General features: G+C 31.8%; 105 protein-coding genes, 3 tRNA genes and 3 pseudogenes (2 of these 111 running past the window's edge). 72 read left to right on the top strand and 39 right to left on the bottom strand.

The genetic code is table 11. The annotated features are described in order from the left end of the window. From AB6T46_RS04890 to AB6T46_RS04875, 4 genes are all read right to left on the bottom strand, one after another. Positions 1 to 419: the 5' portion of an outer membrane protein gene (locus AB6T46_RS04890; RefSeq protein WP_370931036.1), read on the bottom strand. Its footprint begins 229 nt before the window's first position; the window shows 419 of its 648 coding nt (coding positions 1–419); the start codon lies at positions 417 to 419; its stop codon lies beyond the left edge, outside the window. Positions 420 to 939: 520 nt separating this feature from the next. Continuing rightward, positions 940 to 1,830, bottom strand: a complete 891-nt coding sequence (locus tag AB6T46_RS04885; RefSeq protein ID WP_370931035.1) for an outer membrane protein — start codon at positions 1,828 to 1,830, stop codon at positions 940 to 942. Positions 1,831 to 2,186: 356 nt separating this feature from the next. Then, positions 2,187 to 3,389, bottom strand: coding sequence for an MFS transporter (locus tag AB6T46_RS04880; RefSeq protein WP_370931034.1), 1,203 nt, complete (start codon positions 3,387 to 3,389; stop codon positions 2,187 to 2,189). Positions 3,390 to 3,901: 512 nt separating this feature from the next. Further along, complete coding sequence (locus AB6T46_RS04875; RefSeq protein WP_370931033.1) at positions 3,902 to 4,855, bottom strand: COG2958 family protein; 954 nt, start codon at positions 4,853 to 4,855, stop codon at positions 3,902 to 3,904. Positions 4,856 to 5,700: 845 nt separating this feature from the next. Between AB6T46_RS04875 and AB6T46_RS04870 the strand changes: the two genes are divergently transcribed. The 5 genes from AB6T46_RS04870 (at position 5,701) to AB6T46_RS04850 (ending at position 17,929) form a co-directional block, all read left to right on the top strand. After that, complete coding sequence (locus AB6T46_RS04870; protein WP_370931032.1) at positions 5,701 to 9,603, top strand: YadA-like family protein; 3,903 nt, start codon at positions 5,701 to 5,703, stop codon at positions 9,601 to 9,603. Positions 9,604 to 10,728: 1,125 nt separating this feature from the next. Next, positions 10,729 to 12,219, top strand: a complete 1,491-nt coding sequence (locus AB6T46_RS04865; protein WP_370931031.1) for an N-6 DNA methylase — start codon at positions 10,729 to 10,731, stop codon at positions 12,217 to 12,219. A gap of 2 nt (positions 12,220 to 12,221) precedes the next feature. Then, positions 12,222 to 13,709, top strand: a complete 1,488-nt coding sequence (locus tag AB6T46_RS04860; protein WP_370931030.1) for an N-6 DNA methylase — start codon at positions 12,222 to 12,224, stop codon at positions 13,707 to 13,709. A gap of 108 nt (positions 13,710 to 13,817) precedes the next feature. Then, positions 13,818 to 14,867, top strand: coding sequence for a restriction endonuclease subunit S (locus AB6T46_RS04855; protein ID WP_370931029.1), 1,050 nt, complete (start codon positions 13,818 to 13,820; stop codon positions 14,865 to 14,867). Further along, on the top strand, positions 14,864 to 17,929 hold the full coding sequence (locus AB6T46_RS04850; RefSeq protein WP_370931028.1) for a type I restriction endonuclease subunit R: 3,066 nt from the start codon (positions 14,864 to 14,866) through the stop codon (positions 17,927 to 17,929). The genes AB6T46_RS04855 and AB6T46_RS04850 overlap by 4 nt, the downstream gene beginning before the upstream one ends. A gap of 660 nt (positions 17,930 to 18,589) precedes the next feature. On the opposite strand, the gene AB6T46_RS04845 is transcribed toward AB6T46_RS04850, so the two are convergent. From AB6T46_RS04845 to AB6T46_RS04835, 3 genes are all read right to left on the bottom strand, one after another. After that, positions 18,590 to 19,789, bottom strand: a complete 1,200-nt coding sequence (locus AB6T46_RS04845; RefSeq protein WP_370931027.1) for a DEAD/DEAH box helicase — start codon at positions 19,787 to 19,789, stop codon at positions 18,590 to 18,592. Positions 19,790 to 20,326: 537 nt separating this feature from the next. Next, the gene (locus AB6T46_RS04840) at positions 20,327 to 21,097 is read right to left on the bottom strand and encodes a TSUP family transporter (protein ID WP_370931026.1); all 771 of its coding nucleotides are present in this window, start codon (positions 21,095 to 21,097) and stop codon (positions 20,327 to 20,329) included. 644 nt (positions 21,098 to 21,741) lie between these two features. After that, positions 21,742 to 22,545 carry a PhzF family phenazine biosynthesis isomerase gene (locus tag AB6T46_RS04835; protein WP_370931025.1) on the bottom strand — a complete coding sequence of 268 codons (804 nt, stop codon included), beginning with the start codon at positions 22,543 to 22,545 and terminating at the stop codon, positions 21,742 to 21,744. Positions 22,546 to 23,561: 1,016 nt separating this feature from the next. On the opposite strand from AB6T46_RS04835, the gene AB6T46_RS04830 reads away from it, so the two are divergent. From AB6T46_RS04830 to AB6T46_RS04815, 4 genes are all read left to right on the top strand, one after another. Next, complete coding sequence (locus tag AB6T46_RS04830) at positions 23,562 to 23,810, top strand: hypothetical protein (protein ID WP_370931024.1); 249 nt, start codon at positions 23,562 to 23,564, stop codon at positions 23,808 to 23,810. A gap of 228 nt (positions 23,811 to 24,038) precedes the next feature. Beyond that, positions 24,039 to 25,178, top strand: a complete 1,140-nt coding sequence (locus AB6T46_RS04825; protein ID WP_370931023.1) for a tyrosine-type recombinase/integrase — start codon at positions 24,039 to 24,041, stop codon at positions 25,176 to 25,178. An 89-nt stretch (positions 25,179 to 25,267) separates the two neighbouring features. Then, positions 25,268 to 25,924, top strand: a complete 657-nt coding sequence (locus AB6T46_RS04820) for a hypothetical protein (protein ID WP_370931022.1) — start codon at positions 25,268 to 25,270, stop codon at positions 25,922 to 25,924. Beyond that, complete coding sequence (locus AB6T46_RS04815) at positions 25,914 to 27,101, top strand: ImmA/IrrE family metallo-endopeptidase (protein WP_370931021.1); 1,188 nt, start codon at positions 25,914 to 25,916, stop codon at positions 27,099 to 27,101. The genes AB6T46_RS04820 and AB6T46_RS04815 overlap by 11 nt, the downstream gene beginning before the upstream one ends. Before the next feature lie 103 nt (positions 27,102 to 27,204). On the opposite strand, the gene AB6T46_RS04810 is transcribed toward AB6T46_RS04815, so the two are convergent. The 16 genes and pseudogenes from AB6T46_RS04810 to AB6T46_RS04735 all read right to left on the bottom strand — a co-directional run bounded on the left by AB6T46_RS04810 (position 27,205) and on the right by AB6T46_RS04735 (position 33,777). Further along, positions 27,205 to 27,468, bottom strand: a complete 264-nt coding sequence (locus tag AB6T46_RS04810) for a hypothetical protein (protein ID WP_370931020.1) — start codon at positions 27,466 to 27,468, stop codon at positions 27,205 to 27,207. A 47-nt stretch (positions 27,469 to 27,515) separates the two neighbouring features. Further along, positions 27,516 to 27,809: a hypothetical protein gene (locus AB6T46_RS04805; protein WP_370931019.1), complete on the bottom strand. Its 294-nt coding sequence runs from the start codon at positions 27,807 to 27,809 to the stop codon at positions 27,516 to 27,518. 11 nt (positions 27,810 to 27,820) lie between these two features. Then, on the bottom strand, positions 27,821 to 27,955 hold the full coding sequence (locus AB6T46_RS04800) for a hypothetical protein (RefSeq protein WP_370931018.1): 135 nt from the start codon (positions 27,953 to 27,955) through the stop codon (positions 27,821 to 27,823). 3 nt (positions 27,956 to 27,958) lie between these two features. Beyond that, positions 27,959 to 28,177 carry a hypothetical protein gene (locus tag AB6T46_RS04795; protein WP_370931017.1) on the bottom strand — a complete coding sequence of 73 codons (219 nt, stop codon included), beginning with the start codon at positions 28,175 to 28,177 and terminating at the stop codon, positions 27,959 to 27,961. 12 nt (positions 28,178 to 28,189) lie between these two features. Then, complete coding sequence (locus AB6T46_RS04790) at positions 28,190 to 28,459, bottom strand: hypothetical protein (RefSeq protein ID WP_370931016.1); 270 nt, start codon at positions 28,457 to 28,459, stop codon at positions 28,190 to 28,192. Positions 28,460 to 28,520: 61 nt separating this feature from the next. Further along, on the bottom strand, positions 28,521 to 28,898 hold the full coding sequence (locus AB6T46_RS04785; RefSeq protein WP_370931015.1) for a hypothetical protein: 378 nt from the start codon (positions 28,896 to 28,898) through the stop codon (positions 28,521 to 28,523). 29 nt (positions 28,899 to 28,927) lie between these two features. Beyond that, positions 28,928 to 29,680: an antA/AntB antirepressor family protein gene (locus tag AB6T46_RS04780; protein WP_370931014.1), complete on the bottom strand. Its 753-nt coding sequence runs from the start codon at positions 29,678 to 29,680 to the stop codon at positions 28,928 to 28,930. 31 nt (positions 29,681 to 29,711) lie between these two features. Next, the gene (locus tag AB6T46_RS04775; protein WP_370931013.1) at positions 29,712 to 29,927 is read right to left on the bottom strand and encodes a helix-turn-helix transcriptional regulator; all 216 of its coding nucleotides are present in this window, start codon (positions 29,925 to 29,927) and stop codon (positions 29,712 to 29,714) included. Beyond that, positions 29,920 to 30,282: a single-stranded DNA-binding protein gene (locus AB6T46_RS04770; RefSeq protein ID WP_370931012.1), complete on the bottom strand. Its 363-nt coding sequence runs from the start codon at positions 30,280 to 30,282 to the stop codon at positions 29,920 to 29,922. The genes AB6T46_RS04775 and AB6T46_RS04770 overlap by 8 nt, the downstream gene beginning before the upstream one ends. A gap of 9 nt (positions 30,283 to 30,291) precedes the next feature. Continuing rightward, positions 30,292 to 30,486, bottom strand: a complete 195-nt coding sequence (locus tag AB6T46_RS04765; protein WP_370931011.1) for a hypothetical protein — start codon at positions 30,484 to 30,486, stop codon at positions 30,292 to 30,294. Next, positions 30,486 to 31,108, bottom strand: a pseudogene (locus AB6T46_RS04760) (lambda exonuclease family protein). Before AB6T46_RS04760 ends, AB6T46_RS04765 begins: the two are co-directional and overlap by 1 nt. Beyond that, positions 31,095 to 31,835: a recombinase RecT gene (locus AB6T46_RS04755; protein WP_370931010.1), complete on the bottom strand. Its 741-nt coding sequence runs from the start codon at positions 31,833 to 31,835 to the stop codon at positions 31,095 to 31,097. Before AB6T46_RS04755 ends, AB6T46_RS04760 begins: the two are co-directional and overlap by 14 nt. 9 nt (positions 31,836 to 31,844) lie before the next feature. Next, on the bottom strand, positions 31,845 to 32,240 hold the full coding sequence (locus AB6T46_RS04750) for a hypothetical protein (RefSeq protein WP_370931009.1): 396 nt from the start codon (positions 32,238 to 32,240) through the stop codon (positions 31,845 to 31,847). Between the two features lie 186 nt (positions 32,241 to 32,426). Then, positions 32,427 to 32,939, bottom strand: a complete 513-nt coding sequence (locus AB6T46_RS04745) for a hypothetical protein (protein ID WP_370931008.1) — start codon at positions 32,937 to 32,939, stop codon at positions 32,427 to 32,429. Between the two features lie 196 nt (positions 32,940 to 33,135). Next, entirely contained in the window at positions 33,136 to 33,261 is a 126-nt protein-coding gene (locus tag AB6T46_RS04740) for a hypothetical protein (RefSeq protein WP_370931007.1), read from the bottom strand. Positions 33,262 to 33,477: 216 nt separating this feature from the next. After that, complete coding sequence (locus AB6T46_RS04735; protein ID WP_370931006.1) at positions 33,478 to 33,777, bottom strand: helix-turn-helix domain-containing protein; 300 nt, start codon at positions 33,775 to 33,777, stop codon at positions 33,478 to 33,480. A 365-nt stretch (positions 33,778 to 34,142) separates the two neighbouring features. Between AB6T46_RS04735 and AB6T46_RS04730 the strand changes: the two genes are divergently transcribed. The 8 genes and pseudogenes from AB6T46_RS04730 to AB6T46_RS04695 all read left to right on the top strand — a co-directional run bounded on the left by AB6T46_RS04730 (position 34,143) and on the right by AB6T46_RS04695 (position 38,608). Continuing rightward, positions 34,143 to 34,478, top strand: coding sequence for a hypothetical protein (locus AB6T46_RS04730; RefSeq protein ID WP_370931005.1), 336 nt, complete (start codon positions 34,143 to 34,145; stop codon positions 34,476 to 34,478). A 14-nt stretch (positions 34,479 to 34,492) separates the two neighbouring features. Beyond that, positions 34,493 to 34,987: a hypothetical protein gene (locus AB6T46_RS04725; RefSeq protein WP_370931004.1), complete on the top strand. Its 495-nt coding sequence runs from the start codon at positions 34,493 to 34,495 to the stop codon at positions 34,985 to 34,987. Between the two features lie 28 nt (positions 34,988 to 35,015). Beyond that, positions 35,016 to 35,261, top strand: a complete 246-nt coding sequence (locus AB6T46_RS04720; protein ID WP_370931003.1) for a hypothetical protein — start codon at positions 35,016 to 35,018, stop codon at positions 35,259 to 35,261. Between the two features lie 236 nt (positions 35,262 to 35,497). Then, a pseudogene (locus AB6T46_RS04715) lies at positions 35,498 to 35,656 on the top strand (helix-turn-helix domain-containing protein); the annotation flags it as partial. Between the two features lie 47 nt (positions 35,657 to 35,703). Further along, on the top strand, positions 35,704 to 36,540 hold the full coding sequence (locus AB6T46_RS04710) for a DUF1376 domain-containing protein (protein WP_370931002.1): 837 nt from the start codon (positions 35,704 to 35,706) through the stop codon (positions 36,538 to 36,540). Then, positions 36,527 to 37,051, top strand: coding sequence for a hypothetical protein (locus tag AB6T46_RS04705; RefSeq protein WP_370931001.1), 525 nt, complete (start codon positions 36,527 to 36,529; stop codon positions 37,049 to 37,051). Before AB6T46_RS04710 ends, AB6T46_RS04705 begins: the two co-directional genes overlap by 14 nt. Positions 37,052 to 37,123: 72 nt before the next feature. Beyond that, on the top strand, positions 37,124 to 38,005 hold the full coding sequence (locus AB6T46_RS04700; protein WP_370931000.1) for a bifunctional DNA primase/polymerase: 882 nt from the start codon (positions 37,124 to 37,126) through the stop codon (positions 38,003 to 38,005). 96 nt (positions 38,006 to 38,101) lie between these two features. Continuing rightward, complete coding sequence (locus AB6T46_RS04695) at positions 38,102 to 38,608, top strand: hypothetical protein (protein WP_370930999.1); 507 nt, start codon at positions 38,102 to 38,104, stop codon at positions 38,606 to 38,608. A gap of 362 nt (positions 38,609 to 38,970) precedes the next feature. Here AB6T46_RS04695 and AB6T46_RS04690 read toward each other — a convergent pair whose 3' ends face one another. Beyond that, the gene (locus AB6T46_RS04690; protein WP_370930998.1) at positions 38,971 to 39,738 is read right to left on the bottom strand and encodes an outer membrane protein; all 768 of its coding nucleotides are present in this window, start codon (positions 39,736 to 39,738) and stop codon (positions 38,971 to 38,973) included. A 201-nt stretch (positions 39,739 to 39,939) separates the two neighbouring features. Here AB6T46_RS04690 and AB6T46_RS04685 point away from each other — a divergent pair, with 201 nt between their 5' ends. Beyond that, a complete protein-coding gene (locus AB6T46_RS04685) occupies positions 39,940 to 40,239 on the top strand; it encodes an HNH endonuclease (protein ID WP_370930997.1) in 300 nt (99 codons plus the stop codon). 62 nt (positions 40,240 to 40,301) lie between these two features. Here AB6T46_RS04685 and AB6T46_RS04680 read toward each other — a convergent pair whose 3' ends face one another. From AB6T46_RS04680 to AB6T46_RS04670, 3 genes are all read right to left on the bottom strand, one after another. Further along, positions 40,302 to 40,595: an addiction module antidote protein gene (locus AB6T46_RS04680; RefSeq protein WP_370930996.1), complete on the bottom strand. Its 294-nt coding sequence runs from the start codon at positions 40,593 to 40,595 to the stop codon at positions 40,302 to 40,304. Beyond that, positions 40,576 to 40,884 (bottom strand): type II toxin-antitoxin system RelE/ParE family toxin, encoded by a 309-nt coding sequence (locus AB6T46_RS04675; RefSeq protein WP_370930995.1) that lies wholly within the window; start codon positions 40,882 to 40,884, stop codon positions 40,576 to 40,578. The genes AB6T46_RS04680 and AB6T46_RS04675 overlap by 20 nt, the downstream gene beginning before the upstream one ends. A gap of 121 nt (positions 40,885 to 41,005) precedes the next feature. Beyond that, complete coding sequence (locus AB6T46_RS04670) at positions 41,006 to 41,929, bottom strand: outer membrane protein (protein ID WP_370930994.1); 924 nt, start codon at positions 41,927 to 41,929, stop codon at positions 41,006 to 41,008. Positions 41,930 to 42,125: 196 nt separating this feature from the next. Between AB6T46_RS04670 and AB6T46_RS04665 the strand changes: the two genes are divergently transcribed. From AB6T46_RS04665 to AB6T46_RS04585, 17 genes are all read left to right on the top strand, one after another. Further along, entirely contained in the window at positions 42,126 to 42,425 is a 300-nt protein-coding gene (locus AB6T46_RS04665) for an HNH endonuclease (protein ID WP_370930993.1), read from the top strand. 97 nt (positions 42,426 to 42,522) lie between these two features. Continuing rightward, on the top strand, positions 42,523 to 42,978 hold the full coding sequence (locus tag AB6T46_RS04660) for a hypothetical protein (protein WP_370930992.1): 456 nt from the start codon (positions 42,523 to 42,525) through the stop codon (positions 42,976 to 42,978). 153 nt (positions 42,979 to 43,131) lie between these two features. Beyond that, the gene (locus AB6T46_RS04655) at positions 43,132 to 44,694 is read left to right on the top strand and encodes a terminase large subunit domain-containing protein (RefSeq protein WP_370930991.1); all 1,563 of its coding nucleotides are present in this window, start codon (positions 43,132 to 43,134) and stop codon (positions 44,692 to 44,694) included. A gap of 1 nt (position 44,695) precedes the next feature. After that, entirely contained in the window at positions 44,696 to 45,883 is a 1,188-nt protein-coding gene (locus AB6T46_RS04650; protein ID WP_370930990.1) for a phage portal protein, read from the top strand. After that, a complete protein-coding gene (locus AB6T46_RS04645; RefSeq protein WP_370930989.1) occupies positions 45,864 to 47,597 on the top strand; it encodes a phage major capsid protein in 1,734 nt (577 codons plus the stop codon). The genes AB6T46_RS04650 and AB6T46_RS04645 overlap by 20 nt, the downstream gene beginning before the upstream one ends. A 73-nt stretch (positions 47,598 to 47,670) precedes the next feature. Next, positions 47,671 to 48,267: a hypothetical protein gene (locus tag AB6T46_RS04640; RefSeq protein ID WP_370930988.1), complete on the top strand. Its 597-nt coding sequence runs from the start codon at positions 47,671 to 47,673 to the stop codon at positions 48,265 to 48,267. A gap of 4 nt (positions 48,268 to 48,271) precedes the next feature. Then, positions 48,272 to 48,637 carry a hypothetical protein gene (locus AB6T46_RS04635; protein ID WP_370930987.1) on the top strand — a complete coding sequence of 122 codons (366 nt, stop codon included), beginning with the start codon at positions 48,272 to 48,274 and terminating at the stop codon, positions 48,635 to 48,637. Then, complete coding sequence (locus AB6T46_RS04630; RefSeq protein WP_370930986.1) at positions 48,624 to 49,088, top strand: HK97-gp10 family putative phage morphogenesis protein; 465 nt, start codon at positions 48,624 to 48,626, stop codon at positions 49,086 to 49,088. Before AB6T46_RS04635 ends, AB6T46_RS04630 begins: the two co-directional genes overlap by 14 nt. Next, a complete protein-coding gene (locus tag AB6T46_RS04625) occupies positions 49,088 to 49,471 on the top strand; it encodes a hypothetical protein (protein ID WP_370930985.1) in 384 nt (127 codons plus the stop codon). Before AB6T46_RS04630 ends, AB6T46_RS04625 begins: the two co-directional genes overlap by 1 nt. 4 nt (positions 49,472 to 49,475) lie before the next feature. Beyond that, positions 49,476 to 50,156: a phage tail tube protein gene (locus AB6T46_RS04620; RefSeq protein ID WP_370930984.1), complete on the top strand. Its 681-nt coding sequence runs from the start codon at positions 49,476 to 49,478 to the stop codon at positions 50,154 to 50,156. Then, positions 50,156 to 50,494 (top strand): gene transfer agent family protein, encoded by a 339-nt coding sequence (locus AB6T46_RS04615; RefSeq protein ID WP_370930983.1) that lies wholly within the window; start codon positions 50,156 to 50,158, stop codon positions 50,492 to 50,494. The genes AB6T46_RS04620 and AB6T46_RS04615 overlap by 1 nt, the downstream gene beginning before the upstream one ends. A gap of 193 nt (positions 50,495 to 50,687) precedes the next feature. Continuing rightward, a complete protein-coding gene (locus AB6T46_RS04610; protein WP_370930982.1) occupies positions 50,688 to 53,501 on the top strand; it encodes a tape measure protein in 2,814 nt (937 codons plus the stop codon). Positions 53,502 to 53,587: 86 nt separating this feature from the next. Further along, on the top strand, positions 53,588 to 53,989 hold the full coding sequence (locus AB6T46_RS04605; protein ID WP_370930981.1) for a hypothetical protein: 402 nt from the start codon (positions 53,588 to 53,590) through the stop codon (positions 53,987 to 53,989). After that, positions 53,973 to 54,194, top strand: coding sequence for a hypothetical protein (locus AB6T46_RS04600; RefSeq protein WP_370930980.1), 222 nt, complete (start codon positions 53,973 to 53,975; stop codon positions 54,192 to 54,194). Before AB6T46_RS04605 ends, AB6T46_RS04600 begins: the two co-directional genes overlap by 17 nt. Positions 54,195 to 54,282: 88 nt before the next feature. Beyond that, on the top strand, positions 54,283 to 54,822 hold the full coding sequence (locus AB6T46_RS04595; protein ID WP_370930979.1) for a hypothetical protein: 540 nt from the start codon (positions 54,283 to 54,285) through the stop codon (positions 54,820 to 54,822). A gap of 12 nt (positions 54,823 to 54,834) precedes the next feature. Further along, on the top strand, positions 54,835 to 55,485 hold the full coding sequence (locus AB6T46_RS04590) for a hypothetical protein (protein ID WP_370930978.1): 651 nt from the start codon (positions 54,835 to 54,837) through the stop codon (positions 55,483 to 55,485). Beyond that, positions 55,430 to 58,204, top strand: a complete 2,775-nt coding sequence (locus tag AB6T46_RS04585; protein WP_370930977.1) for a tail fiber protein — start codon at positions 55,430 to 55,432, stop codon at positions 58,202 to 58,204. The genes AB6T46_RS04590 and AB6T46_RS04585 overlap by 56 nt, the downstream gene beginning before the upstream one ends. A 71-nt stretch (positions 58,205 to 58,275) precedes the next feature. Here AB6T46_RS04585 and AB6T46_RS04580 read toward each other — a convergent pair whose 3' ends face one another. After that, positions 58,276 to 58,566: an addiction module antidote protein gene (locus tag AB6T46_RS04580; protein WP_370930976.1), complete on the bottom strand. Its 291-nt coding sequence runs from the start codon at positions 58,564 to 58,566 to the stop codon at positions 58,276 to 58,278. Continuing rightward, positions 58,553 to 58,855 (bottom strand): type II toxin-antitoxin system RelE/ParE family toxin, encoded by a 303-nt coding sequence (locus AB6T46_RS04575; RefSeq protein WP_370930975.1) that lies wholly within the window; start codon positions 58,853 to 58,855, stop codon positions 58,553 to 58,555. The genes AB6T46_RS04580 and AB6T46_RS04575 overlap by 14 nt, the downstream gene beginning before the upstream one ends. 172 nt (positions 58,856 to 59,027) lie before the next feature. Between AB6T46_RS04575 and AB6T46_RS04570 the strand changes: the two genes are divergently transcribed. The 3 genes from AB6T46_RS04570 (at position 59,028) to AB6T46_RS04560 (ending at position 62,627) form a co-directional block, all read left to right on the top strand. Then, positions 59,028 to 59,705, top strand: coding sequence for a lysozyme (locus tag AB6T46_RS04570; protein WP_370930974.1), 678 nt, complete (start codon positions 59,028 to 59,030; stop codon positions 59,703 to 59,705). Between the two features lie 164 nt (positions 59,706 to 59,869). Then, positions 59,870 to 61,696, top strand: a complete 1,827-nt coding sequence (locus AB6T46_RS04565) for a class I SAM-dependent DNA methyltransferase (protein ID WP_370930973.1) — start codon at positions 59,870 to 59,872, stop codon at positions 61,694 to 61,696. Continuing rightward, positions 61,683 to 62,627, top strand: a complete 945-nt coding sequence (locus AB6T46_RS04560) for a restriction endonuclease subunit S (RefSeq protein WP_370930972.1) — start codon at positions 61,683 to 61,685, stop codon at positions 62,625 to 62,627. Before AB6T46_RS04565 ends, AB6T46_RS04560 begins: the two co-directional genes overlap by 14 nt. Before the next feature lie 76 nt (positions 62,628 to 62,703). Here the strand turns inward: AB6T46_RS04560 and AB6T46_RS04555 are convergent, their stop codons facing one another. From AB6T46_RS04555 to AB6T46_RS04545, 3 genes are all read right to left on the bottom strand, one after another. Beyond that, a complete protein-coding gene (locus tag AB6T46_RS04555) occupies positions 62,704 to 63,135 on the bottom strand; it encodes a hypothetical protein (protein ID WP_370930971.1) in 432 nt (143 codons plus the stop codon). Beyond that, positions 63,095 to 63,619, bottom strand: coding sequence for a Panacea domain-containing protein (locus AB6T46_RS04550; protein WP_370930970.1), 525 nt, complete (start codon positions 63,617 to 63,619; stop codon positions 63,095 to 63,097). Before AB6T46_RS04550 ends, AB6T46_RS04555 begins: the two co-directional genes overlap by 41 nt. 216 nt (positions 63,620 to 63,835) lie before the next feature. Continuing rightward, a complete protein-coding gene (locus AB6T46_RS04545) occupies positions 63,836 to 64,975 on the bottom strand; it encodes a tyrosine-type recombinase/integrase (RefSeq protein WP_370930969.1) in 1,140 nt (379 codons plus the stop codon). 780 nt (positions 64,976 to 65,755) lie between these two features. Between AB6T46_RS04545 and AB6T46_RS04540 the strand changes: the two genes are divergently transcribed. The 9 genes from AB6T46_RS04540 (at position 65,756) to AB6T46_RS04500 (ending at position 77,053) form a co-directional block, all read left to right on the top strand. After that, positions 65,756 to 67,540: an MFS transporter gene (locus AB6T46_RS04540; protein ID WP_370930968.1), complete on the top strand. Its 1,785-nt coding sequence runs from the start codon at positions 65,756 to 65,758 to the stop codon at positions 67,538 to 67,540. Between the two features lie 252 nt (positions 67,541 to 67,792). Further along, positions 67,793 to 68,764 carry an acetyl-CoA carboxylase biotin carboxylase subunit family protein gene (locus AB6T46_RS04535; RefSeq protein ID WP_370930967.1) on the top strand — a complete coding sequence of 324 codons (972 nt, stop codon included), beginning with the start codon at positions 67,793 to 67,795 and terminating at the stop codon, positions 68,762 to 68,764. Next, positions 68,757 to 69,935 carry an MFS transporter gene (locus AB6T46_RS04530; RefSeq protein ID WP_370930966.1) on the top strand — a complete coding sequence of 393 codons (1,179 nt, stop codon included), beginning with the start codon at positions 68,757 to 68,759 and terminating at the stop codon, positions 69,933 to 69,935. Before AB6T46_RS04535 ends, AB6T46_RS04530 begins: the two co-directional genes overlap by 8 nt. Before the next feature lie 571 nt (positions 69,936 to 70,506). Continuing rightward, positions 70,507 to 71,718, top strand: a complete 1,212-nt coding sequence (gene gltS, locus AB6T46_RS04525) for a sodium/glutamate symporter (RefSeq protein ID WP_370930965.1) — start codon at positions 70,507 to 70,509, stop codon at positions 71,716 to 71,718. Positions 71,719 to 72,279: 561 nt separating this feature from the next. Beyond that, positions 72,280 to 73,683, top strand: coding sequence for a trigger factor (gene tig / locus AB6T46_RS04520; RefSeq protein WP_370930964.1), 1,404 nt, complete (start codon positions 72,280 to 72,282; stop codon positions 73,681 to 73,683). 60 nt (positions 73,684 to 73,743) lie between these two features. Next, positions 73,744 to 75,240: an Asp-tRNA(Asn)/Glu-tRNA(Gln) amidotransferase subunit GatB gene (gene gatB / locus AB6T46_RS04515; protein WP_370930963.1), complete on the top strand. Its 1,497-nt coding sequence runs from the start codon at positions 73,744 to 73,746 to the stop codon at positions 75,238 to 75,240. 27 nt (positions 75,241 to 75,267) lie between these two features. Then, positions 75,268 to 75,666 carry an NADH:ubiquinone oxidoreductase subunit NDUFA12 gene (locus AB6T46_RS04510; RefSeq protein WP_370930962.1) on the top strand — a complete coding sequence of 133 codons (399 nt, stop codon included), beginning with the start codon at positions 75,268 to 75,270 and terminating at the stop codon, positions 75,664 to 75,666. 73 nt (positions 75,667 to 75,739) lie between these two features. Further along, positions 75,740 to 76,339 carry a DUF2155 domain-containing protein gene (locus AB6T46_RS04505; protein WP_370930961.1) on the top strand — a complete coding sequence of 200 codons (600 nt, stop codon included), beginning with the start codon at positions 75,740 to 75,742 and terminating at the stop codon, positions 76,337 to 76,339. Between the two features lie 30 nt (positions 76,340 to 76,369). Next, on the top strand, positions 76,370 to 77,053 hold the full coding sequence (locus AB6T46_RS04500; RefSeq protein WP_370930960.1) for a rhomboid family intramembrane serine protease: 684 nt from the start codon (positions 76,370 to 76,372) through the stop codon (positions 77,051 to 77,053). On the opposite strand, the gene rlmB is transcribed toward AB6T46_RS04500, so the two are convergent. After that, positions 77,010 to 77,846 carry a 23S rRNA (guanosine(2251)-2'-O)-methyltransferase RlmB gene (gene rlmB, locus AB6T46_RS04495; RefSeq protein WP_370930959.1) on the bottom strand — a complete coding sequence of 279 codons (837 nt, stop codon included), beginning with the start codon at positions 77,844 to 77,846 and terminating at the stop codon, positions 77,010 to 77,012. The two genes, AB6T46_RS04500 and rlmB, sit on opposite strands and share 44 nt — an antisense overlap. A 181-nt stretch (positions 77,847 to 78,027) precedes the next feature. Between rlmB and AB6T46_RS04490 the strand changes: the two genes are divergently transcribed. From AB6T46_RS04490 to rpoC, 12 genes and pseudogenes are all read left to right on the top strand, one after another. Then, a tRNA-Tyr gene (locus AB6T46_RS04490) sits at positions 78,028 to 78,111 on the top strand. A gap of 23 nt (positions 78,112 to 78,134) precedes the next feature. Continuing rightward, positions 78,135 to 78,208, top strand: a tRNA-Gly gene (locus tag AB6T46_RS04485). A gap of 64 nt (positions 78,209 to 78,272) precedes the next feature. Further along, positions 78,273 to 79,447, top strand: a pseudogene (gene tuf, locus AB6T46_RS04480) (elongation factor Tu). A gap of 21 nt (positions 79,448 to 79,468) precedes the next feature. Continuing rightward, a tRNA-Trp gene (locus tag AB6T46_RS04475) sits at positions 79,469 to 79,544 on the top strand. A 91-nt stretch (positions 79,545 to 79,635) separates the two neighbouring features. Further along, positions 79,636 to 79,848 (top strand): preprotein translocase subunit SecE, encoded by a 213-nt coding sequence (gene secE, locus AB6T46_RS04470; protein ID WP_370932048.1) that lies wholly within the window; start codon positions 79,636 to 79,638, stop codon positions 79,846 to 79,848. 12 nt (positions 79,849 to 79,860) lie between these two features. After that, positions 79,861 to 80,391 (top strand): transcription termination/antitermination protein NusG, encoded by a 531-nt coding sequence (gene nusG / locus AB6T46_RS04465; protein ID WP_370930958.1) that lies wholly within the window; start codon positions 79,861 to 79,863, stop codon positions 80,389 to 80,391. 242 nt (positions 80,392 to 80,633) lie between these two features. After that, positions 80,634 to 81,062, top strand: a complete 429-nt coding sequence (gene rplK / locus AB6T46_RS04460; protein WP_370930957.1) for a 50S ribosomal protein L11 — start codon at positions 80,634 to 80,636, stop codon at positions 81,060 to 81,062. A gap of 4 nt (positions 81,063 to 81,066) precedes the next feature. Continuing rightward, positions 81,067 to 81,765 (top strand): 50S ribosomal protein L1, encoded by a 699-nt coding sequence (gene rplA, locus AB6T46_RS04455; RefSeq protein WP_370930956.1) that lies wholly within the window; start codon positions 81,067 to 81,069, stop codon positions 81,763 to 81,765. Between the two features lie 251 nt (positions 81,766 to 82,016). Next, positions 82,017 to 82,535, top strand: a complete 519-nt coding sequence (gene rplJ, locus AB6T46_RS04450; protein ID WP_370930955.1) for a 50S ribosomal protein L10 — start codon at positions 82,017 to 82,019, stop codon at positions 82,533 to 82,535. 56 nt (positions 82,536 to 82,591) lie between these two features. After that, positions 82,592 to 82,966, top strand: coding sequence for a 50S ribosomal protein L7/L12 (gene rplL, locus AB6T46_RS04445; protein WP_370930954.1), 375 nt, complete (start codon positions 82,592 to 82,594; stop codon positions 82,964 to 82,966). Between the two features lie 105 nt (positions 82,967 to 83,071). After that, positions 83,072 to 87,220, top strand: a complete 4,149-nt coding sequence (rpoB, locus tag AB6T46_RS04440; protein WP_370930953.1) for a DNA-directed RNA polymerase subunit beta — start codon at positions 83,072 to 83,074, stop codon at positions 87,218 to 87,220. 103 nt (positions 87,221 to 87,323) lie between these two features. Next, a complete protein-coding gene (rpoC, locus tag AB6T46_RS04435; protein ID WP_370930952.1) occupies positions 87,324 to 91,538 on the top strand; it encodes a DNA-directed RNA polymerase subunit beta' in 4,215 nt (1,404 codons plus the stop codon). 418 nt (positions 91,539 to 91,956) lie between these two features. On the opposite strand, the gene AB6T46_RS04430 is transcribed toward rpoC, so the two are convergent. Next, positions 91,957 to 92,211, bottom strand: coding sequence for a hypothetical protein (locus AB6T46_RS04430; protein WP_370930951.1), 255 nt, complete (start codon positions 92,209 to 92,211; stop codon positions 91,957 to 91,959). A gap of 10 nt (positions 92,212 to 92,221) precedes the next feature. After that, positions 92,222 to 93,523, bottom strand: a complete 1,302-nt coding sequence (locus tag AB6T46_RS04425) for a D-alanyl-D-alanine carboxypeptidase (protein ID WP_370930950.1) — start codon at positions 93,521 to 93,523, stop codon at positions 92,222 to 92,224. Positions 93,524 to 93,691: 168 nt separating this feature from the next. Between AB6T46_RS04425 and clpA the strand changes: the two genes are divergently transcribed. Then, positions 93,692 to 96,139, top strand: coding sequence for an ATP-dependent Clp protease ATP-binding subunit ClpA (gene clpA, locus AB6T46_RS04420; RefSeq protein ID WP_370930949.1), 2,448 nt, complete (start codon positions 93,692 to 93,694; stop codon positions 96,137 to 96,139). A 30-nt stretch (positions 96,140 to 96,169) separates the two neighbouring features. On the opposite strand, the gene AB6T46_RS04415 is transcribed toward clpA, so the two are convergent. Both AB6T46_RS04415 and AB6T46_RS04410 read right to left on the bottom strand, forming a co-directional pair. Then, complete coding sequence (locus tag AB6T46_RS04415; RefSeq protein ID WP_370930948.1) at positions 96,170 to 96,589, bottom strand: HIT family protein; 420 nt, start codon at positions 96,587 to 96,589, stop codon at positions 96,170 to 96,172. After that, entirely contained in the window at positions 96,576 to 97,058 is a 483-nt protein-coding gene (locus AB6T46_RS04410) for a RidA family protein (RefSeq protein WP_370930947.1), read from the bottom strand. Before AB6T46_RS04410 ends, AB6T46_RS04415 begins: the two co-directional genes overlap by 14 nt. 210 nt (positions 97,059 to 97,268) lie before the next feature. Here AB6T46_RS04410 and rpsB point away from each other — a divergent pair, with 210 nt between their 5' ends. The 9 genes from rpsB to fabZ all read left to right on the top strand — a co-directional run bounded on the left by rpsB (position 97,269) and on the right by fabZ (position 108,100). Then, the gene (gene rpsB / locus AB6T46_RS04405; protein WP_370930946.1) at positions 97,269 to 98,066 is read left to right on the top strand and encodes a 30S ribosomal protein S2; all 798 of its coding nucleotides are present in this window, start codon (positions 97,269 to 97,271) and stop codon (positions 98,064 to 98,066) included. A 44-nt stretch (positions 98,067 to 98,110) separates the two neighbouring features. After that, positions 98,111 to 99,034 carry a translation elongation factor Ts gene (gene tsf / locus AB6T46_RS04400; RefSeq protein ID WP_370930945.1) on the top strand — a complete coding sequence of 308 codons (924 nt, stop codon included), beginning with the start codon at positions 98,111 to 98,113 and terminating at the stop codon, positions 99,032 to 99,034. Positions 99,035 to 99,946: 912 nt separating this feature from the next. Continuing rightward, complete coding sequence (locus AB6T46_RS04395) at positions 99,947 to 101,554, top strand: ATP-binding cassette domain-containing protein (RefSeq protein WP_370930944.1); 1,608 nt, start codon at positions 99,947 to 99,949, stop codon at positions 101,552 to 101,554. A 732-nt stretch (positions 101,555 to 102,286) separates the two neighbouring features. Beyond that, positions 102,287 to 103,018 carry a UMP kinase gene (pyrH, locus tag AB6T46_RS04390; protein ID WP_370930943.1) on the top strand — a complete coding sequence of 244 codons (732 nt, stop codon included), beginning with the start codon at positions 102,287 to 102,289 and terminating at the stop codon, positions 103,016 to 103,018. Further along, positions 103,011 to 103,571: a ribosome recycling factor gene (gene frr, locus AB6T46_RS04385; RefSeq protein WP_370930942.1), complete on the top strand. Its 561-nt coding sequence runs from the start codon at positions 103,011 to 103,013 to the stop codon at positions 103,569 to 103,571. Before pyrH ends, frr begins: the two co-directional genes overlap by 8 nt. A gap of 19 nt (positions 103,572 to 103,590) precedes the next feature. Continuing rightward, positions 103,591 to 104,286, top strand: coding sequence for an isoprenyl transferase (locus AB6T46_RS04380; RefSeq protein ID WP_370930941.1), 696 nt, complete (start codon positions 103,591 to 103,593; stop codon positions 104,284 to 104,286). A 10-nt stretch (positions 104,287 to 104,296) separates the two neighbouring features. Next, positions 104,297 to 105,079, top strand: coding sequence for a phosphatidate cytidylyltransferase (locus AB6T46_RS04375; protein ID WP_370930940.1), 783 nt, complete (start codon positions 104,297 to 104,299; stop codon positions 105,077 to 105,079). A 175-nt stretch (positions 105,080 to 105,254) separates the two neighbouring features. Next, a complete protein-coding gene (gene bamA / locus AB6T46_RS04370) occupies positions 105,255 to 107,567 on the top strand; it encodes an outer membrane protein assembly factor BamA (protein ID WP_370930939.1) in 2,313 nt (770 codons plus the stop codon). Between the two features lie 65 nt (positions 107,568 to 107,632). Further along, positions 107,633 to 108,100 carry a 3-hydroxyacyl-ACP dehydratase FabZ gene (fabZ, locus tag AB6T46_RS04365; protein ID WP_370930938.1) on the top strand — a complete coding sequence of 156 codons (468 nt, stop codon included), beginning with the start codon at positions 107,633 to 107,635 and terminating at the stop codon, positions 108,098 to 108,100. 557 nt (positions 108,101 to 108,657) lie between these two features. Here the strand turns inward: fabZ and gltA are convergent. Together gltA and gltX are read right to left on the bottom strand one after the other, a co-directional pair. Beyond that, positions 108,658 to 109,947 (bottom strand): citrate synthase, encoded by a 1,290-nt coding sequence (gltA, locus tag AB6T46_RS04360; RefSeq protein ID WP_370930937.1) that lies wholly within the window; start codon positions 109,945 to 109,947, stop codon positions 108,658 to 108,660. Between the two features lie 73 nt (positions 109,948 to 110,020). Further along, the gene (gene gltX / locus AB6T46_RS04355) at positions 110,021 to 111,448 is read right to left on the bottom strand and encodes a glutamate--tRNA ligase (protein WP_370930936.1); all 1,428 of its coding nucleotides are present in this window, start codon (positions 111,446 to 111,448) and stop codon (positions 110,021 to 110,023) included. A 100-nt stretch (positions 111,449 to 111,548) separates the two neighbouring features. On the opposite strand from gltX, the gene AB6T46_RS04350 reads away from it, so the two are divergent. The 3 genes in view from AB6T46_RS04350 to gor are tightly spaced (at most 57 nt apart) and all read left to right on the top strand, a layout consistent with a single transcriptional unit that may run on beyond the window. Beyond that, positions 111,549 to 113,738 (top strand): ComEC/Rec2 family competence protein, encoded by a 2,190-nt coding sequence (locus AB6T46_RS04350; protein WP_370930935.1) that lies wholly within the window; start codon positions 111,549 to 111,551, stop codon positions 113,736 to 113,738. A 57-nt stretch (positions 113,739 to 113,795) separates the two neighbouring features. Then, positions 113,796 to 114,506, top strand: coding sequence for a ribose-5-phosphate isomerase RpiA (rpiA, locus tag AB6T46_RS04345; protein ID WP_370930934.1), 711 nt, complete (start codon positions 113,796 to 113,798; stop codon positions 114,504 to 114,506). A 4-nt stretch (positions 114,507 to 114,510) separates the two neighbouring features. Continuing rightward, on the top strand, positions 114,511 to 115,343 hold the 5' portion of the coding sequence (gene gor / locus AB6T46_RS04340) for a glutathione-disulfide reductase (RefSeq protein ID WP_370932047.1). It continues 562 nt past the right edge of the window; only the first 833 of its 1,395 coding nucleotides appear in the window; it begins with the start codon at positions 114,511 to 114,513; its stop codon lies off the right edge, out of view.

The raw sequence follows: 115,343 nt of genomic DNA, 5'->3' as shown, positions 1-115,343 counted from the left end.
TCTAAATAGCTATTCAAGGGTAATTCTATAGGTATAATATAACTGAACTGATTACCACCACTAGTATATTTTGCATAATGAAGATTAGCAGAATTTAATTTAAAAGACGCATCTAATTCTACACCTAAAATTAAATTTTCATTAATTGATTTATTGTAACCCACGAATAAACCCGCTAAAAGAGAATATGGATTAATTGAAGCAAATTGCTGCTTTGGAAATTCGTGACTATCATTATCTATAATTACTGAAATATTTGTCGAAGGCTTAATATATTGATTTTGACTAAATGAATATCGCAAACCAGCATAAGCACCAGACCAATTATTATCTAAAATTTTACTTAAGGTGGTGGCAGAAGTTTGGCTTATTGAGAAAATTGAACAAAGTAAAAGGTAAGAAAAAGCTTTAAATTTCATAGGAGAACTCTATTAATATGTGACTCACTAAAAATAAGAAGGCTGATAACAATGTATGTAGAGTTAGATTTAATAAAGACAATAATAGTTATAGAATAATTATATAGAGCAGTATGTTAGATTATGCTGTTTATGTAGATAAAAGCTTTTATAGTGACAAAAAACATATAATTAAATTTTTACAACGTAATATTTATTACTAATGAATGATTTTATATCTGTTTTTTGACTTTTATTAATTTGCACTGTTTTATAGAATATTTATATGATTAAGTAAGTGGTAAATATCGTTAGTGCTGCTGTTTACATATGCTAAAAATATTAAGTATATTTTTATGTATAAAATAGATAATACTACTTTGTCTAAACTAATATTAATTAGTTCCTATGAGGAATTATAGGAACTAATTTTATTAATATATTTTTTACTCTGTTTTAAGAATTATTAAAAATGTAATATAATAATAAATGTAATGAAAAACCCTAAATAATAGGGTTGTTCATTATAAATAGATTATATTTAGAAATAATAACCTAAGCCGATACGTATATCATGGCTACTAAGATTTTCTAGTCCATATTTTATATGAAAATCTTTATACGCATTGTAATTATCTATAGGTACCGTAGCAGTTATTTCTTTATTTAGGTTAGAATTAATATGATTATAACGATATTCTGCTCTAATAATTAGATTTTGACTGAGTTTATATTCACAGCCTACACCTAAAGTCCAGCCAAGATATAAGTTAGTAATACCTTTAGTTTTTATATCTACAGCTGCTTCATTACTCTCAGGATAAAAATCACTATATTCTATGTTTTTATTGGGTATATTATATAATAGGTTACCCCCGCCAGTAATATATGGTAAAAAATTGCCAAAATTTATTCCTAGACGAACACTAAAAGCAACATCAAAATAACGATTTAAAGGGAGATCTCCAGGGGTGTATTGAGGTTGTTTTGTATTTTTTGGATTTTCATTTTCTATTTTTGGGTATTGTTCATAAGTAAGCTGACTAGCCTTTAATTTAAAGGATGTATTTAATTCAGCACCTAAAATTAAATAATTGTTAATAGCTTTATTATAGCCAAAAAATAGACCCCCTAAATGTGAAGAGTTAGTAATTGAAGGAAAAGTTATCTTAGGAAACTCTTTTGTGGGGGTTTTGTTTGTGGCAGGAGTAATAGATAGTACATTTTTTTTAAAGTACGTTAATATTTCTACCTCTGTCGAAGGATCTTTATATTTATTTTTAGAAAAAGAATATTGCAAACCAAAATAAGCTCCAGACCAACTATTATTTAAAATTCTACTATTAGGTGTTGTGTTTAAGTTAGTTGCATAGGTTTGACTGATGGAGAAAATTGAGTAAAGTAAAAAATAAGAAAAATATCTAAATTTCATAGTAATACCGTAATATAATAAATGAATAATAATGAATAATTAAGTATAATATTATTTAATATTTATTTATTTAAGCATAATTGAAAATATTTCAATGTTAAATATGATTTTTTTAGATTCTTATTAAAAATATAATTTGCATAATTTGTTAATATTTTTACATCAATAGTAAGTTTTGCTTATTAAAATATCCTTTAATAATTAATATATAAGTAATTATTGTTTTATTGATTTTTGTCATATATTAAGAATTTTTTTCTTTAGACCTATTAAAAATATTAATATATTTAATAAGAATATAATATTAATATCAGTTATTTAACATTAACTAGAAGATTTATAACGGTTTTCCGATATTACTTTTGTCTTTTTGAAAGTAATAGCATAGTCGTTAGTCCTGTTAACGCGATCATCGATGTCATTATACTGAAAGAAATCATAAGACCTATAGCGGCAATTAGTCCTGCCATTAGTCCTGAAACAGCTTCAGCTGTATTGGCTAGAGTTGAAAAGGCGCCGAAATTTTTACCTATATTTTTTTGTTCTGAGTATGATTGTATTGTTGTAACAAGTGTTATATCGACAAAAGCACCGCATATACCTAAAGCAAAAGATAGTGGTAAAAGAAAATAAAGCGAGTACAGAGTTATAAAGGACATACTTAACATTATCAAACCGTAAACAAACCAAAACCGCATTAGTTTTGATGGAGACGGCTGACGTATAATATAAGTGTAAATTAGTCCTCCTATAATAGTACCTGACGCTATCAAAGCGAAAAGGTAGCTAGTGAAAATTTCGCTTTTTCCAAAACTAATTGCCACAGCTGGTATAATAAAGCGAAGTACAGAACCGGTAAATAAAATACATATTGCAGAACCACTAATGGAAATAAATAATTCATATTTAGAATAATACATATGTTGTATAGATGAATAGGTATCCTGATACACTTTTTTTATTTTGAAAGGAAATTGTTTTTCTTGACGAAGATCATTAAGCTTTAATATAAGGAGTGCTGAAATAAAATAGGTTAGAGAATTAAACATCAGTACCCAAGATTTATCAACAAACAATAGAAGCAGGGAACATACTAGAGGTCCAGTAACTGAAGCAGTTTCTTCAGCTACCTGTACAATGCTATTAGCACTTGTAAGGTCTTTTTTATCCATCATTTTAAGAATTAAAGTCTGAAAGCTTGGTTGAAAAATACTCCGCCCAATAGTAGTTAGAACAGAGGCTATGATAAGTATAATAATATTTATCATTCCACTCAGATATGTACAAAATAGTAGAACGGTAACTAAAAGGCGCACCCATTCGCTTAGTAATAAATTATTTTTTAGGCGACCATTATCTGCTAGCCAACCACCAACAGGTCCAAAAAAAAGAAACGGGATAAAACGAAAGAAATATACCAAACCAGTTAAAAGATAATTATTACGTGTGGTTTCTAATACAATAAAAATGAAAACCACTTCATAAGCGTAATCTCCAAGTTTTGAAATAAATAAGGATGATAACAATGTATTAAAATGTTTAGCTTTTGGAAAATGCATGTCTTTCAACCTTTATAAGAAATATTTATACTTAGATTTTGCATTTATTGTCTAAAGCGGTTCTATAATCACTGTGCTGGACAAGATAAAATATATATATAATTCTTTTTTAGGTAATAATTTTTCTATATAACTAAGTTATTTATTAGTAAAACGTTTAATCTATTGTTTGCTCAGCTTAAGGCATAAGAATAACATAATATTTGTATACCAGTACTATATAAATTTATTAGATAAATTTTGTTTTTATCTTTAGTAATAAATCATATTCTTTATGTTCTGATAGTTTTTGTTGTAAAGATAATTCTATTTTCATTGTTTTTCGTTGATCTCACTATGATAAGGGCTTTTATATAATTGGTTTCATTTTATCTAAGATGTTATAATGAGAGTTAATAGTAGTGGTAATAATATATTATTTATGGTTTTATTCTTTTATGTATTAATAGCCGTAATATAAAGGGCAGTAATATATGCATTAGTTCTTTCTAGGTAAACTTATATGATTAGTATTATTCTTCGTTTATACACATACCCCAAGCAGATGGTCTAGTTTCTCCTGTTTGGTAGAATTGACGTATTAATTTTATATAATTTAAAAAATCTTTGTTTTCTTCAGCTATTCTATTTGCAGTATTCCAGTCAATCATTTCGCGTTCTTTCGCTGGAATCATAATCTGGCTTTCCGCGGGGTTCTCTATGTCTAGTTTTATAAAGCCAATACCGTGTAGACTGGAAAGAATTCTAAGTTCTTTTAATGTATTATTTCCTTCAATTTCGCTTGCTACTAGATATCCAAAATTTGCCCATGATGAATTACTGACTGTTTGGAAAAATGCTTCTCTTATATTAGAACGATTTATAAGAATCTTTACTTCAAAAGACCAAAGTTTGGTTTGAGTGTCTGAATGTTGTAATACGCAATTTTTTATTTCTTGATGCCAGCTATCACTTAGATCTTGCATACCAACTATATCTGGATAAAGCCATTTATTGCCATTGATACCACGATTGTTACTCGAGCGCTTTTCATCAATACGCTTGCTGTATATTTCAAGTTCTGACCATAAGAAGTCTGATAGAATATTATAAAGATCTTTCTCTTTAGGGGTATTATTTTTCAGTTTTGAATCTGGTGCTATTTCATTTTTTTCAATTTGTCTAATTTCTTCATTGTCACTTGATTTCGTAAAATAATATTGTCGTGGTCTCCCTTCAGTGGTTTTGATATATGGGCTTTTCTTTTGTATTTGTGAACGACGGGCACCTATTTCAGCCACAATTTGACTAATAAGTTTATCTTTACTATCCAGAGGAATGATAATTGCATTTGAGTTTTTTTGTTTTCTTAAGCAAGCGTCGGTATATTCACTAAATATCCAATTAGCAATTTCTCTAGCTGTAAATTTTTTATCAGGATTGTTTTCTAAAAAATTAATCACTTTAGTTGTTAAATTTAATGACATCTTAAAACCTTTTCTTACACAATATTTAATATCAATAATTGTACAACTAGACAAGTGACCGTGTGTATAATAAGTAAAAAATTTAATATTTTATTATTATCTATGGTTATTTTTAGAGTTACAGTAAAAATTTTTGGTAAAAAGTAAGATAATATTTTCTTAAAGATACCTTATATATTAATAGCTTGTAAAAAATTATTTTTAATAACACGGGGCTAATTTTAGGCTGTTAACTGAAATATAGATTTTTTAGCTAGTAGTAATGAATTTTGTAAAAAGCACCATTATAACTATATTGTAGAAATAGCGGGGACTTAATAGAAAAGCTGTAATATGGTAAAATATTTCAAATAGGGATTTTATTAGGATGTTACTATAAGTAGCTTAATAGGTATGTATTTAAGTGGATTTTATGTTTTTGCTTTTGCAGATATTTGTACATTCATTTTTTTATTATGTTGTATTATATGATTTACCTAATAAAGTTTAATAAGTATCTTGCTGGTTTTGGTTATTGATGAAGTATGAGACAAGATATTTATATTATTCAAAGGTCACATTTTTAATAAGTATTAATTAGAAGGTGATTACTCTTATTGTGGCTTAAACAGGAAAATATTAAAGCGAGAAAAGCGCTAGGGCTAAAAGTGTTAAGTTTTTAATATATCGTAGAAATTGATTCATGCTTATTGTTTAAAAACTGCTTTTTTGACATAAAAACATTAGAATTAGCTAAAATAGCTAGTAAAATTCCAAAAAAATACACAATATCTTCTTATTAGAGGAACTTATGTCTTAATTGCGTATTTGTTTAGTAAAGAGATTATATCTTTATAGGAGTGAATATGTTATTTAAGTCAAATAAAAATAATTTAGTATCTTTTAATAAAAGAATAATAGCTAAATTAAGATTAGCCTGTCGAATTTTAGGTTTAAAAAGAAAAAAGTCTAGAAGATCCTTTGGTTTTCCAGGTAAGAATAGTTTGTATGTTATTACCTGTTTAACAATCTCAATTGGCTTATTAGGAGAAGCAACAGCCGCTAATTTATCTTTTGGTGGTGGTAGTAATTTTTCTTCTAATGAGGCTACTCAAGGTACTCCTAGAGCTAGTCATGGAACTATAATATTATCAGGGACTGCTGATCATTGTGGGGTGGATAATATAAAAGGGAGAAGTTCCTTTACTGGTAATTCTATTAGTGCCGAGGAATCCTACCAGCGTTTTATCGACAATCCAGCTTTTAATGGCTATAAGCCATATGGTACATCCGAATCTAGTGTGAATTTTACTGGTGATGGAACTACTACAAATAACGTTGGCTATCAAAGTTCTAAGACTGGAGGTTCAGATAATAGAATGCCAGTAGCTAATGGAGTATATTCTACAAGTATTGGTTGTGGTGCTTATACTACCGGTAATTATTCTACAGCTTTTGGTGCGAATGCCACAGCTCGTGGTGGAGCATCACAAGCTTTTGGAGTTGGGGCTTTAGCTATAGGGCCTGCTAGTATGGCGTTTGGAGTATCTTCAAGGGCAGAGGGGCACTCAAGTATTGCATTAGGACCTTTAGCAGATGCTGGATTAAATTTTTCTGTGGCCATTGGTAAAGGGGCGACCGCAGCTATAAATTCAGGAGATGTAGCTTTAGGTTCAGAATCTACAACAGGTTCGGTAATACGTAATCCAGGAATTAACATTAATGGTGATGTTTATCGTTTTGCTGGAACAGATCCATTTGCTAGTGTGAGTGTTGGAACAAAGAAGAGGCAGCGTGTTATAAGTAATGTTGCAGCTGGGCAGACAGATGCTGATTCAACGGATGCAGTTAATGGCTCACAATTAAACGCAGCTTATAGGGCTCTAGTTGCTTTAAAAAAAACTGCTGATAATACATCTAGTCAATTAGTTAATGCTTTCAGTTCCAAGTCAAGTTATGATGCAGATACAGGTGATATTAAAGTATCTTTAGCCTTTGGTGGTAAAACTTATAATTCATTGCAATCTGTCTTAAATACTATACATTTAGGTAATTATAGTGGTTGGAGTTTTCGTGTTGGTTCTGGTACGGTTGAAAAAGTTGATAATGAGGATGTAATTACTTTTACAGAAGGTAATAATATAAAAATTACTAATGTTGATAAAAATATTACTGTTGCTTTAGCGGATAATTTTACTTTAGATAGTATTCAGATAAAAGATGGTCCAGTAATTAATAATACTGGTATTGATATGGGGGATAAAAAGATTACTAATGTATCTAAGGGTGATATTAGTAATACTTCCACTGATGCGGTAAATGGTGCACAATTATATGAGGTTACTCAGCAAATAACAAACACTAATACCAAATTAGATAATTTTGGTTCTAATTTATCAGCTGCTTTCAGTCCTACTTCCAGTTATGATACAACTACAGGTAATCTTACAGTATCTTTATCCTTTGGTGGTAATAGTTATAATTCAGTTCAATCAGCTTTAGATGCCATACATTTGGGTAATTATAGTGGTTGGAGTTTTCAGGTTGGTACTGGTAATGTTGAAAAAGTTGCTAGTGAGGATGTAGTTACTTTTACAGAAGGTAATAATATAAAAATTACTAATGTTGATAAAAATATTACTGTTGCTTTAGCGGATGATTTTACTTTAGATAGTATTCAGATAAAAGATGGTCCAGTCATTAATAATACTGGTATTAATATGGGTGATAAAAAGATTACTAATGTATCTAAGGGTGATATTAGTAATACTTCCACTGATGCAGTAAATGGTGCACAATTATATGACGTTACTCAGCAAATAACAAATACTAATATTAAATTAACAAATACTAATATTAAATTAGATAATTTTGGTTCTAATTTATCAGCTGCTTTCAGTCCTAATTCCAGTTATGATACAACTACAGGTAATCTTAAAGTATCTTTAGCTTTTGGTGGTAATAGTTATAATTCAGTTCAATCAGCTTTAGATGCCATACATTTAGGTAATTATAGTGGTTGGAGTTTCCGTGTTGGTTCTGGTACTGTTGAAAAAGTTGCTAATGAGGATGTAGTTACCTTTACAGAAGGTAATAATATAAAAATTACCAATGTTGATAAAAATATAACTATCGCTTTATCTGATGATTTTACTTTAGATAGTGTTCATATAAAGGATGGTCCAGTCATTAATAATACTGGTATCGATATGGGTGATAAAAAGATTACTAATGTATCTAAGGGTGATATTAGTAATACTTCCACTGATGCAGTAAATGGTGCACAATTATATGATGTTACTCAGCAAATAATAAATACTAATGGTAAATTAGATAATTTTGGTTCTAATTTATCAGCTGCTTTCAGTCCTAATTCCAGTTATGATACAACGACCGGTGATCTTAAAGTATCTTTAGCTTTTGGTGGTAAGACTTATAATTCAGTTCAATCTGCTTTAGATGCCATACATTTAGGTAATTATAGCGGTTGGAGTTTCCGTGTTGGTTCTGGTACTGTTGAAAAAGTTGCTAATGAGGATGTAGTTACTTTTACAGAAGGTAATAATATAAAAATTACCAATGTTGATAAAAATATAACTATCGCTTTATCTGATAACTTTACTTTAGATAGTGTTCATATAAAGGATGGTCCAGTCATTAATAATACTGGTATTGATATGGGTGATAAAAAGATTACTAATGTATCTAAGGGTGATATTAGTAATACTTCCACTGATGCAGTGACAGGAGGTCAAATTTATGACCTTGCAAATTCAATAGCAAAAATTTTTGGTGGAGGAGCAAAAGTTAACGGTAGCGGGGTAATAGAAGCTCCTACATATAAAATTGGTGGGAAAAATTATGATGATATTGGCAATTTTATTAAAGCATTAAATGAGAATATAGATAGTATTAGGAATAATGTTAAACAAATTGATAAGATGATAACTAATAAAGAGATAAAACAAAAATATGTGAATATAAATTCTGAAAAAGCTGATTCTGTTGCTACGGGTGTAGATAGCGTAGCTATAGGCCCTGATGCTAATTCAACAGGTGCTGGTAGTGTAGCAATTGGTGATGGTGCTAGTGCTTTAACTGATAGTAGTGTAGCAATAGGACAAAATTCAAAGACTCAAGAAACAGCAGGTACAAAACATATTGTGGTACGAGGTAAAGAAGTTTCAGTAGCAGGCGGGGCACCGGTAGGTACGGTATCTGTTGGTGATGCTGGTAAAGAGCGTACAGTTACTAATGTGGCTGCTGGGCGTGTTGCAGCTGATTCTACGGATGCAGTTAATGGAAGTCAATTAAATGCAATAAAAGAAGAGGTTAACAATATTATCGCAGATGGGATTCACTATGATAAAGGTAAAAATAGTGTAACATTTGAGGCGCCGGGTTCAAAGGAACCAGTTCTGTTACGTAATGTTGCAAATGGTATTGAGCTAACAGATGCAGTAAATGTCGGACAATTGAAATCAGGGTTAGATGATATTAAAAGTTATGTCGATGCTCGTTTAGAACATTCACATAATTCCGCATCTGAAGCTGGTGCTGTGGGTCTTGCTGCTGCTTCATTGAGATATGATAATAAACCAGGAAAATTAAGTTTGGGTTTAGGTACTGGTTATTGGAAGGGTGCAACAGCGGTTGCTTTTGGTGCAGGTTACACAAATATGGATAGTTCTATTCGTGGAAATGTAACAGGTTCATTTTCGAATACTGCATGGGGGGTATCAGCCGGGGTAACTTTTACGATAAATTAAATTTAAAATTATTATAGGTAAATAAAGGCCTACAGAAGCTTAATATAAGCTTCTGTAGGCCTTTATGGTTATCTTATATATTTTTTAAAATGACCATAAAATCTTATCTTATAATGATTTAGAGTATATAAAAATTTCAAATTTATAGGATTTTAAATATTTAATTTATCTATACTAACATCTCAATAGTATAAAATGATAGATGTTTGAAAAAGAAATTAGTTAAATAATTTATTTGTAAAAAATGCTTTTAAAGTTAGCTATCGTTATAGCATTACATTGTGGTTAAAAAAACAAGTAAAGTTGGGTTTTGAGTCTTGTATTATTTAATAAATTATAAATCTAATTATAGGTTTAGGCTGTTTGTAATTCGTTGATCCTAGAGAGATTTAAAGAAATGTTATATATCACATTAAAATGTTGGATTAAGTTATGTAATCTAAAATAAGTTTATTTGCTGCATCTGAAGTTATCAATTTTTCATCAGAGATTAGTTATATTTATACAAATCATAAAGTTCAACCATTAGTTTATATTATCCTTTTTACCTTTAATAAAAGATATTTTGAACATTGGCAAGGGGTTGAGATTATAGTACGTGATGATATAAAAATTAAGATGTTGCGATTCAGTGTATCTACCGAGCATACAGCGACTAAACTAAAGAATTAGGGTTATTCATGTCTAACATGAATAACCCTTTTGTTAAGGCTTATATATTTTAGCTTATTATTAGTAAGTAACTCATTCTAATAAGTCTATAAGAAAAGAAAAAATATTATTCATATATTAAATCCATTATAGATATATGTCATCAAAAATAATTAAATTGAAGCTGAGCTTGAAATGAGTGGTAAATATTTTTTATTAAATCCTAAAACAGCTTCACTTTAATTTAGCAGTTGTCCGTATTTTTTCTAAGATAATTTTGTAACTATATTGCATCGGTTAGATTTTTAGCGTTTTTTATCTAGTATTCAATCTTGATATAAATCTAGATAAATGTTACTAACTGTGGTATTGAGAGGGCGTATGTGAGTTAATTGATCTGATAATCGCGCTAATTTTTTAAAATTATGAAAAAGGATAATTTTATGAAAAAATTATTTAACAGGCTCTTTAGTTATGAGTAAAATTTTAACCCTTAAAGAATTAGAGCAGCAGTTATGGATGGCTGCCTATATTATTACTGGTCCTATCGATGCTTCTGATTATAAAACATATATTTTTCCTATTTTATTCTTTAAGCGGATTAATGATGTTTATGATGAAGAATTTGCAGAAGCTATGGAGTTGTATGAAGATGAAGATATTGCTAAGGCTAGTGAACAGCACCGTATTCAAATCCCAAAAGCTTGTAATTGGAATACTATAGTTTCAACTACAAAAGATGTGGGACAAGTCTTGCAAACAGCTTTCCACTGTATAGAAAGCGCGAATCCGCATTTATATGGCATATTTGGTGATGCATCTTGGGGTAATAAAGATCGTTTGCCGGATAGTTTGATTACTCAATTGCTTAATCATTTCCACAAAATTCCGCTAGGTGTGAAAAATGTGCGCGATGACGATATGGGGCGTGCATATGAATTTCTTATTAAGAAGTTTGCTGATAAAGCCAATAAAAAAGCAGGTGAGTTTTATACTCCTCGTACAGTTATACGCTTGATGGTAAATATTCTTGACCCTAAATCAGGCGAAGTTGTTTATGATCCGGCTTGCGGTACAGGTGGTATGTTGCTTGAAACTATACACCATGTTAAGGAATGCGGTGGAGATGCTCGTCGTTTGACATTGAAAGGTCAAGAGAAAAATTTGACTACAGAATCTATAGCTCGCATGAATTTATTTTTACATGGTATGGAAGATTTTCATATTATTCGTGGTGATACCTTACGTGAACCAAAATTTACTGACGGTGATAAGTTGGAAACATTCGATTGTGTCCTTGCTAATCCTCCCTTTAGCCTTGCAGATTGGGGTTATGATAGTTGGATCGCTGATAAATATAATCGTCATATTTATGGTTTAGCTCCTAAGAAGAATGGTGATTTTGCATGGATTATGCATATGTATGCTTCTATGCGTGAAGATAGCGGTAGGATGGCGATAGTTGTGCCGCATGGGGTTTTATTTAGGGGTAATTCTGAGGCTAAAATCCGTGAAGCTCTGATTAAAACTGGCGCTGTGGAATGTGTTATAGGTCTAGCACCGAATCTTTTTTATGGAACTGGTATTTCGGCTTGTATCTTGGTGCTGCGCAAGGATCAAAAAACCTTGCAGCGCAATGAAATTTTATTTATCAACGCAGATGAGATTTATACTAAAGGCCGCGCTCAAAATACTATGAGCGAAGATCAATCTGATGAAATATATGATATTTATAAAAGACAGCATGAAACACCAAAAGTAATTGATGGTGTAAGTCGTTGGGTTTCAATTAGGGAGATTGAAGAGAATGATTTTAATCTCAACATTACACGTTATGTACCAAAGCCATTGGTAGAAGAAACGATATCTATTGAAGATGCTCTTGAAGCTTTTAAACAAAAATTATGCGATCTTGAGCAAGCAGAAGATGAATTAGAGTTATTGTTGAAAAAGGCTGGGTTCTAACTATGACTATCACACAAAAAAAACTTGAAGATTTGCTTTGGGGAGCTGCAGTAATATTGCGAGGACAAATTGAAGCTTCTGATTATAAGCAATTTATCTTTCCTCTATTATTTTATAAACGTATGGATGATGTATATCAGGATGAATATACTGAAGCCTTTGAGCTTTATGAAGATGATGAGATAGCCAAAAAGCCAGAACAACATCGCTTTCTTATTCCGGATAATGCTCGTTGGAGTATGGTGCAAGCAACAACAAAAGATGTTGGACAAATATTATCAGAGGCTTTACGAGCTATTGAAAATGCTAACCCGCGTCTTTATGGCGTATTTGGTGATGCAGTTTGGACTAATAAAGAACGTCTGCCTGATCATTTGTTGGTATCATTGATTAACCATTTTAGTCAAATTCCCTTAGGGATAAAAGATATTGATCAAGATGATCTTGGCAATGCTTATGAATATTTAATCAAAAAATTTGCCGATGATTGCGGGCATACAGCAGCTGAATTTTATACTAATCGTACTGTTGTGCATTTGATGACACGTATTCTTGATTTACAGCCGGGTGAAACTGCTTATGATCCTACTTGCGGTACTGGGGGAATGTTGCTTAATGCGGTTATGGATTTACGTAAAACTAACCGCGAATGGCGTACGGTAAAACTCTACGGACAAGAAATTAATTTGCTGACCTCAGCTATTGCTAAGATGAATATGCTTCTCCACGATATTGAGGAGTTTGATATCGCTCGTGGTGATACTTTAAAGGAGCCTAAATTTACAAATACAGATAAATTACAACAATTTGATGTTATTTTCGCAAATCCACCTTATTCTATAAAAAAATGGGATAGAGAAACATTCGTATCAGATTTATATGGACGTAATATTTACGGTGTTCCTCCGCAGGGTTGTGCTGATTACGCTTTTTTTCAGCATATAATTAAAAGTTTGAATCCTAAAACAGGGCGTGCTGCCATGTTATGGCCACATGGGGTGTTGTTTCGTGATCAGGAAGAAATTATTCGTAAAGGAGTGATTGCTAGCGATTTGATTGATGCGGTGATCGGCTTGGGACCAAATTTATTTTATAATAGTTCTATGGAATCTTGTATAGTTATTTTACGTAATAATAAACCGGATGACCGTAAAAATAAGATTGTTTTTGTCAATGGAGTATATGAAGTTACTCGACAACGTGCTACTAGTTTTTTATCTGATGATAATTTAGAAAAGTTAGTTGCAGCTTATTATAATCCAGAAAATCATCCGGATATAGCGCGGTTAGTTGATTTTGCTGAGGTGAAAAATAATTTATATAATTTATCTATCGCGCGTTATATAACAGTAAAAAATAATAAAGTTAATTCTGAGCAAGAACAAACTTTATCCGGCGTAATTGATGATTGGAGAATTTCTCGAACTTTGCTAAAAAAACAAACAAATCAACTGTTTAACAGCTTAAAAGAATTGGGATATGAGGTGTAATTGTCCATGCAATTAACAGAGAAACAAAAATCAGAAGGTTGGCGCATTGTTAAATTTGGTGAGATTGCACAGAATATTAATAAGAGTGTGGATCCTTCTGAGACGTAATTGGAAGTTTATGTTGGGCTTGAACATATTGACCCAGAGAATTTACGTATAATTCGTAGAGGTAGTTCTAGCGATGTGAAATGCAAGAAGCTTTTAGTGCAACCAGGTCAGATAATTTTTGGTAAACGTAATGCTTACTTACGTAAAGTTGCTGTTGCTGATTTTTCCGGAATATGTTCGGCACATGCTATGGTTCTGGAAGCGATACCGGCAGCAATTTTGCCTGAATATTTGCCTTTTTTTATGCAATCAGATATATTTATGGAACGCGCTATTTCTATTTCTGAAGGGTCTATGTCACCCACAATTAAATGGAAAACCCTTGCTAATCAGGAATTCCCACTGCCACCCCGCTCATTGCAGGAACATTTAGTGGAAATTATGACAAAGATTGGAAAAGTAATAGATGTAACTGAAGCATTTATTTATAGCTTACAAAGGTTAAATAAAGCATTAGAGAATAAGTTATTCCAAATTAGTGATTTTATAAAAATTGGAGATTTTTGTAATGTCAATACTGGCCGTACGCCAAGCAAAGCAAATCCCACTCATTGGGGTGGTAATATAAATTGGATGTTGTCAGGCGAAATTCACAACCGCTTTATAACCGATACAGCTAAAAAAATAACAGAGAATGCTGTTAAAGAGTTAAAATTACGTTTGCTGCCTAAAAATACAGTATTGCTAGCAATTAATGGTCAGGGAAAGACCCGGGGTAATGTAGCTATAACTAAGGTGCCACTAACATGTAATGAATCGCTTGCAGCATTAATATGTGATGAGAAAAAAATCTTACCAGACTTTTTGTATTTTTATCTCAGAACACAGTATCAGAATATGAGAAATTTGACAGGAGAAGGGAGAGTTGGTTTAAATACTAATCTCGTCAAATCAATTAAAGTTCCGTTTACTGATCTTAAACAGCAACAAATAATTTGTAATTTATTATATAATGTAGTTAACTGCGGTGAAAGTTTAGAAAATAAAAAGAAGCAATTACTTCAGATAAAAAGGAAAATACTTAAATTTTATTTAGAGGGAGTAACATGAGCATATTTAACGAAGCCAATACTATAGAACAAGCTCTGATTGATCGTTTATCTGCTTTAAAGGGTAATAAATGGACATTTGTTCATGGTAATGAGTTACCACGCACATCAGATAATGATGTACTGATTGAACATTGGTTAAAGGATGCTCTGTGTCGTCTTAATCCGGATATTGCTAAAGATCCTGCAAAAGCGGATAAAGTTATTTATAAATTACGTTGTTTGTTATATGAGGCTAAAAATAAAGGACTTGTTAGTGCTAATGAATTATTCGTTGAATGGTTGCGGGCGGAAAAATCTATGCCGCTTGGTGAAAATGACCAACATATAACTATTAATCTTATTGATTATAATGATTATTCTAAAAATCATTATGTAGTGTCACGGCAAGTTGCTTTTACTGGTTCACAAAAGGCTTTCTTTGATTTAGTGTTATATGTTAATGGTATACCTCTGGTCGTGGGGGAGTTAAAAACACCGTCTCGCCCAGCAATTAGTTGGCAAGATGGCGCTGCCGATTTTAATGGTGGGAAAAAACATTATTGGAATAATCAGAGTAGTTTTTTTATTCCTAATCTTTTATGCTTTGCTACTGAAGGAAAAACCTTTGCTTACGGTGCTATAAATGCAGATTTTAAAAATTGGATGCCATGGCATAAAACCACCGACGGCGATGAAATTGAGCAAAATTTGAGCATGGTTTTAACTAGCGCTGAAGACTTGTTAAAGCCGCAAACTTTGCTAGAATTGTTGCAATCATTTGCATTATATTCAACAGCTAAGTTATTAAATTCTGAGATTAAACGAATTAAATTACTACCACGTTACCCGCAATATGAAGCAGTAAAGCAAATAGTTGAACGTGTGAAAGAAGGTAAAATACGTAAAGGGCTGATATGGCATTTTCAAGGATCTGGTAAATCATTGTTAATGCTATATGCTGCAAAAATGTTAAAAACTGACCCTGAGCTTAAAAACCCGACAGTGGTGGTTGTGGTGGATCGTGTCGATCTCGATAGTCAAATTAATACCACCTTTGATAATGCAGATGTGAAAAATGTTACTGCAATAAAATCTTGTAAACAGCTTTCGGAAGCATTAGAGCGTGATGATCGTAATATATTGATAACTACTATCTTTAAATTTGATGATGTCATCATTGATGAAAAAAATAAAAATGGTTTAAACTCGCGTGAAAATATTATAGTTTTAGTTGATGAAGCACATCGTACGCAAGAAGGTATGTTAGGTGAAAAAATGCGTTGGGCATTACCAAACGCTTATTTCTTTGGCTTAACTGGTACTCCAATCTCAGGAATTGAGCGAAATACATTCCGCCTGTTTGGAGCTGATCAGGATAATGGTAGATATATGAACCGTTATTCATACAAACAATCTATACGTGATCAGGCTACACTTCCGGTAAAGTTTGAACCTAGGTTAGTAAAATTGCGGGTAGATCAAGCTGCTATTGATGAGGCATTTGAGGAATTAGCTAAAAATAATAACCTTAATGAAGAAGAAAAAACACAATTATCACAAAAAGCTGGAAATTTTGCTACTTTGATTAAGGCACCTAAGAGAATGGAAGCCATTGCTAAAGATATTCATGAACATTTTACCGACCATGTGGAGCCTAAAGGATTGAAAGCAATGGTTGTGGTTTATGACCGTGAATCTTGCGTGATAATGTATGATTTGCTTACTAAAATAATGGGGGAAGGCTCATGTGAGGTAATTATGAATATCTCACAGGGCGAGATAGATGAGGAAAAATTTCAAAAAAATAATTCAAAGAAAAAGGCTGATGATTGGGTTAAATGGGAAAACTTAGGGCTTCCGTTAAATAAAGAGGCATTTAAGCGGTGGCAAGCAATCGATGCAGATCCTGTGCAGCAAGAAAAAATACTTAACCAATATCGGGATTCTACAAACCCGCTTAAAATATTAATTGTAACAGCAAAATTGCTTACTGGGTTTGATGCGCCTATTTGCTATTGTATGTATTTGGATAAACCCTTACGCGATCATACTCTGTTACAAGCTATGTGTCGAACTAACCGCTTGTATAATGAAAGCAAGCAACATGGCTTAATTATTGATTATTTAGGTGTGTTTGAAAATTTAGCAAAAGCTTTAAGTTATGACCAAAAAGAAATTGAAGGAGTTATTGAGCAGTTAAGTAAATACAAGGAACAAGTACCCGTTGCACTTGAAGCATGTCTTGCTTTTTTTGAAGGGATAGATAGAACCACTGAAGGATATGAAGCTTTAATGCTGGCTCAAAATTGTTTACCCTCAAATGAGATGCGAGATCAATTTGCGGCCCAATTTAATGTTTTGAAAAAATTATGGGAGGCTTTGGCTCCAGATCCATTTTTAACTCAATTCCAGAATGATTATCGTTGGTTAGCAAAAGTTTATAATTCATTGCGCCCTATTGGCGGGAGTGGCTCATTATTATGGAAATCTCTTGGAACAGCAACTATCCAGTTAATTCATCAACATACAGATATTGATCAAATAAAAAGCGATCTTGAGGAGTTGATTATAGATGAAAATTCTATCTTTGCATTAACTGAGGCAGAACAAAAACAAAAAGCACAGCTGATCGAAATTAGGTTAATAGCTAAAATTAGAAAAAAAGCTGCAAACCCAAAATACATTGAACTTGGTAAAAGAATTGAGAAACTACGTGAAAAATATGAAGTTGGTGTATTAACCTCAATAGAATGGCTGAAAAGCCTTATTGATGCGGCTCGTGAAACTGTATTGTTAGATAACACCACCGAAGATGATGATAAGATTATTGAGGATAATAAAAAAGCCCTTTCAGAATTATTCAAGGAAGTTAGAAATGATCAAACACCAAATATTATATCACATATAGTTGATGATATTGATGAACTCGTACATAAAAATGGTTTTGAGAACTGGCAAGATTCTGAGGCGGGTAAGCGTGATATTAAGAAAATGTTGAGAAAAACGCTTTTAAAATATCAATTACATAAAGATGAGGTTTTATTTGAGAAAGCATATGCATATATTATGGAGCATTATTGATATATATATAATTGATAATTCCTTATTAAGTAGGCACCTAATTCAACATTCTATCGCTAAATAGAATGTTGAAAATGGATTATTTTCTTCTTTAAAAGCAGTAAATAAAGATGCTAGTGTTAAATTGACGGATTTTGATGAGGTTAATACAAAATGATATTATTGTGTTGAGTAAAGGCTACATTAATTGTGGCTAGGCGTTTTTATTAATTCCCTATATTCCATAAAATCAAATAAATATACTGATAATGAAACGATTAAATTACGCAAAAAAAGATGAATTATTTTTGGCTTATGGGAACTATATAAAGTTGTACTTAAATTAATCTATCGCAATAGATAAACACATAACAACAAGCAGAGAGACTATTCTTAGCACTAAATATTTTACATCTATAAAAATGCTATTAAGCTAACAGTAAAATCACAAGAAAGTTAGCGGATGAATGACGACAATAATAACTAAAACTCGTTTGGCTTGTGAGAATAAATCTTGTTTTGTGAGAATAAATAGAGAGATAGAAAATTACTTGTATTTGTAATGGTAACTAAGGCTAAATGAAGGTTTCAGAAAGCAAGAAATTAAAGTTGTTTAACAAGTGTTTAAGGAGTTTATAGTTAAATAAAACCCCTAGGAATTATTCCTAGGGGTTTTAATATTTAAGCAGCTCTTTTATTAAAAGTTTTTTTGTTTGAGGAGTTGCGAGTTTTTTTACGACGGAAATTTTTATCTTTGGATTTAAATTCCGTATCGCGTGGTTTTTTGCTACGTGGCGCATCTGGATTTAACAATCTTTCAATTGCATTCCATTTATTTTTATCAGCAGCACTGATTAAATTAAGCGCAGCACCAGTTGCACCTGCTCGGGCTGTGCGTCCAATTCTATGGATATAATCTTCAGCGCATTGTGGTAAGTCATAATTAATTACGTGTTCAATATGAGGAATATCTAATCCTCTAGCAGCAACATCAGTAGCAACCAAAATTCTATATTTTTTATTGCGGAAATTGTTAATTACGCGGTCGCGTTTATTTTGACGTAAATCACCATGAATAGCATCTGAGCTATAGCCATCTTTTGATAGACGAACTGACATCTTATCTGCGGAGAATTTGGTTTTAACAAAAATTATTACAGAGCCTTCACGTTGGTCTAATTGTTCAATAAGGGTGTTATATTTGTCACCTTCATTTAAGCGAATATTATCTTGTTTAAGATTAGCAGCTGGAGCAGAGGTTGCGCTTACAGCAATGCGAGCTGGATTATCTAAATATTTTTCTGCTATTCTAACAATATTTTTTGGCATTGTTGCAGAAAATAATAATGTTTGACGATTTGGTGCTAAATATTTAAGTACTTCTTCAATCTGGACTGTAAAACCCATATCAAGCATTCTATCTGTTTCATCCAAAACTAGGAAGTCTGTATTTGATAAAATAAGACTTTTACGTTTTAGATGATCATTAATTCTACCTGGAGTTCCAACAATAAAACGAGGACGATTGCGTAATTGCTGAAATTGTTTTGGCATTGGCTCACCACCAATTAGTAAAGCTGATTTAATTTTAGTGGTTTTTCCTAATAAAGCATGTAATTGGGCGATAACTTGAGTAGCTAATTCGCGGGTTGGGGTCATAACTAACGCACAGCTTGTTGGGTTATTAATTAAATGTGCAATTAACGGAATACCAAAGGCGCCGGTTTTACCTGTTCCGGTTTGGGCTGACCCTAGAATATCTTGTCCTTTGAGGGCGACAGGGATCGCTTCAGCTTGAATAGGAGTAGGAATATCAAATTTCATATTTATAAGTGTATGGTTCAGGGATTCAGGTAATCCCATTACTTCAAAGCTTTTCATATTATTTCCTTATGTTTGAAAAGTAAAAGAGTGTTCTCCAATAGCTAATTTTAGCAATTGGTAACTCCTATTCAAACGTTAGGGATCGGAAAAGATCTTCAGATACGCCGTAAAGGCAAAGTGTAAGCCATTCATTTTATAAGAGTCTAGAACTCATATTAGCTTATAATGTAATTGATATTATTTTGCAAGCTTTTTATAAAATAATATTAATTAGGTTATCTTTAAATGGTTCTAAGCATTGTAGTTATATGTGATTATATTTTAATAGGTTTGTAGTTGCTTTTTTATTCATATATCAGTGCTATTTTTCTATAATGAATGGTAATTTTAGCTGAAATAGGTAAATTATGACAAATGATTTAGCTAATAGTATGAGAAGTATATAATCGTACAAAATTTATCTTTTATATTTGTAGACTATTAATCTTATTTTACTTAAATGATAAATATTAAAATTTAATAGGCAATTACTACATATTTTAATATGTAGTAATCAGAGAAATAATTATGTTTATTTATTATAGGTATCTTTATCTATATTAATCTGAAAATATTCTTTGCATACAGCGCAACTATAGATAATAGCATTATTGAGATAAAAGCTATCTTAATATATTGAGAATCTTTATATAAGATAAATTTAGCCCCTAATTTACCTCCTATAAAAGAGCCTATACACATTAGTATAGCGGCTATATAATCAATGTTACCACCAACTATAAAAATAGATAATGCACTTAAATTCCCTGCTAAATTTAAGGGTTTTGCGTACATAGTAGCTGTTCTTAAATTTAAACTAAAGTTCTTCATTAAAGCAATAGCCCAGATAGAACCGGTAGCAGGGCCAAAAAAACCATTATAAAATCCGATAGTGTTACCTAATAAAAAAAACTTCTTATTGTCTGGTTCTAGCTTGTTATTTACATTATTTGTTTGTAGTTTTTTTGTAAATAAATAATATATAAAAACAGCGGTTAATAAGAATGGAATAATAATTTCTAATATCCTTATATAGACTAATTGTAGCAAAATTGTACCAATAGTTGCTCCTACAATAGTCCATATTATTGCTTTTATAAGTAATTTATAATTAATATCTTTATTTTTTCTAAAAGATAATATTGCAGATAATTCTGCTACTGCTGATTGTAATTTGTTAGTTCCGAGGGCTGCAACCGGATTTAGTCCTGTGAGCATTAAAGCAGGGAGCGTTATTAAACCTCCACCACCCGCTAAAGTATCAGTAAATCCTGCAATGAGAGCTACGATACACAGTAAAAAATATAAAAATATTTCATATTCCATTTGTTTTTCTCTATTTTTTATTAATATCAAAATATATTAGCATTATAGGTTATTTTTTGTAAAGCTGATAAAGTCTTACGGATATATATTCTTCAAAGATTTTTTATTTTTATAAGACCTATTTATAGGTGGTAATTTACCATATTTTCTTAGGTATGAGATATAAATCCAAATTATCGTGCAAGCTTTTATTTTTAACCATTCACTGGTATATTGAAATTTCAAATTTATCTAATTTTATCATATTTACGGTTTAATGATGTAAAGAGGCATGTATTATTGAAAATGAATTAGTTGTAAGAGTGATATTAAATGAGGAGCCGTGCGAGGGGCGTAATACGAAATTTATATTCGATAGAGATTTGTTAATATTATTAAATTTTCTTTTAATGGGGATAATTATTATATAAATATTGTCTTTGTACGATTAACAAAGATAATATTTTATAAATAGTTGCTTTAACTTTTTATTTTAGTAAACCAGGATGGAATATTGGTTTAAAAATTTTTACCCTTTATATTTGGATATTTGGATATTTGGATATTTGGATATTTGGATATTTGGATATTTGGATATTTGGGTTTGTTTAGGGGTTCTCTGTTATTTGAGCTTATCTCCTCTTAAAAGATTATATTATTAGATCTCATCTAGCTAACTTGACGATACCACCAACTGCGAATGTTTGATTAGGTGTATAGCGCGTAGAAATTTCACAAGGTGTTTGTAAAGCGTGACCCTGTTCAATAATCAAGCTTTTTTTTAGAAAATAAGATAAAGCTGCAGCAGCTGTACCCGTTGCAGCATCTTCATTATGTCCTGTTATTGGATTAAAAGCACGTGCATGATAATTAGCGTGCGGTGCAAATGTTTGTGGTGTATAGACATAGAGTCCATTAATTTTATATTCTAAACTCCACTCGCTTATAAAATTATAATTTGGTTGTAAGCTGATAAGGGCGTTGAGAGAATTGATCGGAATGAGCAGTTTAGGACTTCCTACAGAGATAACGGAACAAGAATCTGAATCTTTAATATCGAAATTTAGCATTTTGGTTAAGGTGGAAGCGTTGAGCGTAGGTGCTGATATCTCTTCTGCTTCTACATCTAAATAGATAGATGAATCATCAATTTTAAAAGATAGTTTTCTGTTATTTGAAGTCAGGCATTGAACTTCATTGTTGTCTTGCATATTAGATAGAAATTTACCTGCAGCTAGAGCGCCATGAATGCATAAAGGCATTTGTCGATCTGGATAGAAAAAAGAAATTTGTGTTTTATTATCAGTATCAAAATCAACAAAAACCGTGACAGGTGTATTGAGTTCTTGCGCCAGAGATTTGCGTTTTTGTAAGGAATTTGAAAAATTTTCAACGACTGCAGCTATATTTCCAGAATCTGGATTATTAGGAATTTGAAAACATCGGAAGAATTGAATAGGGTGCGACATTATGTTGACCTATATTATTGTATATTTAGAATTAATTTAGCTCTATTTATTGTAAAATGCAAGATAAATTACACTTTATCGCAAAGCCTACTTTTGTAACGTTTCAGTCGTATGATGTTTAAGTGGAGGCGGTATGTGATTTTGGGGTGCTGTATTTTTATTAACAAGCAAAAAATAACAAGAAGCTATAGATCTACTTTAAAAATAGATTTTAGCAAAAATTTGTCTACATAAGAAACTCCATGTAATTTACTAACAGAAGATGAATTATTAAGATTACCATAGCTTAAAAATCAGGAGATAAAGTAACGAAGGCAGGTAAGGTTTTATTCTTTGTAGCAGATTATCCAGCTATTTTAGGCGTTCAAGCTTTATATTTTCAAGATCCTGTTTTTAGTCAACGAGTCAGATTAACAGCACTTTATAATTATGATGAATTATTATAAAATTTCTTCACATAAAAATAATTATTTTTATGATATTAGTTTGTTTTTAAATATTTTTAATATTTAAGTTAATAGTAAAAAGTGCGATACAACAGAAAGCTGATCTTTAAATTTTTATATTGAAACAAACGAACAAATATAAAAAAGGAGATATAATTTTATGTTGTCTATCAAATAAGGAAATTAATAATATAATTAAGAACTGGGTTTTATATCTGCTGATATTTTTTAACGTTGCTAAAATTTCTTAAATGGATCTTAATGTATTAACGCATAGCAATTCAACTTTTTAGATGCTAGAATTACAATGAAAATTTAAAATGTAAGGGCGTTTTAAATATAGTTATTATTAATCTTTTTAATAAAGAAATACTAGAAGATATAATATCATTAGAATATTTAAAGATATAAAACTATTACAAGCAGCTATTTATAACAGGATAACTTATAGAGAAGGGTGATCAAATGCAAAAACCATATTTAAAACAAACAATAAATTAATTATTATAATATTAAACCAATTTATTTCTTGTTACAAAATTTAGATTGATATTTTAAAGGATTCATATTATGAAAACTAAGCTTGATAAATTATTAGATGAATGTAAAACCGAAGAAGAAGTCTTTGAGCTTATAGATAATAATCCTGAAATAATATCTGAAGATTTATTAGAAAGAGGACATCGTATTGTTTATTCTGTGGATGATCTACCCTCAGATCAATTAGTCATGGAATATCCAGACGGTAAAAAGAAAATTGTTATTCTTGATCAAAATGATGAGATTTTAGAGTTAGGAGATTATCATGAAAGAAAATAAGAATATCTATATATAAAAACCTAAATTATGGGTTTTTGCTAAAATTAACGGTGCCCCCGGAGGGTGATTCACACCCTTTTTTAAGGTGATTCGCACCCTTACAAACACATGGTAAAAGCCTTACTTTTCTAGGGATTCAATGATAGTTTTAAATTTCAAATTCATAAGATGTTTTATGTATAATTTCATCTAAATTAACGGTTCAATGGTGAGTAGAAGGGTGAGAATTTGAAATACTGTCAGTTAAATAATTTTGTTGTAAAAAATGCACCTAGAGGTAGATATTGTGATGGGGGTGGATTATGGTTAGAAAAAAGCAATCCAAAGACTGGTTTTTGGTTTTTGCGCTACTCAGCTAATGGTAAACGTAAAACTATAAGTTTAGGCTCTATACGATTTGTTAGCCTAAAAGAAGCAAGAGAAAAAGCAGTAATATTACGTAAAAATATTCATGATGGAATTTTACCTAAATCTAAATCAGCAGAAAAAGAAAATAGTTTAGAAAAAATTATTTATGCTTTGTTTGAAAGTAAAAAAGATACTCTAAAAAATAACAACCATGAAAAATGGCTTAGCCCTCTCAAAGTACACATCTTTCCTAAAATTGGTAATATGCCCATAGAAAAAATTAATCAAGATATTTTATACGATTGTTTAAAGCCTCTTTGGCGCGATAAGAATGAGACTGCTTCTAAGATATTAGGTAGAATTAACCTAGCTATGAAATATGCTGTAGCAAAAGGTCTTAAGGTAGATTTATTAGCTATTCCTAACGTTAAGATATTATTAGGTAAAAGCTTAGAATCAAATAATCATATACCTTCTATGCCTTGGCAAGAAATACCGTTATTTTTTGAATGTTTAAATAATGAGTTAATCAGTAATTTAGCTTTAAAGTTACTTATTTTAACTGGTGTAAGGAGTGGCTCTATACGTAATATGCGTTGGTCACAAATTGAAGGAGATGTCTGGACGATACCAGCAGAATATTTAAAAGGTCAATTAGGTAAGATTAGTGATTTTCGTGTACCTTTATCAAAACAAGCTTTAGAAGTGTTAGATATAGCAAAAACACGTAAGGTTAACGATTTAGTGTTTTCTAGTTCAGCAAGTAAACCAATATCTGATGCTACCATGTCTAAATTTATGAAAGATATGGGTTTAGATGCTCGCCCTCATGGTTTTAGGTCTAGTCTTAGAAATTGGTTAGCAGAAGAGCTAAAAGCCCCTTATGAAATAGCAGAAACTATTTTATCTCATGTTATAGGTCAAAAGGTACAACGGGCTTATTTAAGAACTGATTTTTTAGAACAACGACGAGAAATAATGCAAAAATGGGCAGATTTTGTTGTTGACAAAAAAGGGTAATTTTCGTATAGTGTTGCTATAGTATCAATGACACAGTTATCTCCATATTGATACTGTTATTCTTTTAAGTAAATAAGATGATAAGAACTATGATACATCCAGAAGATTTTATAAAGACCCGAATACCCATAAAAGATAAGATAATATTAATGCAGTGCGTTAATGAAGGTCATAAAGTTATAAGAAATATGAGAAAGGATGATCTTGCGCTAGGACTACCAATGGTAAATAACATGAAAGGTTACTTCTTATCTATTGGGGTTCATTTTGTTATACAACGTAACATAGAAAGAAAAATTTTGCCATTTACGTGTGGATGGAAAAATTTTGATAAACCAACAGGAAAATATTTAGAAATAATAGGGCGTGATTTTACATTTTCGATAAATTCAGTTGCTAATTGTAATAAACCGCCCAAGAAAGCCATGTTCCGTGAACAGAAACTTGTAGGTAATAAAACTTTATTTAACTATCAAGAAAACTGTTTTGCTGATATCATTTACGAACCTTATCCTCATTTTATACTAACCTTTTCATCATCTGGATATTCTCTAAATGACTTAAGAATTGGTCTTCCCGCAAACTATAATCGACCTCAATGGAAGTGGGTCTCTAATAACTGGCTTCATGAACCGCACCTAGTAACAGGAACATCAGCTGAAATTGAAAATACAAGTTATAACCCTGAGGATATGAACTTACTAAAAGAAACATTAAAGAGTTCTGTAATAAACCATGAGAAATAATACTAAAGTTATTGAAATTAACTCTAGAAAAAAACCGATAGCCTTGGTTCCTAATCGCTTAACTGAAGCTAGGATAATTGCACGTTTGACACAAACACAGTTAGCTGCTCGCATAAACGTCAGCCGACAGGCAATATCCAATTATGAAAAAGGAAATAGAGTTCCTGATCCAGAAACATTTCATAAAATATTACAAGAACTAAAACAACCAACAAAATTTTTCACTAATACTAGCTATCCTGTCTTTGGGCAACAAGGGGCTAACTTTTTTCGAAAAAAAGGTGTAGATAACAAATGGAAAAATAGAGCATGTGCAATTTATGCTTCTTGGTTTACTGCAAGTGTAAAATTATTAGAACCTTTTCTAAATTTGCCTGAAGTTAAATTACCGAGTTTTGAACCAATAAATAAAGTTGCCAATAATTACACAAAGGAAGAAATTGAGCAATATGCTGAAAAATTGAGAGAAGAACTTGGTCTAGGACTTGGACCAATTTCAAATGTTATGGGTTTATTGGAGCAAATGGGTATTTTTATCTGTCATTTAGCTCTTGAAAAAGAAAACATTGATGCTTTTTCTTATTGGAGTGGAGATCGTCCTTTTATTTTTTTGGCTTCGGATAAAAAAAGTGCCGTTCGCAGAAGATTTGACGCAACCCACGAATTAGCGCATCTTTGCTTACATACCTGGGTTACTGAAGAAGAACTAGATGACCCTAAACGACTTAAGCAAATTGAAAAAGAGGCTGATCATTTTGCTGGAGCTTTTTTATTACCTAGACGATCATTTCTAAATGAAATTTACTCAACTAAAGTAGAGTCTTTTATACACTTAAAATCTAGATGGAAAGTATCAATTCAATCTATGGTTCAGAGGTGTAAACAACTAGGTATTTTTGACGAGTATCAAATCTTAAATTTACAAAAACAAATCTCTTATAAAAAGTGGAGAACAAATGAACCTCTAGACTCAGGATCGGGAGCGTTAGCTTTTGAAGAGCCACTCTTGCTAAATTATGTTGTCAAAAAACTTATAAAAAGTGGAAAATTTACTTTTGATGAATTAATAAATGAGCTCCCATTATCAATAGAAATATTAAAACAATTTTTTAATTTATCTGAATCTTATTTTGCTGAATCAGTCCACAAGAAACTTTGCATATCTAAGTTTAACTAAAACTTATTAACTAGCTTGGCAACAGAAAAGCCCCACCATAAAAGCGGGGCTCTATAGTACTTATATCTTTTGGTCAGTTATCAAGGATTTCTTGATAACTGGTTTATTTTGGTTTATCAATATCAATATCACAAAGATTCATGAGTTCCACTTCTTTTTTTCCACCTATTAATGCTATTTGGTAGTCGTTAGGTGTGCTCTTTGCAGTAATAATAGAGTTTTTATTTTCTTCTTTATCTTCTAAAAATTTAATTTTAATTAATAAGTCTAGTAGCAATTTTAAATCTTTAGCTATTTGTTTATCTTCTGTTCTGTTTGCTAGCTCTGCTAATTGTTCCAATGCTATCCTAATACAATTTAAACTCATTGAAACAGCCCTTTCTTGATTGTTAATTTTGTTATTTATTCCTATCTTTAGCTTAACTCAAGTTTTAGCCCTTTATAAATTGGTATGTTTTCGAAACTATTACCTTTATAACTTGTGTTTATTAAAAACTCGCAATCCTCCCCAATAATTTCGATAAATAGCTTTTCGTATACTGAGTCAGCCCTAGTTGGCAAAATACGTTTAATTGTAAAAGGGTTTAAAATCAGGTAATTTTCACTCCAACTGCAACCATCAGTTATGTACAATACAAGTTGATTATTTTCTTCTTTTACGGTAATAGTTATTTGTTCATTTGCTCGTTTAGTCGCTGTGTTTGTCATTTCTTATCTCCTCAAACTCCTTTTATTATTTCCGCTGTCCTCACTGCTATAAAAGTGTTTTTCATATCCAAGAAAGACCTATATAAATCTTCGTTGTGGCGTTCTAGTTCATTAAGGGCTTTTTCTAATCGGTTTTCTTTTTTCATTCCTTAATCCCTAAGCTTTGCATATATACCCGTGTCAGTAAATGATATATCTGTCCTAGGATTGTGCTCTATAAAAAAACATTCATCAATTACAGCATCTATAAGATACTCAAATTCTTTATTTACTAAATCCTTTAACTCTCTTTGAGTGAATCCTAAAGGATTAGCAGATTTATTATTTTTCATTATTTCGCAAGTAATTTCTAAAATATCATTTGACATTATAAAACCTCCTTAACATTTATTAAGAGCGTAATAATACACTTCTTTATGCTTACCGCCGTTAGGGTTTCTATTCACTCCTTTAAAGCGGATAACATCGCCCCTATCTAAAAGAAAGTTCATATAACTATTAACATCTCTTCTGCCCATTCCTACAAGGTTGGTAATTTCTGTAACAGCTAAACCATCCTTATACTTTTCTTGCTTTAATAATTCTAATATTTTTTGTCTTTTAACCTTGTTTAAACTAGCAGAAACAATACGCTTATCGTCCTTATCCAATAGCTTATCTATCTTGCTTATAATAGAATCATTAATATAGGTATTTGGATATGCTTATCAATCATTTTTTGCTCTCCTGAAAATCTTGATAAAACATATTATTTAGAGTTATATTTGGGTTAGATTTATCTTTACTGTCTATAATTATATATCCAGCCTCTGCTAAAGCCTCTATATCCGTATCAGAGAAATAGGTTAACTTAACCATTTTATACTCAGAGCTTTTTATAAATTTTAAAGTATTAAGCAAAGAGTCAGAACCACCTAAACTAGCTAAATGCTCTAAAACAAGACCACTTCCAGCCTCTTTCATAAAATTACGCTCAATTTTTAAGTACATCTCGTGAAAGCCGTCCGCTTTAGTATCGAATTCTTCCACACATTGTTTTATCAAATCTTTGTTAATTTTTTTCATTTCTGTTTCTCCTTTATCAATCATTGTTAAATCCTTTTTACTTGGCTTACTTACTATGCCACTTGCGTTGCTTGTAATTTTTCAGATAATATTGCTAAACCTTTAGTGGTGATTTTTGCTTGAGCTATGATTTTTTCACTACCATCAGGACGATGTATTGTTGTGGTAGGACAATCCATTAAGCCAGATTTTAACTTATCTTGATAAGGGATAAAATTACTTGTGCCTACGCGTTTATAAATCCAATTGTGTTTTTGTAAATATTGGAATAAATCCTTAGGGCGCATGTTTAAAACTTTAGCAGCATCAGTAATACAAAGTAATCCATCAGCACGTGTTAAATGTTCTAAAGCCTTAACTTTTGGTTCTTGTTCTTTAACCAGTTCTTGTAATTTTATAACCTTATTAACGTTATCTAATAATAATGCTTTTAAATGGTCTGGATTGCTTAATACCTCCGTGATATTAGCGGTATTAGGTTGTTTTAACTTCTTTTCACATTTAATAAAATATTGACGGGCTTCTTTACCTTTTTCATTGCGTTCTACCATTGATAGCTCTTTAGCCATGTCTAAGGTAAGGTGGTATTCTTTGCTTGGTCTACCTCCATGGAGGTTTTCGCCAGAATTGGCGAAAACTATATAATCTTGATTTTCCTTAAAATCATATTTATTTATTCTGTCTTTTATCCAGTTACTAAAATCTTTACCTACTTGTAAAAATTCATGTAATTCACGAGCGTTAACAGTTTGTATTGTATCGTTAGCTATTTGTGTTTGTTTGATTTCCATTAATTGATTGTCCATAATAAGACTCCTCTTTTTGGTATAATTACAATTACTGATTTCTTACTCCGCGAGGTTGGCTATCTATATATTCCTCTATATCTGATAGCTTCCACCGCGTTGAATTTAATATTTGTACTGGTTGAGGAAAATTGCCTTTTTTCATATGAGCATAAAGTGTAGTCACACATACATTAAGCATTGAGGCGACTTCTCTTGCATTGAGTAATTTATCAGTTTCTTTTACGTTGGTTAATTTCTCAGTCATTCTGAATATCCTTTTTACGCAATAACACTAATCTACCTGAGTATTTATCTAAGATGATTTCTGCAGTAGTGTGCTTGTGACCTTCTTTATCTTTCCAGTTTCTGGTATGAAGTCGACCTTCAATCATCACACCATCGCCTTTTTCTAAAAGGTTATTTGCTAAATTTATAAGAGCATCATTAAAAACAGCGATAGTGTGCCATTCTAACTGTTCGTTAACTTCTCCGTCTTTATCTTTCCATCTCTCAGAAGTAACTAAACGAAATTTTAGCAGTTTTATTCCAGACTTAAGTTCAAAAAAGGTTAAATCTGTTGCAACATGTCCTATCAAGGTAACTCTATTTAATCCATACATGTCATTGACCTAATTAATAGTTTTAGATGGGTTATTGATATAATTAGCTTTGTTAGTGTCAGTTGTAGATTTGTCTAAAGAAAGAATAATATTATCAATAAGCTTTATTGAGTCTTGACCTGCTACAATATCTTTTCTTAATTCAAGCAATGTTTCTTTAACTGCTTGAGCGATTATCTTTACTGATTTTTCTTCTATATCCATTATTGCGTCTCCTTTAATTGTGTTTCCATATCTTTTATTTCTTGTAAAAATTTACTAACTTTTACTGTTATTTCGGCGATGAAATTATCATCACGTAATATGCGCTTTTCTTTAATTCTTAAACCTGCTGATTTACCTTCAAAGCGTGGGTCAAAACTAACAAAGTCACACCAAGCTCTATCTGTGCAAGCCATTTGCCACTGCATTTGTGCTATATATTCGGGTTTGATTTTATCATTAAGTAAAAAATCTAAATGTGTGGTAGATTGAGGGCATTTAACTTCAATAAGTCCATCTGCATTAATTAATCCATCAGGACTTGCGCCACTCATAGCTATAGTAGGGTGGTTTATAAAACCGCATTCAGTTATTACAACATCATTTAAAAAAATTTATATTCTTCTTTAGCTTGTGCTTCATATTCTACACCCCAGTCCATATATTTATTAGTTGGTTGTGAGAATATTTGCCCTGTTAGCCTTTCACTTAACAATTGCATTTTATAATCAGAATATTTCTTCAGAGGCTCTCCATTTTTCTGGCTAGCAATAATATCGTAAATACGTGATGCTGTTACTTTACCAAGCCTTGCTTGAAACCATTCTGCGCTATTCTGTTGCATCTTTATACTCTAAGTAACTATTGTTATCCTTGGTTAACTTCTTTTGGCTTTTTTGTAATTTCTTTAAAGCTATTTCCGCTTGGGTTTCTGTTAATTCTTCTAAGCTAGCTATGTTAAAATGTTCTAAGATAGTATTTTCATCTATAGCTGTAGCTTTTAGTAAGTTTTTAATTTGTTGTATTTTTTCTATATCAATTGTTGTAACTTCTAACACTGGCTGATTTATACGGTGGGCTTCATCTTCATCAAAAATACCACTATAACCAAAAGCATATCTTGCACATTGAATTAAGGCTTTATGACGTAACATGCGAGAAGGGTACTTTTTCCAAGTGTCACTATTTTGCATACATTCACTTAGATATTCAGTTACCTCTATTGGCATGGTTACATTTGCTAATTTTATACAGCAGGTTATAGAGATTAACTTACCATTTTCGTCTAGATTATCTTTAAATTGTAACCCGTCAAACTTGTTATTAGAATGAATTATCTTTACCCAGCCATCAACAGATACGATTGGCATAATACCACCGCCCCGTTTAGGGAAGGCATAAATTTCTTTAGTTAGGGGATTTAAACCATATTCATTTGCTACTGAAATAAAAGCGTGAAATTCTTCTGGTTTAGGGTCTCCTGACATACATGTTTTTACTACTGTTTCTTTGAATTTCTCAGGTGAAAAATTATATTTTTGTGCCATAATGGCTAAAGGTGAATGTGTCATATTAATATCCTATAAGTATCTTGTGTTTAACATCTCACTAAATTCAAGTTCTGCATTTTGTTCTGCTTCATCTACTAACATTTGATAATAGTCAGATTCTTTTACGAAAATTGGTAAACAATCATTCTCAAAGTTTAATCTGCTAGCATGTAGCTTACACCAGCTTCTAGACATGGCTTCGTTAGTATTGCCCATAGTATTATTTTTATGATTTACCCAATCTATTCTCTCTGCATCATTTTTAAAGTAAGCTATGTCATAAAAGATATCGTCTAATAACTGCTCTAAATCATTTATAAAGACATCTATATCTGTGTTAGGAGCTAGTTCAAATTGCATTGGATTATCTTTAAATAAATCCTTACAATGACCACCTAAGATAAGTTTAACTTTTATAACACTCATTTTATTATCCTATTTTAGACAAAGCACATCCGTGGCGAGAAATCGCATTAATCTTTAAATTGTTTGATAATCTTTAGTTATTACCCCCGTAAAGGGCAGGGTTGATTTACTGATTTGAATTAGGCGAAATAGCTAAAATAATAAACAGAGCTATTAATACACATAATAAAATTAAGCCAATATTCATTAATTAACCTTTCTTGATAGTTTTATTCTTAGTTCTTCGTCAGTCTTTGACATTTGATTATTATATATAATCCATAAGAATATCCTTTTTAAGGATTTCCATTGACAGTCTTTAGGGTAAGGAATAGGACTTTTCTTTTCGTCTAATGCATCTACTGTTTTGTTAAACTCATCAAATTCTTTAATAATAGCTTGGGGTAAATATTCTCTTCCTTCTAACGATATATTTTTATATTGCTCGTATATACTAGGAACAACATATATCCCGTTGATATTTTTAAATTCCTCGTTAAATAACTCAACCTTAAAAAATCTTTTAAAAAAGCTATAACTATAATGTAAAAAAGCATAAAGTTTTATAATGCTAAATGGTTCTTTAACATCAAAGCTTGAAATAAATTTACCGCTGTAATCAACTGTACGGTAGGTTTTTGTTGCGGTTAGAGCGCCGTAAAAATTAGCTATTGCTTGAGGGGTTAGACCTTCTACTAACTCTTGGGTAATAGGCTCCATATTTTTATACTCCTAAGTAACGTCTTATTTTGTGGCTAATCGCCGAAATCAATTAACCACTACAGTGCCTGAAAACTTTAACTTACTGCCTGTTCTAGAGCGGGGACAATCTTTCTGCTTATTGCGCCGTTAGGTAATTGTTTAATAATCATTACTTTATTAAAACCTACTGGTATTTTTTTAATCATTTCGTACCTCATAATTTATCTTTAGCCTTATCAGCTAGGGCGCATAGTAAGCCGTATAATTGTAATTTAAGCCTATTATCGCCTGTGCTTATTATCTGTTTAGCTAATTTCTTTATTTCTTCTAATTCGCTCATTTTATGACTTCTTATCTGCTTACCTAGACCAGTTCTGCCGTTGCTTCTTCGTGGTCTATGGGTTATATTATTCCATAATGGAATGGTTTGTCAATACCATTCTGGTTTTTTTTGTAAAAAAGAGAGAGGGGGTGAGTTATTTGAAGCAGAAAAAATCTGTTAATGCACAGATATTAACAATATGGGATACGTTTACTAAAGAAGAAAAGAAAATGTTTATTTATCTTTTTTTGCGTAAAAATCTTTAATAAAATTTAGCAATGAAAGCTTTTGCTTATCGTCTAAAGTTTCAAGCAAGTCTAAGATGTCTTCATCAATATCGCTTGGACGGTCAGAAAATAGCAGTTGTTTAGGATTAACACCTAAGTGAGGTGCTAAGCGTATTGCCCACTCTTTTGTTAGCTTTCGTTGTCCTGTCTCTAAGCGAAAAATTTGTGGTTGTGTAGTTCCTGCTTTTTCTGCTAGTTGCTGAGCTGTTAAATTTGCCTTAACTCTGAAAAATCGTAAATTATTCATGGTATTTATCCTAACTAAAAAAAAATATTTTTCAAATTCCACTTTGGTATTGATTGCACTATACTATTTTGGTATATTATTTTTATGATTACATTAAAAACATATTTAGAAAAAAATAAAATTAGTCGTCGACAATTTGCTTGCATGATTGGCGTTACTACTACATGTATTCAGCGTTATTTGTCAGGCGAAAGAATTCCTGCTCATAAAATCACTAAAAAATATTTGAGGTTACGGAAGGGCAGGTAACCCCTAACGATTTTTATAACCTAACGCCCCCGCAAGGTAATAGTTGCGTTGACAAAACACAACCTAAGGTTGAATAGATTAACACAAACAGCCCATAGTAGGAAAAGGAAACTAAGATGGAAAACATACAATTACAGAGAAATACAATTAATCTAGCTCCAGAATGGCGGGAGATGTTCAGTAATAACGCAATTACTCAAATTACAGTTGTAACAGAGGATAACCGTACGTTTCATTGTGCAAATACCTATCTGTTTAAAGATAGCCCTAATTCAGGGGTTTATTTCTTAGATAACGGGGACATAATGATGTACGTTACACATGTGTCAGATGCTAATTTTGCCTGGATGGAAGTGAAAGGAGTTAAGAACGAAGACTGGGGAGATGAGGCAATCTATTTCCCGCGGAATAGGATAAAATATATAAAATTTAGAAGTAAAAAAACCACTTAACAAAGGAAACTAACATGACAGCAATCTTAATATTAATAGCTACTTTACCATCTTTGGTTTTTTATTACGCTTTTAGAAAATTACAAAAGCAATTTAAGAAAGACGAAAAACAGCGTGAGGAAATATTCCAGAAAGAGCTAAAAGAAGAGAAAGAACGGGTGATATCTGAGTTTAAAAGAAATTATGGTACAGCTGGACATGTAAGAACCTATCCTAATAATATTATCTCAAGGGTAATTATAAATGAATATTTAGAACTACAATTTTCAAAGAATAATAATTTCAAATTTGAGTTAACAAAAGACAATTACTATCGTGATATATTAAAAATTTGCCATGGTGAAAATGAAATTACCTTACATGCAAGAGGAATTCCTAATCAATTTATTACCTTTCTACAGTCTGAAATTGAAGCGCATAACAAACAAGTAGATTATAACAATAGCCAGAAAAAGGACGCGCCTACTGAAATAACAGATGCGAGCCAAATACCAGAAGCAGTTAATTAGGTGAGTATGTCAATTATAGGAGCGTGCAATGATTAATATAGAAGAGATAAAGCAATTTCTAGCTAGTAAGGGGTTATATCTACACGACATTAAAATACATGCGGGTGGAGATAACACTGTGACAGCGAGCATTAGAATAGCAAATCATAATAGTATAGAAGCTGGGTATATTTGGTTAGATGAACGTTTACCAATGCGTGCTAGCGTAGAGAACTACATTGTTGATGATAAGAGTCCAACTACAAGATATTTTAAAATATGTGATGATGATTAAAGTTATCAGTCTGATGGCTGGTAATAGTTGCAGGTTCTTTAGTTATGAGTTTATTCCTCTCTAAATTGTAGTTTGTTTTTTGTCTCTCTAACTTTACAATTTTCTAAATGAACCTGCAACTTTTAATAGAATACTACTAAGACTAAGCAATAAGGAAAGTAAATAATGAAACATCTTATAACCAGCCCTGAAGACATCGGCTTTACTCTTGATAAAGTACGTAAGCAAAAGGGTTATCCTTAGAAGATTTAGAAGGCTTGTCTGGCTGTTCTTATTCTTCATTATATCAATGGCGTGTAGGTAATAAGGAACCTAAGCTAAAAACAATTTTAAAAATGACAACAGCCTTAAAGGTAAAAGTAATTTTTGAAGTAGGGAATACTGAACAGAAGTAAGTGTTGCTATTTTTTAAATTGTTAAAGAGATTCAAAGGAGATTAACAATGAGTGCAAATAATAAAACACCGTGGGTTAGATGGTTTGCTTCTGATTGGCGTGCTGGTGTGGCTAGTATGACCGCGGTTGAGAAGGGGGTTTATATTAGTTTAATATCATTAATGTATGATAAACAATCACCGATAACTAAAGATTTTAAAAGATTAGCATATGATGCAGGTTGTACAGTTAAAACATTTATTAAAGCTCTAGACTTTTTATTAGAGGATGGCAAAATAATAGTTACTTCTGATGATAAATTGTGGTCCACAAGAGTTGGAGAAGAGCTTAGTGTCTCTATAGAAAAGAAAGCCGAAATCAGCGAGAAACGTTCACTTGCTGGTAAATTTGGAGCTGAGGTTAAGAAGCAAAACCAAGCAAAAAATAATTTTGCTAACGATTTGCTACAAGCAAACGACAAGCAAAATCAAGCTAACCAGAACCAGAACCAGAATAATAAAAAACCAAATACTAAAGTATTTGTCAAAAAAGCAAAAATCCCTCCAGATGATTTTAATATTTTTTGGGAAGAATATCCGCATAAGGTCGGTAAGTCAGTAGCTATCAAAGCTTATAGCTTGGCTAGGGAGACGGTAACTTGTGATGTTATTTTGGATGGTTTGCGACGATACAAGCAATCCAAACCTGAAAGCTATCAATGGCTTAACCCTTCAACATTTTTAAACCAAAAGCGTTGGGAAGATGAACCAGCAAAGGTTATTAACTTACCCGTTACTAGCTGGAACAATGACTATAAGCGACAGGCTGAAACCGTGAAAGATATGGATTTTAGTAAGGTTTTTACTGATTTTGGACAAAAGGAGCAAGTGAATGCAACAGGCTAAACTTAACGAAATTGAAAGGAAATCCGAACAAATAAAACGGTTGTTCACGGTTTTACGTTCTCCAAAGCTAACCCTAATTGAAAATATCAGCATGTTTATGACTGAATATGCTAAGGCGGTTGCACCTCTAACAGCTGATGAAACTGAAAAGTTAGTTGATGATTTGTTTATGGGTCATCATGGTGAATTAAAAGGTTATGTTCCTTCAATTGACCATTTTTACCGGTTAGTTAGAGCTATCTTGTCTCGTCGTGAATCTGCAAATAATTTAACTAAATCGCGAGAAGAACAGCTTGAGCTAGCGATAAAGCAATATGGTAAAATTGTGTTAGAGGATGTTTGTCCTTTTGAATATAACAAGCTAGTTGCAGATGGTTTATTAACTAGGGAAGATTATTATCACTATGGTTTAAAAACTATTCATTCACATTCTGCAGACCTTGACCTTGATGCATTAACGATTATGTATTGGATAATTTTTCTTGGCGTCAGCTTGAGGGAAGGAAGTTAACTCCTGATGAAGTAATATCAAAACTGCGACAAGTTAACCGTAATTGTAAGAGCTTGTTTAGGGTAAATAGTTATGGAAAAGCTTAAAGAGCAAAATTATTTATCCGCTGTAACATTAGCAAAAGCAGGTTATTATATCTTTCCATGTAGGGGAAAAGGTAAGCGAGCTAAAGCACCTTTATTAAAACAAAGCTGGCGCGCTATTTCAACCTTAGATTTAGAGCAGATAAAACTTTGGTGGGACAATTACCCAGATGCAATACCAGCTATAGATTTAGGAAAATCTAACTTGATAGTGTTAGATGCTGATAAAAAAGCTAATGTTGATGGTGTTACTAATCTATTAGCGTTATTTAAACAGTATGAATATGATATTAGCAATATCTTTACAGTTGTTACAGCTAATAACGGCTTTCATTTTTATTTTAAACAACCAAAAGATATTATGTTAGGTAATGCTACAGGAGATTTGCCTAAAGGTGTAGATGTGCGTGGTGCAGGTGGTTATGTTATTGCTAGCGGTGCTATTCTGGAAGATGGTAAGAAATATATAGCTAAGGGTAGTTTTACTAATATTGTTACTTTGCCTAACTGGATAAAAGACATAATCACAAAGCCTAAGCCCGCTATTAAGCATGTTAATAGAGTTAAAAAGCCATCTGTAAGTTCTTTGCTTGACGATAATTTTCGTCGCTATGTAGATAAATTAGTAGCTGAGGAAATGCAACAGCTTCGTTATTCCGCTACTGGTACAGCTATTAATAAGTTATCTACCTCGGCTTTTAATCTTGGTACCTTGGTTGGTGCTCATGTGTTAAGTAAGATAGAAGCTATATCAAAATTAGAACATAATAGTTTCTATTTAGGATTAAAGGCTAAGGATGTATTAGCGACTATTAACTTAGGTTTACAAGCTGGTATAAGAAAACCACGTGATTTAAATGTGGATATATAAGAGTTAGTTAATATTGTTAATTATTACGGTATGTAAGGTATGGTATTTGTAATATATTAAAACATGTTATAAGTTATTTGTGAAATGGAAAGAGTTATGTATAGAAAAATTTGTTTACCTATTGTGTTCTTTTGTTGTTTTGGATTATCTGCTTGTGGTTCATTTAATATTGTCGAAAGAACTTTAACTGCTGATCATGGGTATCCCCCATATAAAGTAACTCCAATTAAACTTTCCGATTCAATAGAAAATAAAGTTAAAGAAGCTGTTAAAAGTTTAGTTAAAGACCCTTATTCTGCGCGCTATTCTTTTGTACAAGCATCTAAAATTTATGTTGCTGGGGATTCTCAACCGTTGACTTATGTATGCGGATTGGTAAATGTTAAAAATCCTCAAGGTGGTTATGTAGGAGATACTCCGTTTTTTGCTTTTACCCCGAAAGTAACAAGGAACAAACTGCCTGATGATTATTTCGCTGTTTTTCTAGGTCGTGATTATGGATTTTCTGATTATGAGAAAAATTTTAATGAAGGTATTAGGAAAGTTTGTAAAACACATGTTATGAAAATTTTTCCATTAAGTCATAATGCTGAATTACTCTAATTTTTCGAGCAGTTGATAGAAAAAGCTCCGTAATAAATGCGGGGCTTTTTTTAATGAAGTGCTTGCTTGGGGTTGTGCTAAAGGTTTATATCTATTAAGTTATTTGCTTTGTGGATTTAAAGCAGTGATGTTAAGTTCTAACACTAGTATTTGTTCCCTTAAATAAAAACAATAAAAAAAAACCTATAAAAAAATTATAGGGTTTTACAGAGTCTATATAATGGTCTTAGAAATGATAGCTGAAGCCAATACGTACATCATGGCTACTGAGACCGTTTAATCCATAAGTTAAAGTAGTATTTTCGTTGGTATCTGTTTTGTTGGTATAAGTTATTTTTTTCTCGTAATTAGAAAAACTGTTACTATAACGGTATTTCTGCTCTAATACTTGTATTTTTATCTAGTTTATATTCGAAACCCGCTCCTAATGTCCAGCCAAAATGTAAGTTATTATCCTTTTCAACTTTTGTTATTATGTTCTCTAGTTTGTCTTTTCTGTCTATTATCTGTGTTAATTTATTTTTAGCGAACTTTTCAATGTCATATTCTGGTAAATCATACACTGCATTAATACCACCAGCAACATAAGGTAAAAAATCACCTAAATTCCATCCTAATCGAGCACGTAAAGTACCATCTAAATAGTCATTTAAAGGCAATTCTATATGCTCAATCTTCCTAGGGAGTTCATCGTCTTTTGGCTCACTGGCTCCTTTATAATGTCGATGAGATAAAGTTAATTTAGCATATATATCTAATTCCGCACCTACAACTATTTGCTCGGTAATTGCATGATTATAACCTAAGAACAAACCCGTTAAAAGAGATCTGGAATTAACCGAATTCATTTTACTTTTGCCAAGTTCCTTGGTTTCATAATCTGAACTCGAACCGTCCTTTTTTGTAGTTATTGTTGATTTTATAGAAGGATTTTTTATGCGATTTATCGCAAAAGAATCTGCCGCACCTAGATAAAACCCAGACCAATTGTCATCATTCTTTTTGTTATTTAAAACTTTACTAGCGGATGCTTTTGGTAAGTAGGTTTTTTTACTTACAGTAGTAGCAGATACTTGACTCATTGAAAAAACTGAACCAAGTAAAATATAAGACAAATATTTTAATTTCATAATAACCTCATAAAATTATTAATAAATACAATAAATAATCGATAATTAGCTAAGTAGATATTGACTAGCATAATAAGAACATCTTCTTATATAATAATAAACTTAAATATATAGTTATAAACATTTATTTTTATCGATTTTATTTAAAATTACGTTCTACAGACTCTGTTACTTTGTTTATAGCAGTAGTAAATTGGTTGTATGAAGATATCATTTAATAAATCATCTATAGGCAGTAGTGTTAGTTCCATTGGTTTTATACCAAGGGTTAAGGATAGTTTTTATAGTTCTATGGAGTGGTTATCATTACGTAAGCAGGCTTTAAAGCGTGCATGTTATAAGTGTAGCTGGTGTAACTCCACCAAACGTTTATATGTTGACCATATTAAAGAGATAAAAGATGGTGGAAGCCGTACAGATTTAGGTAATCTGCAGGTTTTATGTGCTTCTTGCCATAATAAGAAAACCTCCCTGGCTAAGAAAATGCGACAAAATAATTAAAAGGGGAGGCTTTTTTAATGAGGCGCTGCTTGGGATTGTGCTAAAGGTTTATATCTATTAAGTTATTTGCTTTGTGGATTTAAAGCAGTGATACTAATTTTTAATCCTAATGATTTTAAAACTTTTAATACTGTAGAAAGTTTTGGGTCACCAGTTTCACTTAAAGACCTATAAAGAGATTCCCTTGCTAAGTCAGTATCTTTAGCTAATTTTGTCATTCCTTGGTTTTTTGCAATGATACCTAGAGCATGCGCTAAATAGCCACTATCACCGCTGTCAATAGCATCTTGTAGAAGTATTTCTTGTGATTCTTCAGTCTTGAAATATTTACTAGTATCAAAAGGTGTAATTTCCATCTTTTAACTCCTTTACCATTTTTAAGGCTTTTTCTATATCTTTTTGCTGAGTAGCTTTATTACCACCATTTAACAAAATAATAATTTCGTTGCCTTTTTTAATAAAATAAACTCTATAACCTTTCCCGTGAGTTATCTTTAATTCACCTATACCGCTAAAGTATTTTACATTACCAAATAACCCAGCTTCAAGTCTAATAATACGGGTAACTATATGTGTTTGCGCTGTGGTATCTTTAAGGTTATTTAGCCAGTTAATAAATTCTTTTGTTTTATGAATTCTAAACATATGTAACTTATAGATTACATGTGCATAAATGTCAAGCCTAATAAATTGTTCCCTTAAAATAAAGCTAATAAAAAAACCTATAAAAAAATTATAGGTTTTTAGAGAGGCTATATAAATCGTCTTAGAAATAATAGCTTACACCAAGACGTACATCATGGCTACTTAGATTGTCTAAGCCATAATTTAAAATCACCATTTCTGAATCATTTTCCTGTGCAACCTTTCTACGTTCTTTGGGTGGTTCGTATGTTGTTTTAGAAATTATTTTTTTCTTTTGATCAGAAATAATATTACTATAACGATATTCTGCTCGAATGCTTATATATTTGTTCAGTTTATATTCGCAACCTGCTCCTAAATTCCAGCCAAGATATAATTTATCATCACCTTCAATGGTTATTCTATTTGTAGTCTTATAATCCGGAGATTTGGATGTTTTATCTATATATATTGACTGTTCAGGTAAAAAATCTGTATATTCTTTATTAGGTAAATCATATATTACATTAAGCCCACCAGCAATATAAGGTAAGAAATTTCCTAAATTTACACCAAGGCGAGCACGTAAAGCTCCATTCAAATAACGATTTAAGGGTAATTCTATAGGCTTAGTTTTATATTCAGAGGTAATATTAGGGTGTGTGTAGCTTTCATAATGTAGATTACCGGCATTTAATTTAAAAGATGCATCTAATTCAACGCCTAAAATCCATTTATCGTTAATTTTTTTATTATAACCTAAGAATAAACCATCTAAATAAGAATAGTTAGTACGTGAGTCAAATTTTTTCCACGTAGGAGTATTATTTGAGTCGGTTATTATGTCATCATTAATAAATAGTTTAATATCTGTCCAAGGATTTTTATAATGATTTATCGCGAGAGAGTATTGCAAACCTGCATAAGCTCCAGACCAATTATTGTCTAAAACTTTACTATTAGATGGTTTTGGTAAGTCGGTTTTTTTACTTACGGTAGTAGCAGATACTTGACTCATTGAGAAGACTGAACCAAGTAGAATATAAGACAAATATTTTAATTTCATAATAACCTCATAAAATAATTAATAATTATAACGAATTAACAAACAATCAAAGGTAGTGTTATACTAGCATGTATCTGTTTATACAATAAGAATAAATTTAATATGATAGTTATAAATATTATTATTTATCAATTTTATTTAAAATTACGTTCTACAGACTCTGTTACTTTGTTTATAGCGGTAGTAAATTGGTTGTATGAAGATATCATTTAATAAATCATCTATAGGCAGTAGTGTTAGTTCCATTGGTTTTATGCCAAGGGTTAAGGATAGTTTTTATAGTTCTATGGAGTGGTTATCATTACGTAAGCAGGCTTTAAAGCGTGCATGTTATAAGTGTAGCTGGTGTAACTCCACCAAACGTTTATATGTTGACCATATTAAAGAGATAAAAGATGGTGGAAGCCGTACAGATTTAGGTAATCTGCAGGTTTTATGTGCTTCTTGCCATAATAAGAAAACCTCCCTGGCTAAGAAAATGCGACAAAATAATTAAAAGGGGGGGTAATAGTTAGCTTTTTAGGAGGCTCTCTTTTGTTCGGGAGGGGGGGCACTCTGGAGATTTTTTTTTTAAAAAAAACTTTGATTTTGGGATGATTTTTGCAATTATGAAACATGCTAAGCAAGGAAAAAATAACAAAAACGCAAGTTTTCCACAGAAAGTTACTAATATTTCCACGGTAATGACCCAAGGAATAATGCGTAACGGTGTTTATACGCCTTCTACAGAAGAATTAGAGAAGGTTAAAAAATTATTGGGTTTAAATTGGTCAGATGAAAAAATAGCAATTTTGCTAAAGCTAGAGCTATCTGTATTTCAGGTGTCATTTGCTGGTTTATTATCGATGCGTGAATATTTTATTTTGCAAAAAGAAGAACAGCTAACAGATTTCTTATTAGAAAATGCCAAACAAGGAAAAGAAACCGCAGTAAGAAGTCTTTTAAAAATGATTAAAGGCGACGAAAGGTCTAGCTATGTTAGTAAAAAGGAACAAGCTAGCGAATTGGCAGATAATTTTAATCCTCGAGGTTGGGTAAATGCAAAATAATAAATATGGGATTTATCATTTCCTAATTGGTGGGAATCTTTACAGGCTGGTAAAAGCTTAGTTCCTGATTTACCACTTAATAAGGAAAGAGCAGATTTTGCAGTTGCTTGTTTTAATCGTCTTTGTTTACCAGATGTTGCTGGCACTCCTTTAATGAAAGATTCAGCGGGTGAATGGTTTAGGGATATCGTTCGTGCGATATTTGGTTCATGGGATAGTAAAAATAAGGTAAGAATGATTAATCATATTTTTTGCCTTGTACCTAAGAAGAATAGTAAGACTACTGGCGGTGCGGCGATAATGTTAGTTAATCTGATTTTAAATGAGCGCCCTAATGCAGAAATGCTAATAGTAGCTCCTACATTGGATATAGCCAAGATATCATTTGAACAATTATGCGGAATGATTGAAATAGATACGTATTTAAGTAATTTATTTCATATTACTTACCATAAGAGAGAAATTAAAAATTTACAAACCGGAGCAGTTTTAAGAGTTAAAAGCTTTGATGTTAAAACCCTTACCGGAGTAAAACCAGTTGCTGTATTAATTGATGAATTGCATGTTATTGCTTCTTTGCCACAGGCTGAACGAGTTATTACTCAGTTACGTGGTGGTATGGCTAGTGTTGCAGAAGGTTTTATTTTAACTATTACTACGCAAAGTGACCAAGCTCCTAAAGGAGTATTTAAAGAACAGTTACAAGTTGCTAGGAAAATACGTGATGGTGAAATAAGAGACACGAGAACCCTGCCAATATTATATGAATTTCCGCAAGAGGTTCAATCAGGTGATGATGAGCAATGGCGCGATGTTAATCTTTGGAAATATGTAACACCTAATTTAGGTTTATCCGTTAATTTAGATTTTTTAAAAGAGGCTTTTAATGAAGCCGATAGAGCAGGTGAGGCTAGTTTAAATCGTTTTTTATCACAACATTTAAACGTGCAAATTGCTACTGATTTAACCGGTGAAGTTTGGGGAGCTGCTCCTTATTGGAAGGATTGTATAGATTATTCGTTAGCCTCAGTTGAGAATCTTTTAGCCAAAAGCGATAAGGTAACTATTGGTATTGATGGTGGTGGTTTAGATGACTTACTAGGTTTATGTGTGCTTGGTTTAAATTCCTCTACAGGTAAATATTATAGTTATTTCCATGCTTTAGCCGATAGGATAATTTTAGAACGTCGTAAAGATATAGCAGTACAATTAACTGATTTTGAGCGGGAAGGTAGCTTAAGCTTTTATAATAAAAGCGGTGAAGAAACTAGCTTTATTGTTAATTTAGTAAAGCAAGTTAATGCTAGTGGTAAATTACCTGCTATTGCTGGTATTGGTGTAGATAGTGCCGGTATTTCTAGTGTTTTATTAGAATTACAAAATGCAGGTTTTACTATTACTCAAAATGGTATAGCTGGAGCTGTTACTGCAGTTCCACAAGGTTATAAATTAAGCGGTACTATTCAAGAGATTGAAAAACTTATCAAAGATAAAAATCTATTTCATAGCGGTAGCTTACTGATGGAATGGGTTATTGGTAATGCCAAATTAGAACAACGTGGCAGTGCCGTTTATATCACTAAGAAAATCAGCGGTAGAGCGAAGATTGACCCGTTAATAGGTTTATTTAATGCACATCATATATTGATGAGTCAATTAATGGATGTGCGGTCTAATTCCGTAGATAGTTATTTCAGCGATTTTATAGGTGATTGATATGGCTATATTGGATTTTTTTAGAAAGAAAAAAACAGAAGATAAATTTATAAGTGTTACAGATTTATTTAATGCGCATAATATTTGTGATAATAGTCCATTAAAAATATCTGCAGGTTGGGCATGTATTAATCTTATAGCAGATACTATAGCTACTTTACCGATTGAGATTTTAAAAAGGGATAAGCAAGGTATTGAGGTTGATAATAAGGATAGTGTTTTATATGACTTGTTAAAATTTTCGCCGAATGAACATCAAACTAAAGAAGATTTTTTTGCTTGTATAGTGGTTTCGTTAGAATTATTCGGGACTGCTTATATTAAAAAGACTATAGCTGGAAATAAATTAATCTCTTTGATACCGTTAAAGTTTGATGATGTTAGCCGTGTTACTGAAAATGAGCAAGTTTATTATTATCATAAAACCGAAAAATTAACTTCTGCTGATATTATTGAGATTAAAGGTCGTGGTGGCGGTATTGTTAAAGCTTGGCAACCATTGTTTTTTGGTAAGGGTATTTTTGAACATGCCAGTGCCAGTGAAGAAGTAGCAAGGAAGTTTTTTATTAATGGTTTAATGTCTCAACATGTGTTGGAATTTCCTTATGATTTAACTAAAGAACAATATAAAAAGATAAAAAAAGAATTAGCTGATTTTGCTCCTTTAAGTGAAAGCGGTGGTACAACTCTTGCTTTACCGCCTAAAACAAAGCTTACATCTATTCAAGCTAATTTTTCAGAAAGTCAAATGTTAGAAAGCCGTATTTTTGCGGTTGAAGAAATTTGCCGTTTTTTTGGTATTCCTCCACATATGGTAGGGGCTCCTTTTAAGGGTAGTTCATTAGGTGGTGGAATTGAAGCTACTAACGCTATGTTTTTACAATATTGTTTACGTGGACGTATTAAGCGAATTGAGTCAGCTTTTGAAAAATCCTTATTTAATTTATCTGAACGTAAGCAAGGTTATCGGATTAAGTTTAACTTTGAAGGTTTATTAAGAGCCGATAGTAAAACCCGAGCAGAAAATTATCAGAAGATGTTAGCTAGTGGAGTTATGACCATTAATGAAGCTAGGGCTTTAGAAGGTTTATCTCCAGTTACAGGAGGCGATATTCCTAGAATGCAAATGCAATATGTTCCAATTACTCAAAATCCAATGGAGGCAACTGATGGAAACAAAGGCAATTAAATTAGAGGTTAAAGAGTTAGCAGAAACAGGTGAATTTAGTGGTTATGCCTCTGTTTTTGGTGTGGTTGACCATTCTAATGATGTTGTTGTTAAGGGAGCTTTTAAGAAAAGCTTAGATAAACATAAAAGTAAAGGCACAAATGTTGCGATGCTTTGGCAACATAAACGAGATAGTCCTATAGGTGTTTGGCAAGAAGTAAAAGAGGATGATAAGGGCTTATTTGTAAAGGGTAAGCTTGTTACTGGTACCACTCAAGGTAGGGAGACTTACGAGTTATTAAAAGCTGGTGCCTTATCTGGTTTGTCTATTGGTTATTTCGTTAAAGATTATGAATATATCGGCGGAGCCAAACATTTAAAAGAAATAGAATTACAAGAAATATCTCCGGTTACATTACCTTGTAATGAGCTGGCACGGGTAGAGCATGTTAAATCACAAAAGGAAATCATAGCAATGGAAACATTAGAAGTAAAACAATTGGTAGAACAATCTACTAAAAATTTAGAAGAAAAAACTCAGAAATTAGAAGAGACTTTTAAAAAGTCTTTAGAACAAGAAACTAAGACTTTAAATAGTAAGTTAGAAAAATCTGAAGAAGAAAATAAGAACTTAAAAAAATCCGTTGAAGAGCTTAAGGATAATTTTTTAGAATTAGCTCAGAAACAATTAAATAGATTAGATTTATCAGATGAACAAAGTAAGCCTTTAGGTAAAAGATTTGTAGAAGCTCCAGAAGTTAAAGCTTTTATTACTGGTGATAATAAGAATTCCCGCGTTTCTATAGAGTTAAAAAGTGTTATTAATACAGGAGCCTCTTCTGTAGGTTCTGCTATTATGCCACATCGTTTAGCAGGTGTTGTTGAGTTACCAAGACAAAAACTTACTATTCGTGATTTATTACCAATTGGTAAAACCACTAGTAATGCTATTGAATATATAGTTGAAACTAGTTTTGATAATAAAGCCGGTATGGTTGCTGAAGGTGATAAGAAACCGCAGTCAAATTTTACTTTATCTGCTGAAAGTACAACAATTAAGACTCTTGCTCATTTTATGAAAATTAGTAAGCAAGCCTTATCTGATGTCGGTATGTTAGAATCCATGGTTGGTAATAGATTAATCTATGGTTTGGATATAGCAGAAGAACATCAGTTATTGCATGGTAAAGGTGATGGTCAAAATATCAAAGGTATTTTATCGGTGGCGACTGCTTTTAAAGATAATAAAAAGTTTAAGCTTAATAATAATTTACGCACACCTTTAGATAATCTGCGTCTTGCTAAACATCAAGTATATTTATCTGGTTATCAGGCTGATGGTATTGTTGTTAATCCTATTGACTGGGCTAATCTTGAAGGTGAGAAAGATGCGGTTGGTCGTTATTTATTTGGCGATCCATTCAAAGAAAATGCCAAAAATTTGTGGGGTATTCCTGTAGTTGTAACAGAATCTATTGAGCAAGGTAAATTTTTAGTTGGTGCTTTTAAGTTAGGGGCAATGTTGTTTGACAATTGGACTACTCGTTTACAATTAGGTTTTGAAAATGACGATTTTACCCGTAACCAAGTAACCTTACTTGCGGAGCGTCGTATTGCATTAGCTGTTATGCGTCCAGCATCTTTTGTATATGGTGATTTAAATCTAAATGTTCCAGATGAGAAATCCACTAGTGTTAATATTATCGAAGGTAGTAAATCAGGTAAGAGTGCTTAATAGCAATTGACAATTGTTGCCTATCTTTATGTTTTTAAGGTAGGCAACACTCACTAATTTTTGCGAGGCTGGAATGAATAATCTTTATATTCAAAGGCAAGGTAATTTTACTTTTAGCTTTTCTGAAGAAATTGATACTGCAGAATATGATGATTTTGTCAAACATTGTTGTCTTGATGGAATTACTGCGCAAGAAGGTTTTCAGCTAAAAAATTATATTTTATCAGCAAAAGAGCATTTAGAGCAGGTAATTGATTATCCTATAAGAGAAGTGAATGTAACTTATGAGGGAGAATTTACTAGAGAGCCTATTGAGTTGCCAGTTGCTAAATTATCTAGTCGGATATCTGGTTTATCATTTTATGAAGGTGATAAATATATCACTATAGGTATTGACCATGGTCACGAAATAGAATCTAAAGGTCATTCTATTTATATAACAATTAATCCTCCTGATCCTAAGCAATATAATTATAGTGACATTACTAGGCTTTCTTTTTCTTTTAGGGGTAGTTTTTTAGCTTATCCATTACCGCATGCTTTACGCCAAGCGTTAAGATTACATGTTGCTAGTATGTGGGAGTTTAGAGGCGAAAAAGGCACGATAAAAGCTTACGAATTAGAAGAATATGAGCGTTTAATCTTTCCTTATAAACAGATAAGGATTTAAGACAATGAGAGCTTTACATGCATCAGTTATATTTTACCGTCAGCAATTAGTAGAAAATGCGCATGGTCGTATAATTGGTAAAGAATTTAAAGAATTTTATCAAACTAAGGGCAGTTTTTTTGTTAAATCAGCGGTTCAAATTTACCAAGCAGGAGCCTTGCAAGAAAGCAAGAAATTATCATTAAGGATAAGAGATATTTGTAAGGCTAAAAGCTTAAAAGCTGGAGATATATGTAAGCGTATAAATGCTGATGATGCAGGCTGTTTAGAGTCTATGGGTAAATATAATATTTTATCAATTTTTCCAGATAATAGAGACGCAAAATATTTAATCTTAGAGTTAGAGGATATTAAAGGTGATAACAGCTAGTTTAGATAAGGTAAGTAATTTTACTAGGCGGCTTAAATTATTGCGCGAGCGTAAAATAGAAATGTTAGAAGCTACGTTTGAGGTTATGGAGCAAGAAGCTAATAAAACTGTACGCCAAATGCGTGAAAGAGTACCAGTAGATAGTGAAGCTTTAAAAAATTCTATCGGTTGGACTTGGGCTTCAGGCGCTCGCCCTAATGATATTTTAGCTGGTTCTTTCAATAAAAATAATTGCGAATATCGAGTTTATATTAGTGCTGGTACTAGAGATAAATATTTAGGAGATAGAGATGCTTATTATTTTCATTTTGTTGAATTTGGCACAATAAATCAATCAGCACAGCCTTTCTTTTTTCCAGTTTGGAATGGAGGAAAGAAGCAAATAAAAGCAAAGATAAGAAAAGAGTTAAATTGCAAAGTTAAACAATTGAAACAAACAGGTCTGAATTAATGTCAGTAGCTTTAGATGTACAAAATGCTTTAACAGCAAAGATAAAAAGCTTAAAGGGCTGGGAAGATATAAATATATCAGATTTTCCAGTTAATAATCCAAAGTTACCTTATGTAACCTTTGGTAGTTTTTGGACTGATAAAACTACCGAATTTGACAGAATTATTTTTGATATGCGTGTTCAAATTGATATTTGGAGTAAGGCTTCTGATGAGAGTAAAAATATCAAGCAGCTTACCTCAGATTTAGAGCATTATTTGTTAGGTAAATTATCAATAGCCGATGTTCTAATAGCAGAAGTATTAGAGATTAAATCCATGTCGTTATTGGATAGAGATGGCGAAATTAGCCACGGGATTTTAACATTAACCATAGAGAGGTAATAAAATGGCAGAAATGGCAGAAAAAGTAATAACAGAAGATAACACCCGCATTAGAGGTGAGAAAATCATCGTTTATTTAGGTGAAATAATCCAGATGGACGGTGAGAAGAAAGTAAGATTTAAAAGTTTTTGTGTTGGTAATTCTAGAGCTTTACAAATTAATAAAAGTTTTGCTGAAGAAGAGCAAATTACTTGTAATGATAATGGTAATTTACCATGGACTTCGGTAATGCCAACAACTTTAGCTTGGTCGATGAATAGTGAATTTGCAATTGATAAGGATTTTTTACTTACATGGCAAGAGGCATTTTTATCCTCCACGCCTAAGATAATAAAGATGGTAGTACAATTTCCAAAGCAAGCAATAATTTATAAAGGTTGGGCTCATATAGAAAATTTTGAGATTGGTGCTGAAAAAACTAGCTGGGTTAAAGCAACTATTAATTTTAAAGGTACCGGAAAATTAACTATAGAAACTTTAGATAAATTAGACCCTAAGCCAAATGAAGATTTACAAGATGTGAATCTATTCCCAGAGGTAAGTGCAGATGCTTTATCTGATGATGAAAAGCTTAAAGCGGTGGAACTGTCACAGGTTAGTAGAACTGCAGATGCTGTAGCTGATGATGAAAAGCCAAAAGCAGTATTATTATCTAAGGTTGATAAAAAGCAGGAGATAAAATAATGCAATTGATTTTAGATAAAGAAAAATATCCGCTTAAGTTAAAGATAGGACAATTATTGCAGTTAGAGAAAATGTTATCTGATAATTTAGGTAATATTTCTCAGCGTTTAGCTTTGGGTAACTGGAGTGTTGCAGATGTGCAAGCGATAATTTACTTAGCCCTTTGTGGCGGTGGTTTAAATGAGGTTAAAGCACAAGAAATATCAGATAGTTTTTTTGATAAAGAACCAATTTTAACTGCGGTTAATGCTTGTGGTAGCATTATAGCCACAGCTTTAACTGGGGCTGTAGAAGATGAAGTTAAAGAAGATACCAGCAAAAAAAAAGCCAAGCGTTAAGTGAGGTAGATTTTTATGGGTGGGGAGCGGTTGTAGGACTTTCTCCTACCCAGATTGATTGTTTATCGTTAGAACAATTTTTTCATATGATTAAAGGATATATCAAAATTAAATATCCTCAGGTTGAAAAGCCCTCTTTTGATGATGACGATATAGAGTCATTTTTAACAGCAGTTAAAACAAGGAAAGTTCAATGAGTGATGCAGTAATAGTAAAGCTTGGTGTTAATGATAAAGAATTCCAGCGTGGTATGGCTAGGGTTGAAGGTATCAGTAATAAAAGCTTTAATAATATTGAACGTCAAGCTAAGGCTTTTTCCAAAAAGATGCAAGCCACTAGTCAAGGTTTAGTTAATGCGATGAAAGCACCTTTGTTAGCTTTAGGTGCAGGTTTTGGTGGTAAAGAAATTTTAAAATTAGCTGAAGAATGGGAGATTTTAGCAGGTCGTATTAAATTAGTAACGGGTGACTTAGGTGCGGCCAATGGTATTTTATCGCAATTAGGAGAAACAGCTTTAAGAACTCGTTTTTCTTTTAAACAAACAGCAGAAGATTTTATTCAATTAGCCGATGTCATGGGTGAATTAGGCAAATCTAGTCAAGAACAAGTTAAATTTTTAGAAGCTTCTAATATGGCATTATTGCTTTCTGGTACCAGTGGTCAAGCGGCAATACCAGTTATGCAGGCTCTGAAAGGGGCTATTATTAAAGGTAACTTAAGTATGGGTCAATTTAGAACCTTAGCTAATCAGGCAAGTAGGGTTACCGGTGCTTGGGCTAAGAGTTTAGGTAAAACTACTCATCAGTTAGGCATTATGGCAAGAGAAGGTAAAATAACAGCTGAAGTAATGATAAAAGGTTTAATAGATGCTATTCCTGAGATGCAAAAAGAAATGGAAGCTCTACCAATTACTTTAGCTCAGTCATTCACTAATTTAGGTTCAGCTTTGGCTATTTTTGTTGGTAAAAGTAATAATGTAAATATAGCGAATAGAGCCTTAGCTGACAGTATAAATTTTTTAGCTAATAATTTTAATACGTTAGCCAATATAGCTATTTCAGTTGGTTTTATTTTTGGTTCTGGTGTGTTAGTTCGTGCTTTAGGTGGGATAACAATAACAACTATTGAAGCAACAAATTCAGCAGTAAAATATGTTAAATCATTAAAAGATATACGACGCGCTAGTTCAGCGTTAGAGGGGTTAAAATTTTTAGCACCAATGTTAAATGGTGCTGGTTTAGCCTTAGGTGCAGTTGGTTTAGCTTGGTACACATATAATCAATATGCTAATCAGGCTTCTAACACTACAAAAGAAATTACCGAAGAGATGAAAGCTTTAGGTGTGGTAGCCTTGAAGGTTAAAAGCCAAGTATCTAACGTTGAGATTAATTTCAGTGCCAAAGATATAAAAGAGGCTAGGGAAGAAATTAAAAAAATAGATAAACACAGCGGGGCTTTACCTCACACAATAGCGAAGCTTAAGACTTCTTTTGAAGGAGCAAATAAAGAAATAAAAGACTTAGGAGAAAGTTTTTTATTTCTTATTGAAAAAGTTAGAAAAGGTCAACCTGTATGGGACGAAGTAAACAAAACAGCACAAGCTATTGCAGATAAGAAGCCTCCAGAAAAAATATTAAATCTTTTAAATAATAGTTTAAGTGTAACAGCAAAATTGATTATGAATTATGAGAAGCTTAATAAATCTGGAGGGGAATTAATTCCTCGTCACCAGCTTATAGCGGAATTTTATAAGAATTTACCATATGACGCAAAAAAGCATATTGTAGGGTTATATAAATCACTGCAGGAAGAAGCTATCACTTATGAACAGTTTTTGAAAGAGTTTTTAGCTAAACTTGCGGAAATTAAAGGCGGTATTCTTGAACAAGACGCGAGACAAGCGGAAAACCTAGCAAAACAATTAGGGGAAGATTTAAACAAGATAAATTTAACAAAATTGAATGAGCAGATATCAGATATTATAAATTCCAATAAAACGAACCCTTCTAAAGAAGCATTTGATGAGTTTATAGAAGCACAAGAAAAATCTTTAGATTTGAAGAAAGAAGAAACCAAACAACAGACTATTTATAATAAATTAGTGTCAGATGCAACTAAACAACTTATAACTTTGGACGACACGAGAAAAGAGAAATTAGCTGAGTTAGCAAAAAAAATTGTTAGAAATGAAGCTCTTGAGGGTTTTGATAAAATACAGCAAAAACTTAAAGAAGAAATTGCGTTAGTTGAACAAGAAAATGATTTACTAAAGCAAGGTAAATTAACTCAAGAACAAATAACTTTAGAATTAGAAAAACAAAAAAGACTGCGCCAAGAATATGATTTGATAGAAGCATTAGGTTTAGATAAGAAAGACAAAGAAAAAAAGAAACAAGAAGCTAAAGAAAATATAGATGAAATATATGCGGGTAAAGCAGAAAATGCACAGCTTAAGGGAGGAAAGAACGATAGATTTAAAGAACTTAAAAATATTTTAAGTGATGTTAATAGTCAAACTAAAGAATTAATCAGAAATATTTTTGATGGTAAGAAGGCTTTTGAGGCTTTTGGTCATGCTACGGCTAATGTTTTAGGTAATTTAGCTTCTAGATTAATGGATAAGAGTTTAGATTTATTTTTTAATGCTCTAGGTAATAGTAGTGCAGGTAGTGGTTGGGGTGGAGCAATAATTGGTGCTTTAAAAAGCTTAGCTGGCTATAGTGATGGTGGTTATACAGGTGATGGACATAAATATCAAGTTAAAGGTTTAGTTCATGCTGGTGAATATGTATTTCCACAACATGCCGTTAAAGCTATTGGTTTATCAAATTTAGAAGCTTTAGCTAAAGGTGGTTTACCGCAATTACCTAAGGTACAGCATTTTAATCAATCGCAAAAATCTTCTAATATCTTCAATTTTAGCATTAATGTAGAAAAAGATGATACTGGCTTAGTTGAGCAAATAAAAAATGTTGTTGTTAGGAGGAGAGTGTTGAAGATATCGTAGATAATCGGCGATTTAAGGAGGGTGTAAATAACTTTATGAACCTACAACAACGCAATAAATATTATAAAGTTTAGAGGGTGGATGTTATGAAAATAATAGATATTCTGAATATTCCAGAAGCTAAACCGATAGCGGGTATAGATGATTATATACAAAGTTATTTTTATGTCTCTGCTTTAACGCTTAACTTAGTGAAAGATGTTATAAGTGATAAATCTGGCAAGACAGTTCAATATAATAATATTACTCCTAAATGGAATGTTTCTATTAACTCCAGAATATTAACTTTAGCAGAATTTGAACATGCAAAATCTTTAATAAATTTACTTATTAGCCAAGGCTTTTATTTTAAAGCTTATGCTCCTGATTTATCTAATAACTTACCTGAGAGTTTGCCTATTAAACAGGTTGTTAATCTAAAAAATATTACTTTAGATGCTAAAGATTTACTATTACCTTTTTTTTTAATGTGTGATTTGGCAAGATAAAGTAACATTACATCAAGCTTTAGAAATAGAAGATAATAAAATTTTCTTTGAGCCGGCTTTATCTTTTGGCGTTGGTAAAAGTGATGTATCTAAGATTTTTTTACATAATCCTTATGTTTTGATGAAAATTGACCCTAAAAGCGTAAAAATTAATAAGACGAGCCATAAGATAGGTAAGCTAACTTTTTCAGGGGTTGAAATATGATGCTAGATATGGAGGAATTAAAATCATTATTATCAGCAAATATAATAATGATGGCTAATTTTGTAGTTATTGAAGGTAAGGAAGCGAGATGTTTTTTTGGTCTGGTACAGACAACATTGAAATTAAGATATATGGCAAAAGTTATAAGTGTCAAGGGGTGGGTGATATTTTTTTTAATGAAGATGTGCCTAGCGATAATTTATTAGGTTTTAAAAATTATAATTTAAATATTAAAACCCAAGATATTAATTTACGGCGTTTGTTTACCTCGCAAGCAATTAAGAATGAAAAGCTAACAGCTTATATTGGTTTTTTGAATCCTGCTACCGGCTTATTGTATAAAGATTTTACCTTATCTTTGACGGGTATAATTATTGCTAGCCAAGAAGAGATAAGCTCAGATAATAAAAGTTCAATTTCTATTAGTTTAAATAGTCAAGCTTACCAGCTTTCGTTAGCTGGCATTAAGAAAAGAAGTAAAGCAGACCAACTTAAAAGACAACAGAATGATTATAGTTTTTCTCATACAAAAACCATTGGCGAGAAAAAACTTTCTTGGGGTGGGGCAGGAGACAAAGCTCTTCGTTACAGATGGGACATTTTTTGGAATGGTGAACATTGGATATAGGAGCATTCTAATATGTTAATTTCATTTCTAACTAGTCTGGCTATCAGTGTTACAGCAGAGGCAATAAGGTGGGGAGTTTCGCGTCGTAGCACTCCATCGGTTAGTTCTACTCTTGGCGGTACTGGTGAAGTTCCACGTACCCTTGTAGTTGGTCGCACTATGGTAACAGGTTCAGTTATTTATGCCACTACTACAGGTGACCATGATGAATATTTAGTTCAAGTAATAGCTTTAGCTGACCATCCTATCAAGGGAATAAACGCTTTTTGGGCAGATGATGTTAAATTTACTCTTAATAGTTTTACTAATTCTGACCCTTATAATAGTCATAAAGGAAGAGTATTTTATATTAAAGGTACAGATGATACTAGCGAGAGCAGTGGAACTAATAGTCAGCGTCATTGGGTAAAATTTTTTAATGGTACGCAAACAGCAAGCGATAAATATTTACAATCAGTTGCAGGTAAGGACTGGAAAGATACAAATATAGTTAAAGATGTTGCTTATGTTATTATGACTTCGCAAATATCATCAAAGAGCAATAATTTTCCTATCTTCAGATTTGAAATTGAAGGCGCTAAACTTTATGACCCTTCTAAAGATAGTAGTGTCGGCGGTAATGGTTCGCAACGTTGGGCTGACCCTAAGAGTTGGGGTGGGTGATGGTGATAATTTACCAGCAGTGCAAATATATAATATTTTACGAGGGTTTAAGGTTGGCGATGAGATATTATTTGGTGTGAATGACCCACAAGCAACAGAGTTAATTACGAAAGATTGGATTAAATATATAGAAAAATGTCGACAGCCAATTGTATTAGAAGATGGTACTATAGAACCACAATATAGTTCTGGTTTAGAAATTAACACTTGTGAACCAGTAGGAGATGCAATAACAGAATTATTACTTGCTTGTGCTGGTAGCTTTTCAGAAAGTTTCGGTAAATTTAAAATATTTGTTGGTGCTCCAGATGAGCCTATTTTACATATTACAGATGGTGACTTATTAGCTGATGGTAAATTAATATTTAGTCCTTTTAATGATACTACGCAAAATATACGAGAAGTTGTCGCTAGTTATTCAGAGCCTAAAGAAAATTGGTCTAAGAAAGAATTAACTATCACAATAGATAAAGAAGAGGGTGAAAAGAAACTATCTTATAAACGTAAAGGTGGTGCTAATATCACTTATAAAGCTGTTCATAGTGGTTACCAAATTAAAAGATTGTTACGTTCTTTTATCGATGAAAGTAAAAAATCCTCAGCTCATGAAATTTCGTTACCAAGTAAATATTGGCATTTAGAGCCTAATGATGTGATAAGCTGGACTTCTGAATATTTTAACTATCAAAAGAAATTATTTCGTATTATTTATGTTTTACATAAAGCTGATTTAACGGTTGAACTTCGTATGATTGAGGTTGACCCTAATCATTATCTTCCGCATGCAGATGATTTAAAGCCTTTAGATTATACACCAGATATTGAACATGTAATAATAAAACAATCTATCAGTGATTTTATGGTATTTGCGGAGGTTTTAAAAGATACCCGAGGTGTTGATGTTCGCAATGGTATTCGTATTAAATGGGATAAGGATGTTTTAGATGTTGATTTTGTTGAATTTGAAATAAGAGAATCTGCTAGTAAAAAAACTATTCATTCTGGTAGGTCAGATAGACCAAGTCAGGGAGAGATATTTACTAGCCCTAACGCTTTACAGCCTTTAACTAAATATGAGGTTAGAGCTAAATATGGTAAATATAAAAAAACTAAAGAATTTATTTGGTCACACTGGGAAGAAATTACTACCCAACAAATTAGACCAATATCAAAAGATTTATTACAAAAAGACATTAAAGATTTTATTACGGCTGACCTGGCTAAAAAGCAAAAAGAAGATATTGAAGAAGTTAATAATTTAATTGAACAAGGTGCAAAGCATTTTACCCAAAAGTTAACAGACCAAGGTGCAAAATATGAGCAAAAGATAGTGGTCGTTACTAATGCTACTAAATCTTTAAGTGCTAAGGTTGATAATAATAAAACTGAGCTAGATGGCGCAATCAGCCAAGTGCAAGATAGTTTAATTAATAAGTTAGAACAGACTAACGATGGTTTAACTGCATTAGCTAGAAGGATTAATTCTATTGATTTAAGTCTGGGTAATGTTGATGCTAAAGGTTACTTTCGTGCTGAAGCAACTTATATTAAAGATAAAGCAGAAGTGCGTGTTGGTTTAGGTGCTACCTTAAATAGTAATAAATGTAATAAAGATATTAAATTACACCATTCAATAGAGTTAGTTGTCTCTGAACAGCGTGGTAATTATGCTGTAATCAATACTGATAAAACAGTATTTACAAATGGTGTTGGTACAGCTTATTTTAATTTATCTCCTAAAACAGATAATAAAGCAAATGCTTTTGAATTAAAGACTATTGTAGGTAAGACAGAAAATAATTTAACTTTTACTGAAAAAAAAGAATTAACTTTTAATGATGAAGTTGTCTCCACTCCTATAGGTATGATAAGTGCCTTTGCTCATACAAAAGACATTGGCGGTTGGATGTATTGTAATGGTAAATCATTACCGAAAAAAGATTATCCAGAATTATATAAACTTATAGGTGATGATTGGTGGGATAAACAATCTGAGTTAAATAGGTTAAATGAAAATATATGCCAAGAGTTTTTAACCAATCCAGCTAATGAGGAGTTAGATGAAGAGATAAAAAAATATTTATCGTTATTATTAGCAAACATAGAGTTATTTAAACAAAAAGATGAAAGAAATAGTGATAGTACAATAAATAATAATGTCAGCTCAATGAGTGGCTTATCACAAAAATTAATAAATAATAATAAAGATAAAAATGTTGTTGAGACAGATTTGCTAGAAGTATTTACTAGATTAGTATCTAATTATATCTATTGGGAAGAGGAATATAGAAAGGTAAGAGGTTCTGTAAGATATTGGAAAAATAATGATGGTAAAGAGCCGAAACTTTCGCAGATAAGAGAAGTTTTTAGTAAATTCCAAATTAGGGCTATTCCTTGGATAAGAGATGTAGATTATTTTAAATTACCTGATTTACGCGGTAGCTTTTTACGAGGTCTAGATGGTGGTAGAGGCTTAGACGTTGACCGTAAGGATAGAAGTATAGGAAGTTATCAAACAGATGAATTAAAAAGTCATAGACATGATAACAATTATTCGACAGGTTATTATGCTAAATTGTCGATTGGTAGTTTTTTTGGTACTACTGGTCTAGCTTTACATGGTGATGGTAATGACAGACTAATCCGTTCAGAATATATTGGCGGTAGTGAAACCAGACCTAAAAACTATGCCGTAGCTTACCATATAAAAGTTAGGTAATTATGGCTAGTTATTGGTGGTTGTGTTTATGTAAAGCAAACATTATATTCTAAGGACGTGAGATTAGCCTATTATTTAGTTATATCACAAGGATAAGAAGCAAGTTGTAAGTTCAAGGCATTTAATACACTAATTAGTGTAGATAATTTAGGGTCGCCATTTTCATTTAAAGAACGATACAGACCACTTCTATTCAAGGCAGCATCTTTAGCTACTGATGACATACCCTGTGCGCGAGCTACTATACCTAAAGCATTAGCTATATGTTTAGCATCTTGGGTTTTGAAGGCTTCATTTAAAAAGGTTCTTTGAGCTTCGGCAGTAGTTAAGTAGTTTTCTGCTTTGAAATCATTTAATTCCATTTTTTAATTCCTTTACTATTTTTAAAGCTTTTTCGATATCTTTTTGCTGGGTAGATTTATCTCCACCATTTAACAAAATAATAATCTCGTTACCTCTTTTAATAAAATAAACTCTGTAACCTTTCCCGTGAGTTATTCGTAGTTCACCTATACCTTTGAAATACTTAACATCACCTAATAAACCATTGGACAACCGTACTAATCGTTCTGTTATGATAGATTTGGCTTTTTCATTTTTTAAGGATGTTAACCAATGGTCAAAAATATCAGTTGTTTTTATTTTTATCATAATATGTGTACTATAATATACATTATATAGAATGTCAATTATCGTTGTTTGTTCCATAAAATAATTTAAATATATGTGTTTTATACGTATTGTTCTATATATAATAAATATAGTCTATAGACTCTGTTACGCTTATTTGCTCCATGTTATTGTTTTATTTTATGGAGTAAACATGCGAAAAATAAGTAAATATGGTCTTTCTTGTATTAAACAATGGGAAGGTCTACGTTTAGAGACTTATCGTGATGTTGCCGGTGTGTTAACTATAGGTTACGGTCATACAGGAAAAGATGTAAAGCTAGGACAAAAGATTAGCCGTAATCAAGCAGAAAAGCTCTTATTGCAAGATTTAGTTAGATTTGAAGAGGTTGTTGCAAAATATGTAAAGGTTTATTTAACAGATAATCAATTTGCTTGTTTAGTTTCTTTTGCTTTTAATATTGGTGTTACGGCTTTTAAGGGTTCCAAGTTATTAAAGAAGCTTAATAAGGGTAACTATGATGCTGTTCCGCAAGAGCTAATGCGTTGGACTTATAGCGGTGGCAAAATATCGCAAGGATTAGTTAATCGTAGGTCAGCAGAGGTTGGCTTATGGGCTAAAGGTTCAAGAGTAGCCTCTCAATGTGTAGATTGTGACAGAGACGAACAAGAGCAGATAAGCAAAACAAAAGAGGGTAAAGCCGTTGCTGTTACCTCTATAGGTGCTTTAGGTGCAACCTTTACCGAAATAGCTAGAGAAATACAGCCACAATCAGAAAATTTTACCATTTTACGTTATCTCTTTGCCATCCTAACCTTGCTTGGTATTGGATTAACTTTGTTCGCGGTAATTAAGCGGATGAGGGGGTAAGTGTTGATGTAGGAGTAGAATATTGTTGATTATACATAGGTTTCGGTATATGTAATGAATATTTATGTCTATATAATATGTATTAACTTTTTATGCTTATAATAAGCTAATACATATTATATGAAATTTTAATAACTAGACTAAGTATATTTTGGAGTTTTAGTGTGAATGAGAGAGTAACAGAAAATCTAGTTAGGGATATGTTGCGCAAAAATGGTTATTATAATGATGAATCTATCATAATAGATGAGCAAAAATCGAGTAGTCCTAAAATAGATAAATTATTACAGCGAGCTTCAAAACGCGGTACTGGGCGCGGTTATCCTGAATTTATTATTTCTTTTAGTAATAAACCTAATGAAGTTATTGTCATTGAATGTAAAGCAAATGTTGCTTGCCACGAAAGCCCCAATAAAAATAAATATAAAGATTATGCTGTTGATGGTGTATTGTTATATGCATCTTATCTTAAAGATGATTTTACCGTAACAGCTATTGCTGTTAGTGGTATGAATGAAAAAGAGAAAAAAATTTCAACATTTTTGTGGTTAAAAGGAAATATATCACCTATTGAAATACAAGATAAAATTTTTCTAAGTCCAGAACAAATATCCAATATAATATTAGAGCAAAAAAACCCTATAACAGAAGCAGAATTAATTTCCACAGCTATTAGATATAATGAACAATTACATAGATATTCTATACCAGAGATTGAAAGATGTACGTTGATTAGCGCTATATTAATAGCTTTGCAAAGTGATGCGTTTAGGGGTGCTTATAAATATTATGAATATACTAGTAATGAAGACTTATTAAAAAGAATTTTTGAGTACTGCGAAGAGGTTTTAAGAAAGAAAAAATTAGATGCAAATAAAATTAAGGTTATTATAGATGAATATAGAAAAATTCAAAATAATAAATGCTTTATAGATGAAAAAGTATCTGTTAAAAATAAAGGAGAGGTAAATAATACTATCTTGCGGGATTTAATATCTAATATAGAAGATGAAATTCTCCCATATGTTAAGAGGAATCAATTTGACGTATTAGGTAAATTTTATACTCAATTTATTAGATATGCTGGAGGGGATAAAAAAACAGGACTGGTTTTAACACCTGCTCACATTACAGAATTTTTTTGTGATATTGCTCAATTAACTGAAAATGATATTGTTTATGACCCATGTTGTGGAACAGGTGGCTTTTTAGTATCTAGTATGAACTATATGTTAAGTAAGGCAGGTCATAACACGGATAAGCAAAATGAGATAAAATCTAAACAATTATTAGGAGTAGAATTAAGAAGCGATATGTTTTCTCATGCCTGCTCAAATATGATGATGCGAGGCGATGGAAAAAGTTATATTTTTCATGGAGATTGTCGTAACTTTACTAAGGAGATACAAAAATTACAACCAACAGTTAGTTTTTTGAATCCTCCTTATCAAGATGGAAATGCTGCTGAACAATTAGAATTTATAGAACATGCTTTAGATTGTGTTCGTTCTGATGGTAGAGTTGTAGCCATATGTCAAATGTCTACAGTGGTTTCCGAGAAAAAAGATGTAGTATTAGTTAAAGAAAGATTGTTATCAAAACATAGTTTAAATGCTGTTTTTTCTATGCCAAATGATTTATTTCACCCAGTAGGGGTTATTACTTGTATTTTGGTATTTACCGCTGGTAAACCACACTCTAAAAATAAAGAAACATTCTTTGGTTATTTTAAAGATGATGGTTTTGTGAAAATGAAAAATAAAGGTAGGCAAGATAAAGGGCAATGGCAAAAAATTAAAGAAAAATGGTTAAATGCCTTTGAAAATCATAAAAATATACCTGGTTTATGTGTTACTAAATGTGTGAGTTATGAAGATGAATGGTGCGCTGAAGCATATATGGAAACTGATTATAGTTTATTAAACGAACAAGATTTTATTAAAACAATCAAAGAATATGTAGCTTTTAGGTTTAAAAATGACGCTGATTAAACTAAAAGATCTATTTCATATTAAATATGGTACAAATCTGGAGTTGAGCACTCTTGATTGTGTAGAAAGGGGTATTTTTTTTGTTTCTCGAACTGCTAAAAATAATGGAGTTGCAGCTTATGTATCTCCTTTGTCTGATGTAACACCTAATCCTGCTAACAGTATTTCTGTTGCTGTCAGTGGTTCAGTTTGTGAAGCTTTCTTACAAAAAGAACCATACTATAGTGGCAGAGATTTAGTTTACTTGCTTCCTAAACAAGATTTATCAGACCTTCAAATGTTATTTTATTGTTATACTATTAGGGTTAATAATTATAGATATAATTATGGTAGACAAGCTAATAAAACATTAGGAGATTTATTGATTCCCTCGATAGAATCTATACCGGATTGGGTAGAAAACATAAAAATACCGCAAATGCCATCTAATTTACCTTGTATAAATAGTAAAGTAATGTTTGATACCAAAAATTGGTTAGATTTTTCCTTAGGTGATATTTTCACTCTACAAAGGGGTAAAGAAATTGTTACTAATTGTGAAATAGGAAACACTCCTTTAATTAGCTCATCTGAATTAAATAATGGAGTGAATATATATATAAGCAATGGAAAGTTTTTATTTGCTGGTAATCAAATAACAATAGCTAATAATGGCTCTGTAGGTTCTTGCTTTTTCCAAGCTAATTCTTTTTACGCTACTACCGATATTACTATTTTATCCAGTAGTAATTTAAATGCATATAGAGGATTATTTATTAGTAGTTTAATAGAAAAAGAAAAATATAGATTTGGCTATGGTAGGAAATGGGGTATGAACAGGATGAAAAATTTTAAAATTAAATTACCTGTTACAGAAAAGGGCGAACTAGATTGGCAATTTATGGAAGATTATATTAAAAGCCTACCTTACAGCAGTAATCTAGGTAAATAATACTTTAATATTAACCGCCCTTTTTATGGTGGGGCTTCATCTGTTGCCAAGCTAGTGAGGCAACAGAATCTGAAACTTATTTTATTTTGTCAAAAAACCCAGATTCTGTTTTAATCTTGACCCACATTTTTTCAGACCTTGTTTTTTTATTATAGTACCATAAAGCCAAAAAAGCACACAAAACAGTTAAAATAACAATAATTACACAAACTATAATGGTAAATTTTTTTTCTAAAAACATGGTTAACACTGTGCCTGCAATAGAAGTAGCGAAAAAAGATATTATACTAGCTAAAATTTGATTATCGCCACAATATTGTTGTAGCATTTCAGCTTCATGCTCGGTAATAGAAAAATAAACAACTTGTCTTTTAGGGCAATGCACTTCAACCGTATCACCAGAAGATTTATTATTAGATTGAAGATGTGCTATTACCTCTTTTACCTCTTTAGGATTATTTAAAATATCAATGGCATTGCTTTTTTCTAGATTCTCTGATGTAGACATTTATGGTTCTTTCAAAATATGTTCTAATGTCCTCGTCTTTAAGCGGTGGATTAGAATAGGGGTTAGTACAATCATAAACCTTATGCCATGGGCTTCCTGCTACGTGCGATTCTTCCCGCAACTGCCAAGCAGAATAATTTTTATATGACTCCCAAACTATATTCAATATTTTTCCAGTATCGCTCTTTCTTTCTTCTTTACTTAGGGTAGGAGTTATAATTTCTCCGCTATCTAAATCATAAATATTAGAATAATTTGCTATAGACCTATTACCATAACATTTAAATTCATGATATAAAGATGGAATAACTGGTCCGTGCCCCCAAGCTTCTATTTTCTCACAAAATAACTTTTTTTTAGTTAGTGCTATAACCCATCCATAAGCTAAATAGACTAATTTCAATATTTTCATAGGAGAAATATAGATATCTTCAGTTCTTGCTTTCTCTAAAAAAAAGTTAGCTATTTTTTGAACTTCATGCATCAGAATAGCTCCTTTAAGTATAAATTTTTATTAATTTGCTCTAACCAATCTATTTTACCACAACAAAAAATATGAAACAATATGCATTAATTGAAATCAACTTCAGCCTAAATGGCGTGTTTATGGCGAAATGGATAAAAAAGTAAACAAGAAAGCCCCGCTTTTATGGTGGGGCTTCATCTGTTGCCAAGCTAGTGAGGCAACAGAATACGAAAATTACCTTTTTTTGTCAACAACAAAATCTGACCATTTTTGCATTATTTCTCGGCGTTGTTCTAAAAAATCAGTTCTTAAATAAGCCCGTTGTACCTTTTGACCTATAACATGAGATAAAATAGTTTCTGCTATTTCATAAGGGGCTTTTAGCTCTTCTGCTAACCAATTTCTAAGACTAGACCTAAAACCATGAGGGCGAGCATCTAAACCAATATCTTTCATAAATTTAGACATGGTAGCATCAGATATTGGTCTACCTGCTGAACTAGAAAACACTAAATCATCTACTTGGCGTGTTTTTGCTATAGCTAGCACTTCTAAAGCTTGTTTTGATAAAGGTACACGAAAATCACTAATCTTACCTAATTGACCTTTTAAATATTCTGCTGGTATCGTCCAGACATCTCCTTCAATTTGTGACCAACGCATATTACGTATAGAGCCACTCCTTACACCAGTTAAAATAAGTAACTTTAAAGCTAAATTACTGATTAACTCATTATTTAAACATTCAAAGAATAATGGTATTTCTTGCCAAGGCATAGAAGGTATATGATTATTGGATTCTAGGCTTTTACCTAATAATATCTTAACGTTAGGAATAGCTAATAAATCCACCTTAAGACCTTTTGCTACAGCATATTTCATAGCTAGGTTAATTCTACCCAATATCTTAGAAGCAGTCTCATTCTTATCGCGCCAAAGAGGCTTTAAACAATCGTATAAAATATCTTGATTAATTTTTTCTATGGGCATATTACCAATTTTAGGGAAGATGTGTACTTTGAGAGGGCTAAGCCATTTTTCATGGTTGCTATTTTTTAGAGTATCTTTTTTACTTTCAAACAAAGCATAAATAATTTTTTCTAAACTATTTTCTTTTTCTACTGATTTAGATTTAGGTAAAATTCCATCATGAATATTTTTACGTAATATTACAGCTTTTTCTCTTGCTTCTTTTAGGCTAACAAATCGTATAGAGCCTAGACTTATAGTTTTACGTTTACCATTAGCTGAGTAGCGCAAAAACCAAACACCAGCTTTTAGATTGCTTTTTTCTAACCATAATCCACCCCCATCACAATATCTACCTTTAGGAGCATTTTTTACAACAAAATTATTTAACTGACAGTATTTCAAATTCTCACCTTTTTACTTACCATTGAACCGTTAATTTAGATGAAATTATACATAAAACATCTTATGAATTTGAAATTTAAAACTATCATTGAATCCCTAGAAAAGCAAGGCTTTTACTATGTGTTTGTAAGGGTACGAATCACATTAAAAAAGGTGGTAAATCGCCCGCCATCCGCACCAACTTTTTAATTACTCTCTCCTAAAAATTGTATTTTCCTGTAGGTAACTTTTGGATTAGGTGTTTATCCTTATTTAGTAGTGTTTACTTTATCTTGTGTACTTATAATCGGTTTTATTCATCAAATTGAATTAATTCATTCGATTAAAAGGGACGGGATAGTAATTTTATTAGTTTTAACCCATTAATATATTTTTCTTTGGTAAGTTTTTCCAAATATGACAATGATATAAGATTAAATCTTTATATAATTTGTTTACCTCTCCTTGGAGAAATTCTATGAGCAGAATTCATCTTTAGTGAATATTTAAATTAACCTTTTGATGACAAAATAATCTCGTAAGATTGTAAGAATGTTTTAAACTATAATGTTGACTATAATTAAGTATTATTTAATAATGCTTAATTATATTGTGTTCTAAGCAATTTATCCGTTTACACTTTCATGAATGGTATGAGTTGCAATGGTGAGATTATTTTATGTTTTATTTAAAGTCATTTGTGGGAATAAATAACTCTGAATATATAGCTTGAGCAGTAAACTGGGGTATTTTCCATAACGGCGGTATTTGTTTATAAGAATTATAGTGGCAAGGTATTTTGTGGATAATATTAAATATTTTAAAATTTATTCAGTTGCTAAATCTACAGCATTAATTGTGGCTGTTTTACCTCTATTTTTATCTCAGTCTTTGATGCTTTCTGAAGCGGATATAATTTTGCTCGGTAGTTATTTTTTTCTGTTACCTTTGTTCTTAGAAATTCCGTTAGGTGTCTTGGCAGATAAATACGGCAATAAAAAGCTTATATACATTGGCTTAACTATATTTTTATTTTCTTTTATAGCTTTGCTAGTATTACCTGGACAAACGGCTTATATCTGTTATTTATTATTAATTACTGTTTCAGCTAATTGTTTTTCTGGCGCTGAGGATAGCTTATTGTTGTCTATATTGCCAAAAGATAGTGATCTTTTTTCAGTGAAAGCTTCTATTGCGGCTTTTACTTATTATGTAACTAGTATATTAATTTTACTGGGCGGTGTACTTTATTATATTCATCCAAATTTACCTATAATTTTTCAAATTATTTCATTGTTGTTAGCTATATTTATTTTTCATAAATTGTCCTGTGCAACAAAAGAATTAACCGCAAAGCAAGCGACAAATCCATTAAAGTTATTAATTCATAGCGGTAAAGAGTTATTGAGTTTTTATCGATTAACTATAATATTTTTATTAGCTATTTCTGGTTTTGCTGTTATGGTAAATAATAGGGTCGTTTCAATAGCTATGGCAGAACTAATACCTTTTTCAGCATCAATTATGGTTGCTATTTTATTTATTCTGGGAAATATAGTTTCTGCCTACTCGAATAATTTTTTTAAAAGTTATTTTGTTAATTTTAATAATCCATTATTTCCTACTTTTGTAATTGGACTAATTGCTGTTATCGCTTTTGGACTCATGTCTTTTGTATCGTCAGTTGCTTTGCTGATCGGCTTTTTAGTATTGTCTATTTTTAAAGCCGCTTATCGGGCTTATTTTTCAGCTATTTTAATAGATTCGTTAAGCAGTGTTAATGCTGTTGCTACTATATTATCTATTTGTTCTATTTTTACTTATTTAGTTTTGTTTATTTTTAGTTTTCTATACGGTTATTTTTCTGTAGGTTTTCAGGTCTCTAATTTATATTTAGCTATTTTTCTTGCTATGATTTTTGTTTTAGCGATGATAATATTATATAGCTTTAGAGAAGAGATAAAAGAAGTCAGCCGTAAGAACTCACAGTCAGGTAAGTTTCATTATTTACATAGAGAATATCAATACTTTAAGTATATTCAAAAATATCCTGCTGTTAATTATATCAATAATAATTTAATTAATAAAACTTACGTTAATTCTTTATATCCTAGTCCTAAATTATTAAAAATTGACCATGATAAAATTGAGTGGGAATTTATAAAAGGTAAAGTTTTAAGCGAGTTAGATTCGGAATCTCAGAAAAATATTATTATAAAATTTGTTAAGATATTTGAAGAAAGAAATAAGCAAGAGGTAACGTTATCACATGGAGATTTGCATGCTGATAATATCATGGTAACTAAAACAGGTGATTTTTTTGTGGTGGATTGGGACTTATGTGAAAATAAGCCAAGAGAATTTGATGTGCTTACCTTTTTTACTAGTCCTTCGTTACATTTATCTAAGTGTAGCAGAGTTAGTTATGTAGCAGATTTATTAAATATTTCAGAACCACAAGCTATAAAATTGATAGTTGAATTTATTGGTAATAAAATAGAAAATTTACGCTTATTGAAAAGTAAATTTATACTTGATTTGGTAGAAAAATATACTCAATTGCTGGCTGAATATGATCGACAGTAATTTAATATTATGTAATGAACGTTCATAAATGTGTGAAATTTGGTGTAATTGGTCTAAAAACTTGTTACATATTGAGGTGAGTAGAAAAGCTTTAGCAATATATAGGTTAAGAGTTAGTTTTCTTCTAATATGAGAAACCAAGCCGTTGAAGTGAATGGGTGATAATTGTTTGTTGATCTAAATAATCTAATATACAAATTTATCTGAGTTTGATAGAATAAGTTTGAAATAAATAATGGGTGGCATATGGGGATGAGTTACCAAGGGCAATGTTGTGGCACTTCGGGAGAATTATTTCAAAAGTTATTTATAAATAAAACTGAGCTAGATAGGGTGGTTATTTTAGCTCTTTCAAACAATAAAACATCGTCGCCAGGTTTAACTAAAACTAGCTTTTGTATTTTTGATACAAAAAAGCAAACCATTCTGCAAGATTTAATTTATCCTGTTATTATCAAAGATCCATGTTGTACTGGCTCCAAAAATGTATGGTTAGCAGAGAATGCTACTATATTTGAAAAGATTTTATCTGATATAAGCCGGCAAGATTTATTAAAAGAAGTATTAATAGAAACCTATATACAAGGAACTTTATTCCGTTTAGAAACTATAAGCTTTAATGGCAATGTTAAAACATTGGCTGTAACTAATCTTGTGTTAAGTGATATGCCTTTATTTATGGAGTTAGCCTTTTCGTTACAAATTAACACTAATTGTAAAGAACTTAATGGTGTTGAAGATTGGATAGCGAAAATACTAAATGCGGTATCCTATAAAGATGGATATGCTTATACTGATTTTATTGTAACAGCCAATGGATTTGAAGTTGTCGAAGTAAAACCTCGTCTTGGTGGATGGCAAATAGGCGAGGCTCTTTATCAATCTTTTAATTATAACTTTTATAAAGAGATTATAGAAATAGCTCTAGGGAGAAAACCAGAGGTATTTGATTTAAAACTTAGACCTATGACCAATATCGGCCTAGTAAATATATATGCTAAGAATGCCGGTCTTTTTAGTAAAATAATATCGAAGTATATCAACAAAGAAAAACCCCACATTTATCCTATCGCGTATGAGCATAAGCTTATTAACAATATCATTGATCAAGGTACAATGGTTGGTGTTTTATTAACTCATGCAGACTCAAGCGAAATAGCGCTTCTGAATGTTCTAGCAGAAGCGAATAAGTTGGAAATTTTAATGGATTCTGCTGATGTTTAAAAGGTTTTTTCGTTATCATAGTAGTATCAAACTTGTTCTATTGACAACTTTATTAATTAATATCACCATGTATATGGTGGTACCATTTTTAGCTATTTATCTACAGCAAATTAATACGTTAACTTCTGCGCAGATAGGATTAATACTTGGAATTGCTTTCTGGTGTCAACGTGCTGGTTCATTTTTTGGCGGTATTATGTCTGATTATCTGCATGTTAAAGGTACCATGATATTTGGACTATTGGTCAGAATACCAGGTTATTTGTTACTAGGGCATGTATGTGATTTTTACTTGCTACTTATATGTTGTATATTGATATCTTTGGGCAGTAGTATATATGTACCAGCAGCTAAGTCTTTTCTTGTTAAAACTGTTTCAGATGATGAAAAAATAGATGTTTTAGCAACAAGAACTATATTTGCTAATATTGGAGGTGCTGTTGGTCCCGTGGCGGGTATGGCGATATTTTCTTTTTCTCCAGCCATTCTATTCACAATTGTAGGTGTAAGCTTTTTACTATTTACTTTTTTAAATTGTAAACTTAAACCACCTTTAAATGGTTATACAAATCAGGCACTTTCTTTAGGACAGATTTTCTTATTACTTAAAAATAAGTCAATGTTATCTGTAGCATTATTTACATTTATAGTGACGTCTTTATATATTCAATTAGAGGTTACTATCCCTATAAAAGTAAGCCAGTCCTTTGGCACTAGCTTAGTAAGTTTTATTTTTATAATAAATGCTGCTATAGTTATTTTTTTCCAGTCTCTTGTTTCTACATGGGCCTGCAATCAGTCTAGTAAGCTGCCATTTATTCTAATATTTATATTATATATGTTTTGTTTTTTAATAATCAGTTTTACCAATTATTATAGTATGATTTTGTTAGCTGTAATTTTATTTTCATTTGCTCAGATTATTTCACAAATTCGTTTAGATTTTGAATGTACAAATATTAGGTCAGATATGGTAGCTACGGCTTTTGGTATTACAAGTCTTGCAGGAGCTTTTGGCGGGCTTTTTGGGAGCTATTTTGGTAATTTTATATATAATAATGGGCTTTTAGGATTCAGCGTTTGGGAATGGTTATCTATATTATCTTTCACTATTGCACTGTTATGTTATTTTCAACCTATATTAACTGCTAAAATAAGTAAAGTATATTGAATCAATAGCAGATCATATACCTATGGTTTATGATGATTAATTTAATAGATTTGAGTTAATGATTATCGATAAAACTGAAAATACAAGAACTTATGACTTATATAGAAAATATTAGTTATTTGGTGGTTTGATTAGCGTCATCATCTATAGCTTGTTAATATATTGATAAAAATAGTTCAATATTATTATTGATGTGAATAAAATCTAATTGCTCAGCTTTTCTATATTGAATATTAATAGTTATGATTAAGGCTTATGATAATAGCTGTTATTATAAGCTCTAGTCCTAAGGTAATATTATAAATATTTTTTACTCGTAATTTTCATAAATTATTACGCTCAATGTAATAGCTAATCTGTAGAGATAAATTTATCTCTAATTAAGTATATTAGCTATATGAATAATTATGCTTATATTTTATTTAGATATAATGTAATATTCTAAAATGTTATGCTAATTTTGGAGAGGTATATAATGCGTTAGCGCTAAAAGTTTGTATAGCAAGACCGTACAATGTATGTCGTAATTACTGGTTATAGTTATGATATTAATTAATAAAGGAAGAGATCTATGGTTGTACAATTAAATTCACTAGAAACATTATTTCTGGCATCTTTATGTTTATTATTAGGTGTACACTTAAAAAGGCGATCATCTTGGTTGCAACGTTTTTGTATTCCAGCACCGGTAGCCGGTGGTTTTATAGCTAGTATTCTTTTTTGGATAGGTAATGAAACTGGCTTGTTAGATATAAGCTTTAATAATATATTACAGCCCTATCTAATGGTCGCATTCTTTATTCTTATTGGTTTAGGGGGTAGTTTTCGTTTACTTAGATCAGGTGGTCGTTTATTACTAGTGTATTTAGGTATTTGTTGGTTTTTAGTAGTATCACAAACTTACTTAGGTTTATCTTTAGCAACTATGTTAGGATTAGATCCTATATTAGGGATTATGACAGGGGGAGTATCTTTAACAGGGGGACATGGGGGTGCCGCCGCCTTTGGCACTCTTGCGGCTGAATATGGACATGAAAGAGCTGTCGTTGTGGCTATTGCAACTGCTACTTTTGGTCTATTTGTCGGCGGTCTGTTAGGTGGTCCAGTTGCTAGTTATTTGATTAATAGGCATAAGGTTCCTATTAAAGTTGATGCTCTGATTGATGAGAAAAAAATAGATAAAAAATCTATTTTAAAAACGCTTGAAGGCGTTTCTTTGGATTCGTTCATAAAAATGTTAGCTGTGGTGTTAGGAATAATGGTTGTTTCTATTTATCTTATTATTTGGATTGAAGCTTTAATTCCTGGTTTTCGTCTTCCAAATTATTCCGCCGGTATGATTGTTGCTATAATTTTTCGTAATCTGAATGATTATTTTAACGTAGTTAAATTAGATCAGCCTTCTTTAGAGTTAATCTCTAATTCTGCATTAGGTCTATTTCTAACTATGGCAATGTTGACATTAAAAATATGGGAACTGAAAGCAGTTGCTTTACCTTTATTAGTCATTTGGTTAGTTCAAGTGATATTCCTGGTATCTTTAACAGTTTTTGTTGTTTTTCGGTTATTAGGGAAAAATTATGATGCCGCGGTTATGTGCTCGGGTTTAATCGGTCATGGGTTTGGAGCCCAGCCAAATGCGGTGGCTAATATGACTAGTGTATGTGAACAATATAAGGCTCTTTCTGTTAAAGCTTTCCGTATTGTTCCTATTACAGGATCAATTTTAATTGATATTGTTGGTGTGCCGTTCTTATCTTGGATAATAGTATATTTAGCTTAATAATAATATTTTATAGATAATAAGTAATTAATGTTAATTTATGAAAATTTTAACCTTTGGAGGGGTATAGAAAGGGGCTAAATTTTTGCGGTATAGTGATCTACTAGTTTTTGTTATAAATTTAATATTAAAAAATAATTTATATTAATTCTATTAAAATTTATGGAGGATGAGATAGAATATTAGTTATCTTGTAAGTTTGTAGAAAAATATTTAAATAACTTACTGAATTTTTATAATTATTTAATGAATAGCAACAATATGAGTATGGTGTATATTAAAAATTTTTGAGATATATTATTATCTTTGAGATAGGATTAGTATCTGTAAAGATTTTTTTATGTCCTGATTAATTGTATTTAAATAAATTTTTAATTTGCTTCGTTAATATATCTATAAAGTTTGTCAGAGTTGGCTTTTTTTATTAATGAATAAAAACTAACTTGTTTTAAGTGAGAATATCTGATAAATAAATAGATATTCTGGTGAGGCGAATTTTTTATAATAGTCTCAATTAGCAATTAATATATTGTCGATAATCTTAAAGAAGTGAAAATTATAATGCAATTTACCGAAACTTTAAAAGATGGCTTAAAACGCAAAATTCAAGTTACTGTGAAAGTTGATGAACTAGCAGAAAAAGCTAAAGAAAAATTTCAAGAATTAAGTCGTACCGCAGATTTGAAGGGGTTTCGTCGAGGGCACGTTCCTATTTTACATATTAAAAAAATGTATGGTACCTCAGTTATGGCCGAATTAATAAATGATTCCATAACTAAAGCTAGTCATTCTATTTTGGAAGAAAGAGGCGAGCGTCCTGCTGTTACACCTAAAGTTGAACTTACTGAGGATAAAAAAGAAATAGATAATATTATCGCTGGTAAGGCAGATTTAGTATTTAGTCTTGCGTATGAAGTCCTGCCAGAAATAGATATTTCAAATGTTCAGACTATTTCTGTCGAAAGAGAAATGATAGAACTGACAAAAGAAGAAATAGAAGAGCAAATTTTAAAAACTTTAGAGAATACACGTGACTTTACAGTCAAAGAAGGTGCTGCAGAAACAGGTGATAGATTGAAGTTTAATTACCTTGGTAAATTAGATGATAAGCCTTTTGAAGGTGGCGCCGCAGAGAATGCACATTTAATATTAGGCTCTAATAGTTTTATTCCTGGTTTTGAAGATAAACTACTGGGCATGAAGGCTGGAGATAAAAATACTATTGAAGTGACTTTTCCAGAAAATTATCATGCTGAAAATTTGGCTGGTAAAAAAGCCACTTTTGATGTTGAAATACATGAAGTGCAATCAGCAGCCCCTGTAGTACTTAGTGATGAAGCAGCGCAAAAATTAGGATTAGAAAATTTAGATAAATTAAGAGAAGCTGTCCAGAGACAAATAGAAAGTTATTATGGCAGTTTTACACGTCAAAAAGTTAAAAAGAATATTTTAGATGCTTTAGATGAAATTTATACTTTTACTCTTCCAGAAGAATTAGTTGAAGGTGAGTTTCAAAATATTTGGGCTAAAGTTCAAGAGGAAATGAAACATAATAACCAAACTTTTGAGAGTGAAAATCTAAACGAAGATCAAGAAAAATCAGAATATAGACGTTTAGCAGAGCGCCGTGTGCGTTTAGGTCTAGTGTTGTCTGAATATGGTAGAGTAGGTAATATTGAAGTAACAGAAGAAGAGTTGCAACGTGCCTTATATGATCAGTTACGTCAATATCCTGGTCAAGAGCAAGAAATATATAAACTTTATCAATCTAATCCACAAATGATTGATATGTTAAAAGCTCCTGTTTTTGAAGAGAAAGTCATTGATCATTTATTGTCTCAAATAAAGGTGACTGATAAAGTTGTATCCAAAGAAGAGTTAATGCAGCTTTCCATGGATAATGATAAAAAAAATAAGCCAGCGAAAAAGAAGACTGTAAAAAAGACTGCAAAAAGTAGTAACTAGTAGATATATTCTTGCTATATTTAAGATATAGTAAGAATATAATTATAAATTGGTAAAATAATGACAATAGTCGAGACAAGAGATACAAATAAAAAGAATTTAATCCCAGGCGCCACTGGTGACTGGGAAATAGTGGTAGGTATGGAAGTTCATGCCCAGATAAAATCTGCTTCTAAATTATTTTCAGGGGCGAGTACTGATTTTGGTTCTGAGCCTAATGCTAATGTTTCTTTAGTAGATGCTGCTATGCCAGGTATGTTGCCGTCATTGAATGAATATTGTGTTGAGCAGGCTATTAAAACCGGATTAGGTTTATGTGCTAAAATTAACTTATATTCAGTATTTGATAGAAAAAATTATTTTTATCCTGATTTACCTTCAGGATATCAAATCTCACAATTTTTCTATCCTATAGTAGGAGAGGGTAATTTATTAGTTTCTGTAGGTCCAGATGCTAAAGGTGAATTTGAAGATGTAGTAATTGGTATAGAAAGATTGCATTTAGAACAAGATGCAGGAAAATTGTTGCATGATCAACATCCAACTATGTCATATGTAGATCTTAATAGATCTGGTGTTGCATTAATGGAAATAGTTTCTAGACCAGATATAAGATCAGCAGAGGAAGCTAAGGCTTATCTAACTAAATTAAGAAATTTATTAAAATATCTAGGTACATGTGATGGAAATATGGATGAGGGATCATTGCGTGCTGATGTTAATGTATCCGTTAGACGACCAGGAGCGCCATTTGGTACAAGATGTGAAATAAAAAATGTTAATTCTATTCGCTTTGTAGGTCAGGCAATTGAAACTGAAGCCAGACGCCAGATAGCCTTATTAGAAGATGGTAAAATTGTTCAGCAAGAGACAAGATTATTTGATCCTGTTAAAGGTGAAACTAGATCTATGAGATCTAAAGAAGAAGCCCACGATTATCGTTATTTTCCTGATCCTGATTTATTGCCGTTGCAGTTGACAGAAGAATATGTAGAAAATATTAGAAAATCCTTACCAGAATTGCCTGATGAGAAACGTAAGAGATTTATGCAAGATTATGGTCTATCTGCTTATGATTCTGCTATATTGGTTACTGAAAAAGCGATAGTTGATTATTTTGAGCAAGTTGTAATTAACAGAGATAGTAAGTTAGTTGCTAATTGGATAATCAATGATTTATTAGGGGCAATGAATCGTCATAATTTGACTTTAGAAAATATACCTATATCAACTGTGCAGTTAGGAGAGATAATTGACCTAATACAGGAAGGAATTATTTCTAATAAAATAGCTAAAGATCTTTTTGAAATTATTTGGCAAGAAGGTGGATCACCGAAGCAAATAGTGGAAGAAAGAGGAATGAAGCAGGTAACTGACCTTGGAGAAATTGAAAAAGTTGTTGAGGAAGTTATAGCTAACAATCCAGATAAAGTTGCTCAATTAGCTAAAAAACCAGCCTTAGTTGGATGGTTTGTTGGTCAGGTAATGAAGGCTACTGCAGGAAAGGCAAATCCGCAAGCTGTTAATGAATTGGTGCAAAAAAAATTGGACTTATGATAATTGTATTTTAACTAGAGTAATAATATGAATTGGTTAAAGAAAATTTTTACTTGGTGGAATGGATCTACTCTTGGAACTGATTTTTTTACTTGGCGTAAAGGAAAATTTGTAGGAGTAGATGAATTTGGTAATAAATATTATCAGGGTTCAAAAAATATAGATGGTCGCCCTAAGCGTTGGGTAATATATTGCTGTTTATCAGAGGCTAGTTTGGTTCCTCCAGGATGGCATGGATGGTTGCATTATCGCGTTGATATAGCTCCATCTGAAGAAGTTTATCAGCCGTATGATTGGCAAAAGCCACATGTGCCTAATCTGACTTCAACTCTTTTGGCTTATCGTCCTAATGGTGTAACAGGGAAGGCTGTTAGTGAGGATAAGAGTTATCAGCCGTGGATTCCTCCAGCTGATAAAAGTAAATAACTTTACAAATTAATAGGATATTTGCATAAATATGAAAAGATGCACAAAATTAATTTTTATAATATCCAAATTGATGATTATATTTTCTGTTTGTAGTTTATCGTTGGTGCGGGCTACTAGTGTAAGCGAAGCTGAGTATGTTGACGTAAAAGAGCGTTCATCGAATGTAAAAGAACGAGAATCTTTAGATCTGAATCGTAGTTTGTTAGCTCCTACTGAAGCAATAAATAATAATTCTGATTTAGAAAATAGTGATTTTTTAATGTTAGATGAACTTACTCCTGAGCAAGATCTAGATGAAGGATATGAAGAAGAGGTCATTTTACCATGGAGTGATAATTATTATGCTCCAGTACAACGTATTAAAAATACAAGGGCGCAATTTTATGGTTTAGATAAAATTAGCGGTAATGTAAAAATCTTTTCTGTACCTATAGGACAAACTTATCAATTTGGTTCTTTGCAGGTGACGCCAAAAGTTTGTTATACTAGCGCTCCTACTGAGCCAGATATAACAGACGCTTTTGTCTCTATAAAAGTGATAACTCTAGATAATGAAGTTAAATCGCTATTCTCTGGTTGGATGTTTGCGAATAGTCCAGGAATAAATGCTGTTGATCATGCCGTTTATGATGTTTGGTTAAAAAAATGTCAAAATATAGATGAATCGTAATATTATTAGTTGATATGAGTGTTTAGCTCTATGAAAAATTATCATTATACTAACAAAAGTTTATTTTTAATTTCTAATGTGATTAAGTTTTTTGCTTTATCATTACTGATAATATTTTTAATTTATCAATATTTTATTACTAATAAATATATATTTTTTTATTATTTTGGGTTCGTGCCGGTAATTTTTTCTTTAAATAGCTTTTTTACTGCGGTTAGTTATTCTTTTATACATTCTAGTTGGCTTCATCTATTTTTAAATTTAGGCATATTACTATCGTTTGGTAGTATTTTGGCAAAGAAACTAGGTTCGATAACTTTTGTTATATTTTGGTTGATAAGTTCTGTTGTCTGTGCCTTAGGACATTATTATTTAATACCTTATAGCTTTATTCCTCTAGTCGGCGCATCAGGTGTGCTTTCAGCCGTTGTAGGCGGTGCAGCTCGTTATGGTTTCTTTATTAATGAAAGACACACTTTAGATTTTAATAATAAATATTTATCATTAAAAGAAGTTAGATATAACAAAATAGTAATGTCTTTCATTGTAATTTGGTTGTTATTGAATGTATCTTATTTATTTTTTTCAATTTTTGATGGTTTTAATAATATAGCCACAGATGTACATTTAATAGGTTTTATATTTGGTTTTTTTACTATCAAGTTTTTTATTAAGTTAACTTTCTATTTAAGTAATTCCGGGTTATATAAATAGACAAAGCTGCAGCATTTGAAACATTTAATGATTTTATTTCTCCTGGCATTTCTAATTTTGCTAACTTAGAAACGTTGAGTTTGGTTTTATGTCTCAGTCCTTTACCTTCTGAACCTAATACTAGAGCTATTTTATTTCCTTCTATTATTTCTTCAATAGATTGTTCTCCTTCAGAATCTAATCCAATAATAAAGAATCCTGCTTCTTTTAACTCTAATATAGCTTGAGAAAGATTTTTAACAGTTACATAATTAATTAATTCTAAAGCACCTGAGGCTGATTTAGCTAACACAGCCGATTCATGTGCACTGTGTTTATGAGTGGTTATTATACTATCTACTTTTAAAGCTACGGCCGATCTAATAATAGCGCCTACATTATGTGGGTCTGTAATTTGATCTAAGAGAAGAATTAAATCATTATTTTTACATTTATTTAATTCCATTGGTTTTAATGGTAAGGTTTTCATTAATACACCTTGATGGACAGCTTGTTCACCGACGTATTTATTTATTTCGTTGATAGATATATTTTTATAATCAATGTTGTTGAGATCTATTTTTTCTTTTATTTTATTTTCAGCATTTTTAGTTAATAATAATTCTATTATTTTTCTGTTAGGGTTTTTTAAAGCATATTCTACAGTGTGTAATCCATATAACCAAATTTCATTATCTTTTAGCTGACTATCATGGCAGATTTTTTTATGATTATGGTTTTTGATTCGAGTTTGTTGATCACGAAATTGTCTTCTTAATCGCGCGAAATGAGAGTTTTTAGCGTCTGATGACATAAAAAAAAATCCTTCTGTTGAAAACTTATAATTGAATGGTTATAAAATAAAAGATATTTATTATATACACGATAAACTATTGACATAGTAAAAGAATATAGGCATAAAGTAGCTTATCGAGGTGAAATTTGTGGGTATCCATAAAATACTATCGATAAATACTAATCGTAGATCTCTATATGGAGGGATGCCCGAGTGGTTAAAGGGGACGGACTGTAAATCCGTTGCGTATGCTACGTTGGTTCAAATCCAACTCCCTCCACCATTTGTAGAGAATTAGTTATTGTTGCGGGTATAGCTCAATGGTAGAGCAGTAGCCTTCCAAGCTAAATATGCGGGTTCGATTCCCGCTACCCGCTCCATTTTATCCTATGATTAGTTAATGTGAATATATAATATCAAGCTTTCGTAGAAAGGTCAGGTCAAATGGCTAAAAGTAAATTTGAGAGAACAAAGCCGCACGTAAATGTTGGTACTATTGGTCACGTTGACCATGGTAAGACCTCATTAACCGCTGCGATTACAAAATACTTTGGTGAGTTTAGAGCTTATGATCAAATTGATGCTGCACCAGAAGAAAAAGCACGTGGTATAACTATTTCAGCAGCCCATGTTGAATATGAGACAGAGAATCGTCACTATGCCCACGTTGATTGTCCAGGTCACGCAGATTATGTAAAAAATATGATTACTGGTGCGGCTCAAATGGATGGCGCTATTCTCGTTGTTTCAGCAGCCGATGGTCCAATGCCGCAGACACGTGAACATATTTTGCTAGCTCACCAAGTTGGTGTTCCAGCTATGGTTGTCTTCATGAATAAGGTTGACCAGGTTGATGATGAAGAATTATTAGAATTAGTAGAATTAGAGTTACGTGAACTTTTAACTAATTATGATTTTCCTGGTGATGAAATTCCAATTATTAGAGGTTCAGCTCTTGCAGCTTTAGAAGATAGTGATAAGACAATAGGTGAAGATGCTATTCGTGCATTAGTTGCTGCTATTGATTCTTACATTCCTATTCCTGAACGTCCAATTGATCAGCCGTTCTTAATGCCTATAGAAGATGTATTTTCTATTTCTGGTCGCGGTACAGTTGTTACGGTCGTATTGAGCGTGGTGTTATTAAGGTTGGTGAGGAAGTTGAAATTTTAGGTATCCGTGATACAGTTAAAACTACTATCACAGGTGTTGAAATGTTCCGTAAGCTTCTTGATCAAGGTCAAGCAGGTGATAATGTAGGCGCTTTATTGCGTGGTATTGACCGTGAAGGTGTTGAGCGTGGTCAGGTTTTAGCTAAACCTGGTAGTGTTACTCCTCATACTAAATTCCAGGCAGAAGCTTATATTCTAACAAAAGAAGAAGGTGGTCGTCATACACCATTTTTAACTAATTATCGTCCACAGTTTTATTTCCGTACAACCGATGTTACTGGCGTTGTTACTCTTCCAGCAAATGTTGAAATGGTTATGCCAGGTGATAATGTTGCAATGGATGTTACTCTTATTTCTCCTATAGCAATGGAAGAAAAACTTCGTTTTGCTATTCGTGAAGGTGGTCGTACTGTTGGTGCAGGTGTTGTATCTAAAATTATTGAATAATAAATACGCTTGTCGTATTTAAGGGGTATAGCTCAGTTGGTAGAGCGGCGGTCTCCAAAACCGTAGGTCGCGGGTTCAAGTCCTGCTGCCCCTGCCATTTATAATTTTAGGATAATGCTTGTATTTATATCTTGTTTATGTTAGATTGGGTATCAAATTTTAATGTATTTATTGGCGAGTTAGCGAACATGGCGTCTAAATCTGGTGTTGTAGAATTCTTTAAGCAGGTACGTGCTGAAGTTCGTAAAGTTGTTTGGCCTTCTAGAAAAGAAACCGTTGTTTCTTTGGTGATGGTTTTGATTCTAGTTTTTCTATCTGCTATTTTTTTCTTTGTTATTGATCAATTTTTTTCATTTATTGCTGGGCGTGGTGTGTCTTTCCTCGTTGGGCTTTTTCGTTAGTAGGAGGTCTTAGTGGCTGTGCGTTGGTATATAGTTCAGGCTTACGCAAATTCTGAGCGTAAGGTTGCTGAATCCATAAAGGAGCAAGCTGCTCAAAAGGGCTTGAGTCATTTGTTTGAGAATATTCTTGTTCCTACTGAAAAAATTGTCGAAGTTCGTCGTGGTCGTCGTGTTGATTCTGAGCGTAAATTTTTCCCCGGCTATATTTTGGTTCGTGCTGATCTTACTGATGAAGTTTATCATCTTATTAAATCTACAGCAAAAGTTGCGGGTTTTTTAGGTTCAGATTCTAAGCCTGTACCTATTGCTGATCATGAAATAGATGAAATATTGGCGCAGATAAATGAAAGGGTTGAATCTCCTCGTTCTACGTTGATTTTTGAAATTGGTGAACAGGTTCGAGTTGCTGATGGTCCTTTCGCTTCTTTCAATGGTATTGTGCAGGAAGTAGACCTTACACGGTCTCGCTTAAAGGTTGAGGTCTCTATATTTGGTAGAGCTACCCCTGTTGAATTGGATTTTGGTCAGGTAGAAAAAATTTGATTTTTATTGGATTTTTTGATATTTGTAAAATATAAAATATATGTGATTTAAATTTTATTTTTTTATATAGTTATTGTTATATAAAGTTATTTGTTGTATTTTATGAATGTTTAATATATGGTGGGAGATTGTTAAGTTATTAGCTGGCTTAATGGTTGTACCACTTTAGTGCTGCTGAGGGTTTTCCTTGGTTAATTTTCATTAATGTTGATGTTTATCAATATTTTTATTAGGGCATAAGAATGGCTAAAAAAGTTGCTGGTAAGTTGAAATTGCAGGTTCCTGCTGGTTCAGCTACTCCTTCTCCCCCGATTGGTCCTGCTTTGGGTCAACGCGGGATTAATATTATGGAATTTTGTAAGGCTTTTAACGCTGCTACACAAGATTCTGAAAAAGGTTCTCCGATTCCTGTAGTTATTACTTATTATCAGGATAAGTCTTTTAATTTCGAAATGAAGACACCACCGGTTTCATATTTTTTGAAAAAGGCTCTTAGTGTTAAGTCTGGTTCTAAGACGCCTGGTCGTGAATCTTTAGGTAAGATATCTGTTTCTCAATTGCGTGAAATAGCAGAGATTAAAATGAAAGACCTCAATGCTAACGATATTGAATCTGCTGTTAAAATGATTGCCGGTTCAGCTCGTTCTATGGGTTTAGAGGTAGTGGAGTAATAAAATGAAAAAAATTGCAAAACGCCTTAAAAAAATTAGAACAGGCTATGAAGTCGAAAAATTATATCCAATTGAAACAGCTGTTTCTTTAGTGAAAGAGCGTGCTATCGCTAAATTTGATGAAACTGTAGAGGTCGCCTTTAATTTGGGCGTTGATCCTCGTCACGCTGATCAAATGGTGCGTGGAGTTGTTAATCTACCTCATGGTACTGGTCGTGATGTCAGAGTTGCGGTTTTCGCTCGTGGAGATAAAGCTGAAGAGGCTAAGGCTGCAGGTGCAGATATAGTAGGCGCTGAAGATTTATTTGAAGTAGTTAATAGTGGCAAGGTTGATTTTGACCGTTGTATAGCTACTCCTGATATGATGCCATTAGTTGGTCGCTTAGGTAAGATTTTAGGTCCACGTAGCTTAATGCCAAATCCTAAAGTTGGTACTGTTACCACTGATGTCGCTTCTGCTGTTAAATCCTCGAAAGGTGGCGCAGTTGAATTTCGCGTTGAAAAAGCAGGTATAGTTCACGCTGGTATAGGAAAAGTTTCTTTTTCTGATAATGCTTTGGTGGATAATATTAAAGCTATTTGTGATGCAGTTCTTAAAGCGAAACCTTCAGGTGCAAAAGGTGAATATCTGAAACGGGTTTCTATTTCATCTACTATGGGTGTTGGTGTTAAGGTAGAAGTTTCTACTTTATATGCAGAATAATTGCCCTTTATTGGGTGTTTTATTTGAGAGTTTTCTCTCAAATATATCCTGTCCGAGATTGTAGGTGGAATATAATTCCTTAATTAATCGCCTTCATGAGACGTGGAGAGATCATATGCTAATTAGTATAGGGTTTATCGGGTTTATCTTTGATGGTTTTATAGCCGCTAAGAGGGCAGGATCCTCACTGGTTTCGTAATAATGCGAAATCTAATTCAATTTATAAGCTTTGCTTATTAATGGAGGACAATGTGGAAAGAGCTGAAAAACGAGAATTTGTGACATGGTTGAACAAGACTCTTGCGGAGTCAGGTTCATTTGTCATAGCACATTATTCAGGTCTTACTGTGGCACAAATGAATGACTTTCGTTCAAAAATGCGTGATGCAGGTGGATCTGTAAAAGTTGCTAAAAATCGTCTTGCTAAAATTGCTCTTAAGGGAACAGCATCAGAAGATGTATCAAATTTGTTTAATGGACAAACATTGATTGCATATTCTGCAGATCCTATCACAGCGCCTAAAATATCTGTAGATTTTGCTAAGACTAATAATAATCTTGTTATTCTTGGTGGAGCTATGGGTTCTACACAACTTGATGCAGGGTCAGTTAATGCTTTAGCGGCGTTACCTTCCTTGGACGAGTTGCGTGGTCGCTTGTTAGGTATGATAACAACGCCTGCTACACGTATTGCACGTATAGTTAAGGAACCTGCTTCACAGGTTGCTCGCGTTGTTGGTGCTTATTCTCGTAAAGACGAAGCAGCATAATGATTTGTTAATTATAATATTAAAGTTAAACCCTTAAATTCAAAGGAAATATAAAAATGGCTGATTTAAATAAGCTTTGTGATGAACTTTCTGCTCTAACTGTTTTAGAAGCAGCTGAACTTTCAAAATTATTAGAAGAAAAATGGGGCGTTTCTGCTGCTGCTCCAGTTGCAGTTGCTGCTGTAGCTGGTGGTGGTGCTGCTGCTCCAGTAGAAGAAAAAACTGAATTTGATGTTGTTTTAGTTGATGCTGGTGCTGGAAAAATAAATGTTATTAAAGAAGTACGTAGCATTACAGGTTTAGGTCTAAAAGAAGCTAAAGACTTAGTAGAAGGAGCACCTAAGCCAGTAAAAGAAGGTGTGTCTAAGGATGAAGCTGAAAAAATTAAAGCAGCTTTAGAAGGCGCAGGCGCTAAAGTTGAATTAAAATAAAATATTTTGTTGGAATGGGGTCTCCCATTCCAATTCTTTAGTGAAGCGGTATATTATATAATAATATTAACTTTTTTGATTTAAGGTAGTTATTAAGGAGCAATTATGGCTCAAGTCCAGTCTTTTAACGGTCGTAGGCGTATACGTAAGGTTTTTGGTAATATCCCTGATGTTGCTAAAATGCCGAATCTGATAGAAGTTCAAAAAAAATCGTATGACCAATTTCTCATGATGGATAAACCTGAAGGTGGTCGTCCGGATGAGGGCTTGCAATCAGTTTTTAAGTCAGTTTTTCCAATAGATGACTTTTTAGGCAATGCGATGTTGGAGTTCGTTGGTTACGAATTTGATGCACCAAAATTTGATATTGAAGAATGTCGTCAACGTGATTTGACCTATGCCGCTCCTCTTAAGGTTACCTTTCGCTTAATAGTTTTTGATGTCGATCCTGATACTAAATCACGTTCTATCCGTGATATTAAAGAGCAAGAAGTCTATATGGGCGATGTCCCGTTAATGACAGGCAATGCTACTTTTGTTATTAATGGTACTGAGCGTGTTATTGTTTCTCAAATGCATCGTTCTCCAGGTGTGTTTTTTGATCATGACCGTGGTAAAACTCATTCTTCAGGTAAATTTCTATTTGCTGCTCGTATTATTCCTTATCGTGGATCTTGGATAGATTTTGAATTTGATGCAAAAGACATCGTTTATGCTAGAATAGATCGTCGCCGTAAGATACCAGTTACTAGTATTTTAAAAGCGCTTGGTATGGACGGACAAGATATCTTAGGTTATTTCTATAATAATATTTGCTATACACGCTGTGTAAATGGTTGGGCAAAACCTTTTGTCGCTGCACGTTATAAAGGTCAAAAATTAGTTGTAGATCTTGTTAATGCGGAAACAGGAGAAGTTGTCGTTGAGGCAGGTAAAAAAATTACCTCTCGTATGGCTCGTGAGTTATCAGATAAAGGTCTTAAGAATATTTTAATTTCAGAAGATGATTTATTGGGCGCATATATAGCTAAAGATATTGTTAATTATGAAACCGGTGAAATATATTTCGAAGCAGGGCATGAAATTGATGAAAAGGCACTTGAATTATTTCAAGAAATTAATTTAGATGAATTGAATGTGCTAGATATAGATCATGTTACTGTAGGTGCTTATATTAGAAATACTTTAGTAGCAGATAAAAATGAAACCCGTGAAGAAGCTCTATTTGAAATTTATCGCGTTATGCGTCCAGGTGAGCCTCCTACATTAGAGACAGCTGAGAATTTATTTCATTCCTTATTCTTTGATTCTGAAAGATATGATCTATCAGCTGTTGGTCGGGTTAAGATGAATATACGTCTTAATTTAGATGCTGATGATAGTATTAGAACTTTACGTAAAGAAGATATTTTAGCTATTATAAAAGCTCTTGTTGGTTTGAGAGATGGCAATGGTGAAATTGATGATATTGATAATTTAGGTAACCGTAGAGTTCGCTCAGTAGGTGAACTTATGGAACATCAATATCGTATCGGTTTATTACGTATGGAGCGCGCTATAAAAGAGCGTATGTCTTCTAGTGATGTAGATACTGTTATGCCACAAGATTTAATTAATGCTAAGCCAGTAGCTTCGGTTATACGTGAGTTTTTTGGATCGTCTCAATTATCTCAATTTATGGATCAAACCAATCCTTTATCAGAGATTGCACATAAACGTCGTTTATCGGCCTTGGGTCCTGGTGGATTAACTCGTGATAGAGCCGGTTTTGAAGTTCGTGACGTTCATCCTACCCACTATGGTAGAATATGTCCTATTGAAACTCCTGAAGGTCCTAACATTGGTTTGATTAATTCTTTAGCAACATTTGCTCATGTTAATAAGTATGGTTTTATTGAAACACCATATCGTAAAATTATTGATGGCGTAGTTACTAATGAAATTGTTTATCTTTCTGCTATGGAAGAAACTCGACATTATATAGCGCAAGCTAATTCTACTTTAACAGACGATGGTCGCTTTAAAGAAGATTTTATTGTATGTCGTCATGGTGGAGAAGTTCATTTAGCGCCAAAAGAAAATATTGATCTTATGGATGTTTCTCCAAAGCAGATTGTGTCTGTAGCTGCAGCTTTAATTCCATTTTTAGAAAATGATGATGCCAATAGAGCGTTGATGGGCTCTAACATGCAACGTCAGGCAGTTCCTTTGGTTCGCTCTGAAGCACCTTTTGTTGGTACTGGAATGGAATCTATAGTTGCTCGTGATTCTGGTTCAGCTATTGTTGCTGTTCGTGATGGTGTTGTTGATCAGGTGGATGCAACTCGTATAGTTATCCGTGCTACTGGTGATTTAGATCCTTCTAGCTCTAGTGTTGATATTTATCAGTTGATGAAATTCCGTCGCTCTAATCAGAGTACTTGTATTAATCAACGTCCATTAGTTCAAACTGGTGATATAGTTGAAAATGGTGATATTATTGCAGATGGTCCTTCTACGGACTTAGGTGATTTAGCTTTAGGGCGTAATGTTCTCGTCGCTTTTATGCCTTGGAATGGTTACAATTTTGAGGATTCTATTTTATTATCTGAACGTATGGTTTCAGATGATGTTTATACATCAATCCATATTGAAGAATATGAAATAGCTGCGCGGGATACTAAGTTAGGTCCTGAAGAGATAACAAATGATATTCCTAATGTTTCAGAAGAATCTTTAAAAAATTTAGATGAATCTGGTATCGTTTATATTGGAGCAGAAGTTCATCCAGGTGATATATTAGTAGGTAAAATTACCCCTAAAGGTGAAAGTCCTATGACACCAGAGGAAAAATTACTTAGAGCGATTTTTGGTGAAAAAGCTTCTGATGTTCGTGATACTTCTATGCGTATGCCTCCAGGTGCCTATGGTACGGTTGTTGATGTGCACGTATTTAATCGTCATGGTATTGAAAAAGATGAACGTGCTTTATCTATAGAACGTGCTGAAATAGAGCGTCTATCTAAAGATAGGAATGACGAACAAGCTATTTTAGATAGAAATGTTTACGCTCGTTTCTTTGATATATTAGTTAATAATCCAGCTATTACTGGCCCTAAAGGTTATGTTCCAGGTGTTATGTTAACTGATAGTATTTTAAAAGAATATCCTCGCTCTCAGTGGTGGCAATTTGCGTTTGAATCTCAAGAGTTGCAATTTCAAGTTGACGCTATGCGTAAGCAATATGAGGAGGCTAAACGTGCTATTGAAAAGCGTTTCGCTGATAAAGTAGCTAAAGTTCAGCGTGGAGATGAAATGTCTCCAGGTGTGATGAAAATGGTGAAAGTTTTTGTTGCTGTTAAACGTAAAATTCAGTCAGGGGATAAAATGGCTGGTCGTCACGGTAATAAAGGTGTTGTTTCTAGAATTATGCCTTGTGAAGATATGCCATTTTTAGAAGATGGAACACCAGTTGATATAGTTTTAAATCCTTTAGGTGTTCCGAGTCGGATGAATGTTGGACAAATTCTTGAAACACATTTAGGTTGGGCTTGTGCTGGTATGGGTAAACGTATCGGTGACATGTTAGAATCTTATCGTCAAACAGGTGATATTGCTCCTTTAAAACAGGAGATTGAAAAAGTTATTCCAGATAATAATAGAAATGAACCTGTAAGATTATATGATGATGCAAGTTTAGTTCGCTTAGCTGAACAGATGAAAACAGGTGTATCTATAGCTACTCCGGTATTTGATGGAGCTCATGAAAGTGATATTAATCAAATGCTTGCAGATGCTGGTTTGGATACTTCTGGTCAGGTTACTCTTTATGATGGTCGTACCGGTGATGTTTTTGATCGTCCAGTTACAGTAGGCTATATTTATATGCTTAAATTGCATCATCTTGTTGATGATAAATTACATGCTCGTTCTATAGGTCCTTATTCTCTGGTTAGCCAACAGCCATTAGGTGGTAAAGCGCAATTTGGTGGTCAACGTTTTGGTGAGATGGAAGTTTGGGCATTAGAGGCATATGGTGCAGCTTACACATTACAAGAGATGTTGACGGTGAAATCTGATGATGTTGCAGGTCGTACTAAGGTTTATGAATCTATTGTTCGTGGTGATGATAGTTTTGAAACAGGTATTCCTGAGAGCTTTAATGTGCTAGTAAAAGAAATGAGATCGTTAGGTTTAAACATTGAGCTTGATGATACTCGTGAGTTATTTACAGTAGCGAATAGGAGTAATGATCTAGAGTTACCTTCATCATAATTTATTGTAACCGCTCTATTTAGAGCGGTTAGGAATCATCTATTTTAGAATACTAGAATATTGTTATCAACTAAAAGGGAAAGCCCATTTTAAGGAGAGCAGCATGAGCCAAGAGGTCATGAATCTATTCAACCCTCAGGGAGTGCAACAAACTTTTGACTCCATTCGTATATCAATAGCAAGTCCAGAAAAGATCTTATCTTGGTCTTATGGAGAAATTAAAAAGCCAGAAACAATTAATTATCGTACCTTTAAGCCTGAGCGTGATGGTCTTTTTTGTGCTCGCATTTTTGGTCCAATTAAAGATTATGAGTGTTTATGTGGTAAATATAAACGCATGAAATATAAAGGCGTCATTTGTGAAAAATGTGGCGTTGAGGTAACACTTTCACGTGTTAGAAGAGAGCGTATGGGGCATATCGAATTAGCAGCCCCCGTTGCGCATATTTGGTTTTTAAAATCTTTACCTAGCCGCATCGGTACTTTACTTGATTTACAGCTTAAAGATATAGAAAGAGTTCTTTATTTTGAGAATTATATTGTATTGGAGCCAGGGTTAACTGACTTAAAAATGCATCAATTATTGTCTGAAGATGAATATTTACAGGCTATTGATGAATATGGTAAAGATCGTTTTACTGCTATGATAGGTGCTGAGGCTATCTATGAAATTTTAGCAGCTATGGATTTGCCTAAAATTGCTGAAGATATTCGTCAGGAATTATCGCAAACTACTTCAGAACTTAAGCAAAAAAAATTACTTAAGCGTTTAAAAATAATTGAAAATTTTATTGAATCTGGTAATCGTCCTGAATGGATGATCATGAAAGTGATACCGGTTATTCCACCGGATTTACGTCCTTTAGTACCATTGGATGGTGGTCGTTTTGCTACATCTGATCTAAATGATCTTTATCGCCGTGTGATAAATCGTAATAATCGTTTAAAACGTTTATTGGAGTTAAAAGCACCTAGCATTATTGTTCGTAATGAAAAACGTATGTTACAAGAAGCTGTAGATGCTTTATTTGATAATGGTCGTCGTGGTCGTGTGATTACAGGATCTAATAAACGTCCGCTTAAATCTTTATCTGATATGTTAAAAGGGAAACAAGGTCGTTTTCGTCAAAATCTATTAGGTAAACGTGTTGATTATTCCGGTCGTTCTGTTATTGTTACAGGTCCAACGTTGAAATTACATCAATGTGGTCTACCTAAAAAAATGGCATTAGAGTTATTTAAGCCGTTTATTTATGCTCGTTTAGATGCAAAAGGTTTATCTTCTACTGTTAAACAATCGAAAAAATTAGTAGAGAAAGAACGTCCTGAAGTATGGGACATATTGGATGAAGTTATTCGTGAACATCCAGTCTTGTTAAATCGTGCGCCTACATTACACCGTTTAGGAATTCAAGCTTTTGAACCTGTATTAATTGAAGGTAAAACAATTCAGTTACATCCATTGGTTTGTTCAGCTTTTAATGCGGATTTTGATGGTGATCAAATGGCTGTCCATGTGCCTTTATCTATTGAAGCACAATTAGAAGCTCGTGTTTTAATGATGTCTACAAATAATATCTTACATCCTGCTAGTGGAGCGCCTGTTATTGTGCCTTCTCAAGATATGGTGTTAGGACTTTATTATTTATCAATTATATTAGAGAATGAGCCTGGCGAAGGTATGATATTTTCTGATATGGGTGAATTACAGCATGCCCTTGAAAATAAAATAGTAACATTACATTCAAAAATTCGTGCTCGCTTTAAGACGGTTGATGAAAATGGTGATCCAGCCAGTAAAATATATGAAACTACTCCTGGTCGTTTTATTATTTCTGATTTATTACCAAAGCATCATGAAATTACTTACGATTTAGTCAATAAAGAGATGACCCAAAAAACTATATCAGCTATGGTTGATCATGTTTATCGTTATTGTGGGCAAAAGGATGCTGTTATCTTTAGTGATCGTATTATGCAACTAGGCTTTTCTTATGCTTGTCGTTCTGGTATCTCTTTTGGTAAAGATGATATGGTGATTCCTGAAACTAAATCTCTTTTGGTTTCTCAAACTGAAACGCTAGTACAAGAATATGAACAACAATATAATGATGGTCTAATAACTCAAGGTGAGAAATACAATAAAGTAGTTGATGCTTGGGGTAAATGTACTGATCGTGTTGCTGATGAAATGATGAAGAGTATTCGTGCTGTTCGTCATGATAAAGAAAGCGGTAGACAGTTACCTATGAATGCTATTTATATGATGTCTCACTCAGGAGCTCGTGCTTCGGCGAACCAAATTAAACAATTAGCTGGTATGCGTGGTTTGATGGCAAAACCTTCTGGTGAAATTATTGAAACTCCAATTATTTCTAATTTTAAAGAAGGTTTGACAGTTCATGAATATTTTAACTCTACGCATGGTGCTCGTAAGGGTCTAGCTGATACGGCGTTAAAAACAGCAAATTCAGGTTATTTAACACGTCGTTTAGTGGATGTTGCTCAAGATGCTATAATTATGGATAAAGATTGTGGCACTAATAATGGTTTAACCATGCATGCGATTATTGACTCTGGTCAGGTAGTTGCTACTCTTGGTCAGCGTATTTTAGGTCGTGTAGCTTTAGAAGATGTTGCTTCACTTCATGATAATAAAGTTATTATTAACCGAGGTGAAATGATAGAAGAGCGCCATGTAGCAGAAATAGAAAAAGCAGATATTCAGTTTGTAAAAGTTAGATCTGCTCTTACTTGTGAAAATAAAGTAGGGATTTGTTCAAAATGTTATGGTCGTGATTTAGCAAGGGGTACTTTAGTGAATTATGGTGAAGCTGTAGGTGTAATTGCAGCTCAATCCATTGGTGAACCTGGTACTCAGCTTACTATGCGTACTTTCCACTTAGGCGGTACAGCGCAAGTTGTTGATACTTCTTATTTAGATTCTAGTTATGATGGTATCATTGAATTACGAAATAAAAATGTTATTCGTAATGCGGACGGGCAATTGATCGTTATGGGTCGTAATGTTTCAGTTGTAGTTAAAGATCCAAATAGTAAAGATTCTAGTGCTGATAAATTTTTAGCGCGTAATCTACCATATGGAGCTAAATTATTTGTTGATGATGGTGAACATATTCGTCGTGGTCAACGCGTAGCTGAATGGGATCCATATACCCGATTAATTATTAGTGAAGTAGAGGGTATAGTAGCCTTTGAAGATTTGGTTGATGGTTTATCAGTTGCTGAAACTACTGATGAAGCTACAGGCATTACTAAAAGGCAGATCATTGATTGGAGAGCTAACCCTAGAGGAGTTGATCTAAAACCAGCTATTATTATTAAAGACAAAGATAATAATATTATTAAATTAAGTAATGGTTCAGATGCTAGATTCCAATTGTCTATGGGTACTATCTTATCAGTAGAACCAGGTGCAAAAATTAAGGCCGCTGATATAATCGCACGTATTCCTATGGAAGGCACAAAGACAAAAGATATAACCGGTGGTTTACCTCGTGTTGCTGAATTATTTGAAGCCCGTCGTCCAAAAAATCATGCTATTATTTCTGAAATTACTGGTACTATACGTTTTGGTCGTGACTATAAAAGCAAACGACGCATTATTGTAGAACCAGAAGATAAAACAATGGAGCCAGTAGAATATCTAATTCCTAAAGGTAAGCCTTTTTATCTGCAGGATGGTGATTTTGTCGAGAGAGGTGATTTCATTTTAGATGCTGATCCAGCACCGCATGATATTTTAGCTACCAAAGGCGTTGAAGCTTTAGCTAATTATTTGGTTAATGAAATTCAAGAAGTTTATCGTTTACAAGGTGTTGTTATTAACGACAAACATATTGAAGTTATCGTTCGTCAGATGTTGCAAAAAGTTGAAGTAACAGATGCTGGAGATTCTGATTATATAGTAGGTGATAATATAGATAAAATAGAATTTGATGAGGTTAATCAATTCTTGGAGTCTAAAGGTAAACGCCCAGCTTCCAGTAAACCAGTTTTACTTGGTATTACTAAAGCTTCTTTACGTACACCTTCCTTTATTTCTGCAGCTTCTTTCCAAGAAACTACTAGAGTATTAACTGAAGCTGCCGTAGCAGGTAAAGTTGATACTTTACAAGGTTTAAAAGAAAATGTGATTGTAGGTCGTTTAATCCCAGCTGGAACGGGAGGCACTATAGCGCAAATTCGTCGTATTGCTAAAGCGAGAGATGATCTTATAGTAGATGAAAGAAAAAAATGTCACAATAATGATTTAGCTAATAATATATTAGAAGATATGAGTGATAATCAGCTTTAATTTACTTTTATATTTTATGTCTTAGAAAGGCCAGCTATTTAGCTGGTCTTTCGTTTAATTAGGGTAAATTTTATTACACTTTTTTGAATATTGTTATTTGCAATTTAGTTTCAATAAATTACGAAACTATTAATTTCGATTACGATATCAGGTAAAGTTGATATTTTGCAAGGTTTTATAGTGTGATAGTAGATTATTTAATTTTAGCTGGAACGGGTATCATTATTGTATAAGTTTGTTGTAATGCTAACGCGATAGATGATCTTGTAATAGATGAAAGAAATGTCATAATAATGATTTAGCTAATAATATATTAGAAGATATGAGTGATAATCAGCTTTAATTTATTCTATAATTCACTTAACATAAAGACCAGCATTAAATAATTGGTCTTTATGCTAAGTTATGCTAGTTATATTTAATCATTATCTATTATAAAAGGGGCTTTAATTTTATAATTTTTATTAGCAGATAAAAATTCTATTTTTATATAGACGGGTGGTAGGGATATACGTTCTGATTTGGGTAATTTGTAGAATAATAACTCTAAAAATGGTCTATTGATTGCTGTTAAATTAATATATAACAAATTAATGAACTTAAAATATTTTTTAATTATAGTTAATTTTGAAATAGTAGCTCTATAGTAATTTTTTTGTTTAAATTTTATCATGTCTTATCTCTCACGGACTATTCATTCTTATACTATAACAAGCGTATTTTTTAGTTTTGATAATACTACAAGCTTTAATAGCTTGGTTTCTTGTATTAAAACCTAGAAATCTAGCTCTATAGAAGGTTTTTCTATTTTTAATATAAGTAGAGACCTCTGGAATGTTATTTACTAATAGATTATTTGTGTCATTTATAATTTTCTTCAATAGTGTATTGGCAGCTTCTTTTGTAGGTAAAGATCCAATTTGTATTGCCCAATCAGATTGTATAGGTCTATTTTTAGGAATAACTATCTGTTTGGTTCTTTGTGGGTTAATTGTAGGTACAATGAGAGCTGTTTTATTTTTAGCTATTTGAACTGTAGGTTTATTATGTTTATCGATAAAATTTTGCCTATTTTTTGATAATACTGGTATTGGTATGGTAGCGGATTTTTTAGGTATAGCTGAATTAAATTCATTTTTATTAAATGGTATTTTATTTGAAGCCATGGGTAAGTATTTTTTCAGCAAAAATTGCATATATTGATCACGGGATGATGCTTTATTACCACCCATCACAACTGCTACTACATTTTTATTTGCTAGTTTTATAGATGAAGCAATGTTATAACCAGACATGTTGATATATCCAGTTTTTAATCCATCTACACCTCTTACATTATCTAATAATTTATTGTGGTTATAAATAGTTTTACCTCTATAATTAAAGGTTTTAGTAGAAAATAAATAGTAATATTCTGGAAAATCTCGTTTAAGGGCTATAGCTAATATACTCATATCTTCAGCAGTAGTATATTGTTTTAAATCTGGAAGTCCTGAAGGATTAGTAAATTTTGTTTTATGCATACCTAATGTTTTTGCTTTAACATTCATCATTTTAACAAATCTTTGTTCATTTACACCTATATGCTCTGCTAATACTATCGCAGCATCATTTGCAGAGCGAACAATTAAACCTAAGATAGCGTCTTTAACGGTTATTGTTTGTTTGGTAGTTAAACCTAGTTTTGTTGGTGGTTGTTTAGAGGCCTTTACAGAAACTTTCATTTTACGATTTATATTAGTTCGTTTTTCTTTTAAAGCTTCGAATACTAGATATAAAGTCATCATTTTAGTTAATGAAGCAGGATATCTTTTTATAGTTGAATTTTTTTGAAATAAAATTTTTCCTGTATTTACATCTACTACTATTGCCGCATATTTTTGACTATGAAAATTTCGTGGCGTAGCTATTACTGTTATTGATTGATTAATATAAAATATTAAACTTAAAATTATAATGCTGTATTTTTTAAAATAATATTTCATAACATAATCTTTTAAAATAATTTGATTATTAGTTTTATATTGATAATTAGTTTATAAATAGTAATTATATCAAGGATTAACAATTTTTTTATCTAATGTTGGAACCATAGAAGCATAAATAAATTCTTTTACTATAATATTATTTCTATTTTAGAAACGAGGAATTTTATGCCACCATTTTCATCGCATTTAGAGAATAGTTTGCAACATACTTTACAGATAGCTAGTGATTATAAACATGAGTATGTTACCTTAGAACATTTACTTTATAGTTTGCTTAATAATGAAGAGGTTATGGCTGCTTTAATTTTTTGCCAAGTAGATATTGAAGAATTGACTAATAATGTTAAAAAATATTTAGAAGAATCGTTAGCCGTTTTTGTGTTAACTTATAAACAAGAGCCTAAACCAACGGCTGCATTTCAGCGAGTAATCCAAAGAGCAGTAATGCAATCACAATCGCAAATGGGTTTAAAGCTAGTAAATTCGGTAAATGTATTAATGGCAATTTTTTCAGAATCTGAAAGTTATGCTGCTTTTTTATTGAAAGAACAAAATTTAACTATTTATGAAGTAATGTCTTATTTAGTACAATCTCATGATATAGAAAATGAAAAGGAAATAAGTAGTAATTATAAGAAATTTGATATGTTTGGTTCTATTTTTCCCTCTCAGAATGATTCTGTTGAAAAAAGCAAACCCTTAGATAAAGCTGAGGAACCAATAAAAAATTATGAGATTTTATCTGCTACATGTATTAATTTAAATGAAAGAGTAAAGTTAGGTAGAATAGATCCTTTAATAGGAAGAGAAAAAGAAATTGAACGTACTATTCAAGTTTTATGTCGACGTTCTAAAAATAACCCTATTTTTGTAGGTGATCCTGGTGTTGGAAAAACTGCTATAGTTGAAGGTTTAGCAAAACTTATTGTAGAAGAAAAAGTACCAGCGAGTTTAAAAGATACAGTAATATTTTCTTTAGATATGGGGTTATTATTAGCTGGTACTAAATATAGAGGTGATTTTGAAGAGAAATTAAAACAAATAGTTAAAGAATTAGAAAATCATCCTCACGCAGTATTATTCATTGATGAAATTCATACTATAATAGGTGCTGGTTCAACCGCTGGTGGCGCATTAGATGCAGCAAACTTATTAAAACCAGCTCTTGCTTCAGGAGCTATTAGATGTATAGGCTCTACTACTTATAAAGAATTTAGGCAATTTTTTGAAAAAGATGCAGCTTTAGTAAGACGTTTTCAAAAAATTGATGTTAAGGAGCCAACAGTTGAAGAAACCATAAAAATAGTTACAGGTTTAAAACCATTATTTGAAAATTTTCATAAAATTAATTATACTGATGAGGCTTTACAAGCAGCTGTAATGCTTGCTGATAGATATATAGTTAATAGAAAATTACCAGATAAAGCAGTGGATGTTATAGATGAAACTGGTGCAAGGCAAATGTTATTAGCAGCAGAGCATCGTAAAAGTATAATTACTAAAAAAGATATAGAATTAACAATTTCTACCATTGCAAAAATACCACAACACGCTTTCTCTAAGAGCGATGAAGAAAATTTAGCTGAATTAGAGAATAAATTAAAAAAATTGATCTATGGTCAAGATACAGCGATAAATATTTTATCAACGGCGTTAAAAATGTCAAAAGCTGGTTTGTCTGACCCGAACAAACCAATAGGTAGTTATTTATTTGTAGGACCTACAGGTGTAGGAAAAACTGAAGTAGCTAATAATTTAGCTCAGTTATCTGGTTTACCTATCATTCGTTTTGATATGTCAGAATATATGGAACGACATTCTATTTCAAGATTAATAGGAGCACCTCCAGGCTATGTTGGATTTGAACAGGGAGGATTATTAACAGATGCTATAGATCAACAACCACATTGCGTATTATTATTAGATGAAATAGAAAAAGCTCATAGTGATTTATTTAATATTTTATTACAAGTGATGGATAACGGCAAATTAACAGATCATAATGGTAAAGCAATAGATTTTAGAAATGTTATTTTAATAATGACTTCTAATGTTGGAGCAATGCAATTAGAAAAAGAAACTATAGGTTTTAGAAATCATCTAGGAAGTAATAACGTTCTGGAAGAGATAAAAAATATTTTCTCACCTGAGTTTCGTAATAGGTTAGATGCTGTTGTTTCTTTTAGTGGTTTAACGACAGATATTGTTAAAAAAATAGTTAAGAAATTTTTACATAATTTAGAATTACAATTAATAGATCGTAAGATAACTTTTAATATAACTAATGAAGCGATTAATTGGTTAGCGATAAAAGGATATGATAAAAATATGGGCGCGCGTCCTTTAGCTAGAGTTATCCAAAAATATATTAAAAAACCTTTAGCTGAAGAAATATTATTCGGTAAATTAAAAGAAGGTGGTTTAGTTTCTATTAGTTTAAATAAAGATAGTTTAAAATTACGTATTATAGAAAAAAAATTAGATAAAAATACAACTACTAAAGGATTTACGGTAGATTTAGAGTCAGAGAATAGAACAAAAGAATATGCAGGCAGAAATGATTTTCTGTTAAAATTAGGGATGCTACCAGAAAGTAAAAATAGTATAAATTAAAATAATACTATTATGTTACAATCTAATAGCTTAGAGAGCTTGTCTGATTATTTTTGCTATATTTTCTAATTCATCTGGATCAGCAAAGGTTCTAGCATGAGTCTTTAGTTCTATATTTTTATAGCGTGGGACAACATGAAAATGTAGATGGAATACTGTCTGTCCTCCATCTGGTTCATTAAATTGAAAAATAGATATTCCATCTGCATTAAGCTTGTCTTTTGCAATTTTAGCAATTTTTTGAGTTTGTAAAATAAGATTAGGTAGATATTCTGGTGGAATATCCAAAATATTACGTGCTTTAACTTTAGGGATCACTAGCATATGTCCTTTACTTTGAGGCATAGCATCCATAATAACCGCTATATTTTCATCTTCACAAACAAAAGTTGCTTTCAATTCCTTGCGTAAAATTTTAGCAAAAATATTATTATCATCATATTGTTTCATTGTTTTCTTTCTCTATTTCAAATATTGCTTCAATTTCCACTGGTGCATCAAATGGTAGAGAGTTAACTCCTATAGCAGAGCGACTGTGTTTACCTTTTTCTCCTAGAATATTCACAAATAAATCAGAAGCTCCATTACCAACGTAGGAATGTTGAGTAAAATCATTGCTAGTTGCTATAAAAATAGTTAATTTAATTAATTTTTTAATTTTATTTAGATTATTTAAGGCTGCTTGTGCTTGTGCAAGAACATTTATCGCGCATAAAGCTGCGGCTTCGCTTGCTTGTTCTATCGATATATTTTGACCTACTTTGCCATTATATTTTAATTTTCCGTCAACCATAGGTAATTGTCCAGAAATAAATAAATATTTATCACTAGTGATATAAGGCTGATAATTAGCGACAGCAACAGTAGCTTGTGGAATTACTATATTAAGGTTTTTAAGATTTTGTTGAATATTGCTCATTACAAGAATCCTCTTAATTTTTAATCATAACATAAATTAACTAACTATAGTTAATTTGTTATTAAATTTTTATAATTGTTAGGAAACTCTTGTAAATAAAATTAAAATTGTGTAAAGTGCACAATTATCACATACACGAATATTGGTGTTTACACCTCCGGTGGCTTTTGCCTTATAGTTCGTGGAGATATAACCGGAAAGGAAAGATTAATGTCGTTACCACATTTTACGTTAAAAGATTTATTAGAAGCTGGTGTTCACTTTGGTCACCAAACTCATCGTTGGAACCCAAAAATGGCGCCATATATTCATGGTGTTCGTAATAAAGTCCATATTATTGATTTAGTACAAACAGTTCCTTTATTGCATCAAGCGCTTAAAGTAGTTTCAGATACGGTTGCTGCAGGTGGTCGTGTGTTGTTTGTAGGTACTAAAAGGCAGGCTGCATCTATTATCGCAGAATCTGCTAAACAATCTGCACAATATTATGTTAATTCCCGTTGGTTAGGTGGTATGTTAACTAACTGGAAAACAATCTCTCACTCTATTCAACGGTTACGTGCTTTAGATGAATTATTAGCTAGTGATTCTCAAGGGCTTACTAAAAAAGAATTATTAAATTTAGGCCGTGAGCGTGATAAATTAGATGTTAATTTAGGTGGTATAAGAGATATGGGCTCTACACCAGATCTATTATTTGTTATTGATACAAATAAAGAAATGATCGCAATAAATGAAGCACGTCGTTTGTCTATTCCAGTTATTGCTGTTATTGATACAAATTCTGATCCTTCTGTAGTTGATTATCCTATTCCTGGAAATGATGATGCTTCGCGTTCAATAGAATTATATTGTAAGCTTGTAGTAGAAGCTGTTTTAGATGGTTTAGCTCGTCAACAAGGTATGTCAGGTGTTGATTTAGGCGCTAAAGCAAATTTGCCTTTAGAAAATGTAACTGAGACAAATATAGCAGCTGAAGCAAATATAGAAGAGCCAAATAAAGCTTAATTATAATTTATAATTTAATATTTTATCAAGGAAAAGAGGACAAAATGAATATTTCTGCTTCTCAGGTTAAGAGCTTGCGTGAAAAAACTGGTGCAGGCATGATGGATTGTAAAACAGCCTTAATAGAATCTAATGGTGATATGACCGCTGCGGAAGATTGGTTGCGTAAAAAAGGTATAGCTAGAGCTGATAAAAAATTAGGTCGTGCTGCTGCTGAAGGACTTGTAGGTGTTGCGCGTGAAGGTAATAAGGGGGTAATGGTAGAAATTAACTCTGAAACTGATTTCGTTGCACGTAATGAAGATTTCCAAAAAATAGTACGTGATATATCTAACGTTGCTTTATCTACTGAAGGTTCAGTGGACGTTATAGCTAATGCTACTTATCCTAATTCAAGTGAAAATGTGACGGAAGCATTACGTTCAGCTGTTGCTGTTATTGGTGAAAATATGATTTTGCGTCGTGCTACTCAGTTGACAGTTGAAAATGGTGTTGTGGCTACTTATGTACATAATGCTACTTCTGAAAATATGGGTAAAATTGGTGTCTTGGTTGCTGTGGAAACAGCTGGAGATCCTGAAGCTGCTCTTGTTTTTGGTCGTCAAGTAGCCATGCATGTTGCTGCTATTAATCCTTTAGCTGTGACTGCTGATGAAATAGATGCAGAGATAGTTGCTCGTGAGAGAGCTATTTATCTTGATCAGGCGCGTCAATCTGGTAAAGCTGATAATATTGCGGAAAAAATGGTTGAAGGTAGAATGAACAAATTTTTTGCAGAAGTAGTTCTATTATCACAACCATTTGTTATTAATTCAGATCTTACTGTAGGTCAGGCAGTAGAAGAATTGTCGAAAAAAATTAATGCTCCAGTAAAAATTACGGCTTTCAAACGTTTTGTTGTAGGTGACGGCGTTGAGAAAGAAGTAACAAATTTTGCTGAAGATGTTGCTTCTATGGTTAAAAAATAATTATATTAATAGTTTGAATAAAAACACTGTGTTTTGGCACAGTGTTTTTTTTTAATTTATAACTAGCTTGAGCCTTGTTTTAGTTGCAGTTCGTAAAATAATGGTTTTAGATATTTTTAAAAAGATTATTAAGAATATTCAAAATATAAAATAATATTGCAAAAGTTGCAAAATTATTCTGTGGTAAATTTTCATCCCTTATAATAGCTTTTATTTTATAGAAGACGTTTATAGAAGACGATAGATAAATATTGTTTAAAAATTAATCACCATAGGGTTTTCCTTGTTATGAAAAGATAGAAGTCTAGTCAGCGGAGGATGGATAGTCTAAAAGACGCGTTATAATTTATTTTTTATGGTTTTTTTATCTTTTTCATTGTTTTAATGGCAATTATTGCGTTTCAGTTGTCATGTTTAAAATTTTATGTTAGAGTTGATTGGTATACGTAATTGATATCTTTTTGATTTCCTTTTTTAGGAGCATGTACATGTATCTTTTTATCTGAGAAAGTCTATTCTACTTTTTAGTAGAACAGCATTTATAAATTTTCATGAGAAGCAACTAACAAAGCTTTATTAGAATTGTAAGTTACCATCTGATGAAGATTATTTTAGCTTAAAAATATTTATTTATTTCAGATCAACGTATAGAAAATTATCATAAACTTAGTAATCTGCTTTTCCTTGAAAATTATATTTGTAAAAATATAATTTGTTAAAAAACTTACAAAGGAAGATATTTTATTTTTTATAGAAAAATAGAATCTTATGATAATCAAAAATTACATTTTTTAATTCGAAAAGCTTAAATGGTTTTTTATATGTTTAAATAAATTTTTGCTAAACTAGCTAGAGTTGCCGTGAATAATTATAGGTATACCTATAAAATTAATTAGAGGGAGGTAATATTTTATGAAAGATTTATTAAAAATATTTAAGAAAATATGGCAAAAAGTAACGGTATCTTATAAAATATTCTTTTATGTAACTATTATATTATTTATTTTAACTAGTCTATCTCGTGTTCTACTTCCTATATTATTTTCAAATATAGCTGAAGCGGCATTGAAGCCTTATAATATTTTATTAACTGCAGTTTTATTATATGCTTTAGTATTGGCATTAGCTCGAATATTAGAAGCGGGTAGACAGTTTTCTTATAGTTCTTTTCAGCAGGAAATTCAAAAAAAATTATATTCATATTCTTTAGAAAAATATTATACTCTTCCTGACAAGGAAATTAAAAAATTTACCTCAAGTGAATCTATTAATTTTATTGATCGTGGCATAGGTAATATAAGATTGGCTATGTCTCAACTATTGTTTAATATAGTTCCTCCGATAATAGAAGGAGTTATGATGATATTAATAATATATTACAAGGTTGGTATATTATTAGCTATTCAAGTTTTTACTATATTGGTAATCTTTTGCTTTTTTACTTATGTATTTTCTATAAAAATACATTCTTTAGAAGAAAATCTTTCTATTGATTATGCTAAAAATTATAAAATTTTATCAGAAGGAGTAAAAACTCATGAATCTTTGCGCTCTTTTGAAAAAACTCCATGGTTGGTTAGCAAATTATCTGATGGCTGGGAAAGTTTTAAATTAAATGTATTAAATATAAATAAACGCTGGTTTATTCTAGGTGTAGTTCAAGCTTTTTTATTAGCTTTTTTATTTTTCACCGTAAATTATCATGTAATTTTAAAAAGTAGTTCTACAGCAGAACTTGTATCGTTAATAGTACTTATTAATGTATTGCTTATGCAGCTTATCGTACCTTTAACAACTTTATCAGAATCTTATACTAGCTTTGTTTCTTCATTGGCAGAAACAAAGGTATTATGTAACTTTATAAAAGTTTCAGAAAATATCTTTAAGTTAGATCATACATTTGATAAAAATGTAAAAGGATTTAAGTTACAAGATATAAAAGTTAAATTATCTAGCAAAAATCAATTGATTTATAATGATATTAATATTTCTAACAAAGGAATAACTTTAATTTCTGGTGCATCTGGACAAGGTAAATCAACCTTAACTAGGGTGTTAGCTGGATTACAACCTTATGAAGGAAAATTAACTACAGGATATTTAAAAAATGAAATTCTTTATTTACATCAAAATGTAGATATTTTTGATTGCTCTTTATTTGAAAATATAGCTTTAGGAACATGCAATGAAGAAAAAGCACTTGTTTGTTTAAAAAAAGCAGGATTTAGTCAAAAAGAAATTGATAATTTATTAAAAAATACCTTAGGTGAAAATGGTAATAATATCTCTGGTGGTCAAGCACAACGTATAGGAATAGCTCGCATGTTATATCATGATGCTAAAGTTATGATATTTGATGAACCAACGAATGGACTTGATAGTGAGGCTGTAGAAGAAATTATGTCTACTTTTAAAAAATTAGCTAAGGATAATAATATTATTATTGTATCGCATGATGATCGTATAAGAGATATCGCATCTTATGAAATATCTCTTAGTTCTAAAATGATAACGCTTTAAAATAGTTTGATGGATTATGTTTATTTATAGATATCTATAAATAAACATAATTTAAAAATACATTTTAGTTGAGTAATTTTACCTTGGTTAGTTATTGAAAAGTGATAATTGCAAATTAATATATTTGGTAAATGTTATATACTGTACCTATAAAACGACATATAGATATCTTAGTTATTTAAGAATTTTATATACTGAAAATATCGTAATCTTTTTATATCTATTTTGATGGTAAGATTTTAGCAGTATTTTGCATTAATTTAAAATTTTAATAGTTTTAATTTTTTGTTCGCTGTCTTAAACATACAAATATGTTTAAGTAATTTATTTTAGCTTTAAGTTTAATAATAGGGAGGGGAATAACGAATTTATAAATATTAGAATTAGATTGTTATCGCATTTTGGTAATTAGAGGGAAAAATCTTTAATTTGAGCGTTGAGAGATATTTACCGTTGAGTGATATTTACCGTTGCTTTTGATTTATCTTTTTCTTTTTAGTTTTCTCCTTATAAGGAGCAGAAAATATATTTAATAAGGAAATTTAACTCATTTTAACTAAAAAACAAATGTGTTATAATTTATGTGCTATTATAAAAGAAAGATTTATCTTTTCTATGATTTTATTTATTAACTTATATGCTAAAATATTTATTAAAAATTATTTCGACTACGTGACAATAGGATCTGTTTAGTGTATCTATATAAAAAAATATTTACAAAGAAAGTCCATTATGGAAACTAAGGCTATTTATAAAAGAATCTTGTTAAAAGCCTCTGGCGAGGCGTTGATGGGTAAACAAAATTTTGGGATTGATGTCTCTGTGGTAGATCAAATCGCTCGAGATATTCTTTTCGCTACTAAAATAGGGGTAGAAATAGCGGTTGTTATTGGAGGCGGGAATATATTCCGTGGTGTTGCTGTTGCTTCTCATGGAGGAGATAGAGTTACCGGAGATCATATGGGAATGCTTGCTACAGCTATTAATTCTTTAGCATTGCGTACTTCTTTACAAAAATTAGGGGTTGATACAGTAGTTTTATCAGCTATTGCTATGCCACAAATTTCTGAAAGTTTTTCTCAGCGTAAAGCTACTCAATATATGTCGCAGGGAAAAGTGGTGATTTTTGCCGGTGGTACTGGTAATCCTTTCTTTACTACGGATACCGCTGCTGCTTTAAGAGCGGCAGAAATAGGTGCGGATGCATTATTAAAAGCAACTCAGGTTGATGGAGTTTATTCATCAGATCCACGTAAAACTAAAGACGCTGTTCGATATAATGAATTAACATATATGGATGTTATTGATCAAAATCTGACTATAATGGATAGTACTGCTATAAGTCTTGCAAAAGATAATAATATTCCTATTGTAGTATATAATATTTTATCTGAAAATGGATTATCAGATATAGTACAAGGTCGTGGGCGATTTACTAAAATTGTAGGAGAACATAATGAATAATTTGTTAAATTTATCATCTTTAGAAGAGCGTATGAACGGTGTTCTAGATTCTTTTAAACATGATTTATCTGGTTTACGTACAGGGCGTGCTTCTGTTAATTTATTGGATCCTATTATGGTTGATTCTTACGGGTCTAAAGTACCTTTAAACCAAGTGGCTAATATTTCTGTTCCAGAACCTAGACTTTTATCTGTTTCTGTGTGGGATAAATCTATGGTTGTAGCGGTAGAAAAAGCTATTAGAGAATCTTCTTTAGGGTTAAATCCTATTGTCGATGGCACGTTATTACGTTTACCTTTACCTGAGTTAAATGAGCAAAGACGTAAAGAGCTCGTAAAAATAGCTGGTCAATATGCTGAAAATAGCCGTGTTGCGATTCGTCATGTGCGGAGAGATGGAATTGATCATTTTAAAAAATTAGAAAAAGACTCCACTTTAAGTAAAGATGATGTACATATTGCATGTGAAAAAATTCAGAAACTTACCGATGATATGATAGATAAAGTTGATAATCTTCTTGCGGTCAAAGAAAAAGAAATTATGCAAATATGAGGATAATATATTGCTTTCAATGCCTAAACATATAGCTATTATTATGGATGGTAATGGTCGTTGGGCTACCGAGAGAGGTTTGTCGCGCGCCGCAGGTCATGAGGCTGGTTCTAATGCTTTGTCTAGTTTGATAACTAATGTTCGTGAATTGTCAATTGAATGGTTAACTCTTTTTGCTTTTTCTTCTGAAAATTGGTTAAGACCATCTGAAGAAATAGAGGATCTTTTTGCTTTATTACATCAGTTTGTGAAAAATCAATTATCAAAGATTAAAGAAGAGAATATTCGCATTCATATTATTGGTGATAGAACTTCTTTATCCGCCGATATATTAGATTTACTCACTCATAGCGAGCGTGTGACAGCTGATAACACTGGTTTAAATCTTGTTATTGCTTTTAACTATGGTGCTAGGAATGAAATAGTTAGAGCTATGAAAAAAATTTGCTATCAAATAGAGTCTAAAGTAATTAAAATAGAAGATATTTCAGAAAAGTTGGTTAATGGTTATTTAGATACTCATTTTATCCCAGATCCAGATTTAATTATTCGTACTAGTGGCGAGATGCGTTTGTCTAATTTTTTATTGTGGCAGGCTGCTTATTCTGAATTTTTTTTCTCTTCTTGCTATTGGCCTGATTTTAATTTGCAAGAATTAGAGTTAGCTATCGATTCTTATCGGTCAAGAAATCGTCGTTTCGGTGCAATTACTTAAAGGAAATGACATGTCTAATTTTCAACTTCGTAGTTTGGTTGGTTTGCTCCTTGTTATTATTACTTTAAGTAATATTTATTTGGGGGGTATATATTTTACCGCTTTTTGTTTTATAATTGGTGGGTTTATTTTTTATGAGTGGTTAGCTATCACACAAGTTTTAAAAGATAAACAAGAATTTATTTTATCACTTTGCTTGTATCTATTAGTAGTTACTAGTTTTTATTTTAGTAATTATGTATTTGCTGTTATTTTTTTCTGCTTTTTATTGTTATTGATTTATGGCTTTGTTAACTCTCGTTACTGGAGTGCATTTGGTTTATTATATGCAGCTCTGCCTATGGTTTCCTTAGCTTTATTAAGGGTTGGAAGTGATGGTAATATTTACTTGATTTTATATTTATTTTTAGTCGTTTGGGCTAGTGATATAGGCGGTTATATATTTGGAAAAGCTATTGGAGGTAAGAAGTTAGCTCCTTATTTATCTCCTAATAAGACTATTTCTGGTTCTATAGGTAGTTTTTTATTTAGTGTAATAATTGCTATATTATTTTCTTATTTTTATTGTAATTCATTATATTTAAATTTAATTTGGCTAGCCGTAATTTTATCTTTCTTTGTCCAAGTAGGTGATATAGGTGAATCTGCTATTAAAAGATATTTTCGTGTAAAGGATTCTAGTAATTTACTTCCTGGACACGGAGGATTTATGGATAGATTTGATGGGCTTATAGTGGCTGCTTTAATATTATATTTATTAAAAATTAGTTTTCCTAATTTTAGTCCTTTATAAAATTAGCTTTGCTTAATATTATTTTTAAAATTTCTATCGTCATTTCAAAGAAATGCTATATATATGAAATATAGGTGTGTTATTAGTGTAAATAGTTAATAAAGTACAACAAATGATTTAAATATTGATTGAGTTAGTTTATATTAACTAAGTAATTTTTGAGTGTAGAGATAAAATGAGAGTTAAAAACCAAAATTTTCTTAAAAAAAAATCAGCTTTGTTGTTTTTATTTTTATCAACAATATATAGCATAAATTCGGTTAATGCTGAAGTAATTGATAAAATTAAGATAGAAGGTAACCATTCTATCGGAAGTCAATTAATTGTTAATTTGTTGCCATTTAAAGTTGGTGATGATATTACCGGAGATGATATAAATATCGCTGTTAAAAAATTATTCTCTCAGGGTTTTTTCTCTAATGTTAATATCGCGATAAATAATAACACTTTATTAGTTAATGTTACCGAACAAAATGCTATAAATAAGGTTATTTTTGAAGGCAATTCCTTACAAAAAGATAATGTTTTAATACCAGTAATGAGTTTACAAAGAGGTCGTACTTATAATGCTTATTCTGCGGCCTTAGATGAACAAGCAATCAAAAATTATTATGAAAAACAAGGTTATGGAGATGTGATAGTTCAGATACGTCCAGTTTCTGTATCTCCAGGTAATATAAATCTAGTAGTTTCAATAGAAGAAGGTATACAAGCTAGAGTTGGTAAAATATTATTTGTTGGAAATCATAGTTTTCCAGATAATCAATTAAAAGATGTAATAATAAGTAAATCAACTGGTTTTTTGTCTTTTTTAAAGAAAGATGATGTTTATACTAAAGAAAAAACTGAAGTTGATAAGCAACTTTTACAATTATTTTATCAACAGAGGGGTTACGCAGATTTTTATGTGGATTCTGTTGAGAAACATTTTGATCCTGAAACCAATAAATATGTGCTAACTTACCATTTAGAGGAAGGTAAAAAATATACTTTTGGTAAAGTTTTAATAAATAATTTTATTTCAGGTATTGATGTTGAGGCGTTGAGATCTAAAATTGATATTCATGAAGGTGATGTTTTTGATTCTCGTCAATTAGAGTTTAGCCAATTGGCAATGAATAATTATTTACTTCGTCATGGACATCCCTTTGCTACCATTAATCAGAGCACTAAAAGAAATTTAGAAAATAACACTATAGATGTATCTTACCAGCTTGTGCAGGGTGCACCAATTTATATAAATCGTATCGTAGTTAGAGGTAATACAAAAACCCGTGAATGGGTTATTCGCCAAGAGTTTACGGTGAATGAAGGCGATGCTTTTAATCGTGCTTCTTGGTTATCTATACGTCAACGCTTACTTCATCTAGGTTTCTTTAGTAATGTAGAAATCTCTCTAGGGCAGACTAATAAACATGATCGCGTTAATGTTATAGTTACTGTAGTAGAGCAGCCGACTGGTCAAATTTCAGCATCGGCTGGGTACGTAACCGGTGGTGCTGCGGGTGGTGCTAACTTCCAAGGTTCTATATCACAAAGTAATTTTTTAGGACGCGGTGAAGGTGCATCTCTTTCTATTGGCGGCGGGTTAAATTATTCCTTTAATGGTAATCTATCCTATAATAAATCGCGTTTATGGGGTACACCTATGAGTGGTCGTGTATCTCTATCTGGTTCTACTGTAGTACAGTCTAATACTAGACAAACTCAACTAGCTTTAAGTCCATCTGTTAGTTTTCCTGTTAGTGAAAATGTATCGGGAAGTGTTTCTTATATATTAGCTAGAGAATCATACACCGCTGTTGGTCAGCAGCAATCTTCTCCCGCTATGAGAGAGGCAATTGATAATAGTCCTTGGTATCGTTCATCTGTAAGTTATGCTTTAACTCGCAGCACAATTGATAATTTCGTTTTACCACGTGAAGGAACTTATCTGCGCTGGCAACAAGAATTAGCCGGTTTAGGTGGTAATGCTCAATTTTTAAAAACTACGGTTAAAGCTAATTACTTTAAAACTCTTTCACCTACAGCGGATATAATTGCTATGGTGAAAGCTGGCGCTGGGTTTGTTGCTCCTTTATCTTCAAAAGGTGTTAGGATATTTGATTTATTTAAGAATAATACTTCTATTATTCGTGGTTTTGACTTTGGTGGTATTGGTCCTGTTCAAGAAAATAGCCATTTAGGTGGAACAACTTATTTTCACGCAACTGGAGAGTTAGATTTTCCTATTCCTTATGTTGCTGACCTATTGAATTTAAGAGGTGCCGTGTTTGTGGATTCAGCTTCATTATTTGGGAATCCTTACCCTTCTACTAAGGAAAATCCTTTATTATCTTTAGATAGCTTTTTGCGAGTTTCAACTGGTTTTAGTATTATTTGGCATGGTCCATTTGGTCCTTTTAGAATTGATTGGGCGTGGCCATTGAGAAAAAGAGATACTGATAGCGTTAGGGTTATGAGTATTGGAATATCTAACCATTTTTAATATAATAATTTAGTTATCAAGATTAATTAATAGATTGGTTTTATTTAGTGATTTAAGGATAAAGTATGGCTATAGAAAAAAATATAATTAATTCAGTGGATATTAATAAGATTTTATCTCTTTTACCACATAGATACCCTTTTTTATTGGTTGATAAAATTATTGATATACAAGGTAGTGAATCTGCTACAGGTATTAAAAATGTTACTTTTAATGAGCCTCATTTTTTAGGTCACTTTCCAGGGCATCCGATTATGCCAGGAGTATTAATTGTAGAAGCTATGGCTCAAACAGCAGGGGCCATTACTTTATTAGAGGCTGCAACAGAACAGCCAAGCTTAGTATATTTTATGACTATCGATAAAGTAAAATTTCGGCGTCCAGTTGTACCAGGTGATCAATTATATATCCATGTAAAAAAATTAAGGCAACGTGGGACGATGATAAAATTTAGCTGTAGAGCAGAGGTAGAACAGCAATTAGCTGCAGAAGCTGAAATTGCTGCTATGGTAATGCCGCAAGAAGAAAAATAATAATTTTAATATAGTCAATTTATTCTAATTTTTCTTTATTACCTATATAATTGTTTATATAGGTAATAAAGTTTAAAATAAATAATTTTATATTTTATTTAAATAAAATCTATATTAATGTGAGATATTATTAGTACATAATGATATTAAATCTATTATTAAGCATAGATAGATATTTTTAATAATTTGAGTTTACTATATTTATCAATTATCATGATTTTTGATAAATATTAAATTTGTACTTATCTAAATACAATCTATATTCATACAATATATTTACTGGTATCTAATGATACTAAAGTTATTATTAAGAATAGATAAATCAATTTATTAAAATATAATTATTATAATATTTATCAAGTTATGATGTTGGTTTAGCTTGCTTAAGTTGAAACTAATAATTATCTTATTTTGATTTATCTAGCCTGCGGTAAATATTAATAATGTCTCATTGTATAACTTAAAGATTACTAAATTAATATTTATATGAGTTATTGATAATGCTAAACAGATATGAATAGTTATTTAACTAATTCATATCTGTTTATTTATAGTTATTAGCGCTGATCTAGCGACTTATAATCTCTTTGTTGATAACCATTATATAACTGACGTGGACGCCCAATTTTTTGATTTGGATCTTCAATCATTTCTTTCCATTGTGCTACCCAGCCTACTGATCTTGCTAAAGCAAATAGTACGGTAAACATTTCAGGTGGAAAACCTAGCGCTCTTAAAGTTATACCAGAATAGAAATCTATATTTGGATATAATTTTTTCTCTATAAAATATTCATCATTCAGTGCTATACGTTCTAATTCCATAGCAACTTGCAATAATGGATCATCTTTCATATCTAGTTCTGCAAGTACTTCGTGGCAAGTTTGTTGCATAATTTTGCCACGTGGATCGTAATTTTTATATACTCTATGTCCAAAACCCATTAATCTGAAAGGATCATTTTTATCTTTTGCTCTAGCAATATATTCTGGAATACGGTCTACAGAGCCGATTTCTTTTAACATATTTAAATTAGCTTCATTGGCTCCTCCGTGTGAAGGACCCCATAAACAAGCAACACCAGCAGCAATACAAGCAAAAGGATTAGCCCCTGAAGAGCCAGCAAGCCTTACGGTAGATGTTGATGCATTTTGCTCATGGTCTGCATGTAGCACGAAAATACGATCAATAGCTCTGGATAATATAGGGTTAATTTTATACTCAGCAGAAGGTACTGAAAAACACATATTTAAGAAATTAGATGCAAAATCTAAATTGTTGTTAGGGTAAACAAAAGGTTGTCCTAAATGATATTTATAGGTCATAGCCGCTATAGTAGGGACTTTTGCTATCAAACGTATTGAAGCCAGCCAACGTTGCTCAGGATCAGAAATATCAGTTGAATCATTATAAAATGCTGATAATGCACCCATAGCGGCTACCATAATTGCCATTGGATGAGCATCTCTTCTGAATCCAGAGAAGAATTTAATCATTTGCTCATGTAGCATAGTATGATGTGTTACATGATGATTAAATTCTTCTTTTTGTTGTTTATTAGGTAATTCACCCTGTAATAATAAATAGCAAGTTTCAAGGAAATCACCTTTTTCAGCTAATTGTTCAATAGGGTATCCTCTATATAATAGAACACCTTTATTACCATCTATAAATGTAATCTTAGATTCGCAAGCTGCAGTAGATAAAAAGCCAACATCATAGGTAAAAAGTCCGGATTGTTTGTAAAGTGATGAAATATCAATAACATCAGGGCCTAGAGTACCGGAATATATTGGTAATTCAATAGATTTACCATTTACTGTTAGTATGGCTTTATTATCAGACATTTTTGCCTCCTTGGATATAATATTTTGTTTTAATTTTAAAACTGTTATTTTATAACGATTATCTTTTATTAGGTCAACTGACTATTTGCTTATCTAATTGTGAGTTTAATCGTTTTATTGATTCTTGTTTACCTAATATGATTAATAAATCATAAATTGAAATTGAATTATAATCACCGGTCAATGCTATTCTTACGCATGGTCCTATTTGAGCAAATTTTAAATTATTATCATTAAGATATGTTTTTATAACTTCTTCTAAGTTTTTTTTATTCCAATCTTCTATATTAGTAAAAATATTTATTAGGTCTTTAAAAATATCTTTATTAAAGTCGGTTAGCATCTCTTTGGATTTTTCGGTAACTTCCAATGGTAACTTTTTAAAGATAAATTTAGCAGAATTTATTATATCTAATAAAGTTTTTGCTCTTTCCTTTAACGGAGTGAGGGCTAATAGTAACATATTTTTAGTTTCATCTGTTAAATTATTTTTTATAACATCAATATCATCTATCAATGGTAATAATTTTAATATTTCGTTTAATAATTCTTCATTATCCATTATTTTTATATAATGACTATTTATTGCTTCTAATTTTTTAAAATCAAATCTTGAAGAACTTTTATTTATATCTTTTACATCGAACCATTCAATTAATTTATTGGTTGCTATAATTTCATCATTTCCATGACTCCATCCTAGCCGTGCTAAATAATTTCGTAATGCTTCTGGAAGATAGCCCATTTTTTGATAGATATCCACACCTAATGCGCCGTGCCTTTTAGATAATTTACTACCATCTTCTCCTAAAATTAATGGTATATGTGCCATTTTAGGAATTTGCCATTGTAATGCGTTATAAATTATTATTTGCTTAGCTGCATTGGTTAAATGATCATCACCTCTAATAATGTTTGTTATTTGCATATCATGATCATCTACAACAGCTGCTAACATATATGTTGGAGTACCGTCAGAACGTAATATTACAAAATCGTCTAGATCTTCACATGGAAATTGAATAGTTCCTAGCACTTCGTCATTAAGTGTTATGAAGCCGGTTGTAGGGGCTTTAATTCTAATGGTAGGTTTAATATCTTTAGGTGGTGTTTCAGAGGAGTTTCGCCATTTGTTAGGATGTTTTTTTGTTTGATTATTGTTCCTTAATTCTTGTAGTTCTTCAGCTGTGGTATAGCAATAATATGCTTTTCCTGTCTTTAATAATTCCATCGCAACTTCTTGATGACGAGCTATACGTTGTGATTGATAGATAATTTGATCATCATAACAGATACCTAGCCAATTTAGACCATCTATAATAGCGTTAATTGCGGGCTGAGTTGATCTTTTTTGATCTGTATCTTCAATTCTAAGTAAAAATTTACCATTAACATGTTTTGTGTATAGCCAATTAAATAAGGCTGTCCGTGCTCCTCCAATATGTAAAAAGCCAGTTGGGGAAGGGGCAAAACGTGTAATAACATTTTTAGAAGTTGGCATATATGGCTCCAAATGATAAAATATGATAATTAAATAATTTAATAAAATTATGTAATAGCAATAGAATATAGCCGGTATCATAAGAGGAAATTTTATTAAAATGCAAGCACCAGATCCTCTTAATAAAATAAAATATGTGGAAGATAAGATAAATATAGTTGCTAAGATATTAAATTTTATCAATACGATAAAAAATCTTTTTATTCTAGAATATTCTTACGGTACATATTTTAATTGGATACCCGTATTTTTCGCTATAGGTATCTTATTATACTATCACATAGATCTGGAATTGCAATTAACTAGTTTAATCTTATTAAATTTGTTAATAGGAACTTTGATGGTTTTTATTAATAAAAATAAATTTCTTCTTATATTAGTAAGTTATATATTTTTTATTATATTGGGTATGACCTGTGCAAAATTAGAAACAATACGTTTAAATACTAATATGATACCTTCAGCAATAACAACTCACATAATTGCTAAGGTAGAGCAAATTAATTTAGTTAAAAATAATAATTATAGATTAATTTTAGCAACGCAAGATACTTCACAACCTAAATTATCATATGTACCACAGAAAATACAAGTTAAGCTGAATGAACTAATTAGAGATTTACAAATAGGAGATAAATTATCGGGTAAAATAAGACTCAGTCCTTTTAATGGTGCTGAACGATTATCCGGTTTTAATTTTAGTTTTTCTCAATATTTTAACTCTATCGGTGCGCAAGGTGTTTTTTTAAATAAACCAATATTGATAAAACATAAAGATAACTTAACATTAAGCAATAAATTTATGCAATATGTAGAACAAGTTAGATTTAATTTATCGCATCGTATATATGAAGTCTTACCTGGAGAGAAAGGCGCAATCGCGGCTGCATTAATAACCGGTAAAAGAGGAGGTATATCTGAAGAAACTAATTATAATTTAAGGCGATCAGGATTAGCTCATATACTTGCTATATCTGGGTTGCATATGTCTTTAGTTGTTGGACTTATTTTAGTGCTTTTCAGGTATATTTTTGCTTTATTTCCAGTATTTACCTCGCATTATTCTATAAGAAAAATGGTAGCTATTCCTGCTTTGATGGTAGCATTTTTATATTTATTATTATCTGGGATTTCAGTTGCAGCCTTTAGAAGCTTTTTAATGGTATGCGTTATTTTATTAGCTATGTTATGTGGCAGACAGGCATTGACAATAAGAAATTTATCTATCGCAGCATTGGTTATTTTAATATTCTCACCTCATGAAATATTAAATGCTGGTTTTCAATTATCTTTTGGAGCTACATTGATTTTATTGGCATCTATTAATTGGATAGATTTAAGTAAATTATATGCTACTAAAAGAATAGCTAAATTCTATAGGATATTGTGGAATTATATTCTTATACCAATATTAGCTATTGCTATAACTTCTTTTGTTATAGGTTTTGCGAGTGGTATTTATTCTTTATATCATTTTGATAATATTGCAATTTGGGGCGTGGTAAGTAATATTTTAGTTTTTCCTATTATTACATTAATAATTATGCCTTCGGCGTTAATAGCTAGTTTGTTAGTTCCATTTGGAATGGATTATTATATTTTTAAATTAATGGGGTGGGGAATTGAATATGTTATCATGGTCGCTAATTGGGTATCTAGTTGGAGTTATAAAAATAGCTTTGGCTATATGCCCGTATCAACTTTAATCTTTTCAACTTTAGGCTTATTATGTTTGTGTGGTTTTAGAACTAAGTTAGCGGTAGTTTCTATTGTCTTTTTTATATTAGCAGCGGTTAGTTTTTATTTTAAAAAAATACCACATATAATTATCATTAAAAATAATTTAGTAATGATATTAGATAAGCGAGCTATCTCTATTAATAAAAATAACTCAGCTAATAAATTAAGAATTAAAAATTTTATACAACTTTATAAAATAGATCAATTATTACCTCCTTTAACTACGGATTATTTAGCACAATATGGACAATTCATGTGCAAAAAAGGTCTATGTGTTGCTGTATTAAAAAATGGGGATATCATAACCGTTGCAGAGAATAATGGTAGCGCAAAAGCTGCTTGTGAGCTAGGAGATATTGTAATATTAAACTATAAAGGGTATCATAATAGATGTTATAATAAATCATCATTAGTTATTAATAGCTATGACTTAGCAAGGTGGGGTACAGCAATTATAAATATTAATGGCAATAATTATGATGTAAAATATACAGATGGTTCAATATCTCGACCATGGAATAAACATAAAAAATTTATTAGCTTTGATTGATGCTAAATATTTAAAATTTACAGCGTTACCCATAATAAATTACAGAATAGGTATATAATGTTATCTCAAAATGAATTAAAAGAAAAGGCCGCTCAAACAGCAGTTTCATTAGTAAAAAATAATATGAAATTAGGTATAGGTACTGGTTCGACAGTAGATTTTTTTGTGAAATTACTCGCTAAAGAAATACAAAAAGGTTTAAAAATAGTTGGTGTTGCAACCTCAGAACAAACTGCCGCTTTATGTAGAAGTTTAACCGTACCACTAACAACTTTAGAGGAACATCCAGTTTTAGATCTTACTATTGATGGAGCTGATGAAGTTGATCCTAATTTACAATTAATCAAAGGTGGAGGTGGTGCATTACTTCGAGAGAAGATTACCGCTTTCGCTTCTAAAGAAATGGTAGTTATAATTGATGAAAGTAAAAAGGTTAATCAACTTGGTAATTTTCCTCTACCTATAGAAGTTAATAGATTTGGTTGGAAAGCTACTAAAACAGCACTACAACAATTAGCAGAAAAATTTTCTCTAACAGGTGATATTATTTTAAGACACCAAGCTAGTATCCCTTTTATCACAGATGAAGGACATTATATATTAGACGCACATTGGAGTAAGTTATCAGAGCTAAAAATTTTAGCTGCAAAGTTAGAACAAATACCAGGGGTAGTGCAACATGGGTTATTTATAGATATGGCAACTAAAGTAATAGTAGCGCAACCTAATGGCGATATTAAAATTATTGAAGCAAAAGATAAAAGGTAGAAAAATGAGAGAATATGATTATGATTTATTTGTAATAGGAGGAGGATCTGGAGGAGTAAGGGCGGCTCGTCTTGCTGGTCAATTAGGAAAAAAAGTAGCGTTAGCAGAAGAATATCGAATTGGTGGTACTTGTGTAGTGCGTGGTTGTGTTCCTAAAAAATTATATGTATATGCCTCTCGATACCATGAAATGTTTGAAGATTCACAAGGATTTGGTTGGGCGTATAATGGAATAAGTTTTGATTGGAAAAAATTAGTTGCTGCTAAGGATAAAGAAATTAGAAGGTTAGAAAAAATTTATCAGTCAGGCTTGTCAGCTGCAAAAGTTGAGATTTTTGAAGATAAAGCCGTTTTTTTAGATAATCATACTCTTAAATTACAAAAATCAAATAAAATAATTACTGCTGATAAAATATTAATAGCAACTGGTTCTACACCTTTAACTAATTTACCTATTGAAGGATTGGAGCATGGACTGACAACTAATGAATTATTTAACTTACCTGAATTACCAAAGTCTATAGTAATTGCTGGCGGAGGCTATACTGCGGTAGAATTTGCTAATATTTTTCATGGTTTAGGAGTTAACGTCACTTTAGTGCATTGGAAAGATTATATATTATCATCTTTTGATATGGATTTACGTGAAGGTTTACAATCTGCGATGAAAGAAAAAAATATAAAATTTGCTACTGGAGTTACAATTACGAAAATTGATAAAATAGATTCTCAATATAAGGTGATTTTGTCTGATGGTAAGGAGATAAAAACAGATATTGTAGTTCTGGCTCTAGGTCGTCATCCTTATGTAAAAGGTTTAGGGTTGGAAAATACTGA

The sequence above is a fragment of the Bartonella sp. DGB1 genome (assembly GCF_041345015.1).
GTDB lineage: Bacteria > Pseudomonadota > Alphaproteobacteria > Rhizobiales > Rhizobiaceae > DGB1.
Note: the sequence above shows the minus strand (reverse complement) of the source record. Positions and strands in the feature narration are given on the sequence as shown.

Bases quoted from the DNA above. Each gene is read 5' to 3' on its own strand.
- rpoB (WP_370930953.1), top strand. From the start codon at position 83,072: ATGGCTCAAGTCCAGTCTTTTAACGGTCGTAGGCGTATACGTAAGGTT.
- AB6T46_RS04595 (WP_370930979.1), top strand. From the start codon at position 54,283: ATGTTTTTTTGGTCTGGTACAGACAACATTGAAATTAAGATATATGGC.
- AB6T46_RS04860 (WP_370931030.1), top strand. From the start codon at position 12,222: ATGACTATCACACAAAAAAAACTTGAAGATTTGCTTTGGGGAGCTGCA.
- gltS (WP_370930965.1), top strand. From the start codon at position 70,507: ATGGTTGTACAATTAAATTCACTAGAAACATTATTTCTGGCATCTTTA.
- AB6T46_RS04755 (WP_370931010.1), bottom strand. From the start codon at position 31,835: ATGACACATTCACCTTTAGCCATTATGGCACAAAAATATAATTTTTCA.
- AB6T46_RS04350 (WP_370930935.1), top strand. From the start codon at position 111,549: ATGCAAGCACCAGATCCTCTTAATAAAATAAAATATGTGGAAGATAAG.
- AB6T46_RS04510 (WP_370930962.1), top strand. From the start codon at position 75,268: ATGAATTGGTTAAAGAAAATTTTTACTTGGTGGAATGGATCTACTCTT.
- AB6T46_RS04655 (WP_370930991.1), top strand. From the start codon at position 43,132: ATGAAAGATTCAGCGGGTGAATGGTTTAGGGATATCGTTCGTGCGATA.
- bamA (WP_370930939.1), top strand. From the start codon at position 105,255: ATGAGAGTTAAAAACCAAAATTTTCTTAAAAAAAAATCAGCTTTGTTG.
- tsf (WP_370930945.1), top strand. From the start codon at position 98,111: ATGAATATTTCTGCTTCTCAGGTTAAGAGCTTGCGTGAAAAAACTGGT.
- AB6T46_RS04425 (WP_370930950.1), bottom strand. From the start codon at position 93,523: ATGAAATATTATTTTAAAAAATACAGCATTATAATTTTAAGTTTAATA.
- AB6T46_RS04620 (WP_370930984.1), top strand. From the start codon at position 49,476: ATGGCAGAAATGGCAGAAAAAGTAATAACAGAAGATAACACCCGCATT.
- AB6T46_RS04695 (WP_370930999.1), top strand. From the start codon at position 38,102: ATGTATAGAAAAATTTGTTTACCTATTGTGTTCTTTTGTTGTTTTGGA.
- AB6T46_RS04640 (WP_370930988.1), top strand. From the start codon at position 47,671: ATGAATAATCTTTATATTCAAAGGCAAGGTAATTTTACTTTTAGCTTT.
- AB6T46_RS04430 (WP_370930951.1), bottom strand. From the start codon at position 92,211: ATGATAAAATTTAAACAAAAAAATTACTATAGAGCTACTATTTCAAAA.
- pyrH (WP_370930943.1), top strand. From the start codon at position 102,287: ATGGAAACTAAGGCTATTTATAAAAGAATCTTGTTAAAAGCCTCTGGC.
- AB6T46_RS04625 (WP_370930985.1), top strand. From the start codon at position 49,088: ATGTCAGTAGCTTTAGATGTACAAAATGCTTTAACAGCAAAGATAAAA.
- rpiA (WP_370930934.1), top strand. From the start codon at position 113,796: ATGTTATCTCAAAATGAATTAAAAGAAAAGGCCGCTCAAACAGCAGTT.
- AB6T46_RS04820 (WP_370931022.1), top strand. From the start codon at position 25,268: ATGATACATCCAGAAGATTTTATAAAGACCCGAATACCCATAAAAGAT.
- rplK (WP_370930957.1), top strand. From the start codon at position 80,634: ATGGCTAAAAAAGTTGCTGGTAAGTTGAAATTGCAGGTTCCTGCTGGT.
- AB6T46_RS04815 (WP_370931021.1), top strand. From the start codon at position 25,914: ATGAGAAATAATACTAAAGTTATTGAAATTAACTCTAGAAAAAAACCG.
- AB6T46_RS04610 (WP_370930982.1), top strand. From the start codon at position 50,688: ATGAGTGATGCAGTAATAGTAAAGCTTGGTGTTAATGATAAAGAATTC.
- AB6T46_RS04850 (WP_370931028.1), top strand. From the start codon at position 14,864: ATGAGCATATTTAACGAAGCCAATACTATAGAACAAGCTCTGATTGAT.
- rpoC (WP_370930952.1), top strand. From the start codon at position 87,324: ATGAGCCAAGAGGTCATGAATCTATTCAACCCTCAGGGAGTGCAACAA.
- clpA (WP_370930949.1), top strand. From the start codon at position 93,692: ATGCCACCATTTTCATCGCATTTAGAGAATAGTTTGCAACATACTTTA.
- AB6T46_RS04605 (WP_370930981.1), top strand. From the start codon at position 53,588: ATGAAAATAATAGATATTCTGAATATTCCAGAAGCTAAACCGATAGCG.
- AB6T46_RS04770 (WP_370931012.1), bottom strand. From the start codon at position 30,282: ATGTATGGATTAAATAGAGTTACCTTGATAGGACATGTTGCAACAGAT.
- AB6T46_RS04865 (WP_370931031.1), top strand. From the start codon at position 10,729: ATGAGTAAAATTTTAACCCTTAAAGAATTAGAGCAGCAGTTATGGATG.
- AB6T46_RS04830 (WP_370931024.1), top strand. From the start codon at position 23,562: ATGAAAACTAAGCTTGATAAATTATTAGATGAATGTAAAACCGAAGAA.
- AB6T46_RS04845 (WP_370931027.1), bottom strand. From the start codon at position 19,789: ATGAAAAGCTTTGAAGTAATGGGATTACCTGAATCCCTGAACCATACA.
- AB6T46_RS04680 (WP_370930996.1), bottom strand. From the start codon at position 40,595: ATGGAAATTACACCTTTTGATACTAGTAAATATTTCAAGACTGAAGAA.
- AB6T46_RS04500 (WP_370930960.1), top strand. From the start codon at position 76,370: ATGAAAAATTATCATTATACTAACAAAAGTTTATTTTTAATTTCTAAT.
- AB6T46_RS04560 (WP_370930972.1), top strand. From the start codon at position 61,683: ATGACGCTGATTAAACTAAAAGATCTATTTCATATTAAATATGGTACA.
- AB6T46_RS04675 (WP_370930995.1), bottom strand. From the start codon at position 40,884: ATGTTTAGAATTCATAAAACAAAAGAATTTATTAACTGGCTAAATAAC.
- AB6T46_RS04590 (WP_370930978.1), top strand. From the start codon at position 54,835: ATGTTAATTTCATTTCTAACTAGTCTGGCTATCAGTGTTACAGCAGAG.
- AB6T46_RS04665 (WP_370930993.1), top strand. From the start codon at position 42,126: ATGAAGATATCATTTAATAAATCATCTATAGGCAGTAGTGTTAGTTCC.
- AB6T46_RS04575 (WP_370930975.1), bottom strand. From the start codon at position 58,855: ATGATAAAAATAAAAACAACTGATATTTTTGACCATTGGTTAACATCC.
- AB6T46_RS04670 (WP_370930994.1), bottom strand. From the start codon at position 41,929: ATGAAATTAAAATATTTGTCTTATATTCTACTTGGTTCAGTCTTCTCA.
- AB6T46_RS04870 (WP_370931032.1), top strand. From the start codon at position 5,701: ATGTTATTTAAGTCAAATAAAAATAATTTAGTATCTTTTAATAAAAGA.
- gatB (WP_370930963.1), top strand. From the start codon at position 73,744: ATGACAATAGTCGAGACAAGAGATACAAATAAAAAGAATTTAATCCCA.
- AB6T46_RS04660 (WP_370930992.1), top strand. From the start codon at position 42,523: ATGATTTTTGCAATTATGAAACATGCTAAGCAAGGAAAAAATAACAAA.
- AB6T46_RS04725 (WP_370931004.1), top strand. From the start codon at position 34,493: ATGACAGCAATCTTAATATTAATAGCTACTTTACCATCTTTGGTTTTT.
- AB6T46_RS04785 (WP_370931015.1), bottom strand. From the start codon at position 28,898: ATGATTGATAAAGGAGAAACAGAAATGAAAAAAATTAACAAAGATTTG.
- gltX (WP_370930936.1), bottom strand. From the start codon at position 111,448: ATGCCAACTTCTAAAAATGTTATTACACGTTTTGCCCCTTCCCCAACT.
- AB6T46_RS04835 (WP_370931025.1), bottom strand. From the start codon at position 22,545: ATGTCGCACCCTATTCAATTCTTCCGATGTTTTCAAATTCCTAATAAT.
- AB6T46_RS04705 (WP_370931001.1), top strand. From the start codon at position 36,527: ATGCAACAGGCTAAACTTAACGAAATTGAAAGGAAATCCGAACAAATA.
- AB6T46_RS04740 (WP_370931007.1), bottom strand. From the start codon at position 33,261: ATGAGCGAATTAGAAGAAATAAAGAAATTAGCTAAACAGATAATAAGC.
- AB6T46_RS04685 (WP_370930997.1), top strand. From the start codon at position 39,940: ATGAAGATATCATTTAATAAATCATCTATAGGCAGTAGTGTTAGTTCC.
- AB6T46_RS04690 (WP_370930998.1), bottom strand. From the start codon at position 39,738: ATGAAATTAAAATATTTGTCTTATATTTTACTTGGTTCAGTTTTTTCA.
- fabZ (WP_370930938.1), top strand. From the start codon at position 107,633: ATGGCTATAGAAAAAAATATAATTAATTCAGTGGATATTAATAAGATT.
- secE (WP_370932048.1), top strand. From the start codon at position 79,636: ATGGCGTCTAAATCTGGTGTTGTAGAATTCTTTAAGCAGGTACGTGCT.
- AB6T46_RS04645 (WP_370930989.1), top strand. From the start codon at position 45,864: ATGGAAACAAAGGCAATTAAATTAGAGGTTAAAGAGTTAGCAGAAACA.
- AB6T46_RS04805 (WP_370931019.1), bottom strand. From the start codon at position 27,809: ATGACAAACACAGCGACTAAACGAGCAAATGAACAAATAACTATTACC.
- AB6T46_RS04735 (WP_370931006.1), bottom strand. From the start codon at position 33,777: ATGAATAATTTACGATTTTTCAGAGTTAAGGCAAATTTAACAGCTCAG.
- AB6T46_RS04700 (WP_370931000.1), top strand. From the start codon at position 37,124: ATGGAAAAGCTTAAAGAGCAAAATTATTTATCCGCTGTAACATTAGCA.
- AB6T46_RS04710 (WP_370931002.1), top strand. From the start codon at position 35,704: ATGAGTGCAAATAATAAAACACCGTGGGTTAGATGGTTTGCTTCTGAT.
- AB6T46_RS04745 (WP_370931008.1), bottom strand. From the start codon at position 32,939: ATGGAGCCTATTACCCAAGAGTTAGTAGAAGGTCTAACCCCTCAAGCA.
- AB6T46_RS04505 (WP_370930961.1), top strand. From the start codon at position 75,740: ATGATTATATTTTCTGTTTGTAGTTTATCGTTGGTGCGGGCTACTAGT.
- AB6T46_RS04555 (WP_370930971.1), bottom strand. From the start codon at position 63,135: ATGTCTACATCAGAGAATCTAGAAAAAAGCAATGCCATTGATATTTTA.
- AB6T46_RS04375 (WP_370930940.1), top strand. From the start codon at position 104,297: ATGTCTAATTTTCAACTTCGTAGTTTGGTTGGTTTGCTCCTTGTTATT.
- AB6T46_RS04885 (WP_370931035.1), bottom strand. From the start codon at position 1,830: ATGAAATTTAGATATTTTTCTTATTTTTTACTTTACTCAATTTTCTCC.
- rplL (WP_370930954.1), top strand. From the start codon at position 82,592: ATGGCTGATTTAAATAAGCTTTGTGATGAACTTTCTGCTCTAACTGTT.
- AB6T46_RS04810 (WP_370931020.1), bottom strand. From the start codon at position 27,468: ATGAGTTTAAATTGTATTAGGATAGCATTGGAACAATTAGCAGAGCTA.
- AB6T46_RS04550 (WP_370930970.1), bottom strand. From the start codon at position 63,619: ATGCATGAAGTTCAAAAAATAGCTAACTTTTTTTTAGAGAAAGCAAGA.
- AB6T46_RS04650 (WP_370930990.1), top strand. From the start codon at position 44,696: ATGGCTATATTGGATTTTTTTAGAAAGAAAAAAACAGAAGATAAATTT.
- AB6T46_RS04720 (WP_370931003.1), top strand. From the start codon at position 35,016: ATGATTAATATAGAAGAGATAAAGCAATTTCTAGCTAGTAAGGGGTTA.
- AB6T46_RS04875 (WP_370931033.1), bottom strand. From the start codon at position 4,855: ATGTCATTAAATTTAACAACTAAAGTGATTAATTTTTTAGAAAACAAT.
- AB6T46_RS04780 (WP_370931014.1), bottom strand. From the start codon at position 29,680: ATGGACAATCAATTAATGGAAATCAAACAAACACAAATAGCTAACGAT.
- frr (WP_370930942.1), top strand. From the start codon at position 103,011: ATGAATAATTTGTTAAATTTATCATCTTTAGAAGAGCGTATGAACGGT.
- AB6T46_RS04380 (WP_370930941.1), top strand. From the start codon at position 103,591: ATGCCTAAACATATAGCTATTATTATGGATGGTAATGGTCGTTGGGCT.
- AB6T46_RS04535 (WP_370930967.1), top strand. From the start codon at position 67,793: ATGAGTTACCAAGGGCAATGTTGTGGCACTTCGGGAGAATTATTTCAA.
- AB6T46_RS04580 (WP_370930976.1), bottom strand. From the start codon at position 58,566: ATGGAATTAAATGATTTCAAAGCAGAAAACTACTTAACTACTGCCGAA.
- AB6T46_RS04795 (WP_370931017.1), bottom strand. From the start codon at position 28,177: ATGTCAAATGATATTTTAGAAATTACTTGCGAAATAATGAAAAATAAT.
- tig (WP_370930964.1), top strand. From the start codon at position 72,280: ATGCAATTTACCGAAACTTTAAAAGATGGCTTAAAACGCAAAATTCAA.
- AB6T46_RS04750 (WP_370931009.1), bottom strand. From the start codon at position 32,240: ATGAGTGTTATAAAAGTTAAACTTATCTTAGGTGGTCATTGTAAGGAT.
- AB6T46_RS04635 (WP_370930987.1), top strand. From the start codon at position 48,272: ATGAGAGCTTTACATGCATCAGTTATATTTTACCGTCAGCAATTAGTA.
- AB6T46_RS04410 (WP_370930947.1), bottom strand. From the start codon at position 97,058: ATGAGCAATATTCAACAAAATCTTAAAAACCTTAATATAGTAATTCCA.
- AB6T46_RS04880 (WP_370931034.1), bottom strand. From the start codon at position 3,389: ATGCATTTTCCAAAAGCTAAACATTTTAATACATTGTTATCATCCTTA.
- AB6T46_RS04530 (WP_370930966.1), top strand. From the start codon at position 68,757: ATGTTTAAAAGGTTTTTTCGTTATCATAGTAGTATCAAACTTGTTCTA.
- AB6T46_RS04800 (WP_370931018.1), bottom strand. From the start codon at position 27,955: ATGAAAAAAGAAAACCGATTAGAAAAAGCCCTTAATGAACTAGAACGC.
- rlmB (WP_370930959.1), bottom strand. From the start codon at position 77,846: ATGTCATCAGACGCTAAAAACTCTCATTTCGCGCGATTAAGAAGACAA.
- AB6T46_RS04395 (WP_370930944.1), top strand. From the start codon at position 99,947: ATGAAAGATTTATTAAAAATATTTAAGAAAATATGGCAAAAAGTAACG.
- AB6T46_RS04840 (WP_370931026.1), bottom strand. From the start codon at position 21,097: ATGGAATATGAAATATTTTTATATTTTTTACTGTGTATCGTAGCTCTC.
- AB6T46_RS04730 (WP_370931005.1), top strand. From the start codon at position 34,143: ATGGAAAACATACAATTACAGAGAAATACAATTAATCTAGCTCCAGAA.
- rplA (WP_370930956.1), top strand. From the start codon at position 81,067: ATGAAAAAAATTGCAAAACGCCTTAAAAAAATTAGAACAGGCTATGAA.
- rpsB (WP_370930946.1), top strand. From the start codon at position 97,269: ATGTCGTTACCACATTTTACGTTAAAAGATTTATTAGAAGCTGGTGTT.
- AB6T46_RS04615 (WP_370930983.1), top strand. From the start codon at position 50,156: ATGCAATTGATTTTAGATAAAGAAAAATATCCGCTTAAGTTAAAGATA.
- AB6T46_RS04775 (WP_370931013.1), bottom strand. From the start codon at position 29,927: ATGACTGAGAAATTAACCAACGTAAAAGAAACTGATAAATTACTCAAT.
- AB6T46_RS04415 (WP_370930948.1), bottom strand. From the start codon at position 96,589: ATGAAACAATATGATGATAATAATATTTTTGCTAAAATTTTACGCAAG.
- gltA (WP_370930937.1), bottom strand. From the start codon at position 109,947: ATGTCTGATAATAAAGCCATACTAACAGTAAATGGTAAATCTATTGAA.
- AB6T46_RS04765 (WP_370931011.1), bottom strand. From the start codon at position 30,486: ATGGATATAGAAGAAAAATCAGTAAAGATAATCGCTCAAGCAGTTAAA.
- AB6T46_RS04570 (WP_370930974.1), top strand. From the start codon at position 59,028: ATGCGAAAAATAAGTAAATATGGTCTTTCTTGTATTAAACAATGGGAA.